The organism is Aminobacter sp. J44 (assembly GCF_007829415.1).
Lineage (GTDB): Bacteria > Pseudomonadota > Alphaproteobacteria > Rhizobiales > Rhizobiaceae > Aerobium.
Genome location: NZ_VLJG01000008.1, coordinates 1 through 84096 on the forward strand (window position 1 = coordinate 1; position 84096 = coordinate 84096).

Below are 84096 nucleotides of genomic sequence, written 5' to 3' on the forward strand. Positions count from 1 at the left end.
CGCCGACAGCGGGCAGAAGCGCGGCCGGCGCGCCATTGCTGGCGGAAGGCCGCGGGTGCGCAAGGCACTCTACATGGCAGCGCTTGGAGCCATCCGGGCAAACCAGCGCTTCAAGGACTTCTACAGTGCCATTGCCCGGCGCTCCGGCTCGAAGAAGGTCGCMATCATCGCCGTCGCCCGAAAGCTCGTCACCGTGCTCAACGCCATGCTCCGGGACGACAAAGCTTTCGCCTGACAAACACAGTTGCCATTCCTGAACGGCGACGCCCCACGTCAGCGCCGAAAGAGCGCACAACCCCATCGCAGGATTAATAGAAATGTTCAGGCATGGCCCCCCTGCTCGCGCCCGCTTCGCGGGCTTGGCGGGGATGACGAAGTGGGAAACGATGGCGCTCCAATGAGACCGCAGCTCACGCCACGGTCCGCGCCAGCCACAAGCCGAGAAACACGCCGGCGAGAGACAGCACCACGCTGCCGGCAAGATAGGCAAACGCCTCCAGCATTGCGCCGCGCTGGTAGAGGGTCGCGAAGTCGAGCGAGAAGGCGGAAAAGGTTGTGAAGCCGCCGAGGAGGCCGGTGGCGAGCAGCAGCCGCAGCTCGGGCGCACCGCCAAAACGCCGCGCAAGCACCTCGACGATCACCCCCATCAGGAAGCAGCCGACGAGATTGACGGTGAGCGTGCCCCAGGGAAAGCCTGGGCCGAACAGCCGAACCGTCCAGACATTGGTGAGGTGCCGCAGCACCGAACCCACCGCGCCGCCGACTGCCACCAGCAGGATCTGGTTCATCCCCGCCTCGCCTTACCGTTGGTGCCGCTCGCGGCGCAGCTTTGCCCACCAGTCGAGCCGCTTGCGGATCTCGCGCTCGAAGCCGCGATCCGGCGGATCGTAGAATTTCTGGCGGCCCAGCGCCTCGGGGAAATAATCCTGGCCGGAGAAGGCATCGGGCTCATCGTGATCGTAACGATAGCCGGAACCGTAGCCCTCTTCCTTCATCAGCTTGGTCGGCGCGTTGAGGATGTGCGCCGGCGGGCGCAGCGACCCGTGTTCCTTGGCCTTGCGCATCGCCGCCTTGAAGGCGACGTAGACGCCGTTCGACTTGGGAGCGGTGGCGAGATAGACGCAGGCATGCGCCAGCGCGAGCTCGCCTTCCGGCGAGCCGAGAAAGTCGTATGCATCCTTGGCGGCATTGGCGATCACGACCGCCTGCGGGTCGGCGAGGCCGATGTCCTCGACCGCCATCCGTACCAGCCGCCGGCCGATGAAGAGCGGGTCCTCGCCGGCGTCGAACATGCGCGCGAGGTAGTAGAGCGCTGCATCCGGATCAGAGCCGCGCACCGATTTGTGCAGCGCCGAGATCAGGTTGTAGTGGCCATCCTGGCCCTTGTCGTAGATCGGCGCGCGGCGCTGGACGACGCGCTGCAGCCCCTCCGCATCGAAGATTTCGCCGGGCCGCGCCGCTCGCCACACTTCTTCAGCCAAGGTCAGGGACGCGCGGCCATCGCCGTCGGCCATGCGCACGAGCACCGCACGCGCCTCATCGTTGAGCGGCAGATCCTTGCCTTCCAGCTTTTCCGCACGCTCCAGCAGCCGCTCGATGCTCTCAGGCTCCAGCGATCGGAAGGTCAGCACCCGCGCACGCGACAAGAGTGCCGCGTTCAGCTCGAACGACGGGTTTTCGGTCGTGGCACCGACGAGAATGACCGTACCGTCCTCCATGACCGGCAGGAAGGAATCCTGCTGCGCCCGATTGAAGCGATGGATCTCGTCGACGAACAGGAGCGTCTGGCGCCCGTTGGAGCGGCGCATGCGGGCCGTGTCAAAAACCTTCTTGAGGTCGGCAACGCCAGAAAAGATCGCGGAGATCTGCTCGAAGGCAAGCCCTGTCTCGCCGGCCAGGAGCCGGGCTACCGTCGTCTTGCCGGTCCCCGGAGGACCCCAAAAAATCATCGAACCGAGGGAGCCCGACCGGATCATGCGCGTGAGCGCGCCGTCCTCGCCGATCAGGTGCTCCTGGCCGACGACCTCGGCGAGGGCCGAAGGGCGAAGCCGGTCAGCCAGCGGCCTGCCCGGCTGGGCAGCCGGCTGCGGATCGGACGAGAAAAGGTCTGCCATGGTCAATAGCGCAGGATCTGGTTCAACAAGCGCCCGTCGCGCTCGATGGTGAATCGCCACCAGCGCGAGTTGGACATAGCGATCTCGCGCAGCTTCTCGGGCGTTGCAACCTTCTCGCCGTTGACCTCGCGGACAATATCTCGCGGTTGCAGGCCGAAACTGGCGGCAGGAGAGTTGCGCGTCACCTCGACGACGGCAACGCCATCGCCGCTCACCTGCCCGCGAATGCCGAGCCGCTGCGCCAGGCGTGGCGACAGCGCCGCCACCTTGGTGCCGGCAAACGGGCTGCGGCCCTCGATGATGATTTCCGCGCTCGATGCGCCTTCCGGCGCCCGCGCCAGCTCGATCTCGACCTTCCTTTCGCTGCCCTGGCTAAGCACCGTCAGTTCCGAGACACTGCCTATCGGCTGAGTGGCAAGGCGATAGCCCAGCGCATCCGGATGCTCGATCGCTGCACCGTTCATGGCAAGCACCACGTCGCCAGGACGCAAGCCTGCTTTCGCCGCTGGGCCGTCGGGTGCCACCAGTTGTACCAGCGCGCCGGTCGGCCGCGCCATGCCGAGCGCATCGGCGATCTGCGCCGTCACGTTCTCGAAGGTAGCGCCGACGAACGGTCGCTCGAAGAAGTCATTGCCCGCACGCGCTGCTTCAACAACCGCGCGTACGATGTTGGAAGGAATCGCGAATCCGATGCCGATAGACCCGCCGGTCTGGCTGTAGATCGCGGTATTGATCCCGATTACCTCTCCGCGCATCGAGACCAGCGCGCCGCCCGAATTTCCCGGATTGATTGCCGCATCGGTCTGGATAAAGAAGCCAAAATCGTTCACGCCGACATGGGTACGCGCGAGCGCCGAGACGATGCCACTGGTGGTGGTCTGGCCGACGCCGAACGGATTACCGATAGCGAGCACAAGGTCGCCGACCTCCAGCGCGTCGGAATCGCCAAGCGGCGCTACCGGAAAGGGCTCGGAGCCTTCGATCTTGAGCACGGCAAGATCGAGGGATTCGTCGCGCAGCAGGATCTCGCTGTTAAACTCGCGCCCGTCCGGCATCGCCACCTTCACCTCGTCCGCGTCTCGGATGACGTGATAGTTGGTGACGATGAAGCCGCTAGGATCAACGATGACGCCCGAGCCGAGTGACGACTTAACCCGCGGCGGCATCTGCCGGCGGCCAAAGAACTGCTCAAAGAATGGATCGTCCAGGAACGGCGAGCGCACCGCGACCTGCTGCGAGGCATAGACGTTCACCACCGCCGGCGACACCGCCCGCACCAGCGGCGCATAGGACAGCTGCACCTCCTCCTGGCCGAACGGCACCTTGCGGAGCGGCTTGTCGCCGGCTTCGCCGCTGCGAAGCAACTCGCTCAGTGCGTCGGCGAGGCCGCGGCTCTCCTGGGCGGCGAGGCTCGACGCCGTCCCGAGGGCAAGGGCCAGAGACAAAAAGGCAGGGACCAGAATGTTGCGGCGCATGGAGAATCCTCAGTTCGCTGAAGCGATCGCATTTTCGCAATCAATGTGTAAAATGAAAGGCCGCCGCGAGGCGCGCCGCATCCCTTCTGACAATTGGTCCCATAGGAACTCCTGTGCATTGCGCCAGCTGAGATGCAAAGCCGATTTACTCTACGGCAGTTTCGCGCTTTGATCCCCCAGAACATTGAAAATGCTAGGTGAGGGTTCAATGACGCTTGTGAAATCAGTCCTGGCCGCAACTGCACTCGCGCTGGTAACGACGACTTCCGTCTTTGCGCAACGAACGGACCTCGTGCTGGGCGTCGTCCTCGAGCCCCCTCACCTCGACCCGACCGCGGGCGCGGCCGCCGCGATCGACGAAATCGTCTATGCCAACGTCTTCGAGGGCCTGACCCGTATCGGCCCCTCGGGCGAGGTCCTGCCAGCCCTCGCGGAACGCTGGGACATTTCAGAGGACGGCAAGGTCTACACCTTCCACCTGCGACAGAACGTGAAATTCCATGACGGTACAACCTTCGACGCCGAGGACGCCAAGTTCTCGCTCGACCGCGCCCGCGCCGCCGACTCCACGAACGCCCAGAAGGGCCTGTTTGCGGCGATCGACACCGTCGAGGTTGTCGAGCCGCTGGTGCTGAAGGTCACGCTCAAGAACCCGCAGGGCTCGTTCCTCTACAACATGGGCTGGGGCGACGCCGTGATGGTTGCGCCCGAAAGCGCCGCGACGAACGCCGAAAAGCCGGTCGGCACCGGCCCGTTCAAATTCGAGAACTGGGCGCGCGGCGCTTCTATCACCATCGTCAAGAACCCGGATTACTGGGGTGAGCCGGTCGCGCTCGAAAAGGCCGAATTCCGCGTCATTCCTGACGCTGCAGCCGCTGTTCCGGCGCTGCTCTCCGGCGACGTGCAGGCGTTCCCGATGGCTCCCGTCGGCGAGGTGCTCGACCAGTTCAAGTCCGATCCGCGCTTCGAAGTCGTCGTCGGTGTCACTGAGGGCGAGACGATCCTGACCATGAACAACGGCAAGGAGCCGTTCAACAACCTCAAGGTCCGCCAGGCGATCTCGCACGCGATCAACCGTGACGAGGTCATCGTCGGCAACGGCATGGGTGGTCTCGGCACGCCGATCGGCTCGCACTTCTCGCCGGCCAACGCGGCTTATGTCGATCACACCGGCACCTATCCCTACGATCCGGAGAAGGCGAAGGCACTGCTGGCCGAGGCCGGCTACCCGGACGGCTTCACCGCGACGCTCAAGCTGCCGCCGCCGCCCTATGCGCGCGAGGGCGGCCAAGTTGTTGCCTCGCAACTGCGCCAGGTCGGCATCGACCTCGAGATCGTCCCGGTCGAGTGGGCGGACTGGCTGAGCACGGTGTTCAAGGAAAAGGACTACGACCTCACCATCATCTCGCACACCGAGCCGAACGACATCGATATCTATTCGCGCCCGGACTACTACATCGGTTACCAGAACCCCGAGTTCAACAAGGTGATCGAGGAGCTCGGGCTCACCGCCGACGAGGCCAAGCGTAACGAGCTCTACGCCAAGGCGCAGGAAATCCTCGCCAAGGATGCACCGGTCGGCTTCCTGTTCGAGCTGCCGAAGATCGGCGTCTGGGATGCGAACCTCGAAGGCATGTGGCACAACATGCCGGTGCAGGCGAACGACCTGACCAAGGTGAAGTGGAAACAGTAACGGTTCGCATTTGGGACGCTGCCGCTTCTTCCTGGCTCGCAACCTGACCTCTGCCCGCTCTCCGGGCAGATCGGGGCTTGCGGCACTCCGGAAAAAGCGGCACCCGGTACTGATGCGCGGACTCAGCAGCGAACACCGGTTCTTCCACGTAATGGGGCGGCCTGAAGCACGGAGGGGGATGCTTTCAGGCATGCCCGCTGGGCGTTCGTGAGCGCGTTTCTCGCCAGGCGCCTGCTGATCGGCCTCGTCACCGTCATCGTGGCGTCCATTGTCGTCTTCGCCGTGCTGGAAATCGTGCCGGGCGACCCCGCCCTGCTGATGCTCGGCATGAACGCGACGCCGGAGGCGCTTGCCACCCTGCGCAGCCAGATGGGCCTCGACCAGCCGATCCCGGTTCGCTACCTCAGCTGGATCGGCGGCATGCTGATGGGCGACTTCGGCCGCTCCTGGACCTATTCCTCACCGGTAATCGACCTCATCGTCGAGCGCGGCATCGTCTCTCTGCCGCTTGCGGTCATCTCGCTCATCCTCTCGACAGCCATTGCCATTCCGGTCGGCATCTTCGCCGCCTCGCGCCGCGGCCGCGCTGCTGACGCGATCTCGATGGGCGCGACGCAGGTCGGCGTCGCCATCCCGAACTTCTGGTTCGCGCTGCTTCTGGTGTACGTCTTCGCGGTCTGGCTGCGCCTCCTGCCCGCCGGCGGCTTTCCCGGCTGGGGCGCCGGCATCTGGCCGGCGTTCAAGGCGCTGATCATGCCGGCGATCGCGCTCGCCCTGCCGCAGGCGGCGATCCTCGCCCGTGTCACGCGCTCGGCCATGCTCGAGGTGCTGGGCGAAGACTACATCCGCACGGCACGCGCCAAGGGCATTCCGCGCCGAAAGGTGCTGTGGCGCCATGCCCTGCGCAACGCGATGATCCCGGTGCTCACGATACTAGGCCTGCAGTTTGCCTTCCTGCTGGCGGGCACAATCATCATCGAGAACGTGTTCTACCTGCCGGGCCTTGGCCGGCTCGTCTTCCAGGCAATCACCCAGCGCGACCTGATCGTCGTCGAGGGCGTGGTGATGCTGCTGGTCGCCAGCGTCGTGATCGTCAACCTTGTGGTCGACATCCTCTACGCGGTGGTGGACCCGAGACTGCGGGTGAAGGCATGAGCATCGGCGAGCCCGTCTTCCCGCGCACCCAGAGCGTCGTGCTGCAGGCCCTGAGCAACCGCTCCTTCGTGGTGGGATGCGTCATTACCGCCATCATCGCCCTGATGGCGCTCGTCTCGTTCTACTGGACGCCCTACGACATCACCAATCTCGTCGTTGCTGACAAGATGAAGCCGCCGTCATGGCAGCACTGGTTCGGCACCGACCATTTCGGCCGCGACATCCTGACGATGATCATGATCGGCTCGCGCAACTCGATCGCCGTTGCCCTGGTCGCCGTCGGCATCGGCATGTGCCTCGGCGTGCCGCTCGGCTGCTGGGCGGCGGCGCGCGGCGGCTGGATCGACGAGGCGGTGATGCGCTTCAACGACATCGTCTTCGCCTTCCCGGCCCTACTTTCCGCCGTGATGATCACCGCCATCTTCGGCCCCGGCGCCATCAACGCCATCATCGCCATCGGCATCTTCAACGTGCCGGTCTTCGCGCGTGTCGCCCGCGCCGGCGCGATGTCGATCTGGCCGCGCGAGTATGTGCTCGCGGCGCGTGCCTCCGGCAAGGGCAAGGCACAAATCACCATCGAGCACATCCTGCCGAACATCGCCGCCATCCTCCTGGTGCAGGGAACGATCCAGTTCGCGCTCGGCATTCTGGCCGAATCCGGCCTCTCCTATGTCGGCCTGGGCGCACAGCCGCCGATGCCTTCATGGGGCCGCATGCTGTTCGACTCGCAGACCCGCATGATGGTCGCGCCTTACCAGGCGTTGTTCCCAGGCCTTGCCATCGTCATCACGGTTCTTGGCCTCAACCTCCTCGGTGACGGCCTTCGCGACCTTCTCGATCCGCGACTGAGGCGCGAGCGATGAGCCTGCTCGAGATCGAGAACCTGCGCCTCGACATCGGCTCCTTGCCTATCCTCAAGGGAGTCAGCCTTTCGCTCGAACAGGGCGAGGTCATGGGCCTCGTTGGCGAGAGCGGTTCGGGCAAGTCGATGACGGCGCTGGCGGTGATGCAGCTCCTGCCGATCGCGATGCGAGCTTCCGGCCGCATCACCTTCGACGGCATCGATATTTTGGGAGCGCCGGAAGCAGCGATGAACCGCCTGCGCGGCAACGAGATCGGCATGGTTTTCCAGGAGCCGATGACCGCGCTCAACCCGGTCAAGACGATCGGCGAGCAGGTGGCCGAGGGCATTCGCTGGCACACCCGCGCCTCGCGCGCTGAGGCGGAAGAGCGCGCACGAAAAATGCTCGACCGTGTCGGGCTGCCGGAGTCGAAGTTCCCGTTGACCCGTTATCCGCACGAACTGTCGGGCGGCCAGCGTCAGCGCGTGGTCATCGCCATTGCCTGTGCGCTGGCGCCAAAGCTGCTGATCGCCGACGAACCCACGACTGCGCTCGACGTCGTGCTGCAGAAGCAGATCCTCGAACTGCTGCGCGACCTCGTCGACGAGCGGAAGATGGGCCTGCTGCTCATCTCGCACGACCTTGCCGTCGTCGCCGACATGTCCGACCGTGTCACCATCATGCGGCATGGCGAGGTGATGGAAGCCGGCGAAACCGCCCGCACCCTCACGCAGCAGGCACATCCCTATACGCGGCAGCTCGCGCTTGCCTCGATGCATGTGCCGGACCGGGGAAGAAAGGATGCGGCCATTGGCGGAGCAGCAACCACTGGCGCCGGATTGGTACCCCCACCCCTAACCCCTCCCCACAAGGGGGAGGGGAACGTTGGGGAAACGGCGAGCACGCACTCTTCAACGAAGTCTCCGTTGCGCGACGAAGAGCCGGCAAGCGCAGCAGAGGACGCACATGCGCGCCTTGAAGAGAAAGGAGACATCTCTTCAACGAATTCATCTGAACACACTGCTTCCTCCGCGACAGGCACGATAAGGGAAGGAGTTTCTTCCAAGTCCCCCTCCCCCTTGTGGGGAGGGGTTAGGGGTGGGGGTAACAACACTTCCTCCAGCGAAGGCGTTTCCGGCCAGGCCGTTTCTGCCGGCCAAGGCGTCTCCACCGCATCCCGCCCCCTCCTTTCAGTCCGCAATGTCGTCCGCGACTATCCGAACCGCCGCACATCGCTGTTCAGGGTTCCCGACGTCTTCCGCGCGGTCGATGACGTGTCGTTCCAGATCGCTGGGGGGCAGTCGGTGGCGCTGGTAGGCAGGTCGGGCTGCGGGAAGTCGACGCTGGCGCGCATGATCCTCGCCCTCGACCGCCCGACGTCCGGCTCGATCAACGTCGACGGGCACGAGGTCAGCGCCTTGCCCGAGGCCCAGCTAAAGCCCGCGCGGCGCAGCATGCAGGTCGTCTTCCAGGACCCGTACGGCTCGTTCAACCCGCGCCACAAGGTCGAGCGGCTGGTGGCTGAGCCGTTGCATCTGCTCGATGAGGCGCCCTCGCCCGCCGAACGCCGCGAGCTGGTCGCTGATGCGCTCGACAAGGTCGGCCTGAAGCCGTCCGACATGGGAAAATACCCGCACGAGTTTTCCGGCGGCCAGCGCCAGCGCATCTCGATCGCCCGCGCCATCATCACCCGTCCGAAGCTGATCGTTGCAGACGAGCCGGTCTCGGCACTGGACGTGTCGATCCGCGCGCAGGTACTGGACCTTTTCGCCGACCTCAACGCGCGGCTCGGCGTCGCCTACCTCTTCATCACCCACGACCTCACGGTCGCCCGCGCAATCACCGACGAGGTGATGGTGATGCAGGAAGGCCGCATCGTCGAGACCGGCAGGACCGACGAAGTCCTTGACCACCCTCAGTCGGATGCCGCAAAGGCTCTGGTGGAAGCAGCGCCCGATCTCCAGCGAGCGCTTGAACGGCGTCTCGCCAGACTGGGCTGAACCTGAATGCTCGTTGACCTTGCACCTCACATCGTCGCGCTCCTCATCGGCGTGGCGTTCCTTGCCGGTTTCATCGACTCGATCGCCGGTGGCGGCGGGCTGATTACGGTGCCGGCCATGTTGCTCGCCGGTTTCCCGCCGGTTGATGCGCTCGGAACCAACAAGCTGCAGGGCCTGTTCGGCTCCGGCTCGGCAACCATCGCCTACGCCTCCAAGGGACACGTCGACCTGCGCAAGCAGCTACCGGCTGCGCTGATCTCGTTCGTCGGCGCGGTGCTGGGCGCGGGCCTTGCGACCATCCTGCCGGGCGAGTGGCTGCGGATGATCCTGCCGCCGCTGCTCATCGCGATCGCGCTCTACTTCGCCTTCAAGCCGAACATGGACGATGTGGATCGCGCCCAGCGCATCACGCCAGCCATGTTCGCGCTGGTTGTCGTGCCCCTTATCGGCTTCTACGACGGCGTGTTCGGCCCCGGCACTGGTTCGTTCTTCATGCTCGCCTTCGTGGCACTGGCCGGTTACGGCGTACTGAAGGCCACCGCCCACACCAAGCTCCTGAACTTCTCCTCGAACCTCGGCGGCTTTGCATTGTTCGCCGCGGTGGGCGTCGTTCACTGGCAGATCGGGCTGGTGATGGGCATCTCGCAATTCATCGGCGCCCGCGTCGGCGCGGGACTCGCGATGAAGAGTGGCGCGAAGCTCATCAAGCCGCTGCTGGTCATCACCTGCGTTGCGTTGGCGATCCGGCTGCTGATTGCTTGAGGCTTCGCGCGCGCGACGCTTTCGACTATTCTCGGTCAGGACTTGCCTCTCTCGGGCAGCAACAACTGGGAGACTGTCATGACCTATTCGCCGCATGAGGCGCCTCGGATCTACCCGACCTTCCGCTTCCGCAACGCGACCGCGATGTTGGAATGGCTGACGCAGACGATTGGTTTCCAGGTCCTCACCCGCTACGACAATGACGACGGTACAGTTGCCCACGCGGAACTTGCACTGGGCTCATCGATCATCATGTGCGGCGAGGTCCGTGACGATGCCTTCGGTGCCCTCGTTGGCGCCCCCGGCGAACAGGGCGGCAAGGCGCTCTACATTGCCGTCGAGGACGTCGACACGCTGTTTGCCCGAGTCAGCGCTTCCGGCGTGAAGATCGAGGAACGACTCACCGACCGCAGCTATGGCAGCCGCGAGTTCATCTGCCGCGATCCGGAAGGCAACGTCTGGTGCTTTGGCACCTACTGGCCGAAGGCAGCTGATGCGCAAATTTGAACGCGCCCAGCATCTCGCCATCGCATCTGCGCACAACCCCTTTGCGGGCCGGCCGTGTTGCGCCCGACCGTCAATGGAATAGATTGGCAGCAAGGTCACAAGCATTCAGTCCATAGGGAGGACGCCATGGACGCGGCCAATCCTGCTACCACCCAATTCGAGCTCAACGAAGACCAGCGCGCGATCCAGGAGATGACGCGCGACTTTGCAGCCGATCGGGTGGCTCCGTTCGCGCTCGAATGGGACCACAACCGCTACTTCCCGTCCGACGTCATTCGGGAGACCGGAGCGCTCGGCTTCGGCGGCATCTACATTCGCGAGGATGTCGGCGGCTCTGGCCTCGGCCGGCTGGACGCGGTGCTAATCTTCGAGGCGCTCGCCGCCGCCTGTCCCGGCTTCTCGTCGATGATCTCGATCCACAACATGGCTGCCTGGATGATCGACACCTTCGGCTCGGAGGAGCAGCGCCAGCGCTTCCTGCCGAAGATGACGTCGTTCGAATGGATGGCGAGTTACTGCCTGACCGAACCCGGGGCGGGCTCGGATGCCGCCGCGCTGCGCACCCGGGCGGTCCGTGACGGCGACCACTACGTGCTCAATGGGACGAAGCAGTTCATCTCCGGCGCCGGCGAGTCCGACGTCTACGTCGTCATGGCGCGCACGGGCGAGGATGGCCCCAAGGGTGTTTCCACCTTCATCATCCCGAAGGACGCACCGGGCCTGTCGTTCGGCCCGTCCGAGAAGAAGATGGGCTGGCACATGCAGCCAACCCGGCAAGTAATCTTCCAGGACTGCCGGGTGCCGGCAGAGAACCTGCTCATGGGGGAAGGCGCGGGCTTCCGCATTGCCATGGCCGGCCTTGACGGAGGCCGCCTCAATATTGCCGCCTGTTCGCTCGGCGGTGCGCAGGCCGCATTCGAGAATGCGCTTGCCTATTCCGGCGAACGCAACGCCTTCGGCAAGCCGATCAACCAGTTCCAGGCGCTGCAGTTCAAGCTGGCCGACATGGAGACGGACCTGCAGGCCTCGCGCATGATGCTCTACACGGCGGCATCAAAGCTCGACCGCAAGACGCCGGACGCCGGCAAGTGGTCGGCAATGGCCAAGCGCTTTGTCACCGACACCTGCTTCAACGTCGCCAACGAGGCGCTGCAATTGCACGGCGGCTACGGTTATCTGCACGAATACGGCATCGAGAAGCTGGTGCGCGACCTGCGCGTCCACCAGATCCTCGAAGGCACCAACGAGATCATGCGCGTCATCATCGCGAGGTACTTAGTGGGTAGGTGATTAGGGGCTTAGGGACTTAGGGACTTAGGGGTCCAAGGCGAGCACACTCCCCTCCCCCCCTTATTCACCTACTCCCCTACCATTCAGGGAGGAAACACATGAGCACCATTGCATTCATCGGCCTCGGCAACATGGGCAATCCGATGGCCGCGAACCTGGTCAAGGCAGGCTACACGGTTCGCGGATTCGACCTGGTGGACGCCAACCTGAAAACAGCGGAGGGTAACGGCCTGAAGATCGCGCCTAGCGCGGCCGATGCGGTTGCTGGCGCCGACACCGTCATCACCATGCTGCCGGCCGGCAAGCATGTCCTTTCCGTCTATGGCGACATTGTCCCCGCGGCCGCAAAGGGCACACTGTTCATCGATTCCTCCACCATCGATGTCGACTCCGCGCGCAAGGCGCACGCGATCGCGCGGGAGGCCGGCATGCTGTCGATCGACGCACCAGTGTCCGGCGGTGTCGGCGGCGCGGCAGCAGGCACCCTCACCTTCATGGCCGGCGGATCGCAGGAAGCCTTTGCGAAGGCCGAACCAGTCTTGAAGCCGATGGCCGGCAAGATCGTCCACTGCGGTGATGCCGGCGCCGGCCAGGCGGCAAAGATCTGCAACAACATGCTGCTCGGCATCTCGATGATCGGCGTCGGGGAAGCCTTTGTACTCGCCGAAAAACTCGGCCTTTCGCACCAGGCACTTTTTGACGTCGCATCCACTTCGTCCGGCCAGTGCTGGTCGCTGACGACCTATTGCCCGGTCCCTGGCCCGGTTCCTTCCTCTCCCGCCAACCGCGACTACAAGCCGGGCTTCGCCACCGACCTGATGCTAAAGGACCTGCGCCTGTCGCAGGAAGCAGCACAGAGCTCTGGCGCTGCAACCCCTCTCGGCGCCGCGGCGGCGCAGCTTTATGCGCTCTACGAGGCGGCTGGCGGCGGCGGCGAAGACTTTTCAGCCATCATCCGCTTCCTCAGGGGCGAGCATCCCGCCAGCTAATCACAACCTGTGCGTTTATTCAGCATTCACTGAACAATTTCAGGCTGTGACGGACGTTATACCCTGCCCTCAGAGGGTGATTTTTCGCACTTCGAGGCGGAAAAATCGCGAATTTAGATTTGCTTAAGTTCTTGATAACCCGACGGTAACGATGTCCCACTAAAACGGTGGGTGAGCGGCAAACGCAGCCGCCGAACTCCGGATCAGGTATTGCGTACCGGGGTGTACAGTTTCGCTAGAGTTTTGCGTAAGCGAAGCGCCATGCGTATCTTTGGCAAGACCGCGTCCCTCCCCCGCCGGGAGGACGCGGTTCTGCTGCTTTCTGAGATATGCGGGCGCTCGCTTGCAGCGTCTTCCTGAACGAATCTGAAGCTCCCGCCTCCTGCCGCACGCATGAAAAAGGGCGAAGCTTCGCTCCGCCCCTCCAAATTCGCCTCAATTACTTGCGCAGGTCGCGTTCCGCGAGATCCAGCGCCTTGAGGATCTGCTCCACCGCAAGGTCGATCGTCTCCTTCGTCCAGATCAGCGGCGGCGACATGATCATGGTATCGCCTGTTGCACGCAGCATCATGCCGTTGGCAATCGCGTGGTCACGGACGACAACAGCCGCGCTGCCCTCATCCGGGAAGCGCTCGCGCGTCTCCTTGTCCTTCACGATTTCAATGGCACCCATCAGGCCGAACGAGCGCACCTCGCCGACGATGCCATGGCCGGCGATGCGCTCCTTGAGCGCCTGGTTGAAGTACGGGCCGGTTTCGTTGCGGACGCGCTCGATCAGCCCTTCCTTCTCGATGATATCGAGGTTGGCGAGCGCCACGGCGCAGGCAACCGGATGCCCCGAATAGGTGTAGCCGTGGTAGAATTCGCCGCCCTTCTCGACCAGCGTCGAAGAAATACGGTCGCCGACCAGCAGCGCCGACAGCGGCTGGTAGCCGGAGGTCAGCGCCTTAGCGGTGGTGATGGTGTCGGGCTCTACGCCCATCGCCTGCGCCGCGAACCACTCGCCGGTTCGGCCATAGCCGGTGATCACCTCGTCCAGCATCAGCAGCACATCGTACTTGCGGCAGATGCGCTGGACTTCCGGCCAGTAGCTCGCTGGCGGGATTTTCACGCCGCCCGCACCCATGATCGGCTCGCCGATGAACGCGGCCACGTTTTCCGGGCCATGTTCGAGGATCGCATCCTCGATCGCCTTTGCCGCGCGGACGCCGAAGTCATGCTCGCTCTCGCCAGGCTGCGCCAACTCGAACGAATACGGCATCATCACATGGACGATATTCGGCACCGCGCCGCCGAGCTGTGAATGCATCGCCGACATCCCACCCAGCGACGTGCCGGCAACGGTGGAGCCGTGGTAGGCGTTGTGGCGCGAGATCACGATGTTCTTCTGCGGCTTGCCCTCAAGCGCCCAATAGTGGCGCACGAGACGCAGCGCGGTGTCGTTCGCTTCCGAACCCGACGAGCCGTAGAAGACCTGGTTGATGTGCGGCGGCGCGATCTCGGCGAGCTTCTTCGACAAAAGCACTGGCGTCGGCGTCGTGCAGCGGAAGAAGGAGTTGTAATAAGGCAGCTCTTTCATCTGCTTGTAGGCGGCGTCGGCGAGCTCGTGGCGGCCATAGCCGATGTTCACGCACCAAAGGCCGGCCATGCCGTCGAGGATCTCGTTGCCTTCCGAATCGTAGATGTACGGTCCTTCAGCGCGCGTGATCATGCGGCTGCCGGCACCACGCAGGTCCTTGTGGTCGGTAAACGGATGGAGGTGGTGCGCAGCATCGATCTCCTGAAGCTGCTTCAGGGAAAAATTCTGGTAAGACATGTAGTTAGCTTCTCCGATTGAATCATCTCGGCAAGTTCTGCCGGGTGAGGGTCAGTCGGAAAGCGGCGGCGAATAGCCGATCCGAGCGCAGAGGATCAGCAACTCGGAATGCCGGGTGCGCGTGGAAGGTGTTACGGCGATACGGTCCGCCATGATATGCTGCAGTCTGATCGTCATGTCTCGCAGCATAGACCGCGCTCAAGCCTTTCAACAAGTGTCCGTGAACGGCGGAACATGAAGAATAAGCGGGCGTTCCTCTGCCGGCCGACCAACATCCTCGGCCCTGCTCACGGGAGGAGCACCACCATGAAGATCGCTGTGACTGCACTTGCGACCCTGTTTCTGGGCGTCGCTGCTGCCTATGCCGAAGAACCCGCGAAGGTTCAGACGATCGGCGACAAGAAGGTCTACACCGACCAGAACGGCATGACGCTTTACACCTTCGACAAGGACGAAGCCGGCAAGTCGAACTGTGATGCCGGATGCCTGGCTAAATGGCCGGCATTCAAGGCAGAGGAAGGCGCGACGGCAGAGGGCGACTGGTCGGTGGTCGACGCAACCGACGGCACCAAGATGTGGGCCTACAAGGGCAAGCCGCTCTACACGTGGGTCGATGACAAACAGCCCGGCGACATGTCCGGCGACGGTGTCGGCGGCGTCTGGCACATCGCAGTCGCGGAATAGCCTTTTTGAACCACCGACTAGAAGATGCGGCGCTTCTGCGCCGCATCCTGATTCACGGCTGGTTATATCACCGGCTCGAATCCCCGCGGCCGGATGAAGGACAGCTGACGGCCCTTGTTGATCGCGATCATCGTGACGATCTGGGCCAGCTCTTCATCGGTATGTTCACAGTCAGGCATGTGCTCTCGGATGTCCGAAACCACGTTCGGGACTGAAATCAGGGCCGCCTTGCTGTCCGCGATGATCTGCTCCGCAAACGCTGCGACTGAAACCCGCTTCACTTCAATCCTCCTGCATATTTCGCGCCGCCAAACTCGCCAGCGGAACGTTGGTTCCGCTCTAAGTGCAAGATTTTGAAGTTTTTTCTCCGCAGAAGAGGTTGTGGCACCTTCGCGAATGTCAAGTGATTTCGTCCCGCATTTTTTGCGCTATCGGCGGCGCCCCTGCACGAGGAAAATGCAAGTGGCCACGCACTTCCGAATTGACGACATAAAGATTTCTTTATATCGTTATCCTAATATCGAAATGCACGGAGGCGGCCATGCCTAACCCCATCCATGAACTCCTCGCCCAAAAGGGCGTACTCCTCGCCGACGGCGCCACGGGGACGAACCTGTTCGCGATGGGTCTCAATTCGGGCGAAGCGCCGGAACTGTGGAATGAGACCGCGCCGGAGAAGATCGTGGCCCTGCATCAGGGCTTCATCGATGCGGGCGCGGACATCATCCTCACCAACTCGTTCGGCGGCACCCGCCACCGCCTCAAGCTGCACAACGCGCAGGATCGCGTCTTCGAACTCAACAGGAAGGCTGCTGAAATCGCCCGTTCGGTTGCCGATCGTGCCGGCCGAAAGGTTATCGTCGCGGGCTCCGTTGGTCCGACCGGCGAACTGCTGGAACCGCTCGGCGCCCTCACCCATGACGCCGCAGTCGATGCCTTTGCCGAGCAGATGGAAGGCCTGAAGGCTGGCGGTGCGGAGGTAGCGTGGATTGAGACCATGTCCGCGCCCGGCGAAATTCGCGCCGCGGCGGAAGCTGCCGCCCGCGTTGGCTTGCCCTATGTCTACACCGGCTCATTTGACACTGCTGGCCGCACCATGATGGGCCTTGCCCCGCGCGACATCCATTCGGTGGTGGACGGCCTGCCCGAGCAGCCGGTGGCAGTCGGTGCGAATTGCGGCGTAGGTGCTTCCGACATTCTTGCCTCGCTGATGGACATGAGCGCGGCCAAGCCCGACGCGATCATCGTCGTCAAGGGCAATTGCGGCATCCCCGAGTTCCAGGGCACAGAAATAGTCTATTCGGGCACGCCCGAACTGATGGCGAAGTATGCCTGCATGGCGTTCGACGCCGGTGCGTCGATCATCGGCGGCTGCTGCGGCACATCGTGCGAGCACCTGCGTGCAATGCGCGAGGCGCTGGACCACTATGTCCGCGGCGCCGAACGCCCGGACGTCAGCGAGATCGTCACTTATATTGGGCCGCTGCGGAACAAGCAGGCGTTCGAGAGCGGCGCCGGTGAAGGCGAAGGCCGGCGCGAACGGCGCAGGGCACGTCCTGCGTGAAACGGTGAAGGAAGCGAACTGACGCGAACCCCACGGCTGCGCCCTTAGCCCCCCGACCCAGCAGCCGGTTTGCCCCCCCTCGCTCCTTCACTTTGGCAGGCGGTGCCGAGGCTTCTGGCCTCGCACCGCCTGTTTCATTTGCACACCTTCAGGATGCTGGCACATCGCCCCAAGCCTTGGAGCTGGCGGCGATTGAAAAACCTTGCCGCGCTTAACGATTACTCAACCAAGATCACTAACCTGACAGCAGTTTCCGTATGGAACACTGCCGATGGCCGCGTCAGCTTCACCCTGCGCGCATATGCAGAGCTTCAAAGGGGGCGCTTTGGACACAACGACGCTTTTCCTCGCCAACATCGTCATCCTGCTTGTCATGGCGATCGCCAAAGGCGTGGCGGCACATGGCCGCCGCGACGAGGAGTGGTGGCGTTCCTGGGCAATCGCGAATGTCGTGATCGCGTTGTCGCTGGCGCTCTACACGGTCGACCAGATGCTGCCGCCCCTCGCGATGACCCTGATGCCCGACATCTTCCTCATTATCGGCTTCGGCCTGCGGTGGAAGGCGGCGCGGCAATTCTCCGGTCGCACGACCCCCTGGTTCGTCACCTGGGGTGGCGTCATTTTTTATCTCCTTGCTGCGGGTCCATTTGTCCTGTCGGCAAATGGCGTCGTCCTTGGCGTCGCGAACATCGCGCTGACCGCGCAGACCGCGCTGATCGCCTACGAATTTTGGCGCGATCGCCACGACGGTTTTCCGTCCCGCTACTGGCTGATCCTCGCCTATGTCGCGATGGGATTGTCGTTTGGCTATCGCATCTTCGTCGGCCTGCTCGACGACGGTACCATGCCAGCCTACATCCCGCAGGACACCGCCCTCGCCGTCCACCTTGCCATTGCGTTGTTTCACACGGTTGCCGGCGGCGCCTTCGCTCTCTCGCTCGCCTATGAACGAGGCAGTGCGGCCCTGCGGTTCGCGGCGATGCACGATTCGCTGACCCAGCTCCTCAACCGCAACGCCTTCGAAATGCGCCTGCGCTCTTATCTTGCCGAACAGAAGCCGTTCGCGCTGGCGCTGATCGACATCGACCGGTTCAAGACCATTAACGACCGTTTCGGTCACGGAGCCGGAGACGCAGCGATCCGTACCTGTGCGCAGATCTGCCGTGAGATGGTCGGCGACCGCGGCACGGTCGCGCGCATCGGTGGCGAGGAATTCACGATCATCTTCGACGCCATCGATCCGGAGGAAGCCGCGGCCTTCATCGAAACGATTCGCGAGCGCGTCGCTCAGTCGCCGGTGGTGTCGGGTAGCGCCACCTTTGGCATGACGATCAGCGGCGGTGTTTGCCACATAGATCAGGCGCCGTCCGACTTCGAAGAGCTGATGCGGCTGGTCGATAAGGGCCTCTACGAGTCCAAGAAGAACGGCCGCAACCGCATCACCATCAAGCAGGCAGCTTAAAGCCCGGCAAACGCCTTGTGGTGGAATGCCTGGACTTCATCCGGATAGCGCCATTCCGTGCCAACCGGGCACGCATTGCGCGCGATGCAGCGCGTGCGGCATTCGCCAGCGTTCGGCCCGCGCACATGCCCGAGGCACGCGGCGTAGTTGTAGGCGCCGCCGTCGAAGGCGTGAGCCGGACAGGCGTTTATACAGAATTTTCCGACACATGCGCCGCAGGCATGAATCGGTTCCTCAACTTCCTGAATCGGAATCTCAACATCGAACAGGATCGCGCCTCGATAGGCGTGCCAGAGGCCGAGACGCGGGTCGATCAGCGGCCCGACCGGTGACGGGTGCAGCTTCTGCGCGCGTTTCGCCCATTGCTGAAATGGTGGGTATGGACGGTCGTTTGGCATGACGACACGGCCGCCAAATCGCTCCGCCACTGCGCAAATGACCTGACGCGACCACGTATCAAGCGGATTAGAGATGCCGGCAGGCTGGGCCTGCCGCCATTGTTCGAAATGGGTCCAGTAGCGGGCCCCCTCATTACCGACGAGCACCACGGCCCGGGCGGTTCCCCACTCGCCAACGGCGAGCGGGGCGATGCCGCGGACGCTGAGCCCGGAAGGCGCCAGCGCCCGCGTGATTTCCAAAGGCTGGGAAGGCACTCAGCGCCTCCCCTTGTTCGTCGGATCCTGAAAAGCGCTGCGCCAGACTTCCTTGTGGATTATGTTGGCCACTTTAGCCCGGCCTGAATCGGGCTCCTTTCAGGTGAAGGCGTCGGGCATCGACTCCTTGCGCCGGGCGACGTAGTCGCGCAGGCCTTCGGCGATACCCGGATCGAGATACGGCGCCTCGTAGTTCTCGAGCCAGCGGCGTGCGAGCTCGTTGGCGCGCTGCGCTGCGGTCTTCTCGCCTTCGGCCAGCCACTGCTCGTACGAATTGTTGTCCGCGATCGTCGAGCGGTAGAAGGCGGTCTGGAAGTTCGCTTGCGTGTGCGAGCAACCAAGATAGTGGCTGCCAGGGCCCACTTCGCGGATCGCGTCGAGCGCCTGGCCGTTCTCGGACAGGTCCACGCCCTGCGCCAGCTTCTGCATCATGCCGAGCTGGTCGACGTCCATCATGAACTTCTCGTAGCAGGAGGCGAGACCGCCCTCGAGCCAGCCAGCCGCGTGCAGCACGAAGTTGGTGCCGGCGAGCAGGGTCGAGTTCAGCGTGTTGGCGCTCTCGTAAGCTGCCTGCGCGTCCGGGATCTTGGATGCGCAGAGCGAACCGCCGGTGCGGAACGGCAGGCCGAGGCGGCGCGCCAGCTGGGCAGCGCCGTAGGAGACCAGCGTCGGCTCCGGCGTACCGAAGGTCGGCGCGCCCGACTGCATCGAAATCGACGATGCAAAGGTGCCGAACACCACCGGCGCGCCCGGACGGATCAGCTGCGTGAAGGCGGCGCCAGCCAGCACTTCGGCCAGAACCTGCGTCAGCGTGCCGGCAACCGTCACCGGGCTCATGGCGCCCGAGAGGATGAACGGCGTGACGATGCAGGCCTGATTGTGGCGGGCATAGACCTTCAGCGCGCCCAGCATGGTCTCGTCGAAGACCATCGGCGAGTTGGCGTTGATGAGGTTGATGACCACGGTGTTCTGCTCGACGAACTCGTCGCCGAACAGGATCTTCGCCATCGCGATCGTGTCCTCGGCACGCTCAGGCGCGGTGACCGAGCCCATGAACGGCTTGTCCGACAGCGTCATGTGCGCCAGCACCATGTCGAGATGGCGCTTGTTGACCGGAACATCGACCGGCTCGCAGACGGTGCCGCCCGAATGATGGATCGACGGCGCCATGTAGGAGAGCTTCACGAAGTTGCGGAAGTCCTCGATCGTCGCGTAGCGGCGGTTGCCGTCGAGGTCGCGTACAAACGGAGGACCGTAGACCGGCGCGAAGACGGTCGCATTGCCGCCGATCTGCACCGAGCGCTGCGGATTGCGCGCATGCTGGGTGAACACCGACGGCGCGGTCTTCAGCAGCGACCGCGGCAGACCCTTGGGGAAATGCACCCGCTCGCCGCGAACGTCAGCGCCTGCCTGCTTCCACAGCTCCAGGGCTTCCGGATCGTCGCGGAACTCGATGCCAACTTCTTCCAGCACCGTGTCGGCATTCGCCTCTATCAGTGCCAGCCCCTCCTCGTTGAGGACTTCGTAGAGCGGAATCTCGCGCTTGATGTACGTCAGCTGCGTACCCGCGCTGCCGCTGGTACGCGCCGCGCGCCGCGCAGCCGCACCGCCGCGAGCCCTGCGCCCGCCGGTGTCCTGCTCTACAGTCGTATTGTCTTCCATGCCCGATTCCCTGATTCAACACGGCTTCGGTCGAATCGTAGCCAAGCGGCACGGGATAAGCGGCCAGCCAGCGCCAGAGCCTGTCGCAATTTCGACAACCGCGAAAACTATCGTATCACTGAAATCGCAATCGGTCGCTTTCCACTTGCGCGACGTCGCAAATCAGATAAGCAAACGGCGTCGGGGAACATAAGAATTGGCCGCAATAGCCGCCGCGCCGCGATGCGGGCCATGTCTTCAGGAGCTTGGGAATGTCCGACGACGAAATCATCCTGTCCGAACTCTCCGACGATGAACTCGTGCAGCAGATGCACGACGACCTCTATGATGGTCTGAAGGAAGAGATCGAGGAAGGAACGCGCATCCTTCTGGAGCGCGGCTGGGCACCTTACGACGTACTGACACAGGCGCTCGTCGAGGGCATGCGCATCGTGGGCGAGGACTTCCGCGACGGCATCCTGTTTGTGCCGGAAGTGTTGCTCTCGGCGAACGCGATGAAGGCCGGCATGGCCATCCTGCGCCCGCTGCTCGCCGCCACCGATGCCCCGAAGCAGGGCAAGCTCGTCATCGGCACGGTGAAGGGCGACATCCACGACATCGGCAAGAACCTCGTCGGCATGATGATGGAAGGCGCCGGTTTCGACGTGATTGACCTCGGCATCAACAACCCGGTCGAGAACTACCTGGCGGCGATCGAAGAGCACAAGCCGGACATCGTCGGCATGTCGGCGCTGCTCACCACCACCATGCCCTACATGAAGGTGGTCATCGACACGCTGAAGGAAAAGGGTATTCGCGACGACTACGTCGTCCTGGTCGGCGGTGCGCCGCTGAACGAGGAATTCGCGAAGGCCGTTGGCGCTGACGCATACTGCCGCGACGCTGCTGTCGCAGTCGAGACGGCCAAGGATTTCATGAAGCGCCGTCACAACGTTCGCGCGGCCTGAGAGCCGCGCAGAACGCTGTTGCATTAAAGTCAGTAGCTGGCCGAACGCTCGACGGAACGGCCAGCCTGCTGCGTAGCATCGACAGCATTGGCCGTGTCCGCCCCCATGCCGCGGATCGTGTTTGCGCAGCCGGCAGCGAAACCAGCGACGAGGACAAGTGCTGCGACCTTGGAAATGACCTTCGGGTTCATCATCTTTCTCCGTATCGGGATAGAGCGCGGGGTGCGCGGGATCAGTGACGCCAATGCAACGCACGGCCCCAGAAAAGGTTCTCATCATCGCGTGCGGGATGCTCGCGCGTGAGATCCTTGCGGTGAAAGCGGCGAATGGCCTCGACCATCTTGAGCTGACTTGCCTGCCCGCCGAGTATCACTTCCGTCCTAATCAAATCGCGCCCGGTATCGACGCGGCGATCAGCAAGGCCAAGGCCGAAGGCTGGAAGAACATCCTGGTTGGCTATGCCGATTGCGGCACCGGCGGCATGCTGGACGCAGTTTGCGAGAAGCACGGCGTGCAGCGCCTCGCCGGCCCGCATTGCTTCGCCTTCTACCAGGGTATTGAGGCCTTCGCGCAGGTTGCGGACAGCGACATCACCGCCTTCTACTTTACCGACTTCCTCTGCCGGCAGTTCGAATCGTTCTTCATCAAGCCGCTGGGTCTCGACCAGCATCCCGAACTCGCCCGCGACTTCTTCGGCAACTACGAAAAGCTGGTCTACCTGGCGCAGACGGACGATCCGGCGCTGGAAAAGGTGGCGCAGGACGCCGCAGCAATGCTCGGCCTTGCCTATGAAAAGCGCTTCACCGGCTATGGCGACCTCCCCCGCGCGCTGGTATCGGCAGCCACGCCTGCGACACGTCCGTGAGTGTTTGTTAGCGCGTCGTTTTTCAACCTGCCCGCGTCGTCGCGCAACAAGCGTCCGCAACGCGGCGCGGCAATTCTCTCTCCACTCAGGAACGGAACCATCATGGCTGACCTTGTCATCGTCTACTGGCGCGATATCCCGGCGCAGGTGATCGTCCGGAAGGGCCGGCAGAACGCCAAGCGCGAACTGCCGCTGCGCTTCACCGAAGCGATCGACATGTGCGCGATGCGCACCGGCGCGAGCGAAACCGACGACTACCTTGCCGAATGGCGCAAATCCGACCCCGTGCCGGTGAGCGACGATCTTGAGGCTGAAGCCGATAAGGCCGCGGCCGATCTCGACGCCGCCTATGACCGCGAGCGGCTGGTTGCGCTGGTAAAGGCTGGCGGCCGGGAAACGGCTTAAAACGTCACCGCCTTGTTGACCAATGCCAATAACGATATAAACAAACCTTTATATCATTCAGGAGAGAGACCTCTATGACCCGCACCATCGTCGCCTCCGCGACCCGGGAAGTCGTCATCGGCTTTGACCAGCCGTTCTGCGTCATCGGTGAGCGCATCAATCCGACCGGCCGCAAGAAGCTCGCCGCCGAGATGGTAGCGGGCAACTTCGATACCGTGCGCAAGGACGCGATCGAGCAGGTCGCTGCTGGCGCCACCATGCTCGACGTCAATGCGGGCGTTACCGCCGTCGACCCTAATGCGACCGAGCCAGCCCTGCTCGTTCAGACGCTGCAGATCGTTCAGGACCTCGTGGACGTTCCGCTGTCGATCGACTCCTCGGTCACGGCCGCCATCGAGGCCGCTCTCAAGGTCGCCAAGGGCCGTCCGCTGATCAACTCGGTCACCGGCGAGGAAGAGAAGCTCGAGGCGATCCTGCCGCTCTGCAAGAAGTATGACGTTCCGGTCGTCGCGATCTCGAACGACGAGACCGGCATCTCGCCTGATCCGGACGTTCGCTTCGCCGTCGCAAAGAAGATCGTCGAGCGCGCCGCCGACTACGGCATCAAGTCCCATGACATCGTCGTTGACCCGCTCGTCATGCCGATCGGTGCGATGGGCACCGCCGGCCTCCAGGTGTTCGCGCTACTGCGCCGCCTGCGCGAGGAGCTCAAGGTCAACACGACCTGTGGCCTTTCCAACATCTCGTTCGGCCTGCCCCACCGCCACGGCATCAACGCCGCCTTCATCCCGATGGTGATCGGCGCGGGCATGACCTCCGCGATCATGAACCCCTGCCGTCCGCAGGAGATGGAAATGGTCCGCGGCGCGAACGTGCTCAACGGCACCGATCGCGACTGCATGACCTGGATCAAGACCTACAAGGACTACAAGCCGGGCGAGCACGCTGCCCCTGCCCCGGTACAGGTGAATGCCCCGGGCGAAGCCGGTGGTGGCCGTCGCCGTGGCGGCCGCGAAGCACGCAGGGCCGCCCTCTCCAACTAAGTCAGAAGTGAAATGAAGCCGCCTGTATCTGCCGCCGACCCTCTCGTTCTTTTCATGCCATCCGGCAAGCGGGGGCGTTTCCCCAAGGGTACGCCCGTGCTCGACGCCGCCCGCCAGCTCGGCGTTTATGTCGAGAGTGTCTGCGGCGGCCGCGCCACGTGCGGCCGCTGCCAGGTGGTGGTTCAGGAAGGCAATTTCGCCAAGCACGGCATCGTCTCCTCCAACGACCACATCTCGCCGAAGGGGCCGAAGGAAGAGCGTTATGAGCGCGTGCGAGGTCTGGCTGACGGCCGTCGATTGTCCTGCTCGTCGACGATCGAGGGCGACCTCGTCATCGACGTGCCGCAGGACACGGTCATCAACGCGCAGGTCGTCCGCAAGGCGGCGACCGACCGCGTCTTCGAGCGCAATCCCGCTGTTCGCCTTTGCTACGTCGAAGTGGACGAGCCCGACATGCACAAGCCGCTCGGCGATCTCGACCGGCTGAAGGCGCTGCTGGAGCGCGACTGGGGCGTGAAGGACCCGCGGGTAGACGCTTACCTGCTGCCGCAGGCGCAGAAGATCCTGCGCAAGGAGAACTGGGGCGTTACGGCCGCTGTCCACCGCGACGCGGAGAGCGACCGTCCCTCGATCATCGCCCTTTGGCCCGGCCTCCACAACGAGGCCTATGGCATTGCCTGCGACATCGGCTCGACGACAATCGCAATGCACCTCGTCTCGCTGCTGTCGGGCCGCATCGTCGCCTCTGCCGGTGCGTCGAACCCCCAGATCCGCTTCGGCGAAGACCTGATGAGCCGCGTGTCCTACGTGATGATGAATCCAGACGGTCGCGAGGCGATGACGAATGCCGTGCGCGAGGCGATAAGCGACCTGATCGTCAAGGTCTGCGCCGAAGGCGGCGTTTCCAGCGACGACATCCTCGACGCGGTCTTCGTCGCCAACCCGATCATGCACCACCTGTTCCTCGGTATCGATCCGACCGAGCTCGGCCAGGCGCCATTCGCGCTGGCGGTATCGGGCGCGGTGCACCTGCAGGCCGAGGATCTTGGCCTCAAGGTCAATCGGGGCGCGCGTGTGTACCTGCTGCCGTGCATTGCCGGCCATGTCGGTGCGGATGCCGCCGCCGCAACGCTGTCGGAAGGCCCTCACCGCCAGGACCGCATGATGCTGCTGGTCGATGTCGGCACCAACGCTGAGATCATTCTCGGCAACAGCCAGCGTGTCGTCGCGGCATCCTCCCCGACCGGCCCAGCCTTCGAAGGTGCGGAAATTTCTTCCGGCCAGCGGGCCGCGCCTGGCGCCATCGAGCGCGTGCGCATCGATCCGGAAACGCTGGAGCCGCGCTTCCGCATCATCGGCTCGGAAAAATGGTCGGATGAGGAAGGCTTTGCGGAAGCCGCGGAGCGCCTCGGAATCACCGGCATCTGCGGCTCGGCGATCATCGAGGTCGTGGCCGAGATGTTCCTGTCCGGCATCATTTCCGAGGATGGCGTCATCGACGGCCAGCTCGCCGCGAAGTCGCCGCGCATCCTGCAGAACGGCCGCACCTACTCCTACCTGCTCCACGATGGCAGCCCGCGCATCACCGTCACCCAAAACGACGTCCGCGCCATCCAGCTTGCCAAGGCGGCACTCTATGCCGGCATCCGGCTGCTGATGGAGAAGCAGGGTATCACCGAGGTCGACACGATCCGCTTCGCCGGCGCGTTCGGCTCGTACATCGATCCGAAATACGCGATGGTGCTTGGCCTCATTCCAGACTGCTCGCTGGACGAGGTGAAGGCGGTCGGCAACGCCGCCGGCAACGGCGCGCTGATGGCACTGCTCAACCGCACGCATCGTCGCGAGATCGAGCAGACGGTGCAGAAGATCGAGAAGATCGAGACCGCGCTGGAACCGCATTTCCAGCAGCTGTTCGTCAACGCCATGGCGCTGCCGAACAAAGTCGATCCGTTCGTGAAGCTGTCCGAGCAGGTCAAGCTGCCGCCGAAGAAGTCGCCTTCGGATGACGCTTCCGGCTCGGGCGAAGCCGTGCCGCGCCGCCGGTCCCGCGAGGAGCGGGCAGCCCGGCGCGCGCGCGAGTAGGTCAGAACTTTCCGGTTTCGCGGAAGGATTCGAAGGTCGCGCGGATATGGTCCGCCGCCGCCAGCACATGCGGCGGCGCCTCCGTCGCGACCCGCATCGCCAGATTGTAGTTCGACAGCGCCGGCAGGCCCTCATCCGGCCCAAGTGCCACGATGTCTTCGCCAATGAAGGAGCGCGGCAACGGCGCGACAGCAAGGTCAGCCAATATTGCCGCCCGCTGACCGGCGGTGTGCGCGCTCATAAAGGCAACGCGGTAGTCGCGCCCCGCCCGCCCAAGCGCATCGAGCGCGTCGGCGCGCCAGACGCAGCCTTCTTCCCAGAGCGAAACCGGCAATGGGTCACGCAGATGCGCGGTGCCGCCGCATGCGCCGCCCCACACGACCGGCTCCGTCAGCAGCACCTCGGCATCGCCCGGAACCTCCCTGCAGACCGTGAACAGCGTGATGTCGAGCTGGCGCTCGGCCATCCGGCGCAAAAGATTCACGCTCATGTCGATGGTGACGTCCACCGCTACCGACGGATGGGTCTGAGCAAAGCGGCGCAAGACATTCGGCAACACGCGCTCGCCGTAGTCGTCAGGCGAGCCGAGACGCACGACGCCTGAAATATCGGGGACGATGAACTTCGCCACTGCCTCGCGGTTGAGCGCGAGCAGCCGGCGGGCATAACCCATCAGCATCTCGCCTTCGTTGGTCAGCGTCACCGCGCGCGCGTCGCGCGAAAATACGGTCACGCCCAGCATCTCCTCCAGCTTCTTGATCTGCATCGACACGGCAGAGGGCGTGCGGAACACCGCAGCCGCCGCCTGGGTGAAGCTGCCCGTCTCGCCGATCGCGACGAAGGTGCGCAGGACGTCGAGGTCCAGCAACGGCATCGGGTGATTGAGCGGTGCGTTCATACGATGCCTTCCGCATCAAACTTTCTGAACTTAGCGATCAGTTCATTTCGTTTGATTGAAAATCAGACCTTCCCCATAGTCAACAGCCTCGGGATCACATCATGCGACACCGACTTTTGAAGAGGAGAAGGACCATGTCTCTGCTAAGTGCAATCAGCCGGTTTGGCGAACAGGTACGTCGTCGTCATCGCCAGGCGCAGACCATGATGTATGTGGCGAGCCTGCCGGAGGAAATCCAGAAGGATATCGGCTGGCCGGACATGTACGAGCGCTCGACGCGTTCCAACGACGAACCCCGCCGATGAGGACGGCCTATCTCCCGGCACGGAGCAACTTCCCTTCCGTGCCGGGCAGCCCTCCTACCCTCGCCTTACGCGTTTGCGCCTGTCCCAATCTTGTTCAAAAAGCGACCTCGCCACGCCATTGACAACCAAGCCTTTTGCTGCTGTGGCTTTGTTGATCGCGACATAACCTGTTGGCGGTTTGTAGTCCTGTGAGGCAGCGTCGTCCGTGAAAGCAGCAGTCAAAAGATCGATTGTCTTCTTCCTTGTTCCCGACTTTACGATGATCGCTTTCGCGACCGCGCTGGAGCCGCTGCGCTCGGCCAACCGGATGCTTGGCTACGAGGCGTACAAGTGGCGGCTTGCGAGTGCCGACGGCAAGCCGGTGCGCGCCTCCAATGGCGTTGAATGCGGTGTCGATACCTCCCTCGAGGAAGAGCGGCGCCACATGTCCGGCGAGGGCCGCCCGTCGATGGTGATCGTCTGCTCGGGCCTCAACGTCGAGAAATACCACCAGAAGAGTGTGTTTGCCTGGCTGCGTGAGGAGTACAACCGCGGCGTGGCGATCGGCGGCCTGTGCACCGGCGCGCATATCCTTGCTCAAGCTGGCCTGCTGTCCGGCAAGCGCTGCGCCATCCACTGGGAGAACCTACCGGGCTTCGCCGAGGCATTCCCGAAGGCCAACGTCTACGCGGACCTGTTCGAGGTCGACGGCAACATCTACACCTGCGCCGGCGGCACCGCCGCGCTTGACATGATGCTCAAGCTCATTGGCGACGACTTTGACGACAACCTCGTCAACCGCGTCTGCGAGCAGGTGCTGACCGACCGCGTCCGCAGCCCGAGCGACCGCCAGCGCCTGCCGCTGCGCGCCCGCCTCGGCGTCCAGAACTCCAAGGTGCTGACCATCATCGAGCTGATGGAGGCGAACCTCTCCGAACCGCTGTCGCTGGTCGAGATCGCCGATCATGTCGGCCTGTCGCGCCGCCAGATCGAACGCCTGTTCCGCCAGGAGATGGGCCGCTCGCCGGCGCGCTACTACCTCGAGATCAGGCTCGACCGCGCGCGGCACTTGCTGATCCAGTCGACCATGCCGGTAGTCGAGGTCGCCGTGGCTTGCGGCTTCGTCTCGGCCTCGCATTTTTCGAAGTGCTATCGCGAGCTTTACGCCCGCTCGCCGCAGCAGGAGCGTCTCGACCGCAAGCTGGCGGCCTGATGCGTCAGCGACTGTCCCAGATGTAGTTCCGCTGGCGCCACATCTTTTCCCCGACCTCGCAGTCGACTTCTGGTGTGGCCTTGGCGGCCGCGATGGGCAGAGCCTCGCCGGGCGCGGGTCCCGCTAGTTCCAGCACCAGCTTGCGCCGCACCGCCTCGGGAAACTGCGACCAGTCGTTGACAGGGATCATGAACGATCCCGGCCCGCCGACGACACAGTTCTGGTAGTAGAGGTCGAGATCGGCGACGTCATACGCGCTGACGAAGCCGGTGCCGCGGGTCATCAGCGGCAGGCCGTTGATGACGATCCCCTGCTCCACCAATGCGTCGCGTGCGGCCGTCACCAGGCTTCCCTGGTTATTCGGCCCGTCCCCTGAAATGTCGACCACGCGTTTGGTGCCCGAATAACTGCTCTCGGCGAAAAGATCAGAAGCGAAATGGAGCGCTGCGGACAGCGAGGTGCGCCGCGCGCTTGCTGGCGGATGCACCGTCAGCTTTTGGGCGAACGCTTCTGCCTCCTCCCGGTTGGAGATGACCGTCCAGGGAACGACGACGTTCTGCATCGGCACCCCGGCCCATTCCATGTAGGTGAGAGCGATCTTGCCGTGCACGCCGTCCTGGATCGCCCGGATCACCTGTTCATGCGTCAGCGCAGCGACATATCCGTCGCGCTGGATCGCCAGTTCGTCCGGGGACATGGAAAGCGAGACGTCGACAGCGAGAATCAGTTCGACATCCACCGGTTCGGCACAAACACCCTCAGCCACGGCCGCGACCGATGGGATCAGGCTCGCCAGCAAGGCAAACCGCGTTTGCCGGAACCACGTCATTCCGAAAGGATACGGAATGACGGCTTCAAGAACAGGCCCTGGAAGGAAGAAGAAGGCGGAGCGTCGATCACGATGACGTTACGTAAACAGCCCGGAGAGCGTCATGCTCTCCGGGCTGTTCGTATCTCAGTAGCGCGAATCCTAGCTGCGCGGCTTGAGATTCTCCGGGTCATACAGCGGCTGGTAGCCGACCGCCGCGACCTCGACCGGGTAGGTCTCGTTGAAGTAGACGACCTCGAGCTTGCGGCCTTCCTGGCAGTACGCCCACGGCAGGTAAGCGAGCGCGATGTTCTTGCCGATGGTCGGGCCGTAAGCGACCGAGGTCGTGTAGGAGCGGCGACCGAGTTCGTCGACCAGCACTTCCTTCGTCTCCGGATCAAGCACCGGCATGTTGCCGACGGGGTAACGCTTGACGCCATTCGAGTCGGTGTTTTCCGTCATCACCAGCGTGCAGAGCATTGCCGGCTGGTGTGCCCGCGCCTTGTATTCGAGGTGCTTGGCCTTGCCGCGGAAGTCCGCTTCCTTGACCTTCGGGCGCGCAAGGTCTGCCTCAATGAGGTTGTACTGGGTGATGAGGTCCGCGTTCTGCAGGCGCAGGCTCTTCTCCATGCGGCGCGAGTTCGCATAGGTCTCGACGCCGAACGCCATCACGCCGGTTGAGCGCAGCGCGTCCCAGACGGCCAGGCCGTCCTCATAACGCATGTGCAGCTCCCAGCCCTGCTCGCCGACATAGGAGATGCGGAAGGCGGTGACGTCCTTGCCGGCAATGCGGATCGGCTTGATCGCCGCGAACGGGAAGTTTTCCGGCGAGAGCCCTGCCGGGTCCTCGACCACCTTCTGCAGCGTGACGCGTGCGTTCGGGCCCCAGATGCCGATGGTGACGTACTTCTCGGTGACGTCGGTGATGGTGACGTCGAAGCCTTTGTCCTCGGCGACGCGGCGCATGTAGTGGAAGTCACGGGGGCCGGCATCGGCACCGTCGATGACGCGGCAGCGGTCCGCCATGCGGATGACCGTCAGGTCAGCCCGCACCATGCCTTCGTCATCGAGGAAATGGGTATAGATGCCCTTTCCGATATTTCCGTCGCCGCCAATCTTCGCCGCGCAGAGCCACTCCATCAGTTCGACGTGGTCGGGACCTTCGACATCGTAGATCGCAAAGTGCGACAAGTTTACGATGCCGCAATCCTCGCTCATGGCGAGATGCTCGGCGTTCGACACGCGCCAGAAGTGGCGGTTGTCCCACTCGTTCTCGCGGACCGGCACGCGGTCACCGTACTTTTCGAGCAGGTGCTCGTTGGCAGCGTAGCCGTGCGCGCGTTCCCAGCCGCCCAGTTCCATGAAGTAGCCGCCGAGTTCGACCTCACGCTCGTAGAACGGCGAACGGCGGATGTTGCGGCCGGTCGCATAAGGCTCGCGCGGGTGCACGGCCGGGAAGTAGATCTTTTGCGCGGCTTCGTAGCAGCGGCCTTCGATGAACTTCTCGTCCAGCTGGTGCGGGTAGAAGCGGGCGTAGTCGATCGACGAATGGTCGATCGAGGTGCGGCCGTCGGTCATCCAGTCAGCAATCAGCTTGCCGTAGCCCGGGCCATCCTTGACCCAGATGCCGACGCAGTACCAGAGGCCCCTCACCTTCTGGCTCTCGCCGCAGGACGCACCGCCTGCGGCCGAGACCTGCAGCAGGCCGTTGAAGGAGTGGCTTTCATTGTAGCCGAGCTCGCCAAGGATCGGCGTCAGCTCGATCGCGCGCTCCAGCGGCTCGAGAATCTGTTCCATCTCAAGGTCGCGTTGCGACGGCGACAGGCGCGCCTCGTGCTTTTCCAGGAGTTCGCGCGGGTGGCAGAGGCGCGGATTGTCCGTCTCGTAGTAGCCCCACTCGATCTGGCCGCCCTCGGTGGTCTTCGGGTCCCCGGTGTCGCGCATGTAGGCCGAGTTGCCCTGGTCGCGCAGCAGCGGGTAGCCGATCTCCTTGCCGGTTCCGGCGAACTCACCGAACGGGCCGAAGAAGGTGAGCGGGTGGTCGACCGGCATCACCGGCAGGTCCTCCCCGACCATTTCCGCGATCAGGCGGCCCCAGAGGCCTGCCGCAACGATCACATGGTCCGCTTCGATCGTGCCGCGGTGGGTGACGACGCCCTTGATGCGGCTGTTCTCGACGATCAGCGACTGTGCCGGAGTGTTGGCGAAGGCGCGCAGCTTGCCAGCCTTCTCGGCTGCATCAACCAGCTTGCCCGCCACTGTCTGCGAGCGCGGGATGACGAGGCCGGCGTCCGGATCGAACATGCCGCCCATCACCTTGTCCTGCTCGATCAGCGGGAACAGTTTCTTGATTTCTTCCGGCGAGACGTAGTGCGCGCGGGTGCCGAATGCCTTCGCAGAGGTCAGCTTGCGCTTGATCTCCTCGATCCAGGTTTCGTCGCCGGCGCGCGCGATCTCGAGGCCGCCGATGCGGGCGTAGTGCCCCATCTTCTCGTAGAAATCGATCGAGTACTGCGTCGTCCAGACCGACAGGTAGTCGTGGCTGGTCGTGTAGCAGAAGTCGGAGGCGTGTGCGGTCGAGCCGATGTCCGTCGGAATGCCCGACTTGTCGATGCCGACAATGTCATCCCAGCCGCGCTCGACCAGATGATGCGCGATCGATGCGCCGACGATGCCACCGAGGCCGATGATGACGACCTTCGCCTTGCTCGGAAATTCTGCCATGCCCACTATGCTCCGACACGATATTGCCGGGGGACTATAGGGCGATGACGCAGGCGGCACGAAGCCTGTTTGCGACATTGGACAAACGCCGCGCGACGAGCGCGGCGCTTCCTGTTGATCGCCTACTGGACTTTGATGCGTCCGTCCTGGATCTGGAGCTGTTCGGGGCCGGTCAGCACCTCACGGTCGCCGTTCGGCATGGTCAGGAAGCAGCCCTGCGAACAAATCTCGATCGACTCACCCGCCGCGACCGTGACCTGCGACTGAGTCGTGCCTTCAGTGACCGCAAGCGTGTAGTCGACATCGTCGAGGTTGGTCACCGTCGCAGCCCGCGCCATGGCAGGCGAGGCAATCGCCAGCGACAGCGTCGCAACCTGGATGATTCTGTTCATCTGCTTTCGATGCCTCCCACCCTTGGGCGCGGGGATCATTCCCTTCGCGAATTTCTATAGTGGAACCAAGCTGAACGCCAACTGAACGAAGATCAGGCTGGCGCGCCGACGTTGATCCCTTCAGCCTTGAAGCGCTCGACGATCTGGAAACGCAGTTCGTTCTTGTACGAGGTGGTGCTGGTGATGTCGGCGACGAAGGCCTTGATGGTGAAGTTGAGCGCGGCATCGGTGAAGCCGTCGAAGGTGACAGACGGCGCCGGGTTCTTCAACGTCTGCGGATGTCCGGTGACGACCGCCGTCAGCACCGCATGCACGACGCGCGGGTCGTTGGAGAAGTGCACGACGATTGGAATGTCAACGCGGCCGAGACGGTTGCGATGGGTCCAGTTGCCTAGCGCCGCATTGATGAAGGTCGAGTTCGGCATGATCACGGTCTGGCGCTGGAACGTCTCTATCTCCGTCGCGCGGACGCTGATCTTGCGGACATTGCCCTCGAAGCCGCCCGCGACGATCCAGTCGCCTACCTTGAACGGCCGTTCGGCGAGCAGGATTAGGCCGGACACGAAGTTATTGACGATGTTCTGCAGGCCAAAACCGATACCGACGGAGAGCGCACCGGCGACCAGCGCAAAGCTGGAGAGATCGATACCCGCGGCCGACAGGCCGATCAGGCCGGCGATCAGGACACCGGCGTAGCCGACCGCTGTGCTGACGGAATTGCGTACGCCCGCGTCGACACGTCCGCGCGCCATCACCTTGCCGTCCAGCCAGCGCTGGAAGGCGCGGGTGGCGAAGTAGCCGACCATGAATACGACGATGCCGGTGACGATGCCGATCAGCGAGAAGGAGATCGAGCCAATCCGGATCTCGTTGGCGAAGTTATAGGTCCACGAACTGATGTCGCCCCAGCGGAAGCCCCACTGCAGGAAGATCAGCGGCAGGCCGATCGCCAGCACCATGATGTTGATCATCATCGACAGGGCGAGACCGATCTGATCCTCGGTTGCCTCGTCGAGGCTGAAACGATCACTCAGCTTGCGCCCCAGACGGCTGCGCTTGAACGCACCAATTTCGGAAATCGCGCTGGCCGACAGGTAGCCGATGTACATTGTCGTCAGGATCCCGCCGGTGACGACGATCTGCTGCGAGATGAACCGCGCAAGCCCGATGTAGCCGAGGAAAGCCGCGATGATGGTGCCGCCGCCGACCAGGTAAACAAAGGCGCGGAATAGCGGGTGCCAGCGCTTTGGTCGGCCCTCTTCGTCCTCGAACGGACGTACCCAACCAAACGAGATTACCAGCAGGCCGACGATCACCGTTGCGAAGAAACTCTTGGCGACGGTCAGCGAAAGCGGCGAGCGCATGATCTCGTTGACGCGGCCGCCGAAGAAGTCGCCTGCCGTGACCAGCGCTGTGAAGAAGACGAGCCAGAACAGGGTGTGCGCTGCGGGCGTGCGCACCGGCAGGAGCCGCCAGGCCGGCMGGCGCGGCGGGGAGAGRCCCCCCCCCCAGCCGGTAGACGAAGAAAACGACGGCAATGACGTTGAACAGCGCGATCATCAGCTGGTCGATGTCGCGCCTGAGGATCCCAAAGTAGTCGTAGAGGAACCAGGTTGCCGCGAAGAAGACCGCCAGTGCCGCCGTCGGGATCAGCGTCGACCAGAAGGTAACGGACAGGCGACTGAGGTAGGTCGGATCAAGCGTCTCCGGGTCGGCAACGAACGTACGCCCGAACAGCCGCCTGCCGCCGAATGAGAGCGCGAAGGCGGCGAGCAGCGCCAAGGCCGTCGCCAGGAGAACGCTCGGCAGCTTGTAGTTGAGGACGAAGCGCAGCCACGACGCGACCGCGCTCGTGAGCTTACCGCTTTCGGTGGCGAGGTCGCGCAAGACATCCTGGTTGATCGCCGCGCCGATGTCGTAGCGCCGCGAGAGGGTGTTAGCGAACAGCTCGCGCCGCGTGCGGGCGATCTCCTCCACCATGCCGCTGATACGCACCGACAGCGCCTCGGCCTCGCCCAGCAGCGTATTGATGCTCGTCTTCTCGGTGGTCAGGTTCTGGCGCTCGGCTGCAAGCGTCGCCGGCTCACCGTCGGCCGCCGCACCAATTTCGTCGAGGCGGGCGTTGATCGCTTCCAGCCTCGGCCGGAACGCCGCTCCGCTTCCCAGCAGCTCGCGGTTCATTTCCTCGAGCTGGGCGCGGATTTCTGCAAGCACGCCATCGTCGGTGGCGTTCAGCTCCATCTGCGCCTTGAGCTGGTCGGTGCGTTTTGCAATCGCTGCGATCTTCTCGCTCTGATCGGCAGCGGCGTTGTCGCTCTCGACGGCGAGGGTCGCCGGTGCCTCCGTCCCATCGCCAGCGTCCTGGGCCAGTGCCTGGCCGCCGAGCAGCAGCATCAGGACAATCAGGAGTCGGGGGATGGGGCGGATAGGCAGCGTCATGCGTGCGGGCTGTCCCGTGGTGAGTGAGCCCTCGCATAGTTAGGCGAGGCTGCGAGATGCGCAAGCGGACGGAGGAAAAGCCCCCGTCCCCTAGCGGACGAAGGTCACGAATTCTTCCAGCGGCGCGCGCTCGGTGCGCAGGCTGTTCTCGGGCTTGGTCGGATCCTCGTAGCCCAGGGCCATGCCGCAGACGACGATCTCCTCGTCGGGGATATTGAGTAGCGGCCTGATCTGGCGGTGGTAGGGCGCGAAGGCCGCTTGCGGGCAGGTGTCCAGTCCCCTGCCCCGCGCCGCGATCATGATGGATTGCAAGAACATGCCGTGGTCGATCCACGAGCCCTTATTGAGCCTGCGGTCGATGGTGAAGATCATGCCGACCGGCGCATCAAAGAAGGTGAAGTTACGATCGTGCTGCGCGCGCATTCTCTCCACCTCGCGCCTGCCGATGCCGAGCGCGCTGTAGAGAGCGAAGCCGACGGTGCGGCGTCGCGTCAGGTAGGGCTCGAAGAAGTGGTCGGGATAGTAGACATACTCGTCCCACACTGCCTTCTCAGGGCGGATCCCGCTGTTGAGGATCGCGTCCGTGACCTGCTGCTTTTTCTCGCCGGTGAGGACATAGACCTTCCACGGCTGCATGTTGGTCCCGGATGGCGCGCGCGAGGCGACGCGCAAGATATCCTTGATCGTCTCTTCGTCGACAGGATCAGGCAGGAACGCGCGTACGGACTTCCGCGAGTTCAGCGCTTCATCGACGATCGCTGTTCTTTCGGACATTCCGATCTTCGTGTCTGGTGCGAGCATGTCACGCCTTTTCGGTGCCTGAGGGGCAAATCGTTCCGTTTCGCGAGCGAGGCATAGGCGAAACCGTCACGCCAGGCAAATCCTTTGGCCCAGCAGGCGTGTGTGGGGAGGCTGGGATAAGCGGGTTTCATCGGCAAGAACGCGCTCTTGTCAGAAAAGCAGAAGGGTTCATCAAGAAAATTCGTGGTTCTCACCATCGACAATTCGGGTCCCTCCGAGGCACCCTACGTGTCGACGCTCTGGCACGAAGATCGCATCGCCGGGGAGACGCTTTCGGGCGGCTGGGGCCATCGGGTTGATCAATCCATCGCGCAGCTGTCTTGCAGTCCCCGGCGAAAAGGTGGAGTCGAGATCTTCGGCGCGCGCTACACAGCGACGATCCACCCGGACCGCCCCTTTGGAATTCGGAGAATGTGCGGCTCACGGCCTGAGCCGCCGCAGACAGAGAGACGAAAATGCCACGACTTTCATCGCGTGTTGCCGGAATCACCCCTTCCGGCAAGGACGGCTGGGAGGTTCACTTCGAAGCAATGACGCGCCGCCATGCGGGCGAGCCGATCATCATGCTGTCGGTCGGCGACCATGATTTCCACACGCCCGAGGCGACGGTGGAGGCTTGCGTGCGCGAGCTTCGCGCCGGGCACCACCACTACACGCAGCTTGCCGGCATTCCGCGCCTGCGCGAGGCCATGGCGAAAGCGTCGGCCGCCTGCACAGGCGTCGAGACGACCTGGCAGGAAGTGATCGGGACGCCCGGCGGCCAGGCGGCGCTGTTTGCGGCAAGCCTGGCGGCGACCGATCCTGGCGACCACGCCATCATCGTCTCACCCTACTACGCCACCTATCCGCCGACCTTCCGTTCGGCGCTGGTGGATATTTCGGTGGTCGATGCTCCTGCGGAGAACGGCTTCCAGCCGCGCGCCGCGGACATCGAAGCGGCCGTTCGCCCCAACACGCGCGTGATCCTCATCAACACGCCGAACAACCCGACTGGTGCGGTCTACACCCGCGAGACGCTGGAAGGCATCGCAGACATCTGCCGCCGGCATGACCTGTGGTTGATCTCCGACGAGGTCTACTGGACGATCGGCGGCAACCACCAGCACCTGTCGCCGCGCTCGCTACCCGGCATGGCCGAGCGCACGCTGGTCGTGAACTCGATGTCGAAGAGCCACGGCATGACCGGCTGGCGCATCGGCTGGCTCACGGGGCCGCAGGCGATCATCGAACGGATGGTCAGCCTCAACCTCGTTTCGACCTACGGTCTGCCGGACTTCCTGTCGCGTGCAGCCATCGATGCGCTGGAGAACAACCACGGCGTCGCGGAGATCGCGGCGCGTTACGCGGAGCGCCGCGCCGTGTTCCTCGACGCCGTGCGCAGCATGAACGGGATCGGCGTGCGCGGGTCAGAAGGCGGCATGTATGTCATGCTGGACGTCTCAGCCGTGGAGCCGGACGACGAAGCCTTCGCGTGGGGCCTGCTCAACAATGAGCAGGTCGCCGTCATGCCGGGCCGCAGCTTTGGCAAGTCGGCGAGCGGTCACATCCGCATCAGCCTTTGCCAGCCGGACGAGTTGCTGCGCGAGGCGGCAAGCCGCATCGCGCGCTTCGCCGGCAGCTATCTGGACAGGAAGATCGAGCGGCGCGCCTAAGGCAGTCGAGCGCCTTACCAGCGCTCGAACATGTCCTCGAACGGATCGCGCTCGCACGCATAGACCTCGCAGCGGTCGGTGTCGCGGGTGCTGATACGCCGCGGGCGCGGCACATAGGGCGTTTCGCAAAAGCCGCGCGCAGACACGAAGCGCTCATACGTGTACTGGCCGGTCGTGATGACTGCCGCGCCGCGCTGCCAGATCAGGTCCTGAACCTGCTGGCACGTCAATTTCCGAGCGTCCGGCCGCCTTTCCTCAGCCATCAAGGGCGTCGTCAGGGCGGCCAGCAAAAGCACTGTGGTTGCGATACGTCCACGCATGTGATGATCCTTTCAAGAACCGTTTGTGCATGATCTAGCTCGACTTCGCCGTTCGGATAGTGACCTGGATCATTGAACCGACACTTCAATCGATTTAAGAGATAATCACAGTTTGAGGAGGATGCCGTGAGCGAGACATTCGTGATTGCGCAGGGCGGCGGCCCAACCGCGGTGATCAACCAGACACTGGCTGGCATCGTGCTGGAAGCGCGGCGTCAGCATCCAGGCTGCCGAATTCTCGGATCGCGCTATGGCGTTCGCGGTATCCGCGATGGCGACCTCGTGGATCTGTCCAGCATACCGGAAGAGCAGCTCCGGCAGATCGCGGCGACGCCAAGTGCGGCGCTCGGTTCGACCCGCGACAAGCCGGATGCCGCCTACTGCGAAAAGATCCTCAAGGGCCTGCGTTCGATCGGCGCCACCGCCTTCATCTACATCGGCGGTAACGACACCTCGGGCACGCAGGCGATCCTGCGCGACGCGGCCGGTGGGGACATTGCCTTCGTCCACGCGCCGAAGACCATCGACAACGATCTCGAGGAAAATGACCACACGCCGGGCTTCATCTCGGCTGCCGAATTCGTCGCTGCCTCTTTCCTGTCGGTTGATCTCGACTTCCGCGCACTGCCCGGCCTCTACTGCGGCATCGTCATGGGCCGCCATGCCGGCTTCCTGACTGCTGCTTCGACCGCCTGGCGCCTCGATGACGACAGCGGTCCGCATCTCGTCTACGTGCCGGAGCGCGCCTTCGAGCGCCACCGGTTCGTCGATGACGTCAAGCGCGTGATGGCAAAGCACGGCCGCTGCATCGTCGCCATTTCCGAGGGCATCTCGTCGCCGTCCGGCAAGTCGATGGTGGAGGAACTGGTGCCGCCGGAAATGCTGGAGCGCGACGCGCACGGCAACATCCGCCTGTCCGGCACAGACCTCGGCCAGGCGATCGAGCGCGTCATCGCCGAGGACCTCAAGGGCATTCGCGCCCGCGTCGACACCTTTGGCTACCTGCCTCGCGGCAATATCGGCATGATCAGCCCGGTCGATGCGCAGGAAGCGTTCGACGCCGGTGCCTACGCGGTGACGGTTGCCGGCGAAGGCGGCGGCTCGGTCGCGTTGCAGTATGACGGCAGTCGCATCGTCACCCGCAAGGTCCCGCTCGAAAATGTCGCGGGCAAGACGCGCCACATGCCGATGGATTTCCTGGAAGCCGACGAAAACGGCCTATCCGCCGCTGGTCGCGCCTATTTCGAGCGCCTGCTGCCGCGCCGCTACAATCCGGCGAAACCGCTCGTCTGATCTAGCCGAAGCGGCACTCGACGGTGCCGTAGGCGCCAAAATCCGCGACGATATTTGAGCCGGAGGGGGCCTCCACCGGTCGCACGAACGAGCCGGACAGGACCACCTCGCCCGCGCGGATGCTGTCGCCATAGATCGCCAGCCGGTTGGCGAGCCAGGCGATCCCGGCCGCCGGATCATTCAGCACCCCCGCGCCAAGGCCGGTTTCCTCGACCTCCCCGTCGCGGAAGACGATCGCCCCCATCCAACGCATGTCGATCTGGCGCGGGTCGAGCCTCTGCTCGCCGAGCACCAGCCCGGCATCCGCGGCATTGTCCGCGATCGTGTCGCAGATGTTGCGGCTCTTCTTCGTCTCGGGATCGACACGCAGAATGCGGGTGTCAAGGATCTCGAGCGACGGCACCACGTAGTCAGTGGCGGCGAGCACATCGGCGACCGTCACGTCGGGCCCGGCGAGGTCCGACTTCATCACGAAGGCGATCTCGGCCTCTATGCGCGGCTGGATGAAGCGGCCCGCAGGTATGATCGCGCCGTTGTCGAACAGCATGTCGTCAAACAGCACACCGGAATCCGGAATGTCGATATTGAGCGCCTGCTGCATTGCCTTTGACGTGAGGCCGATCTTGCGGCCGATGATGCGCCTACCCTCGCGCAGCTTCCTTGCGGTCCATGCCGCCTGGACGGAATAGGCGTCGTCCATCGTCATGCCCGGAAAGCGCAGCGACAGAAGCCCGATCTGCTTGCGCGTCCGCTCCGCCTCGTCGAGCGCCGCTGCGGCCTGCTCGATCTCCTGCGGCGTCATTCGATGACCTCATCGGTGACGCCATTGCGCAGGATGCCGATGCCTTCGGCCTCCACCTGGACCACGTCCCCGGGCTTCAGCCACACCGGGGGATCGAGCCGCGCTCCTGCGCCGGTCGGCGTGCCGGTGACGATGACATCGCCCGGCACCAGCGTCGTGAAGGTCGAGATGTAGTTGATGAGCCGGCGGAACGAGAAGATCATCCGCGAGGTGCGGTCGTCCTGACGGACTTCGCCGTTGACCCGCGTTGTCAGGCGGATGTCGGCGATCTGCGCTTCGTCGGTAAAAGGAACAAGCCACGGGCCCATCGCGGCAGAGGACTCAAAGTTCTTGCCTTGGGTGACGTTGAACTTTGCATGCCGTACCCAGTCGCGAATTGTGCCTTCATTGCAGAGAGTTATCGCCGCAACGTGATTCAATGCATCCGCTTCCGGGATATGCCGGCCGCCCTTGCCGATGACGAGGACGACCTCACCCTCATAGTCGAGCTGCTCCGAGGCCTTCGGGCGGACCAGAGGGTGACCGTGGCCGACGAAGGAGCGGGGAAAGCGCGGGAACAGCGACGGATAGCGCGGCGCCTCCTGCCCGTCCTTGTACTCCTCGTTGCGGTCCGGATAGTTCACCCCGACGCAGATGATTTTTTCTGGCGAGGCGAGCGGCCTGAGGAACGTGATCTCGTTCTCGAAATAGGTGACCGGATATTTCTCGCCGAGTTCAGCAAGCTCGTGCAGGTCGCCCTTCTCGACCACGGCCTGCAAGCTCGGCCAGCGGTTATGGTACCGCGCGTAGAGGTCGATCATGCCGCTAGCTGTCATCATGCCATAGCGGTCGGCACCCTCGGCATGAAAGCTTGCAAGACGTGGTCGGGTCATGGGGGAATTCCTATGGCGCGATGATTGGCTGGGCCTTGAGCGACGGCTCCTGCACCTCGGTGCCGGGGAAGACAGAACCTTCCTCGAACCAGCTGCGCGGTGCCGGCGCGCCCCAGAGCGTCTGACGCTGCGGGTCCTTGAGATCCCAGCGGATCGGCTCAAGGTCCGGGTCGCAGGTCTGGTAGTCGGAGCAGTAGATCTCGATGCGGTGGCCGTCCGGATCCCGCACATAGAGGAAGAAGGCATTCGAAATGCCGTGACGGCCCGGGCCGCGCTCGATGTTGGCGAGATAGCCGGTGGTCGACATCAGATCGAGCAGGTCGATGATGTTGAGCGGCGTCGGCACCCAGAACGCGGTGTGGTGCAGGCGCGGGCCGCGACCGTTGGTAAAGGCCACGTCATGCACGCCGCCCTTGCGGTGCATCCACGCCGCCCAGAGCCCCCCGGTTTCGGAGTCTTCCGTATACTCCGTGACGCGAAAACCCATCTCGTTCCAGAATGCGACGGAGTCGTCGACATTTGTGGTGAAGAAGTTGAAGTGGTCGATGCGCAGCGGCTTCACGCCGCGATACAGCGCGTACTTCTGGTGGATAGGCGGCAGCCGCTCCMTCTTGTTGTAGAACTCGATCGGCACGCCGAAGAGGTCGGTCGTGCGCAGTGTGCGCCCCTGGTGCGGGCGCTCGACCCAGGCGATTGGCAGCCCCTTCTCCGCAAAGAACGCTTCCGCCTTGTCCAGGTCCTCCTCGGAAAAGACCTTGAAGCCCATCACATTCGCGACCGGCTCGGTGCCCTTCTTCAGGACGATGCTGTGGTGGCCGCGTTCCTCCATCGCCCGCAGGCAGAGCGTCTCGCTGTCCTCGTAGGTGACTTGCATGCCCAGCGTGTCGACATAGAACGCCTTGCTGACGGCAATGTCGCGCACGACGAGCTCGACGTGGCTCAGCCGCACGATGTTGAACGCTGGCGACAGATTTGGTGCTGGTACTGGCATGTGCTCCTCCGCTTTTCCTCATGCCAACTATGGCGAAGAAAAGCCTCTTACTTCTTGATTCTAATCAACCGCCGAGCTTCGGTACTGCGTGGGCGACCGTAGCGAACGAGATGTTCTTCGTCTCCATGTAGAAGTCGAACGACCAGTCGCCGCCATCACGCCCGATGCCGGAGCTCTTCATGCCGCCGAACGGCGTCGGCAGGTGGCGGACGTTCTCCGAATTCACCCAGATCATGCCGGAATCCATCGCATCGGAGAACCGGAAGGCGCGGGTAACGTCCGAGGTCCAGAGGTAGCCGGCAAGGCCGTAATTGACCTCGTTTGCCAGCGTGATTGCCTCTTCCTCGTCCTTGAACGGGATCGCGGTCAGCACCGGCCCAAAAATTTCCTCCTGGGCGATGCGCATGGTGTTGTTCGCGTTGGTGAACAGCGTCGGCTCGACATAACAGCCCTCGCCCTCGACCTTGCGCCCGCCCGCGGCGATGGTCGCGCCTTCCTGCTTGGCGAGGTCGAAATACGAAAGCACCTTCTTCTCGTGATCCGGATGGATCAGCGGACCGATCACCGTCTTCGGGTCGAGCGGATGGCCGATCTTGATGCGCTTGGCCTTCTCGGCAACCTTCGCCAGGAACTCGTCATGGATCGACGCCTCGACCAGCAGGCGCGACGACGACGTGCAGCGCTCGCCATTGAGCGAGTAGATCATGAAGACGGCAGCATCCGCGGCGCGCTCAAGGTCGGCGTCAGCGAACACGACCACCGGGTTCTTGCCGCCGAGCTCGAAGTGAACGCGCTTCAGCGTATCGGCGCCCTGCTTCATGATCAGCGAGCCAGTGCGGCTCTCGCCGACGAAGCCGATCGCCTTGATGTCGGGATGCTCGGTCAGCGCCTTGCCGGCCTCCTCGCCAAAGCCGTTGACGAGGTTCCAGACGCCCTTCGGCAGGCCAGCTTCCTCGGCGATCTCGACCAGCAGCCGCGCGGTAAGCGGCGAAAGTTCCGCCGGTTTGTGCACCACCGTACAGCCGGCAGCCAGCGCCGGTGCAATCTTCCAGGTCGACAGCATGAACGGCGTGTTCCACGGCGTGATGATGCCGACAGGGCCGATCGGCACGCGTGTCGTCATGTTGACCTGGCCGGGACCCCGCAGTGCCTTGCCGTCGCGTGCTTCCGGCGCGCGGTCGGCAAAGAAGCGGAAGTTTTCGGCACCGCGCAGGGCCGCCTTCGACATGAATTTCAGCGCTTGGCCGGTGTCCATGCACTCGACGAAAGCGATTTCCTCAGCGCGGGCAACGATCGCGTCCGCCACCTTGTGCAGAAGCTTCTTGCGCTTGTCGCCATCCATCCGCGACCATTCAGGGAACGCCGCCTTCGCGGCCTTGGCCGCCCGGTCGATATCTTCCGCCTTGCCGCGAGCAACCTTGGCCAAAGGCTTGAGATCGATTGGCGAAATCGTGTCGAAGGTCGCGCCGTCAGCGGCGTCGACTGCCTCTCCGGCGATCTGGTTCTTCACGCCCTCGGCGCGGAACCGCTCGAGCCAGGCATTGGCCTTCTTCAGGTTTTCTTCGAGTTGGGACATGGATCCTCCGTCAGGCGCCGCGCAGCCGCGCGTGCATAGAGTTCTTCTTCCAGTTGAGTGTGGGATCGAGCTCGTCCATCACGAACGACAGCGCAAAGTGCGGCGTCTCGAACAGCTCGGCGAGATAATCGACAGCAGCGGCATAGATGATTTCGCCGGCTGCCTTGCGATCCTCCAGCGAGCGCCCCGCCCCGACGCGGAGGCTGAGGTGGACATAGGCGTTGCGCGGATCGTCGTCGGCGACGACATAGTGATCCACACGCAGCGCCCGGACCCGGATGCCGCCGACCTCGAACATGCCGGTCCTGACCATCGCCGCATGCAGGGTCTTGCAGAGCCCGTGCATGTCGATGCGCTCCTCCAGATTGGCCGAATAGTCCACGGTCATGTGCGGCATAGCTTCCTCCTCTCGCCACGCGCTTTAATTAACGTGTGAATTAAAATAAGTTTCTTGTCAACCGGCGCCGGCAACGAAACAGAAACCATCTGTCAATGAACAAGTGCGACGATTTGTGATTGTGCCCGGTTGGACAAGGGCATGTCGCTGCGATAGCTTTTCTGCGTGCCGACTGCGCTTGTTCGCTGTATTTGCTCATCATTCGAAGCTTTCTGGTATTTGCTTCAAAATGAGCAGGTCGCGGGAGCCGGAGGCCTCGGCCGCAGCCGCCCGAAAAAGCGGACGGCGGTTTGCAATTAGGGCCTTCGGCAGTGAGTGTGTCGACAGTGCGAGGAGTATCTTGACCGACCAAAGCCCGCCACCGAGGCGCTGGAGCCGGTTATGCGTTGCCGCTTTGTGTGCAACCTTCCTCGCTGCGCCCCTTCCAGCCCATTCCTTTGAACTCTTCGGCATCCATCTCTTCGGCAAAAAGAAGACTGAGACCGAGGAGGATATGACCATTGGCGAGCCGCAGCCATACGAGGTCGATTTCTCCGTCGCCAATGGCACCGACGATCTCGAGGACATCCTGAAGGGCGCTTCGACCCTCTGGTCGGAGCGTGAGGAGCCTGCATCGGGCGCTGCTGGCCTGATCGCGAGGGCGCGCTCGGACTATCGGCGCCTGCTTGCCGCGCTTTATGGCGAAGGCCGCTACGGCGGCACGATCTCGATCCGCATCGACGGCCGGGAAGCTGCCGACCTACCGCCTGACGCGACCGTGGCTTCGACCGCGCAGGTCGCCATCCGCGTCGACCCGGGCCCGGAGTTCCAGTTCCGTGATGCCGAGATCATCAACCAGGCACCGTTCACGACTGACAAGCACGACATCGTGCCGGACCCGGCTGAGGAGGGCTTTCGCGCTGGCGAACTCGCCCGCTCCGGCACCATCCTTCAGGCCGAGCGAATTGCCGTGGAAGCGTGGCGCCAGCAGGGACATGCCAAGGCGACCATCGCCGACCGCCGTATCGTCGCAGCGCATGAGGCCGATGTCGTTGACGCCCGCCTGACGGTCGATCCGGGTCCCAAGGCCTATTACGGCCCGGTCATGGTCCAGGGTACCGAACGGATTGATCCGGAATGGCTCGCCTGGATGACCGGCATTCACGAGGGACAGGAATACGATCCTGACGATTTTAAGCGCGCCAGCACCCGCATCGCCCGTCTCGACGTGTTCAGCGCCGCGCGTTTCCACGAAGCCGACGAACTTGGTCCCGGCGGCCTGCTGCCGATCACTTACATCGTCCAGGAACGCAAGGCGCGCCGTTTCGGCGTCGGCGGCACTTGGTCGAGCATCGACGGCCTCGGCCTCGAAGCCTTCTGGCTGCACCGCAACCTGTTCGGCCGTGCCGAGCGGCTGCGTATCGAGGGCAAGGTCGCGGGCATCGGCGAGACGTTCAAGCCGGATGAGTTCACCTACCGGGTGGGCGCGACCTTCGTGAAGCCGGGCGTCTGGACGCCCGACACCGACTTCTCCGCTTCGATCTTCGGCGACCGCGAGGTGCTGGAAGCGTATACGCGCACGGCAATCACCGGCACCGCGGGCTTCTCACACATCTTCAACGACCAGCTCTCGGGAAAGCTCTTCGCCACCGCCACCCAGGCGCGCTACGAAGACGATGAGTTCGGTCGCCGCGACTTCACGACCTTTGGCCTGCAAGGCACCCTCACCTACGATTCGCGCGACAACGCCGCGGACGCGACCGAGGGCGTGTTCCTTGAGGCGAATGTCCTGCCCTTCTACGAATTCCAATATGGCAATCCGGCCATCAAGGCCGTTGCGGAAGCCCGCGCCTATTACGGCTTCGGCAAGGACGACCGCTTCGTTCTCGCCGGCCGCGTGAAGGTCGGCTCCCTCGTCGGCCCGTCGGTCGACCAGTTGCCGCCCGACCTGCTGTTCTTCGCTGGCGGCGGCGGTTCGGTGCGCGGCTATGCCTACCGCAACATCGGTGTGACTACGCCATCCGGCAACGTCATTGGCGGGCGCTCGCTCGCCGAAGCCTCGATCGAGGCGCGCATGCGCGTCACCGACACCATAGGCGTCGTCGGCTTTGCCGACATCGGCTATGTCGGCGCTGACACCATTCCCGATTTCAACGAGGATGTGCGCATCGGCGTCGGCGCCGGTCTGCGCTATCTTACGGGTCTCGGCCCGATCCGCCTCGACGTGGCCGTACCCCTGGATCGCCGGTCCGGCGATCCGAGCGTCGGCGTCTATGTCGGCATAGGACAGGCTTTCTGATGCGTATCCTGCTTGCTCTATTCGTCTTCCTCTTCGCGGCTCCCGCCTTCGCGCAGGATGCCTCGCCCGAGGAAGAGCGCGGCTGGCTGCTGTCCTTCATCGAGGACAAGATATCGGCGCCGAACCGCCAAGTGCGCCTGCAGAACATCCAGGGTGTGCTTTCCTCCGACGCCGTTATCGGCCTGATCACAGTGGCCGACGCCGACGGCGTCTGGCTGCGTATCGAGAACGCCCGCATCGTCTGGAGCCGTTCTGCTCTCGTCTTCAGCCAGCGCCTGCAGATCGACACCCTTGCCGCTGACCGGATCGAGGTCTTGCGCCGCCCGCTGCCGGACGAAAGCGCTCCCGCGCCCGAGGCGACCTCGTTCCAGATCCCAGAGCTGCCGGTGGCGGTCAATCTCGACTCGCTCGAGGTACCACACGTCGTATTCGGCGAAGGCGTCTTTGGTCTTGCGTCGGAACTGTCGGTCAACGGCCGTATCCGGCTTGAGGACGGGAATCTCGACACCGCGCTCGAGATCGACCGCCTCGATGGCCCCGGCGGCCAGTTCGACCTGACCGCCACCTACACCCGCGAAAGCGAGCAGCTGGACCTTTCGCTCAACCTCACCGAGCCCGAAAACGGCGTCGTCGCCAACCTTCTCGGCATTGAAGGCCGCCCGCCGGTGGCGCTTGCTGTGACCGGCAGCGGTCCGCTTTCGCAAATCGACATCGACCTCGCGCTCGACGCTGACGGCGAGCGCGTCCTCAGCGGCGAAGCGGCACTGCGCCGCCAGGCGGAGGGCCTTGACTGGTCCGCGGACCTCGGCGGCCCGATTGCCCGCCTCATCCCGGCACAGTTCCGCGACTTCTTCGGCGCAGATACGCGCCTCACCGCCAACGGCATCCAGCTCGACGCCGGCGGTATGCGCCTTGATGCCTTGCGGATCGACAGCGCCGCACTCGACCTCGACGCCTCCGCCGAAACCACCGTCGACGGCTTCCTGCGCCGCCTCGACCTCAAGGGCGCACTGGACGACGGCACGGATACCCCCATCGTGCTGCCGGTTCCGGGCGGACAAACCACCGTCAACCGCGCCGACTTCAATCTCTCCTTCGGCGAAGGCGACGAATGGTCCGGTCTTATCACCGTGCAGGATCTTGCGACCGCCGAGTTCGCGGCGGGCAACACCCAGATCAACCTCACCGGCACCAAGCAGAACATCGACGACCCGTTCACCCGCCGCCTGACTTTCGCGATCGACGGCAATGTCTCAGAGATCACCGCGAAGCGCGCTGACGTTGCCCAGGCGCTCGGCGACCGCATCACGCTCGATGTCGATGGCTCCTGGAATGCGGAGGAGCCGATCCGGCTTACTCAGGCGCTCCTCTCCGGCGAGGCTCTGACCGCCTCGCTGATCGGCGAGATCGCGGAAATGGCCTACAATGGCGCCATCGAGGTCAAGGCCGACAGCATCGCCCCCTTCTCCGGCATCGCTGGACGTGATCTCGCGGGATCAATCGACCTTCGCGCCAACGGCAAGGTCGAGCCGCTGACCGGCGCGTTCGATCTCGTCATCGAGAGCGCCAGCGACAATCTTCAGGTCGGCGTAGATGCGGCCAACAATCTGCTCGCCGGCCGCACCACCATCAAGGGCCGTGTCGCTCGCGGCGAGGATGGCCTCAACGTCAAAAATCTGCGCGTCGGCAACGACCGCGTTGAAATAACTGCTGACGGTTCGATCGCGACCGGCACTGCCGACTTCGACTACGCGCTCAACCTCTCCGACCTCGCACTGCTGACGCCGCAGGCGCAGGGGCGGCTGGAAGCGACGGGCAAGATCGCCGGCACGGACGGCAATCTTGCGCTCAACACCATCGCCCGTGTGCCATCCGGCTCGCTGGCCGGAAAGCGCCTCACCGACGCCAGCGTCACTTTCGATGGCGTGCTGGCCAATGGCGCGCTCGACGGCACGCTTGGTGGCGACGCCTTCATCGACGGCGTGCGCACGCAGCTTTCCGCAGGTGTTTCGGTCGCGGAAGGCCAGCGTCGCCTGACCGACCTCGACTTCACGACTGGCGGCGCCCGCGCCACCGGCTCGGTGACGCAGAATGCGAACGGTCTCATCGACGGCGAAATTAAAGTCGAGGCGGCCGACATTTCCACTGCCGCCGCCCTCTTCCTGGCCCAGGCCAGCGGTGCGCTGAACGCGGACATCCAGCTTTCGCACGCCGACGGGATCCAGAATGCCAACGTCACCGCCACCGCGCGGGACCTGCGCATCAACGAGAACCGCGTCGGCCGCGCCGACATTCAGGCTGCGGCCCGCGACCTGTTCAACGTCCCGGCCATCGACGGCACGGTGAAGGCCGAGCGGGTCGTTGCCGGAGGCGTCGACTTCTCGACCATCAACGCCACTGCAAGCACTGCCAACACCGTCACCCGGTTCCAGGCAGATACGGCTCTTGCCAACGGCGCACATGGCGCGGCGCGCGGCTCGCTCGCTCCGCAGGACAATGGCTGGCGCCTGGCGCTGGACGAAGCTTCATTCGGCCAGGGTGCGATTGCAGCACGCCTTGCGCAGCCCGCCGCCATCCGCGTTGCCGGCGAACGCATCGCCATCGACACGTTCGAGATAGACGTTGGAGGTGGCCGCATCACAGTGCGTGGAGATGCTTCGGAAGCCCTCGACCTCAACGTCGCCATCTCGCGCCTGCCGCTGTCGATTGCCAACCTCGTTCGTGCGGACCTTGGTCTCGGTGGCACTCTGGAAGGAGAGGCGCGCATCCGCGGCACGCGCTCGGCACCGCAGGCCACCTTCAGCGTTCGTGGCTCGGGGCTGCAGGCTTCGGCGCTGCAAGCGGCTGGCATCACCACAATGGATGCTTCCGTCTCCGGCAGCTTCGCCAACAACGTCGTCAAACTGACCTCGGCATCGGCGAACAGCCCGCAAGGCCTCACCCTGACCGCATCCGGCGATATTCCGCTCTCGGGCAACGGCCTCTCGGTAAACCTCAACGGCTCGGCACCTCTGACCCTCGCCAACCGATTCCTCGCCGATCGCGGCACGCAGCTGACGGGCATTGTGGAGGTCAACGGCTCCGTCTCCGGCAGCCTCCAGCAGCCGTCCATCCGCGGCATGTTCTCGACCAGCGGTGCGCAGCTCGTCGATCCCGATTCGAACCTGCGCCTGTCGTCGATCAACGTCATGGGCGCGATGGAAGGCGAAACCGTCACGATCCGCTCGGCCAACGCGGCGCTTGCGTCCGGTGGCTCGGTCAGCGCAACGGGCACCGTTTCGATCAACTCGGCGGCGGGCTTCCCGGCCGACATCCGCATCCAGCTTAACCGGGCGCGCTATGCCGACGGCGACATGGTTGTCGCCACCGTCAGCGGCAACCTTGCCGTTGGCGGGGCGCTGGCCCGCGATCCGCAGCTGACGGGCGAACTGAACGTCGAGCGGGCAGAGATCACCGTCCCCGACAACTTTGGCGGCAGTGCCGCCGCGCTCGATGTGATTCACAAGAACGCTCCGGCGGGCGTCCGCGAGACGTTGGTACGTGCCCGCGCCAATGACGGCACGCCTGTCCCCACCGCTCGCCCAAGCGTCCTGCGCCTCAATGTTGGCGTCAACGCCCCTGCCCGCATCTTCGTGCGCGGCCGTGGCCTCGATGCCGAACTTGGCGGCCGTGTCCAGTTGACCGGCCCGGTGACCGACATCCAACCGGTCGGCGGCTTCAAGTTGATCCGTGGCCGTCTCGGCATTCTCGGCCAGCGCATCACCTTCGACGAAGGAACGGTGACTCTTGTCGGCGACCTCGATCCCTATCTCGATTTCGTTGCCCGGTCGGAGGCTGCAGACACCATCGTTTACATCAACGTCCGCGGTCGCGTGTCGGACCTCGACATCTCGTTCTCCTCACAGCCGGAGCTCCCCGAGGACGAAGTGCTGGCGCACCTGATCTTCCACCGCAGCCTGTCCGAGCTGTCGCCGATGCAGATCGCGCAGCTGGCTCGAACACGAGCCTGCTCGGCAGCCTGCGCGATGCGGTAGGTCTCGACGACCTCGACGTGGTTACCGACAAGGAAGGCAACGCTGCCGTTCGGGCGGGCCGGTATATTCAGGAAAACATCTATCTCGGTGTGGAAGCCGGCGCCGGCGGCACGACCCGCGGCTCGATCAACCTCGACATCACGGAGGAGTTGAAGGCACGCGGCGCGGTCGGCACCGATGGCGACACCTCGCTCGGCGTCTTCTACGAGCGCGACTACTAGGCGGCTGCGAGACCTCCAAAACGCACACGGCCCGGATCATCTCCGGGCCGTTCTCAATTCTGGCGTCAGTGCTGGTTCTTCGGCGGGCCTCCGGGCGTTACCGTATTCGTGGCCGAAACCGGGTCGCTGGCAGGAAAGGTGTCTTCCAACCCCTCCTCCAGCTCATCGCCAGCTGCGGCGTTGCGTTCCCGTTCCGCCTCGAACGAGCGGGTGGCGGCCGTTTCCCGCACAGGCGCGGCAGCACGGCGGCTCGACCGCGAAAATGCCCAGATGGCAAGGACGATCAGGACGAGGGCAATGACCCAAGTTGTTGTCGACATGTCGCGTTCTCCCTTCAGTCAGGGCATGAACGCGTCAGCGTGCCTTTTGCTCCACGAGGCCTTCAAGCGGCCGCGAAGGCATCCCAAAGCAGCTTACAGCCGATGATGCCGAGAAGAATCAGCACCAGCCGGTCGAATGCTTCGCGCGACAGCCGGCGCGCGAGTGCGGCGCCGAGAGGCATGAACAGGCTGATGAGGAAGAAGGCGCCGAAGCTGATCGCAAGGTTGGTCCAGGTCAGCAGCCCAAAGTACCAAAGCGCAACGATTTGCGGCAGCGTCGAGAAGGAGAAGTAGACCGAGATGGACGCAATGAAACCGGCGCGGTCGAGCTTCAGAGCGTTGATGAAGGTCATCGACACCGGCGCCGACAGGCCGCTTGCGCCCTGCAGAAAGCCGGCAGCCATGCCTGCAGGAACGCTGAGCAGCTTGGCGAGCGCGAGTTCCAACTTCCAGTCAGGCTTTGTCAGGCGCAGCGCGATGTAGGCGAATACCGCGATGGCGACCATCAGGGTCAGCGTCGACTGAGAGAACGACACAAGCACTGCGGTGCCGATGACGACGCCGATGCAGCCGGCGATCGCAAAGCTCCACACGAACAGCTTCGACGGCTGCGCCGCGCGATAGGTCCACGACTGCCAGATGTTGGTGAGGAGATTCGGCATCAGCATGACGACGACGGCGAACTTGACGCCGAAGAACATCGTCAGCACCGGCACCGCCAGCACCGGAGCGCCAGCGCCGGTTGCGCCCTTGAGGACGCCCCCAAGCGCGAGCGCGATAACGACAAGTGCGATGCTGGTATAGTCGACGGCCATTCTGATGCGCTCCCCCGCAAGTCCGGCAAAAAGCCGGAGCCGCTTGTCTGCCTCGCATGCTCACATGTCAAGGCGGTTAAAAAGTGCTTCAGGGGTGTTCCAACTCGCGCGCGTTCGTGCGAAAGAGCCACGACTTCCCGCATACATCGAGGAACCGTTGACGACGCTCACGATCCGCCACCCGGACGCTTGGCATCTGCACCTGCGCGAGCGCGCAGTTCTGAAAGCAGTTTCGCCATTCGAAGGGGTCGCTTTTTCGCGCGCATCGGCCGGATGGCTGCGGGACCGCCATTTCCGTTCCACCGAATTCTCGTCGCCGGCGCTTTATGGCGTCCGACCGAGCTGCTAGCAGAAAATACACTCAACGAAGGGGTGAAGCCATGTTCTCCAACACATTTCCCGACCGGGCCGTCGCAGCTGAAATCGTCGCGAAGATGTTGCTGGAGATCGGGGCGGTCCACATCCGCGCCGACGAGCCCTACACCTTCACCTCCGGCCTCGCGAGCCCGGTCTACACCGACTGCCGCAAGCTGATCTCCTTCCCACGCATCCGCTCGGCGATCATGGACCTCGGCACCTCGATCGTGCTGCGCGACGCAGGCTTCGAGCAGTTCGACGTGGTGGCGGGCGGCGAAACGGCAGGCATCCCCTTCGCGGCATGGATGTCGGACAAGCTCGGCCTGCCGATGGTCTATGTCCGCAAGAAGCCGAAGGGCTTTGGCCGCAACGCTCAGATCGAGGGCTCGCTCACCGAGGGCCAGCGCGTGCTGCTGGTCGAGGATCTGACCACCGATGGCGGCAGCAAGCTGAAGTTCGCCGAGGCGCTTCGCACCGCCGGCGCCGTCGTCGAGCACTCCTTCTCGCCCTTCTACTACGGCATTTTCCCGGATACCCCGCAGCGCCTCGCCGACGCCGGCCTCAAGCTGCACTACGTCGCCACCTGGTGGGATGTGCTGAAGGTTTGCCGCGAGGAGAAGCGCTTCTCCGAAGAGGCGCTCGCGTCCGTGGAGCAGTTCCTCAATCAGCCGCTGAAGTGGTCGGCCGACCACGGCGGCATTGCCGAACTGAAGCGCTAAGCGCCATCACCCGCAGCGGGCTTCGGCCCGCTGCCTATTGTGCCTCTTCGATCACGCGCCGGATCGCATCGAAGGAGAAGGCAGGCGGGCTGCCCGTCTGCTCCGGCTCTGCCTTTTGTTCGGGCTCCTCGCGCGGCGCAGGCTGCGGCACCACGTTCACATGATCGTCCAGTGAATTTGCCGGCAGGAACGGCGCTGGCTCTTCCAGGCTGTCCTGCTCATCGGGCGCCGCGGCATCGGCGGGCTCATCGGCTGCCGGTTCATCCGCAGGCTGCTCGGGTTCAGGCGCGCTTGCCGGCTGCTCCGGCTCCACGGCGGTTCGTTCTTCCTCCGCACGCCGGGCCGCGTCCTCCTCTAGCTGCTTTTGCAGCCGCTCGAGACGTTCGGCCTCATTCCGTGCGCGCTCGGCTTCCTGCTCTGCCTTGATCCGCGCCTGCTCGATCGCCGTAAAGTAGCGAACCTCGCGACGAAGGCGCTGTCGCTCAAGCAACGCCGACTGCATCGCCGCGATGCGCTCCTGCTCTCGTTCCAGCGCGCGCTGGGTAAAATACTGGCCAAGCGGATCGGTATCGACCGTCACCTCGATCGCATCGAACGGGCCCGATGCAGTGAAGCGCACCGCAGGTTCCGATCCCACCAGCGCGTGCTTGCCGGGGTCGTAGGTCAGCGTCGAGTTCGCTGTGAACGTGCCCTGCTGCAGGTTCGCCTGCATCTCAAGTCCAAGGGTCGCGCCGGGCGCGCCGAGGCGCACCGGCGGGGCGCGCAGCACACCGTTGGTGATGGTGAAGGCAACGTCGGCGCTCTCGACCGGGAAGCTGCCCTGCCGCACGGGCGGCGCGGCAAACCTCCGGGTTGCCTCCGCATCGATCTCGGTCCCGAGCTCGTCCGCGGACTTCAGCAGATCTGCGAAGGCGTCAGGCGAGACGCCCGCAATTGCAGCGCCGTTGAGGTGGGCCGAGCCCGAACCGGCCAGCGAGGAGACCAGCCCGTCGATCGACTTGCCGTTGGCGGTAAAGGTCGTCGACAGTTCGATCTCGCCGGTCAGCCCGTTGTCGCCGAACAGTATGCGGGCATCCGCACCGGCGAGTTTCAGCTGACCCGAGAGCATCCCGGAGCCCGAATTATTGCGGAACTCGGCATTGCCGGTGAGTTGGCCGCCATAGGCGTTGCCGATGAAGCGCGATATCGCGGCGCCGTCCTGGCCGAGGTTCAGCGTGAAGCGCGCGTCGTCGGAGTGCCAGCCACCGCCTGCGGTGAGCAGCGTCACGCCAAAATCGAGTTCGGCAGTGAACGGGGCGGAGACGGTCGTGGCGAACGGCGTCGTCGGCCATCCATCCTCTGCTGCCTGCAGCGCCTGCGCGCTCACCAGCATTTCCGACACCAGCCTGAGGTCGAGATTGGAGAGCTGTAGCGCGCCAGTTAGGTGAGGCGCGCCCTCGCGCAGCTGCGCGTTGATGTCCCCGTCGATCGTCGTCTCCGCGACCCGGCCCGTCAGGCCGGACAGGACCAGCAGGCCCTCCTGTTCGTCCAGTTCCGCCTTGATCGACACCGGCAGGCCGTAGCCGAAGCCGGGAAGAGATATGCCCGCGGTTGCCAGCCACGGCTCGAGGTCGTCCGCCACCAGCGCGGCGCTGCCATTCAGCGTGATGTGTTCGTCGGCGAGTGCTGCTTCGCCCTGGAAGCTCGCCGACAGGCCATCGCCGATGAACAGGAACTTCGTCTTGCCGCCCCCGGCAAGCTGGCCCTCGAAGCTGAACTCGGCACTGCCCTGCCCGATCATGCCGAGCGGCAGGCTGGGCATGCCCGCGAGCGCATAGAGCGCTGAGGCATCGTCGTTACGCGCCGACAGCTCCAGCTTCATCGCGCTGTTTTCGAGACCTCCGAGAATGTCGCTGGCAGAGCCCGCAAGCGAGAAGGTCGTACCGCCAGCTTCGCCCGAGGCGCTGACGGCAAGGCCAAGCACCTCACCCGCCTTGGCCGAGGTGCCGACGACGCGGATCGAGGCGTCCTCGAACAGGCCCGGATAGCCGACGCTGTGGTCCGCCAAGGACGCAATGATCTTGTTGTTGGGGAAGCGCTCGCCGAGCGCCTCGACGAGCGGCGCAAGGTCGGCGGCGATGATGGTTGCATCAATGGTGCCCGCCGGCTCCGTACCGACGTTCTTGACCGAACCGGTTGCGCTGACATTGGCTCCCGCGAGCCCCCCAATCGACAGCTTGTCGATTTCGAGCGTGCCGTCCTTGAGGCGCAGCGCCGTMYCCAGCGACTCGGCAGTCAGGCCAGCCGCCGTCACCGGCCCGGCGGCGATCTGGAACTCGATGTCGCGGTCAGCGTGGCGCGTCCTGCCCTCGTCGCTGATGAACAGCGACGCCAACGCGCTCATGCCCTCCACGTCGAGTTCATTGCCATCGAGCTTGAGCGACATCGACGGCTTCTGATTGGCAGGCGTCCGGCTGACGATCTCGCCGGTGAACTTGGCCTTGCCGAGGATCAGTTCGAGATCCTCGAACAGCTGCTGTTCCGCGGAAAGATCGACCTTGGCGCTGAAACCTGCTGCCGGCAGTCGCCGGATCACGTCATCTACGTCGCGTGCTAGCCAGGCGGCGAAGCCCGACGGCTGGCCGACTGCGAGGAGCAGCGAGCCCTTGAAGCCGAGATCGTCGCTGACGGTAAGGTCGCCGCTGGCTTCAAGCGTCGCCCGGCCCGGAAGCGTCGCACCAAGCGAAGCAATCGCCCAGCCGCCTTCGGCCGGCGCTGCGTGCAGGTGGACGTCGCGGATCGTCGTGTCGCCAGCCACGACCGCCGGCAGCGCGACCTCGATGCGGCCCGGAATGGCCGGGCGCGGCATGTCGAGGAGGAAGTCGCGGACGGCGGCGATGCGCGTCTCCAGGCTGACAGCACCGCTCTCGGCCGAAATCGCCTCGTCGAACCGCACCTGGGCGCCATCGGCGCTGATGAAGAAGCTCGGCTGCGGGCCAAGGTCGAACTCCGCACTCCCCTCGGCGATGTAGGGATCGTCGAGAGGCCCAGTCTCGAAGCGGAACTTTTCGACCTTCAGCGCCGCGTGATCGAACAGGAAGTTGCCGCCAACGCGGTAGGCGGGCGGCCCCTCCTTCTCGGCAGGCTGTTCCCCAAGCGCGGACGCGTTGAGGCGGAAGTTGCCGGCATATTCCGCGCGACCATCCTCAACCCGCGCGGTGCCGTCCGTCTCCAGAGTGAAAGGATAGGCCTCAGGCTGCGCGCGGACGCGAATGCGCATGCCGTTTTCGTCGACCGCGCCGGTGCTGATCGAAAGCGCCGTGCGCATGCCGTCGAGACGCAGCGAACCTTCCATCCGCCACGGGCCCGCCAGCGAGCGCGCCGACAGCTCGGCATTGACCTCGGTCAGCGTATGCGTGCGCCCACTCGCGGCGTGACGGAGGACGGCCTTGCCTTCGGTTATCGTCAGCTTCTCGAGCGAGACGTGCGTGGCGCCGAGCGGCACCGAGGGACGTACCGCCCAGTCGAGCGCGCCGTCCTCGGCAACGTCAATCACGACCGACGGGCGAACTAGCCGCATGTCGAAGATGTGGATGTTGCCCTGCATGAACGGGGCAAGCTCGGCATCCATCGAGAAGGTCTCGACGGTCATCGCCGGCTCACCGGGCTTGATGCCGGCGACAACAACGTCCGTGAAGGTGATGGAGGGAAATGGCAGCAGGCGCGCCGACGCGTCACCCCTGACCGTGACCTCACGGCCGAGGATGCGTCCCGCCTCGCGCTCAAAGTCGGCGCGATAGGAGGTCCAGTCGACGAAGTAGGGCCCCACCAGCGCTGCGGTCAGCGCCAGCACGAGCAAACCGCCTATGGCGACGAATAATCGGGCCAGCCTGCTTCTCCCGCCAAATTTGCCAAAGCCGGCAGTACTTTACCCTCAATCGCGTGTCGATAAAGTGGCAAAAGCCTCTCAGGCTGCAGGAGGCAGAGTCTTCCCCGGATTCATGATGTTGAGCGGGTCGAGCGCCTGCTTGATCATGCGCATGAAGTCGACGCCATCGCCCACCTCGTGGCGCAGGAATGCCGTCTTGCCCTGCCCCACGCCATGCTCACCGGTGCAGGTGCCGTCCATGGCGATCGCGCGCAAGTTGAGCCGTGCGACAAAGGCCTCCATCGCCGCAATCTCTTCCGGGCTCGACGGGTCGGTCATCACCTGGACGTGGAAATTGCCGTCGCCGACATGGCCGACGATCGGTGCGATCAGGCCGGAGCGGGCAATGTCCTCTTCCGTCTCGCGGATGCACTCGGCAAGGCGCGAGATCGGCACGCAGACGTCGGTCGCAAGCGCCTTGGCGCCCGGGCGCAGCGACAGCATCGCCCAGTAGGCGTCGTGCCGCGCCTTCCAGAGCTTTGTCCGCTCTTCAGCGGCCGAGGTCCACAGGAACGGCCCTCCACCATATTCGGCAACGATCTCGCCGAACATCTCGGCCTGCTCCTTCACCCCAGCCTCCGAGCCGTGGAACTCGACGAACAGGCAGGGCGAATCCGGGTAGCCCAGCTGGGCATAGCCGTTCAGCGCCTTCATGCCGAGCGTGTTGACGAGTTCGATGCGCGCGACGGGTATGCCCATCTGGATCGTCGCGATCACTGCCTGGCACGCAGCCTCCACGCTGGGGAACGGGCAGACGCCGCCGGAGATTGCCTGCGGGATGCCGTAGAGTTTCAGCGTCAGCCCGGTGATGACGCCGAGGGTTCCTTCGGACCCGACGAGCAGACGGGTGAGGTCGTAACCGGCAGACGACTTCTTGGCACGCTGCCCTGTCCTGATGACGCGGCCGTCGGCCATCACAGCCGTCAGCGACAACACGTTCTCCCGCATAGTGCCATAGCGCACCGCATTGGTGCCGGATGCCCGCGTCGAGGCCATGCCCCCAAGGCTCGCATTCGCGCCCGGATCGATCGGGAAGAACAGGCCGGTGTCCCGCAGATACGCGTTCAGCTCCTCGCGGGTGATGCCCGGCTCGATGGTGCAGTCGAGATCCTCGGCGTTGACGGAAATGATCCGGTTCATTCCGGAAAGATCGATACAGATGCCACCGCCCGGCGCGTTGACGTGGCCCTCAAGCGAGGTGCCGGTGCCGAACGGGATCACCGGCACGCGGTGCTCGGCGCATGCCCTCACCACCGTCTGCACATCTTCGGTCGACTTTGCGAAGACAACGCCGTCAGGCAGCTGCGAGGGAATGTAGGTCGTCGTGTGGGCGTGTTGCCCGCGGATCGCCTCGCCCGTCTGGAAACGGTCGCCAAATCGCTGCCGCAAGATCTCGACGACAGCGGCGATGCCGGTTTCATTTCTCTCGACTGCCTGAAGATCGGCCAGAGCCATCAGCGCTTCTCCCCTGCGGCGGCTAAGCTTGTGTAACCACCATGTTTCCTTTATCCGCTATGAGCAAAGCCCGATCTTCTTGTCCAGCGCCAGAACTGCAAAGGAGCCGAGCCAAAATGCCTGTCGCAGCTCCGTTCATCTCCCGCGTCCTGGAGATCCAGCCGGAATGGATCGACTACAACGGCCACCTCAACATGGCCTATTACAACGTCCTTTTCGACCAGGGCGCAGATGAAGCCTTCGCGCATTTGGGTATGGGCCCTGACTATGCGCGCGAGCGGCGCCTGACGACCTACACGGCGGAGATCCACGTCTGTTACGTGCGCGAGCTGCATCTGAGCGACAAGGTTACCTGCTCGCTGCACCTTCTCGATTACGACGAAAAGCGCTTCCATTTTTACCAGGAGCTGCGCCATGTCGACGGCTGGCTGTCGGCGACTTGCGAGAACCTGACGCTCCACGTCGACATGAACGGCCCGAAGGTGTGCCCGATGCCGCCGGACATCCTCGCCAACATCGAGGCGATGCGGGCCGAGCATTCCATTCTGCCGCGACCGGAGCGCGCCGGTCGCTCCATCGGCATCAAGCGCAAGGCCTGACCACCGCTGCGGAGGGTTTGGAGCGCGTTTGCACCCGAAACGGCGTAAAATGGCAGGAGCCACCGCGCGCAGTGGCGTGTGGTGAAGGCGCAGTGCCGTACAGGCGCTCACCCGCTCCGGTTTGCCGCGAGGCTTGTCTCGACTGGAACTGGCATGTAGGGACGGCCGACCAACAGGACGAAACATGACGGATTTCATTGCAAAGGCGGTTCTGAAGCGCGACGTTTTCTCGGAAACGCAGAAGGGGTATCTGGCCGGCGAACCTGACAAGGTGGTGATCCGCCGTGTCGTGACCGCCTCGCCGATCTGGACGCGTCCGCTCGCCTGGATTCTTGCGCGCCGCGAGATTGCCGCGTTACGTGCGGTAAAGGGAATTGAAGGCACGCCGCAGCTGATCAATACGGATAAGGATGGGCTCGAGCGCACCTGGACCGAAGGCGCGCCGCTGCACCTCGCCCGCCCCTCCTCACGCGAGTTCTACAAGGATGCATTCCGGCTGCTGCGGCAACTGCGCCGCGCCGGCATCACCCACAACGACCTTGCAAAGCCGCAGAACTGGCTGATGACGCCGGAAGGCCGCGCATCGGTCATCGACTTCCAGCTCGCCTCGCGCCACCGGCGCCGCGGCGCCCTCTACCGCTTCATGGCCTATGAGGACTTCCGCCACCTGCTGAAGCAGATGCGCTCCTTCGCGCCGGATCTGATGACGCCCACCGGCAAGCGCATCCTCGCCCGCCGCTCGCTGCCGAGCCGCATCTGGATGGCGACCGGCAAGAAGGTCTACAACCTGATCACCCGCGGCATCTTCAACTGGTCAGACGGCGAAGGTACCGGCGACCGCCTTCAGCACGAGGGCGAGATCATCACCGCCGCTCTGCAGAAGGTGCCGGGTGTGCGCGACGTTGCGCTCACCCTCTACCCGCTGCCGCGCAAGGGCGTCGGCCTCTACGCCTTTGTGGAGGCTGATGGCGACATCAGCGCCCAGCTGCGCGCCTCGCAGGACAATCTGGAAAACGGCGCGCGCGCCGACCTCGTTCAGCAGGTCGCTGCCCTGCCCCGCACCGCCGAGGGCGAGGTCCGCCATGACCTTCTCAGCCTCGTTGCGATGAACCAGATCCCGGACCTCACCGCGATCATCGAACGGGATCCGGCGCTCGCCGCCATCGTGTCGCCGATAATTGCCGGCAGGCTCAACTTCACCGACCGGCGCATCAGCCGGCTCGAAACGGCAACCAACGCGTAGGCTTTCCGCGTTCGCACAGAACAAGATGCGAACAAAGTCTGGCCTTTCCGTTTAGAATCACTACATTCCAGCGACATGCCAGGCTTCGCCGACGACATACCCTTCTTTGATGAGGACGATCTGCCGCCCCGCCCCGCTGCGGCGTCTGCGCCTGCGGGTGGACCTGCGGGCGGCATTGCCGCGCGTGCCATGGCCGCACGCCAGGGCGGCAACCGCGCACCCGATTATCTCTCCGGCCTGAACCCGGAACAGCGACTCGCGGTCGAGACGACCGAAGGTCCGGTGCTGGTGCTCGCCGGCGCGGGCACCGGCAAGACGCGCGTACTGACGACCCGCATCGCCCATATTCTTGCCACCGGCAAGGCGTGGCCGTCGCAGATCCTTGCGGTGACCTTCACCAACAAGGCGGCGCGCGAAATGAAGCAGCGCATCGGCGTGCTCGTCGGCGAGGCGGTCGAGGGGATGCCGTGGCTCGGCACCTTCCACTCGATCGGCGTCAAGATTCTCCGCCGTCATGCGGAACTGGCGGGGCTGCGCTCCGACTTCACCATCCTCGACACCGACGACGTCATTCGGCTGATCAAGCAGCTCATCCAGGCCGAGGGCCTCGACGATAAGCGCTGGCCCGCGCGCCAGTTCGCCCAGATGATCGACGCTTGGAAGAACAAGGGCCTGTCGCCCGACGAAATTCCGGAAGGCGATGCGCGCGCATTCGGCAATGGGCGCGGCCGCGAGCTCTACCGCGCCTATCAGGAGCGGCTGACTACGCTGAACGCCTGTGACTTCGGCGACCTGCTTTGCCACCCGATCCGTATCCTGCGCAGCAACCCGGACATCCTGCGCGAGTACCACCAGAAGTTCCGCTACATCCTGGTCGATGAGTACCAGGACACCAACACGGCGCAGTACATGTGGCTGCGACTGCTGGCTCAGCGGCCGAGCAAGATGCGTCCGACAGACGCTCCGGCTACCGGCCGCGAGGCCGAACGGCTTATCGCCGGAGAAGAGCGCACGACCGTCAACATCTGCTGCGTTGGCGACGACGACCAGTCGATCTACGGCTGGCGCGGCGCGGAGGTCGACAACATCCTGCGCTTCGAGCGCGATTTCCCGGGGGCGACCGTCATCCGTCTTGAGCGCAATTACCGCTCTACCGCACACATTCTGGGCGCCGCATCGCACCTCATCGCCCACAATGAAGGCCGCCTCGGCAAGACGCTCTTCACCGAGAAGCCCAACCCGGACGATCCTAAGGTGATGGTTCATGCGGCCTGGGACTCGGAAGAGGAAGCCCGCGCCGTCGGCGAGGAGATCGAGGCGCTGCAGCGCAAGCAGCACAACCTCAACGATATGGCGATCCTCGTGCGCGCCTCGTTCCAGATGCGCGAGTTCGAAGACCGCTTCGTCACGCTCGGGGTCAACTACCGCGTCATCGGCGGCCCTCGCTTCTACGAGCGCCAGGAAATTCGCGATGCGATGGCCTATTTCCGCGTAATCGCCAATCCCGGAGACGACCTCGCCTTCGAGCGCATCGTCAACGTGCCGAAGCGCGGTCTTGGCGAGGCTGCAATCCGGCAGGTCCACGATGCTGCCCGCGCCCTTGGCGTGCCGATGCTGGAGGCCGCGGGCCGGCTTGCCGAAAGCGACGAGCTGAAGCCGAAGCCGCGCGCGGCACTGCGCGAGGTGGTGGCGAACTTTGCCCGCTGGCGCGACCTCCTCAACAATACGCCGCATACCGAGCTTGCCGAGACGGTGCTGGAGGAATCCGGCTACACCGACATGTGGAAGAACGACAAGTCGCCGGATGCGCCGACGCGGCTCGAGAACCTCAAAGAGCTCATTCGCTCGATGGAAGAGTACGAGTCGCTGCGGAGCTTCCTCGAGCACGTCGCGCTCGTCATGGACGCCGAGCAGAATGAGGAGCTCGACGCCGTCAACATCATGACGCTCCACTCGGCCAAGGGCCTCGAGTTCGACACGGTGTTTCTACCGGGCTGGGAGGAAGGCCTCTTCCCGCACCAGCGCGCGCTCGACGAGGGCGGACGCTCCGGCCTCGAGGAAGAACGCCGCCTCGCCTATGTCGGCCTGACGCGCGCCAAGCGGAACCTGCACATCTGGTTCACCTCGAACCGCCGCATCCATGGCCTGTGGCAGTCGACGATCCCGTCACGGTTCCTGGAAGAGCTGCCCGAGCAGCACATCGAGATTGCGGAAACGAGCTCGAGCTACGGCGGCTACGGCACGGGCTATGGTAGCCAGATCGGCGGCCGCAATCCGTATGGCGCCTCGCGCTTCGACAACGCCGGCCAGGGCTCGTTCAACAACAGCTACTCGACGCCCGGCTGGCAGCGCGCCCAGCAGAACCGCAACGAGGCGACCAACCGCAACTGGGGCTCGCGCTCGGGCCATGCGGTCGAGCGCATCGGCTATGGCGAAGTCGATTCCGGCTATGGCGCCGGCCGCACCTCGGTAAAGGGTCGCACAATCGAGGGTGAGCTGGTCGCCAAGTCGGTGACGACGACGGAGTCGCCGTTCAAGGTTGGCGACAGGGTGTTCCACCAAAAGTTCGGCAATGGCAACGTCGCCGCGATCGAGGGCAACAAGCTTACGATCGACTTCGACAAGGCCGGCCAGAAGCGCGTACTCGACGGATTCGTGACGGCGGTGTGAGCGCCGCGAGCCTGGCACGCACAAGTTGAAGCGAGGGCGCGCCTCTATGCCCCTTCACTCATCGTGTTGATGCTTGGCGCGGACGCTTGCGCCGCACTGCAGCGTGATCGTTCAGGCCTGGATCCCCTGCTCGGGCCCGCTTCGCGGGCTTGGCGGGGATTTCGAAGATGGGCACGTAAGCGCCCCACAGGGCAGAGCGCTTCCGCAGCACAGCCAGAAGCACCTAGGCGCCCATGGCTTCCACTCCCGCTCAATATCCGGAAAACCCTACCTTTTCTCATCGTCATGCTCGGGCTTGACCCGAGCATCCATGCCTGAACGGTCAGAACTGGACGCAGCCGCCGACACCGCGCTTCGACGAGAACCAGCCTTCCGTTACTACAACCTTCCACACGCTAAGAATGTGAGACAGAATAATTCGACTTTTACGTGTATTTTAGTAGTCTCACAACTGCAGGCAATGGTGCCTGTATCTTCCGCTCCATGCGGTTTACCTCCGGGCCCCTTCCGTCACACTACCCCCGCGGCGGAAGGGGCGCCGAAGCCGAAATTCTCCGCAACGTCCAGGCAACAAAAAACCGGCCCGAGGCCGGTTGTTCCGTTCATAGGGTGGTCGAAGGGAGACGGGAAGGCCCGCCATTCCCTTCGACCTGAGCGCCTCCCGTTAGCGGGGGGCGGGGATCGGGAGGCGCTCGCCGATGGGCGCAAGACCTCAGCGGGAGGAGGTTGGAGGGTGGCCTCAGGACCCTGCGCCCGACCGGTTAGTGCCGGCGGCGACCAGAGGACTGGGACTGGACCTTGCTCCAGGAATTGCCGAACGAACCACCGCCGATGATGCCGTTGCCCACCGCGTTCTGGCTGCCGGTGACGTTGCCATGGCCTACATTGTTGTTGTTGCCCTTTACGATGCCGGAAACAACATTGCCGCTGAGGATGTTGGCGTTGTTGAGCAGCCCGATCCCGCTCAGAAGGGCAATGTTGCCCGTCTGCACCGACGGCGAAATGTTGACGAAGCCGCCATAGGACGACTGGGTAGTTCCGCTCTTGCCCCAGCCTCCGGCCATGGCCGGAACGGCGGCGAAGGTCAGCGTCGAGGATAGCGCAGCGAATGCAATCAGCTTCAGCATTAGACTTCTCCCTTGGTAATCGAAGTCTTCTGCCCAGCGGTTAATCTCCGAGCCAGAGAAAATCACTAACGGAAAATTAATACAATCGAAAATTGCAGAGTAACTCAAGTACACGCACGAAACATTCGATTAATACTAATGCGCGTAATTTAGTTTAAATTTTATACAAGCAAGGAAGCAGCCTCAGATGTTCCATTTCTCGATGAATTCCATAGGCGACAGCACCTGCATGTCGGGAATGGCTTCGGCCAGCTTTTCCTCCGGCCAGTCCCACCAGGCGAGCGCCTTGAGCGCCGTGGCCACGTCATCATCGAAGCGCATGCGGATGCGCCGTGCAGGGACGCCCGCAACGATCTCGTAGTCGCCCACCGGCTTCGTTACCACGGCGTTCGCGCCGATCACCGCTCCGTCGCCGACCGTCACGCCTGGCATGATGACGGCGCCGTGCCCGATCCACACGTCGTTGCCAATCGTGACCTGCTTCGCACGGCGGCGCTCGCGAAACTCCTGGTCGACGCCCTGGAATTTGAAGAACTCATTCGGGCGGTAGGTGATCTTGTGCGTCGACACCCGCTCCATCGGGTGCTCCAGCGCGTTGATCCGCACATTCGCGGCAATCGAGCAGAATTTTCCGATGGTGGTGTAGATCGCCTCGCCGTGGCGCTCGAAATAGCTGAAGTCGCCGACCTTCACCTCGCGCAGCACGACGCGCTCGCCGATGACGACGTGGCGGCCGAGCTTGCAGGATTTCAATTCCGCGGTGGGATGAATGCGCGGGTCGCCATGCGGCGCCCCCGCCTTTTCCTTGGACATGATCAGTCTCGGGTCATCAGCATCCGCATCAGGACGTCCGAGCGGAAGACGAAGTGCTGCACCAGCGCGCCGGCAATGTGGAGAACAACCACAGCGAGCAGCAACAGCTTGAGGATGTTGTGGGCGCCGGCGGCGCGCCAAGTGTAAGCCGCAGCCCGATCCGCCACAGCGCCAGCATCAGGATCAGCAGGCCCATCGTCACATGGATGTTGGCAGCATCCACCGCGTCGGCCGTCGGTTCCTCGCCACTCATGACCGCGCGAAATGCGTCGCCGATGCCTTGATTGAGGAAAAACTGGAATGCGACCAGAAGGGCCACCGTCCAGTGCAGCATGATCTGCGTCGCCGAATATCCCTGCGTGCTGTCGCGTACGCTCATCGCCCTCTCCTGCCGTTGCGATCACAGTTACGTTGATCCAGCCGCGGGCGGCAAGATGGCATCTTTCAACCCGCTGCGCGAGACGGTATCAAGGTTCCATGACCGGTTTTACAGCCAGCCTCGCCCGCCCTGCCGCGCTTGCGGTCCTGGCGGTTGCGCTTTCCGCCTTTGCGGGCGTTGCCTTCGCAGGGTGGATGGAGCACGCGCCCGCGATCTTCATGGCGCTGGTCGATTCCGGCCTGTCCTGGTGCTTCTGACGCACCGGCACCATTCCTGATAAAGGGGCTTCTCCATGATGCGATCGATCCTTGTCGGCATACTCGTCGTCGTGGCGCTTGCCGTCGGCTGGATGACGTTCGACTGGTATCGCGTACAGCATACTGCCAAGGCCTTTGGCGCGCCGTTTGAACTGGTTCAGGGCAATGGCGAGCCGATCACCCAAGAGGCCCTCAAGGGGCATCCGAGCGCCGTCTTCTTCGGCTTCACCCATTGTCCGGAAGTCTGCCCCACGACCCTGTTCGAGCTCGACGGCTGGCTGAAGACACTGGGCGACGAGGGCAAGGACATCCGGGCCTATTTCGTCAGCATCGACCCGGAGCGCGACACGCCCGAGATCGTCCACAGCTACGTCACCAACGTTTCTGACCGTATCGTAGGCATCTCCGGGGAGCCCGAGAAGGTGATGGCGATGGCGAAGTCGTTTGGCATCTACTCGAAGCGCGTCGATCTCGAGAACGGCGACTACACGATGGACCACACCGCCTCGATCCTTCTCCTCAACTCCGATGGCGACTTTGCCGGCACCATTGCGTATGGAGAGAATCCTGACAACGCCATAGCCAAGCTGAAGCGGCTGGCCAAAGGTTGAACTGCATGACCCAGACCCGTCTCTATTTCGTCGCCAAGCGCCCTCTCTCCACCGACCTGTTCGCTGCGATGGAGACGCATTTCGAGGATGACGGCTATCCCCTCGCCTCGGTCGAGCTCGACGAGGACAACGGCATCGACGAGATCTCCGTCTACGCCGACAACGATGAGATCGACGACATCGAGGCGCGCATCCGCAGCCTGACCGGCGAGGCGCTGGAGATCCAGCGCGAGGAACTGCCTGATGTCGACTGGGTGGCGAAGTCGCTGGAAGGGCTGAAGCCGGTCCGCGCGGGACGCTTCCTCGTCCACGGCCGCCACGATCGCGACGAGGTGCGTGAGGGTGACATTGCGATCGAGATCGAGGCCGGCCAGGCATTCGGGACCGGCCACCACGGCACGACGGCGGGCTGCCTTGAGATGATCGCTTCGGTCGTTGCCGACGAGCAGCCGAAGAACGTTCTCGACCTCGGCACCGGCAGCGCCGTGCTTGCCATTGCCGTTGCCAAGCTCGCCCTGGTCCCGGTGCTGGCCACCGACATCGATCCGGTGGCAACGGAGGTCGCAACCGAGAACGTCGCACTCAACGGCGTGTCGCAGTGGGTGACCACGGCGACTGCGCCGGGCTTCGACGATCCGATCTTCGCCGAGCGCGGCCCATTCGACCTGATCATCGCCAACATTCTCGCCAATCCGCTGATCCAGCTTGCCCCGGAGATGGCGCGTAACGTGGTCGACGGCGGTTCCCTAATTCTGTCGGGAATTCTCGACTCGCAGGGGGACGCGGTGATCGCCGCCTATGTGGCCGAAGGCTTTCGCCACATCCGCACCACGCACCTCGAGGGCTGGGTCACCATTCACCTCAAGCGCTAGAGCGCTTCCTGCAAGGGTGGAAAAGAAAAGACCGTTTCCGGGGTATCAGTCGGAAACGGTGTGAAAGAGGTCAGTCTCTAACCTATGCAAACTAAAAAGGCGGCCCGAAGGACCGCCTTTTAGTTGTTCCGATGGCGTCGCCCCACGCTATCAGAACATGTACGGTGCACCGCGGCTGCTGCGCTCGAGATCTGCGCGGTTGTGACCAGCAGCCTTCAGGGTCTCATCGTCCAGCATCAGGAGAGCGCTGGCGACATAGCGACGGGCCTGCTTCTCGCGCGCCGTCACCATTGCGTTGACTGCATTCCGGAAGAAACCACCCTTAGCCATGCCTATCTCCTGTGCGCTCGGGACAACATCTTGTTGACGCATAGGTAAGGTCTGCTGACCCAAAGGACCAGTGCAGATAGCGCATGGCGACCATGCAGTTTTTGCATGTGCGAAGTGATTGTGCGCCGCAACAAGGAGCGACCGTTGCAAGGCTTCATCATGAGGTCTAGACCTGCTGGCAGTACAACCAGCAACAGAGCGGCATGATGTTCCAGTCATTCGACGTGCGCACCAATCCCTCGCAGGGCATCGAGAGGGTGGCGCTGCTACGCGCCAAACTCGCCGAACACAAGCTCGACGGGTTCCTTGTTCCGCGCGCCGACGAACATCAGGGCGAATATGTCGCCGCCTGCTCAGAGCGGCTGCAGTGGCTCACCGGCTTCACCGGTTCCGCCGGCGCGGCGCTGGTCCTGAAGGACAAGGCAATCCTGTTCGTCGACGGTCGTTACACACTTCAGGCGAAGGCTCAGGTCGATCCGGGAACGTTCCGCATTGAAAGCCTCGTTGAAAACCCGCCGGTAAAATGGCTGGAGGCCAATGGTGAGGGGCTGACGATCGGTTTCGATCCCTGGCTGCACACGATCGCCGAGGTCGAGGCCTTCGAGAAGGCCGGCATCGAGCTCACCCCGGTTGAGAACCTTGTCGACGCCGTTTGGGCGGACCGCCCTGCTCCGCCGGCCGGCAAGATCGAGATCCACCCACACGGCTTTGCCGGGGTGCTCGCTAAGGACAAGATCGCCGATCTTTCGGAATCGCTTGCAAAGAAGGGCGCAACGCACGCGGTGCTGACCGATCCGTCGTCGCTCGCCTGGGTGTTCAACATCCGCGGCAGCGATGTCGCCCATACGCCGCTCGCGCACGGTTTCGCGATCCTCAGCACCGACGAGCTGCCAAAGCTGTTCATCAGCCGCGACAAGCTAACGATCGAGACGGACGCCTATCTCACCCAGCTTGCCGACGTGCTTGAGCCCTCGCAGCTCGAAGAGGAGCTTGCCCGCATCGCCGCCCTCGGTGGCACGGTCGCGCTCGATCCGGTGCTGGCGGCCGAGAAGCTGCGGATGATCGTCGAGGAAAACGGCGGCACGACACTTGCCCTGCCCGACCCCGCCCGCCTGCCGCGTGCGACCAAGAACAAGGCGGAGCTTGCCGGCAGCCGAGCTGCGCATCGCCGCGACGGCGCTGCGGTGACCAAGTACCTTTGCTGGCTCGACCGGCAGGAGCCCGGCACGATCGACGAGATCCAGGCCGTGCAGGCGCTTGAGCAGTTCCGCGTCGCGGTCGGCGAGGAAACGCAGATGCCGCTGCGCGACATCTCGTTCGACACGATCTCGGGTGCCGGCCCCAACGGCGCCATCATCCACTATCGCGTGACCACCGGCACCAATCGCAAACTGCAGGCCGGCGAACTCTATCTCGTTGACTCCGGCGGCCAGTACCAGGACGGTACCACCGATATCACCCGCACGGTCGCTGTCGGTACGCCGACGCGCAAAATGTGCGAGCGCTACACGCTGGTGCTCAAGGGCCTGATCCAGATCTCGCTGCTGCGCTTCCCGGCGGGCACCCGTGGCATGGACATCGACGCAATCGCCCGCCGCGCGCTCTGGGCCCACGGCCTCGATTATGCCCACGGCACCGGCCATGGCGTCGGCTCGTTCCTGTCGGTGCACGAGGGGCCGCAGCGTATAGCCAAGACCGGCGCGGAAAGGCTGCTGCCGGGGATGATCATTTCCAACGAACCCGGCTACTACAAGGAAGGCGCTTACGGCATTCGCCTCGAAAACCTGATCGTCGTCGAGGAAGCCGCGCCGATCCCGGGCGGTGACATTCCGATGCACAGCTTCGAGACGCTGACGCTTGCGCCGTTCGACCGCAGGCTCATCGTTGCCGACATGCTTGATCCAGCCGAGCGCGCGTGGCTCGACGCCTATCATGCACGCGTGCTGCAGGAGATCGGGCCGATGCTTGACGGAGAGACGCTGGCCTGGCTCGAAAAGGCCGCAGCGCCGCTTTGATAGCTCTAGAGCGTATTGCGCAGCAGGATCAGCACTGCTGCGCCGCTTGCCACCATCACGATGAGATTGCCCCGCAGGGCAACAAACCCGGCGACCGCTAGCGCTGCCCATTCTGCCACGCCGCCCGTGGTCGCCGCGGGCGCGACCAATGTCGTCAAAACCGCCGCCGGCACGGCGTTCAGCCCCGCCTCCACACGCGGATGAATCCTCTCGAAGCGCGACAGCACCAGGTGGCCGCCGACGCGCGTGAGGTAGGTAACGACCGCACCGGCAATGATGATCCAGAAGGTCGCGGTCATTGGCTGACGCCTTTCCTCACCGGTACGATCGCCGCCGCGAGCAACACGCCCGCTATCGCACCGATGGAGACGTGCCAGGGCGAGCCGACGGTATTGTAGGCGATAACCGACGCGACGCTGCTCATGGCGACAATCGGAAGCCACAGCGGCCGGTCGCGAAAGTCCATCACCAAGCCGAGGAAGTAGATCGGCAACAGGAAATCGAGGCCGATCTTGTGCGGATCGGGAATCAGGTTGCCGAACGCCGCGCCAACCGCGCCCTCTGCGGTCCAGAAGACGTAGATCGGCAGCGCCATGCCGAGATACCAGGAGAAGGTCAGACCCTTGCCCTCGCCGTTCGACCGTCGCTCGGCCTCGCCAAATTGCGGGTCTGTCAGGAAGAAGAAACCCATCGTCCGCTTGACCGGCGTCCAGTGCATCACGTGCCGCGACAGCGCGGCAGAATAGAGCACGTGCCGGAAATTGACGGCGAAGATCGACAGCACGACGATCCACGCCGGGATCGACTGGCCGAAGAGTTCCAGCCCGACCAGCTGACTTGCGCCAGCAAATACCGTCGCGCTCATCAGAGCCGCCTCGCCGATGCTAAGGCCGTTCTGCACGGCCACGACGCCGAACAGAATACCGAACGGCGCCGAAGCAATAACGACCGGGGCGGAGCTCTTTACGCCCTCGAAGAATTCTTGCACGCTTCTGGAAGTCATCCGGTTTTGTTCTGCCGTTGTACTTGCCCTTACGTCGGGCTCGAAGCGTGGATGTAGGTCAGCCGGATTGCCAAGTCACATAAATTCGGTTGAGCCAATCATCAGGATTATTGGCCAACCAGCTCGAACCACTGGTCCTCGTCAATCACCTCGATGCCGAGCTCAGTCGCCTGCTTCAGCTTGGAGCCCGCGCCGGGGCCGGCGACGACCAGGTCGGTCTTCTTCGACACCGAGCCAGAAACCTTGGCGCCGAGCCGTTCGGCCATCGCCTTGGCCTCGTCGCGCGACATGCGTTCGAGAGTGCCGGTAAAGACGACCGTTTTGCCGGCGACTGGCGAGGAGATCTCGCCGACAGGCTCTTCATCGAGAGGGGTCACCTGCGCCAGCAGGGCGTCGAGCGCCTGGACGTTGTGCTCCTCCGCGAAGAAGTCGACGAGCGCCTGCGCAACAACCGTGCCGATGCCGTCGATGTCGTTGACCAGCGACTGCCACTGCGCGTTGCCAGGCAGGCCCTTGGCCGCCGGCGGCTCGGCGCTGGTCACGGTCTCGCGCAACGCGTTGAATGACAGGAAGTGGCGCGCGAGACGCTTCGCGTTGGTCTCGCCGACGTGGCGGATGCCAAGTGCGAACAGGAAGCGCGACAGCGACACCTGGCGGCGGTCATCAATCGCCGCATAGAGTTTGCGCACCGAGACGGTTCCGAAGCCGTCGAAGTTTTCGAGCTTCGTCAGGGCGCCTTCCTGCCGCTGCTTGAGCGTGAAGATGTCGGCGGGCGTGCGGATGCACAGCGACGGGTCTTCCTGCGAGAAGAAGAACTCGATCTGTTTTTCGCCCAGCCCCTCGATGTCGAAGGCGTTGCGCGAGACGAAGTGGCGGATGCGCTCCATCGCCTGCGCCGAGCAGATCAGGCCGCCGGTGCAGCGCCAGACCGCCTCGCCCTCCTCGCGCACAGCATGACTGCCGCAGACCGGACAGGCGTGCGGGAACTGGTACGGAGCGGAATCAGCGGGCCGCTTCTCAGGCACGATGTCGAGGATCTGCGGGATCACGTCGCCGGCGCGCTGGACGATCACCGTGTCGCCGACGCGAATGTCCCTGCCCTCGCGGATCGGATTGCCGTCATTGCCGATGCCGCGGATGTAGTCTTCGTTGTGCAACGTCGCGTTGGTGACGACGACGCCGCCAACCGTCACCGGCTCCAGCCGCGCCACTGGCGTCATCGCGCCGGTGCGGCCGACCTGGATGTCGATTCCTTTGAGAACGGTCGTCGCCTTCTCCGCCGGGAACTTGTGGGCGGTCGCCCAGCGCGGGCTGCGCGAGCGGAAGCCGAGCCGTTCCTGCAGGTCGAGGCGGTTCACCTTGTAGACAACGCCGTCGATGTCATAGGGCAGCTCGGCGCGCTGCGCCTCGATCGCCCGGTAGTGCTCCAGCATCTCGTCAGCCGAGCGGCAGATCTTGGTCAGCTCGTTGATCTTGAAGCCCCACGAGCCGATCCGCTGGACTGCTTCGTACTGGGTGGCCGCCAGCGGCTCGCTCGTCTCGCCCCAGGCATAGGCGAAGAATTTCAACGGCCGCCTGCGGGTGACCTCCGGGTCCTTCTGGCGCAGACTGCCAGCCGCGAAGTTGCGCGGATTGGCGAAGGTACGGCCCTGCTCTGCCGCCGCCTTCTCGTTAAGCGCAAGAAAATCGTCGCGGCGCATATAGACCTCGCCGCGCACCTCGACGATTTCCGGCGCATCAGCCGGCAGCTTCTGCGGGATCTCGTCGATCGTGCGAACATTCGCGGTCACGTTCTCGCCGGTCTCGCCGTCGCCGCGCGTTGCGGCCGTCACCAGCTCGCCGCGCTCGTAGCGCAACGACATCGACAGGCCGTCGATCTTCGGCTCGGCGGTGAAGACCAGCTCCTCGCCGCTCGAGAGCGACAGGAAGCGGCGCACAGAAGCAACAAAGTCGCGTGCGTCAGCATCACTGAAGACGTTGTCGAGCGACAACATCGGCCGGGAGTGGCGCACCTGACCAAAGGTACCGGTCGGCGCCGTTCCCACAGCCCGCGAGGGCGAATCCGAGCGGATCAGCTCGGGGAATGCCGCCTCGATCGCTGCATTGCGCAGGCGCAGCTCGTCATAGTCCGCGTCGGAGATGGTCGGCGCGTCTTCCGCGTAATAGCGACGGTCGTGCTCGGCAATCTCGGCCGCGAGCGCGGCGAGTTCCTCAGCGGCCTCCTGCGGCGTGAGTTCTTCGACGGGCTTGCGGGTAATGGACATGGGCGCGAATCCGGCTGCAACTAGGTGCGCTAAAGTAGCGTTGCGGCCGCAGGGCTCAAGCCCTCGGATCAGTTGACCGCCGCGTTCTCCCGTAAGAGTCTGTCAGCAGCCGCACGCGCTTCGTCTGTAATGGTCGCGCCGGCCAGCATGCGGGCGATCTCTTCCTGCCGCGCCTCGCGGGCGAGCGTCTCCACGCCGGTCGCGACCTTGTCGCTGCCGCCCGACTTGGCGATCAGGTAGTGCGAATGCGCGCGTGCCGCGACCTGCGGCGCATGGGTCACCGACAACACCTGAATGCGCTCGGCAAGCCTTGCCAGCCGCTGGCCGATCGCATCCGCCACCGCGCCGCCTACGCCCGTGTCGATTTCGTCGAAGACGAGCGTCGGTGCCGAGCCCCGATCGGCAAGCGCCACCTTGAGTGCCAGCAGGAAGCGCGAAAGCTCGCCGCCCGACGCCACCTTCATGATCGGCCCCGGACGCGTTCCCGGATTGGTCCGGACCCAGAACTCGACCTGGTCGATGCCGCTCTCCGAGCGGTCTTCCGGGTTGGAGGAAATTTCGACGATGAACTCGGCGCGCTCAAGCTTGAGCGCCGGCAGTTCCTTCATCACCGCCTTCGCCAGCTGCGAGGCCGTGCCCTTGCGCAGTTCCGAAAGATGGAGTGCTGCCTCGTCATAGGCCGCGCGTGCCGCAACCGCTTCCTGTTCGAGATGGGCAAGGCGCTCCTCGCCCGCGTCGAGATCGGTGAGGTCGGCCACCATCTTGTCGCGCAGAGCGGCGAGGTCATCGACCTGCACCGAGTGCTTGCGGGCCGCGGCGCGAAGCGCGAACAGGCGTTCTTCCGCATCTTCCAGCGCCTTCGGATCAAACTCGCTGGCGCGCAGCGCGGCGTCGACCGCCTCCTGCGTCGCATCGAGCGAAATCAGCGCCTCGTCGAGAGACTTGATGATGTCATCGAGCAGGCCCGGCGCCTCAGCCGCCTTTCGCTGAAGTCTCCGCAGCAGGCTGGCAAGCTGCGGCACGGCTGAGCTCGGACCGGACAGCACGTCCTGCGCGTCGGTGATATCGGTCGCAATCTTTTCCGCGCGCATCATATGCGCGCGCTTTTCGGCGAGCTCCGACTCCTCGCCCGGTTGCGGCGCAAGTTTTGACAGCTCGTCAACGCAAGAGCGCAGATAGTCCGCTTCGCGCGCCGCTGCCTCGACCCTGGCGCGGTGGCGCGACAGCGCATGTTCTGCGTCACGCCATGCCTGCCACATGCGTGCCAGCGACTGCGCCTGACCGACATGGCCACCGAACGCATCGAGCAATTCACGGTGTGCGGAGGCGTCCACCAGCGCACGGTCGTCGTGCTGGCCGTGGATCTCGACTAGCATGCGGCCAATGCTGCGCAAGAGCGTCACGCTGGCAGGCTGGTCGTTGATGAAGACACGGCTGCGCCCGTCCGCCGACTGAATGCGGCGAAGGATGAGGTCGCCGCCATCGTCGTCAAGGCCGTTTTCCCGTACGGCTTCGCGTGCCGGATGGTTGATCGGTACATTGAATATTGCAGTCACGCTGCCTTGCGTCGCGCCATGACGCACCAGCGAGGCGTCGCCGCGCGCACCAAGTGCGAGGGAGAGCGAATCGAGGAGGATCGACTTGCCGGCGCCCGTTTCACCGGTCAGCACTGACAGGCCCGACGCAAAATCGAGGTCGAGCCGTTCAATCAGAACAATGTCGCGGATCGACAGATGGGCGAGCATCAGGAGCTGAGACCGAAAATGGAGTACCGATTCCCGGAGAAGACCACGACGCGAACAAAAGGTGAAGACCCTCCCGCAGGCAAGTTACCCCGCCCGCGGAAAGATCAGCTTTCCTTGGCGCCGAGCAGCTTGCCAACGCCGCTCAGCCAGGAGCCCTTGTTCTCGCGCGGCTCGAGGCCGCCGGACTGCAGCAGCTTGTAGGTGTCCTTGTACCACTGGCTGTCCGGATAGTTGTGGCCGAGCACCGCTGCCGCAGCCTGTGCTTCCGAAGCAAGGCCCATTGCGAGATAGGTTTCGGCTAGGCGAGCCAGCGCCTCCTCGACATGGCGCGTGTCGGAATACATCTCGACCACGTTGCGGAAGCGCTTGATGGCGCCGACATATTCGCGGCGCTCGAGATAGTAGCGGCCGACCTGCATTTCCTTGCCGGCGAGCTGGTCGCGGGCATAACGGATCTTGGCGTGCGCGTCGTCAACATATTCAGACTCAGGCCAGCGTTCGATCAGCTCGCGCATGGCCTCGGCCGTGCGGCGGGCTTCCTTCTGGTCCTGCGTGACGTCGCGGATCTGGCGGAAATATGAAAGGCCGATCAGGTACTGCGCGTACGCAGCGTCCTCGCTGGTCGGATAAAGCGACACGTAGCGCTGGCCAGCGGTGATAGCTTCTTCGTACTTGGCGGAGCGGTAATTGGTGAACGCGCTCATCAGCAGCGCCTTGCGGGCCGGCTCCGAATAAGGATGCTGGCGGTCGACCGCCTCGAACTTCTTCGCTGCCTCGCCCATCCGGCCGGCATCGAGATTCGCTAGGCCCTGATTGTACAGCTCGTTGGCCGGCTCGACGGTCTCCGCGTAGGAGGCAAGGTCAATATTCTTGTCCGACGCGCAGGCCGAAACCATCAAAGGCAGAACAGCCGCCGCTACTGCCAATGCCAGTCGACGGCGCGGCGAGGCGGTTACAGCTGTATTGAATTCACTCATGACGGGTCTCGCCCCTCTGGCGTGGCTAATCGTACGTCGCGGCAGTCTTAGTCGAACCGCCGTCACTCGGCAACGTTGTCACGACCCAATGGCGCTTTTTTGTGGCGCTGGGGTGGAAAGGACTGGGGAAGAACACGCGTTTCAGATCATCCAGGGCGCGAATGCAGGCCCGTTAACCGCGATCATCTCTGCCTGGCGTCCGATGGCAGGCCGGCGAGCTTCAACGATCTCGTAGGCAGAGCGGTCGCTGAGCAGCGCCTTCAGCGCGTTGGCGTTGAGCTTGTGGCCGCCGCGATAGGAACGGAAGCAGCCAATGAAGCACGCGCCCGCGAGCGACAGGTCGCCCATGGCGTCCAGCATCTTGTGGCGGACGAACTCATTCGGATAGCGCAGGCCTTCCATGTTCACGACGCGGTGGTCCTCGCCGATCACGACGGAGTTCTCAAGCGACGAGCCGAGAGCGTAGCCAGCGGCCCAAAGACGCTCGACGTCCTTCATGAAGCCGAAAGTGCGCGCCCGCGACACTTCGGTGCGAAACGAATCCGGCGTGACATCCAGCGCGAAGAACTGGCGACCGATGGCCGGCGTCTCGAAGTCGATCTCGATCTCGAAGCGAGTGCGGTCGTGCGGGCGGAATTCTGCCCAAGAGGCACCGTTTTCGATCCGCACGGGCTTCAGGATACGGATGTAGCGGCGACGCACCTGCTGCGTCTGCAGCCCGGCCTGCTCGATCGCCTCGACGAAAGGTGCCGCGCTGCCATCCAGAATCGGCACCTCGTTACCGTCGATCTCGATCAGCACGTTGTCGAGGCCGGCGAAGGTAACGCCCGCCATCAGGTGCTCGACGGTCGCAACGTACGGGCCCTGAATATCACCAAGCACCGTGCACAGGTCGGTATTGCCCACTTCGCTGAAGAGGGCGCGAATCTCGGTCGACTTGCCCGTCTCATCGACGCGGGAAAACACCACGCCGGTATCCGGATCGGCCGGAATGAAATGAACCGTAACTGGCTTGCCGCTGTGAACACCAACGCCGGATAGTGATACGCGCGACTTGAGCGTCGTCTGGTAGTCGTACAACTCGATCCCCATTTTTCGCCCCGAAATGCCGCTGCGCCAGCCTGGCGCTGCTAAACGACGATTGAGCCCTCATCCCCATGCGCTCACCGTCAGCGGATGCTGCGGAAAATAGCTATCGCACCTCCGCGAACCAAATCACTGTTTCTTTCCCGCTGTTACGCTCGATAACAAAACGTTAACGGCGGTAATCGCGTGGAAATACGGGCGCTTGCCGGCAATTGCCGCTGCCGCGTATAAACAAAAGGCGGGTGCCTGAGCACCCGCCTTTCTTCCTTCAATCCGTAGATCGTGATCAGTTTGCCTGGCGGCGGAGGAATGCTGGGATGTCCAGCTGATCCTCTTCCTGGTGCACGCGCGGCTGAACCGACATGCGGCCCTGGTCATCGAGCTGGCCACGACGCGGCGCATAGAGCTGGGCGTCGGCGCGGCGGTTAGCTTCCGGAGCCGGCTGGCGCAGGCGCGGCTCGCGCGGCTGTGCCGGCTGCAAGCGGGCAGGCTCTTCCTCGCGGCGCGACGACAGGCCGGCGGTCAGGCGCTTCAGCAGACCCATCGGACCGCGGTCCTCGTGGTCAGCCTGCGGCTGCGGAGCGCGGGCAGCCTCGATCTCGGCACGTGCGACCGGCGGGAAGTCCTCGACGCGCGGCATGCGCGGCTGGGCGACTTCCACCTGCGGAGCCGGAGCCTCGACGCGGGCCGGAGACGGCTGCGGAGCGGCGACCGGTGCTGCGGGAGCAACCGGGGCGACTGCGACCGGCTGCTCGACCGGCGGCTGCTTGAACAGGTTGCTCGACGGACGGAACTCCTGGGTCGGTTGCTGGACCGGAGCCGGAGCAGCAACCGGGGCTGCCGGAGCGGCGGCAGCGGCGAGCTCGGCATTGGCCTCGGCGACGCGGATTGCCTCGGTGACCGGATCTGCGGCGCGCGGAGCAGCCTCGGCGACCGGAGCCGGTGCCGGAGCGACAGGAGAGGTGCGAACCTCGACCGGACGCTGCTGCTGGACCTGAGCGACCGGGCGCTGCACCGGCTGCTGGCGAACCATGATCGGCGGCGTGTTGATCTCGGCTGCCGACTTGTCGATGCCGGTGGCGACGACCGACACGCGGATGACGCCCTCGAGCTCCTCGTCGAAGGTCGCGCCGAGGATGATGTTGGCATCCGGGTCGACTTCCTCGCGGATGCGGGTCGCAGCCTCGTCGACTTCGAACAGGGTCAGGTCGCGGCCGCCGGTGATCGAGATCAGCAGGCCCTTCGCGCCCTTCATCGAGGTCTCGTCGAGCAGCGGGTTGGCGATCGCAGCCTCGGCAGCGGCCATCGCGCGGCCCTCACCCGAAGCTTCGCCGGTGCCCATCATCGCCTTGCCCATCTCGCGCATGACCGAGCGGACGTCAGCGAAGTCGAGGTTGATGAGGCCTTCCTTGACCATCAGGTCGGTGATGCAGGCAACGCCCGAATAGAGCACCTGGTCGGCCATCGCGAATGCGTCGGCGAAGGTGGTCTTGTCGTTGGCGATGCGGAAAAGGTTCTGGTTCGGAATGACGATCAGCGTGTCGACGTTCTTCTGCAGTTCCTCGATGCCCATGTCCGCGGTCTTCATGCGGCGGGCGCCTTCGAAGTGGAACGGCTTGGTGACGACGCCGACGGTCAGGATGCCCTTCTCGCGAGCAGCGCGGGCAACGACCGGAGCCGCACCGGTGCCGGTGCCGCCGCCCATGCCGGCGGTGACGAAGCACATGTGGGTGTTCGACAGGTGGTCGATGATCTCGTCGAGGCATTCCTCAGCCGCCGCACGGCCGACTTCAGGCTGCGAGCCGGCACCGAGACCCTCGGTGACATGCGCGCCGAGCTGGATGAGGCGCTCGGCCTTCGACATGGTGAGGGCCTGAGCGTCGGTGTTGGCGACAACAAACTCGACGCCGCGCAGGCCGGCGGTGATCATGTTGTTGACGGCGTTGCCGCCACCGCCGCCAACACCGAAGACGGTGATGCGCGGCTTGAGCTCGGTGATGTCCGGCTTCTGCAGATTGATGGTCATTGTCCTCGTCCTTTTACCTTTTCCCGCTGCTCGCCGCCGCGGAGCACGGGGTCGCCCCCGTTGTTCCTAAAAACTCTCTCGCAACCACTGACTGACACGCTGAAGCCGGCCACCGGTGCCAGTGGCACGGAAAGGTAGTCCACCCCCCTTCCCGTTTCGGCTCTCGAAACCCGCCATCTGCGGGTAGATCAGGAGGCCAACCGTCGTCGCAAACGCCGGTCCCTTCGCGGCCTCCGGAAGACCCGTTACACCGAGCGGCCGCCCCAGCCGCACGTTACGGGCCAGTATCCGCCGCGCCGCCTCGGGCAGACCCGCAAGCTGGCTTGCACCGCCGGTCAGCACGACACGCTTGCCGACGACCCCGCCGAAACCAGACTTGTTCAGCCGGTCGCGTACGAGTTCCAGCGTCTCCTCGACGCGGGCGCGGATGATCTTGTTCATGATGGCGCGCGGCGCCTGCTGCGGCGCCTCGCCATCCTCCGGATTCATCGGGTAGACCGTGACCATGTCGCGGTCGTCGCCTGTCGCCGGGAGCGCCGAGCCATGCATGACCTTGAGGCGTTCGGCATATTCGCGGCGCGTCGACAGGCCCTTAGCGAGGTCCATTGTGACATGGCTGCCGCCGATCGGAATGACTTCCGCGTGCACGAACTTTCCTTCGGCGAAGATCGAGATCGTCGTCGTGCCGCCGCCCATGTCAACGCAGGCCGCGCCCATCTCCGCCTCGTCATCGACGAGCGCGGCAAGGCCGCTGGCATAGGGGGTCGCCACCATGCGCTCGACCGACAGGTGCGCGCGGTTAACGCAAAGCTCAAGGTTGCGCAGCGGTGCCGCATCCGCGGTCAGCACATGCATGTCGACGCCGAGCACGTCGCCGATCATGCCGGACGGGTCGCGCACGCCACGCTCGGCATCGAGCGAGAAGCCGATTGGCAGCGAATGGATCACCTCACGCTCGGCGCGCATTGCCTGCTTTGCGCCAGCCGCGAGAACCCGCTTGATATCGGAAGGTCCGGCCTCGTGACCGCCGAGATTGACTGTCGAGGAGAACACGGTGCTGGACAGACGGCCCGCGGAGACGTTGACGAACAGCGACTCGACGGTGAGGCCAGCCATGCGCTCGGCGGCATCGACAGCAAGGCGGATCGCCTGTTCGGCCTGATCGAGATCGACGATTACGCCGGATTTCACGCCCATCGACTTCTGGTGACCGATGCCGATGACCTTGACCTTGTGGGTGCGCCCCGGAAGCCGCTCGCTTTCCTCGCAGGGCTTCAGGCGACCGACGACACAGCACACCTTGGTCGAGCCAATGTCGAGCACGGTGACGATACCGGAGCGGCCCGCCGAAACATCAGATTTACCGCGCAGCCAGCTCATACACGACGCTCCGCAGGACGATAATGCTTGCCAAGGCGCTCCTTCATCACCGCCTCGCGCGCCGTCGCCGCATCCGGCGACAACTTCACGACCAGGCGGTCAGGGAAGCGCATGTCGACGATCTGGACGTCGCGAGCCAGCAGACCGTGCTGCTGGTCGAGTTCGATGAGATCGCGAAGGGCTACGTCAACGCCATTCTCGGGCAGCTTGACGGTAAGACCATTGTCGAAGCGCAGGTCCCAGCGGCGCTCGGACACGCGCACATAGCCGCGCACGCGCTGCGCCAGACCAGGAACCTGGGCAACCTGGGAGATGAAAGCCTTGGCCTCCTCGGCTGCACCGCTACCGACCACGAGCGGCAGCGTCAGGTGGCGTGTGCCCGCGAGCGGAGCGATGACCTTGCCATCTTCCTCGATCAGGGACAGCAGGCTGCCGCGCTGCCAGATCGCGAACGGCTTGCGCTCGGTGACAGCAACCTCGAGGGTGGCGGGATAAACCTTGCGCACCTCGGCACTTTGGATCCACGGCAACGTCTCGATGCGCTTGCGCGCCCCTTCCGCATCGAAGCCGATCAGAGAGGTATAGCCGTCGAGGCCGACGCGGTCGAAAATATCGACGTCGGACGTCTCGACATTGCCGACAACGCGAATCTCCTCGATCGCAAAACCGGTGCGCGCGGTGACAGCCTGCACAACAGTGGAGGTATGACCACCCGCGACCATGCCATAGGCAGAAAAACCACCAACCAGCGCCGCAGACAGCGCCAGCATCAAGAACGGCGGAGCTTCAACTTCGCCCGCGACGAAGCGCGAGACGAAACGCGCCGGCCTGCGCATCATGCGCGGCAGCACGAACCCGCCATCACGTCGCCCGGCCCTCAACGCAAACAAGACGCGTCCTCCACCATCCAACTCAACAATTCACCAAATGTATATCCCGCTTCCGCGGCTAGCTCTGGCACCAGGGACGTCGGCGTCATGCCGGGTTGCGTGTTCACTTCCAGCCAGATCAGCTCGCCATTTTCGGAATAGCGGTCGTCGAAGCGGAAGTCGGAACGCGATACGCCGCGACATCCAATTGCCTGATGTGCCTTCAGAGCCAGTGTCTGTATTTTTTGGTAAATAAACGGTGAAACTTTCGCGGGGCATTCGTGTTTTGACCCACCGGCAGCGTATTTTGCGTCGTAGTCGTAGAACGCCCCACCCAGGGGAATGATCTCGGTGACGCCCAGCGGGCGATCGCCCATCACCGCACAGGTCAGCTCGCGACCATAGACGTAGCGCTCGACCATGACGGTATCGCCGTATTTCCAGTCCTCGGAGCGCAGCACCTGGGGCGGATGCGCCTGGTCTTCCTTGACGATGACGACGCCGAAGCTCGACCCCTCGTTAACCGGCTTCACCACATAGGGAGCCGGCATCGGGTGCTCGTTTCCGATGTCGAATCGATTCACGACCATCGATTCGGCAACCGGCACACCGGCAGCCTTGACCACCTTCTTGGCCTGGTCCTTGTTCATCGCCAGCGCCGAGGCGAGTACGCCTGAATGCGTGTAGGGAATCTCGAGGTATTCGAGGATGCCCTGGATCGTGCCGTCCTCACCGAACGGACCATGCAGCGCGTTGAAGGCTACGTCTGGCTTCAGCTCCGCAAGCACCGACGCGACATCCCGGCCAACATCGACCCTACTGACCCGGTAGCCCTCGGCCTCGAGAGCATCTGCGCAGGCATTTCCGGAAGAAAGCGAAACCGGCCGCTCTGAGGAAAAACCGCCCATGAGAACGGCTACGTGCTTTCTCGTCATGCCCGGTAATCCCCTCTTCCGCCGGCCGCATTCCAGCGTTTCGCAGAGTTGAGTCGGAGTCATCCAGCGGCTGCAGCCGCCAGCATCTCGAACACGCTCGACTCAAATCAGGAAACGATTCGTCCTTAAGGAATCAGAGGTTGGATTCCGTGGCAAGACCTTGAGATTCAGGAAGGATTCACAAATCGATACATTTTTAGGTATCGGCTGGAACGTAAGGTAAACACGCAAAGGGCGAGCCGTTTGGCCCGCCCTTATCAGGTGTCTGAAAAGACTTGAAAATGCCTCAGGCGGTCTCGCCCAGGAACTCCTTCACCTCGCGGCCGGGCAAAAATTCACCGACGCGCTTGATCTCCCATTCGAGGCGGATGCCGGAATTGGCGAGCACCTTCGCGCGCACCGTCTCGCCGAGAAGTTCGAGGTCGTAGCCGGTCGCGGTGCCGGTATTGATCATGAAGTTGCAGTGCATCTCCGACATCTGCGCGCCACCAATGGTGAGGCCGCGCGCGCCGGCCTTGTCGACCTCCTTCCAAGCGGAAGTGCCTTCCGGGTTCTTGAAGGTCGAACCACCGGTCTTCTCGCGGATAGGCTGCACCGTCTCGCGATGGTTCTGCACCGCATCCATCTCGGCGCGGATCTTTTCAGGGTCTTCAGGATAGCCCTCAAACTCAGCGCTGACGAAGATCAGGTCCTTTGAAACCGAAGAGTGCCGGTAGGCGTAGCCCATCTCCGCCTTGGTGAAGAGATGGATCTTGCCCTTCCGGTCGACCGCGCGCACGGACACGACGCGCTCACGCGTCTCGACGCCATTGGCACCCGCGTTCATGCGCAGCGCACCGCCGATCGATCCCGGAATTCCGTGGTAGAAGTGGAAGCCACCGAGGCCAGCCTCAAGCGCGGCAGCGGCAAGGCGCTTGTCGGGGACGGCAGCTCCGGCCCGCAGCCGGTTACCGCCCAGATACTCGACGCTGCCAAAACCCTTCGCGGAGAGGCGGATGACAACGCCGCGAATGCCGCCTTCACGCACCAGCAAGTTCGAGCCGACACCGACTACCAGCACCGGAACATCCTCCGGCAGCACCTTCAGGAAGGCCGCGAGATCGTCCTCGTCGGCTGGCTGGAACATCAGGTCGGCCGGGCCGCCGGCACGGAACCAGGTGATGGCGTCCATCGGCGCGTCGGGCGTCAGCCGGCCGCGAATGCCGGCGACAGCATCGCCCAGCCGCGCGAGAAGCTCGGTACCCATGCTCATTGCGCGGCGAGCTCGCCCGGAAGGGCATAGGCCCACTGGGTGATGTTGCCAGCACCCAACATGACGACGAAGTCGCCCGGCTCCGCCATTTCCTTGACCAGCGGCGCGATCGCGGCGGCACCTTCGATGTAGCGCGCGTCACGGTGGCCGCCGGCACGGATGCGGGCGACCAGCGCCTCGGAGGTGATGCCCTCGATCGGATCCTCGCCTGCCGCATAGACGGGCGCGACCAAGATGGTGTCGGCGTCGTTGAAGCAGGAGGCGAAATCGTCGAACAGGTCCCGCAGGCGCGTAAAGCGGTGCGGCTGAGCGATGGCAATTACTTTGCCCTTGCAGGCAGAGCGCGCCGCCTTCAGCACGGCTTTGATCTCGACCGGATGGTGTCCGTAGTCATCGAACACCTCAACGCCGTTCCACGAGCCCGTACGGGTGAAGCGGCGCTTCACGCCACCGAACGAGGCGAGACCTGCGCGGATGGCATCCGGCCCGATCCCGAGCTGGTGAGCGACGGTGATGGCGGCCGTGGCGTTGGAGATGTTGTGCTTGCCCGGCATCGGGAGACGCAGGCCTTCGATCGTCGTCTCGGTGCCCTGCTTGCGGTCGCGGATCACCACGTCGAACTCCGAGACCACGCCGTCCATGCGGACGTTGCTGAAGCGCACGTCCGCCTGCTTGTTCTCGCCATAGGTGATGACACGGCGGTCCTCGATCTTGGACACCAGCGCCTGCACCTCGGGATGGTCGATGCACATGACGCCGAAGCCGTAGAACGGCACGTTCTCGACGAACTGGCGGAAGGCGTCACGCACCTTGTCGAACGAGCCGTAATGGTCGAGGTGCTCAGGATCAATGTTGGTGACGATGGCGATGTCGGCCGGCAGCTTCAGGAAAGTGCCGTCGCTCTCGTCAGCCTCGGCGACCATCCAGTCGCCCTGGCCCATGCGGGCGTTGGTGCCATAGGCGTTGATGATGCCGCCATTGACGACGGTGGGGTCGAGCCCGCCGGCGTCGAGCAGTGCCGCGACCATCGAAGTGGTGGTCGTCTTGCCGTGCGTGCCGCCGATCGCGATCGCATTGCGGAATCGCATGATCTCGGCCAGCATTTCGGCACGGCGCACAACCGGCAGCAGCTTCTCGCGGGCGGCGATCAGCTCCGGGTTGTTCTTCTTGACGGCAGAGGACACGACGATAACCTCGGCTGAGCCAAGGTTTTCAGCCTTGTGGCCGACCATGCACTCGATGCCCTTCTCGCGCAGGCGCTGGACGTTCTGGCTGTCGGCCTGGTCGGAGCCCTGCACCTTGTAGCCAAGCGTGTGCAGCACCTCTGCGATGCCGCTCATGCCGATGCCGCCGATGCCAATGAAATGCACGACGCCGATTGTCTGCGGCATCTTCATGCGCGCATCCTTCCCTTAAATGCTTCCACGGATTCGCCCGATGCAATAGCCTCCACGAGGTCGGCAAGCAACTGCGTCGCATCGGGCTTGCCAACACTGCGCGCTGCCGCAGCAATTTTCGAGCAGTCTGCGGGACTGGTCATGTAGTGCGAAAGTTTTTCCGCAAGCACATCTGCCGAAAGCGACGCCTGCGGACAGACTTCGGCGCCGCCGACTGCCGCAAGGGAAGCTGCATTGGCCGCCTGATCGTGATCGAGCGCGTGCGGATACGGGACGAGTATTGCCGGACGGCCTACGGCAGCCACTTCCGACACCGTCGACGCACCCGACCGCGAAATCACCAGATGCGCATTGGCGATGCGTGCAGCCATGTCGGTGAAGAACGGCGCCACCTCAGCGGGGACGCCAAGCTCGGCATAAGCCTTGCGAACGGCCGCCTCGTCTTCCGGCCGCGCCTGCTGGGTGACCTTCAGCCGTGCGCGAAGTTCTGGCGGCAGCTTGCGGATTGCGCCCGGAATAGCGTCGGAGAAGAACTGCGCACCCTGACTACCGCCAAACACCAGCAGGCGGAATTCACCGCTTTCCGCAGACGGCTCGTAAGGGATTTTCGCCGCTTCGATGACGGCCGGGCGGACAGGGTTGCCGGTGGTCACGGTCTTGGCGGC

73 protein-coding genes and 1 pseudogene are annotated in these 84096 nt (G+C 64.0%); 31 read left to right on the forward strand and 43 right to left on the reverse strand.

Annotated elements, in window-relative coordinates; translation table 11 throughout:
- Positions 1-235 (forward strand): transposase (locus L610_RS04260; protein ID WP_144702742.1); only part of this gene is annotated, 235 nt, incomplete at its 5' end.
- Between the two features lie 175 nt (positions 236-410).
- Here the strand turns inward: L610_RS04260 and crcB are convergent.
- From crcB to L610_RS04275, 3 genes are read right to left on the reverse strand one after another with little or no spacing between them, the layout of a single operon-like run.
- Positions 411-788, reverse strand: coding sequence for a fluoride efflux transporter CrcB (gene crcB, locus L610_RS04265; protein ID WP_024846527.1), 378 nt, complete (start codon positions 786-788; stop codon positions 411-413).
- 12 nt (positions 789-800) lie between these two features.
- Complete coding sequence (locus L610_RS04270; RefSeq protein ID WP_144702745.1) at positions 801-2114, reverse strand: replication-associated recombination protein A; 1314 nt, start codon at positions 2112-2114, stop codon at positions 801-803.
- Between the two features lie 2 nt (positions 2115-2116).
- Positions 2117-3589, reverse strand: coding sequence for a DegQ family serine endoprotease (locus L610_RS04275; protein ID WP_024846529.1), 1473 nt, complete (start codon positions 3587-3589; stop codon positions 2117-2119).
- Positions 3590-3797: 208 nt separating this feature from the next.
- On the opposite strand from L610_RS04275, the gene L610_RS04280 reads away from it, so the two are divergent.
- The 8 genes from L610_RS04280 to mmsB all read left to right on the forward strand — a co-directional run bounded on the left by L610_RS04280 (position 3798) and on the right by mmsB (position 12827).
- Positions 3798-5282: an ABC transporter substrate-binding protein gene (locus L610_RS04280; protein ID WP_024846530.1), complete on the forward strand. Its 1485-nt coding sequence runs from the start codon at positions 3798-3800 to the stop codon at positions 5280-5282.
- Between the two features lie 207 nt (positions 5283-5489).
- Positions 5490-6437, forward strand: a complete 948-nt coding sequence (locus tag L610_RS04285; protein WP_024846531.1) for an ABC transporter permease — start codon at positions 5490-5492, stop codon at positions 6435-6437.
- Complete coding sequence (locus tag L610_RS04290; protein WP_024846532.1) at positions 6434-7300, forward strand: ABC transporter permease; 867 nt, start codon at positions 6434-6436, stop codon at positions 7298-7300. The genes L610_RS04285 and L610_RS04290 overlap by 4 nt, the downstream gene beginning before the upstream one ends.
- Positions 7297-9279 (forward strand): ABC transporter ATP-binding protein, encoded by a 1983-nt coding sequence (locus tag L610_RS20430; protein ID WP_024846533.1) that lies wholly within the window; start codon positions 7297-7299, stop codon positions 9277-9279. The genes L610_RS04290 and L610_RS20430 overlap by 4 nt, the downstream gene beginning before the upstream one ends.
- A 6-nt stretch (positions 9280-9285) precedes the next feature.
- Positions 9286-10041, forward strand: coding sequence for a TSUP family transporter (locus L610_RS04300; protein WP_144702748.1), 756 nt, complete (start codon positions 9286-9288; stop codon positions 10039-10041).
- 78 nt (positions 10042-10119) lie between these two features.
- Positions 10120-10548, forward strand: a complete 429-nt coding sequence (locus tag L610_RS04305; protein WP_144702751.1) for a VOC family protein — start codon at positions 10120-10122, stop codon at positions 10546-10548.
- Between the two features lie 126 nt (positions 10549-10674).
- Positions 10675-11838, forward strand: a complete 1164-nt coding sequence (locus L610_RS04310) for an isobutyryl-CoA dehydrogenase (RefSeq protein WP_144702755.1) — start codon at positions 10675-10677, stop codon at positions 11836-11838.
- A 98-nt stretch (positions 11839-11936) separates the two neighbouring features.
- Positions 11937-12827 carry a 3-hydroxyisobutyrate dehydrogenase gene (gene mmsB / locus L610_RS04315; RefSeq protein ID WP_144702758.1) on the forward strand — a complete coding sequence of 297 codons (891 nt, stop codon included), beginning with the start codon at positions 11937-11939 and terminating at the stop codon, positions 12825-12827.
- 439 nt (positions 12828-13266) lie between these two features.
- On the opposite strand, the gene L610_RS04320 is transcribed toward mmsB, so the two are convergent.
- Positions 13267-14643: an aspartate aminotransferase family protein gene (locus L610_RS04320; RefSeq protein WP_144702761.1), complete on the reverse strand. Its 1377-nt coding sequence runs from the start codon at positions 14641-14643 to the stop codon at positions 13267-13269.
- A 51-nt stretch (positions 14644-14694) separates the two neighbouring features.
- Positions 14695-14820, reverse strand: coding sequence for a hypothetical protein (locus tag L610_RS20705; protein ID WP_256366534.1), 126 nt, complete (start codon positions 14818-14820; stop codon positions 14695-14697).
- A 129-nt stretch (positions 14821-14949) separates the two neighbouring features.
- Here L610_RS20705 and L610_RS04325 point away from each other — a divergent pair, with 129 nt between their 5' ends.
- Positions 14950-15327, forward strand: a complete 378-nt coding sequence (locus L610_RS04325) for a hypothetical protein (protein ID WP_024846539.1) — start codon at positions 14950-14952, stop codon at positions 15325-15327.
- A 62-nt stretch (positions 15328-15389) separates the two neighbouring features.
- Here L610_RS04325 and L610_RS04330 read toward each other — a convergent pair whose 3' ends face one another.
- Positions 15390-15608: a hypothetical protein gene (locus L610_RS04330; protein ID WP_144702764.1), complete on the reverse strand. Its 219-nt coding sequence runs from the start codon at positions 15606-15608 to the stop codon at positions 15390-15392.
- Positions 15609-15868: 260 nt separating this feature from the next.
- On the opposite strand from L610_RS04330, the gene bmt reads away from it, so the two are divergent.
- Positions 15869-16891: a betaine--homocysteine S-methyltransferase gene (bmt, locus tag L610_RS04335; protein WP_144702768.1), complete on the forward strand. Its 1023-nt coding sequence runs from the start codon at positions 15869-15871 to the stop codon at positions 16889-16891.
- A 325-nt stretch (positions 16892-17216) separates the two neighbouring features.
- Positions 17217-18353, forward strand: coding sequence for a diguanylate cyclase domain-containing protein (locus L610_RS04340; RefSeq protein WP_186441321.1), 1137 nt, complete (start codon positions 17217-17219; stop codon positions 18351-18353).
- Here the strand turns inward: L610_RS04340 and L610_RS04345 are convergent.
- Both L610_RS04345 and L610_RS04350 read right to left on the reverse strand, forming a co-directional pair.
- On the reverse strand, positions 18350-19006 hold the full coding sequence (locus L610_RS04345) for a hypothetical protein (protein ID WP_144702774.1): 657 nt from the start codon (positions 19004-19006) through the stop codon (positions 18350-18352). The genes L610_RS04340 and L610_RS04345 overlap by 4 nt on opposite strands.
- Before the next feature lie 99 nt (positions 19007-19105).
- Positions 19106-20668, reverse strand: coding sequence for a trimethylamine methyltransferase family protein (locus L610_RS04350; RefSeq protein WP_144702777.1), 1563 nt, complete (start codon positions 20666-20668; stop codon positions 19106-19108).
- A 251-nt stretch (positions 20669-20919) separates the two neighbouring features.
- On the opposite strand from L610_RS04350, the gene L610_RS04355 reads away from it, so the two are divergent.
- Positions 20920-21615 (forward strand): B12-binding domain-containing protein, encoded by a 696-nt coding sequence (locus L610_RS04355; protein ID WP_024846545.1) that lies wholly within the window; start codon positions 20920-20922, stop codon positions 21613-21615.
- Between the two features lie 29 nt (positions 21616-21644).
- Here L610_RS04355 and L610_RS04360 read toward each other — a convergent pair whose 3' ends face one another.
- The gene (locus L610_RS04360; protein ID WP_024846546.1) at positions 21645-21806 is read right to left on the reverse strand and encodes a hypothetical protein; all 162 of its coding nucleotides are present in this window, start codon (positions 21804-21806) and stop codon (positions 21645-21647) included.
- Between the two features lie 53 nt (positions 21807-21859).
- Between L610_RS04360 and L610_RS04365 the strand changes: the two genes are divergently transcribed.
- The 4 genes from L610_RS04365 to L610_RS04380 all read left to right on the forward strand — a co-directional run bounded on the left by L610_RS04365 (position 21860) and on the right by L610_RS04380 (position 26013).
- Entirely contained in the window at positions 21860-22480 is a 621-nt protein-coding gene (locus tag L610_RS04365) for a DUF1638 domain-containing protein (protein WP_144702780.1), read from the forward strand.
- 102 nt (positions 22481-22582) lie between these two features.
- Positions 22583-22885 (forward strand): virulence factor, encoded by a 303-nt coding sequence (locus L610_RS04370; RefSeq protein WP_144702783.1) that lies wholly within the window; start codon positions 22583-22585, stop codon positions 22883-22885.
- Positions 22886-22959: 74 nt separating this feature from the next.
- Complete coding sequence (locus tag L610_RS04375) at positions 22960-23928, forward strand: methyltetrahydrofolate cobalamin methyltransferase (protein ID WP_144702786.1); 969 nt, start codon at positions 22960-22962, stop codon at positions 23926-23928.
- A 12-nt stretch (positions 23929-23940) separates the two neighbouring features.
- On the forward strand, positions 23941-26013 hold the full coding sequence (locus L610_RS04380) for an ASKHA domain-containing protein (RefSeq protein WP_144702789.1): 2073 nt from the start codon (positions 23941-23943) through the stop codon (positions 26011-26013).
- A 1-nt stretch (position 26014) separates the two neighbouring features.
- Here the strand turns inward: L610_RS04380 and L610_RS04385 are convergent, their stop codons facing one another.
- Positions 26015-26911: a LysR substrate-binding domain-containing protein gene (locus L610_RS04385; protein ID WP_144702792.1), complete on the reverse strand. Its 897-nt coding sequence runs from the start codon at positions 26909-26911 to the stop codon at positions 26015-26017.
- 134 nt (positions 26912-27045) lie between these two features.
- On the opposite strand from L610_RS04385, the gene L610_RS20135 reads away from it, so the two are divergent.
- A complete protein-coding gene (locus L610_RS20135; RefSeq protein ID WP_186441323.1) occupies positions 27046-27216 on the forward strand; it encodes a hypothetical protein in 171 nt (56 codons plus the stop codon).
- 259 nt (positions 27217-27475) lie between these two features.
- Positions 27476-28408 (forward strand): GlxA family transcriptional regulator, encoded by a 933-nt coding sequence (locus L610_RS04390; RefSeq protein ID WP_144702795.1) that lies wholly within the window; start codon positions 27476-27478, stop codon positions 28406-28408.
- A gap of 4 nt (positions 28409-28412) precedes the next feature.
- Here L610_RS04390 and L610_RS04395 read toward each other — a convergent pair whose 3' ends face one another.
- The 6 genes from L610_RS04395 to L610_RS04415 all read right to left on the reverse strand — a co-directional run bounded on the left by L610_RS04395 (position 28413) and on the right by L610_RS04415 (position 35572).
- Positions 28413-29237: a DUF1194 domain-containing protein gene (locus tag L610_RS04395; RefSeq protein ID WP_024846553.1), complete on the reverse strand. Its 825-nt coding sequence runs from the start codon at positions 29235-29237 to the stop codon at positions 28413-28415.
- Positions 29238-29378: 141 nt separating this feature from the next.
- Entirely contained in the window at positions 29379-31940 is a 2562-nt protein-coding gene (locus tag L610_RS04400; RefSeq protein WP_144702807.1) for an FAD-dependent oxidoreductase, read from the reverse strand.
- Positions 31941-32062: 122 nt separating this feature from the next.
- Positions 32063-32332: a hypothetical protein gene (locus tag L610_RS04405; protein ID WP_144702810.1), complete on the reverse strand. Its 270-nt coding sequence runs from the start codon at positions 32330-32332 to the stop codon at positions 32063-32065.
- Positions 32333-32424: 92 nt separating this feature from the next.
- On the reverse strand, positions 32425-33441 hold the full coding sequence (locus L610_RS04410; protein ID WP_186441325.1) for a mechanosensitive ion channel family protein: 1017 nt from the start codon (positions 33439-33441) through the stop codon (positions 32425-32427).
- Complete coding sequence (locus L610_RS20140) at positions 33359-34771, reverse strand: hypothetical protein (protein ID WP_186441327.1); 1413 nt, start codon at positions 34769-34771, stop codon at positions 33359-33361. Before L610_RS20140 ends, L610_RS04410 begins: the two co-directional genes overlap by 83 nt.
- A 90-nt stretch (positions 34772-34861) precedes the next feature.
- Positions 34862-35572, reverse strand: coding sequence for a nitroreductase (locus L610_RS04415; RefSeq protein WP_024846557.1), 711 nt, complete (start codon positions 35570-35572; stop codon positions 34862-34864).
- Between the two features lie 455 nt (positions 35573-36027).
- Here L610_RS04415 and L610_RS04425 point away from each other — a divergent pair, with 455 nt between their 5' ends.
- Positions 36028-37224: a pyridoxal phosphate-dependent aminotransferase gene (locus tag L610_RS04425; protein ID WP_144702816.1), complete on the forward strand. Its 1197-nt coding sequence runs from the start codon at positions 36028-36030 to the stop codon at positions 37222-37224.
- A 14-nt stretch (positions 37225-37238) separates the two neighbouring features.
- Here L610_RS04425 and L610_RS04430 read toward each other — a convergent pair whose 3' ends face one another.
- Positions 37239-37544, reverse strand: a complete 306-nt coding sequence (locus L610_RS04430) for a hypothetical protein (protein WP_024846559.1) — start codon at positions 37542-37544, stop codon at positions 37239-37241.
- 126 nt (positions 37545-37670) lie between these two features.
- Between L610_RS04430 and L610_RS04435 the strand changes: the two genes are divergently transcribed.
- Positions 37671-38837 carry a diphosphate--fructose-6-phosphate 1-phosphotransferase gene (locus L610_RS04435; RefSeq protein ID WP_144702819.1) on the forward strand — a complete coding sequence of 389 codons (1167 nt, stop codon included), beginning with the start codon at positions 37671-37673 and terminating at the stop codon, positions 38835-38837.
- Between the two features lies 1 nt (position 38838).
- On the opposite strand, the gene hpaH is transcribed toward L610_RS04435, so the two are convergent.
- The 5 genes from hpaH to L610_RS04460 all read right to left on the reverse strand — a co-directional run bounded on the left by hpaH (position 38839) and on the right by L610_RS04460 (position 43475).
- The gene (gene hpaH / locus L610_RS04440) at positions 38839-39639 is read right to left on the reverse strand and encodes a 2-oxo-hept-4-ene-1,7-dioate hydratase (RefSeq protein WP_144702822.1); all 801 of its coding nucleotides are present in this window, start codon (positions 39637-39639) and stop codon (positions 38839-38841) included.
- Positions 39636-40511 (reverse strand): fumarylacetoacetate hydrolase family protein, encoded by an 876-nt coding sequence (locus L610_RS04445; RefSeq protein ID WP_144702826.1) that lies wholly within the window; start codon positions 40509-40511, stop codon positions 39636-39638. The genes hpaH and L610_RS04445 overlap by 4 nt, the downstream gene beginning before the upstream one ends.
- Before the next feature lie 10 nt (positions 40512-40521).
- Positions 40522-41502: a 3,4-dihydroxyphenylacetate 2,3-dioxygenase gene (gene hpaD, locus L610_RS04450; RefSeq protein WP_144702829.1), complete on the reverse strand. Its 981-nt coding sequence runs from the start codon at positions 41500-41502 to the stop codon at positions 40522-40524.
- 64 nt (positions 41503-41566) lie between these two features.
- Positions 41567-43078 carry a 5-carboxymethyl-2-hydroxymuconate semialdehyde dehydrogenase gene (gene hpaE / locus L610_RS04455; RefSeq protein WP_144702833.1) on the reverse strand — a complete coding sequence of 504 codons (1512 nt, stop codon included), beginning with the start codon at positions 43076-43078 and terminating at the stop codon, positions 41567-41569.
- 10 nt (positions 43079-43088) lie between these two features.
- Positions 43089-43475: a 5-carboxymethyl-2-hydroxymuconate Delta-isomerase gene (locus L610_RS04460; protein WP_024846565.1), complete on the reverse strand. Its 387-nt coding sequence runs from the start codon at positions 43473-43475 to the stop codon at positions 43089-43091.
- Positions 43476-43815: 340 nt separating this feature from the next.
- On the opposite strand from L610_RS04460, the gene L610_RS04465 reads away from it, so the two are divergent.
- Positions 43816-45753, forward strand: a complete 1938-nt coding sequence (locus L610_RS04465; RefSeq protein ID WP_371712949.1) for an autotransporter assembly complex family protein — start codon at positions 43816-43818, stop codon at positions 45751-45753.
- Positions 45754-48950: 3197 nt separating this feature from the next.
- Positions 48951-50008 (forward strand): annotated as a pseudogene (locus L610_RS20825) (translocation/assembly module TamB domain-containing protein).
- 65 nt (positions 50009-50073) lie between these two features.
- Here L610_RS20825 and L610_RS04475 read toward each other — a convergent pair.
- Positions 50074-50328, reverse strand: coding sequence for a hypothetical protein (locus L610_RS04475; protein WP_186441339.1), 255 nt, complete (start codon positions 50326-50328; stop codon positions 50074-50076).
- 62 nt (positions 50329-50390) lie between these two features.
- On the reverse strand, positions 50391-51143 hold the full coding sequence (locus L610_RS04480; RefSeq protein ID WP_034329130.1) for a sulfite exporter TauE/SafE family protein: 753 nt from the start codon (positions 51141-51143) through the stop codon (positions 50391-50393).
- Positions 51144-51523: 380 nt separating this feature from the next.
- Between L610_RS04480 and L610_RS04490 the strand changes: the two genes are divergently transcribed.
- Positions 51524-52219 carry an orotate phosphoribosyltransferase gene (locus tag L610_RS04490; protein WP_024846571.1) on the forward strand — a complete coding sequence of 232 codons (696 nt, stop codon included), beginning with the start codon at positions 51524-51526 and terminating at the stop codon, positions 52217-52219.
- A 34-nt stretch (positions 52220-52253) separates the two neighbouring features.
- Here L610_RS04490 and L610_RS04495 read toward each other — a convergent pair whose 3' ends face one another.
- Positions 52254-56051 (reverse strand): AsmA-like C-terminal region-containing protein, encoded by a 3798-nt coding sequence (locus tag L610_RS04495; RefSeq protein WP_144702841.1) that lies wholly within the window; start codon positions 56049-56051, stop codon positions 52254-52256.
- A gap of 114 nt (positions 56052-56165) precedes the next feature.
- Positions 56166-57581: an FAD-binding oxidoreductase gene (locus L610_RS04500; RefSeq protein WP_024846573.1), complete on the reverse strand. Its 1416-nt coding sequence runs from the start codon at positions 57579-57581 to the stop codon at positions 56166-56168.
- Between the two features lie 116 nt (positions 57582-57697).
- Here L610_RS04500 and L610_RS04505 point away from each other — a divergent pair, with 116 nt between their 5' ends.
- The 3 genes from L610_RS04505 to L610_RS04515 all read left to right on the forward strand — a co-directional run bounded on the left by L610_RS04505 (position 57698) and on the right by L610_RS04515 (position 62093).
- Entirely contained in the window at positions 57698-58180 is a 483-nt protein-coding gene (locus tag L610_RS04505; RefSeq protein ID WP_024846574.1) for a thioesterase family protein, read from the forward strand.
- A 184-nt stretch (positions 58181-58364) separates the two neighbouring features.
- Positions 58365-59423 (forward strand): serine/threonine protein kinase, encoded by a 1059-nt coding sequence (locus tag L610_RS04510; RefSeq protein WP_144702844.1) that lies wholly within the window; start codon positions 58365-58367, stop codon positions 59421-59423.
- 75 nt (positions 59424-59498) lie between these two features.
- On the forward strand, positions 59499-62093 hold the full coding sequence (locus tag L610_RS04515) for an ATP-dependent helicase (protein ID WP_144702847.1): 2595 nt from the start codon (positions 59499-59501) through the stop codon (positions 62091-62093).
- A gap of 761 nt (positions 62094-62854) precedes the next feature.
- On the opposite strand, the gene L610_RS04520 is transcribed toward L610_RS04515, so the two are convergent.
- The 3 genes from L610_RS04520 to L610_RS04530 form a co-directional block, all read right to left on the reverse strand.
- Positions 62855-63220, reverse strand: coding sequence for a hypothetical protein (locus L610_RS04520; protein ID WP_024846577.1), 366 nt, complete (start codon positions 63218-63220; stop codon positions 62855-62857).
- Positions 63221-63403: 183 nt separating this feature from the next.
- Positions 63404-64033 carry a DapH/DapD/GlmU-related protein gene (locus tag L610_RS04525; protein WP_144702857.1) on the reverse strand — a complete coding sequence of 210 codons (630 nt, stop codon included), beginning with the start codon at positions 64031-64033 and terminating at the stop codon, positions 63404-63406.
- A 28-nt stretch (positions 64034-64061) separates the two neighbouring features.
- Entirely contained in the window at positions 64062-64412 is a 351-nt protein-coding gene (locus L610_RS04530) for a cytochrome b/b6 domain-containing protein (RefSeq protein WP_144702859.1), read from the reverse strand.
- A 98-nt stretch (positions 64413-64510) separates the two neighbouring features.
- Between L610_RS04530 and L610_RS20145 the strand changes: the two genes are divergently transcribed.
- The 3 genes from L610_RS20145 to L610_RS04540 are packed head-to-tail and all read left to right on the forward strand — an operon-like array spanning position 64511 to position 66152.
- On the forward strand, positions 64511-64669 hold the full coding sequence (locus L610_RS20145) for a hypothetical protein (RefSeq protein ID WP_186441329.1): 159 nt from the start codon (positions 64511-64513) through the stop codon (positions 64667-64669).
- 35 nt (positions 64670-64704) lie between these two features.
- A complete protein-coding gene (locus L610_RS04535) occupies positions 64705-65280 on the forward strand; it encodes an SCO family protein (RefSeq protein ID WP_024846580.1) in 576 nt (191 codons plus the stop codon).
- A gap of 5 nt (positions 65281-65285) precedes the next feature.
- Complete coding sequence (locus tag L610_RS04540) at positions 65286-66152, forward strand: 50S ribosomal protein L11 methyltransferase (RefSeq protein WP_024846581.1); 867 nt, start codon at positions 65286-65288, stop codon at positions 66150-66152.
- A 150-nt stretch (positions 66153-66302) separates the two neighbouring features.
- On the opposite strand, the gene L610_RS04545 is transcribed toward L610_RS04540, so the two are convergent.
- The gene (locus L610_RS04545; RefSeq protein ID WP_024846582.1) at positions 66303-66482 is read right to left on the reverse strand and encodes a hypothetical protein; all 180 of its coding nucleotides are present in this window, start codon (positions 66480-66482) and stop codon (positions 66303-66305) included.
- 203 nt (positions 66483-66685) lie between these two features.
- Here L610_RS04545 and L610_RS04550 point away from each other — a divergent pair, with 203 nt between their 5' ends.
- A complete protein-coding gene (locus L610_RS04550) occupies positions 66686-68497 on the forward strand; it encodes an aminopeptidase P family protein (RefSeq protein WP_186441331.1) in 1812 nt (603 codons plus the stop codon).
- Positions 68498-68502: 5 nt separating this feature from the next.
- On the opposite strand, the gene L610_RS04555 is transcribed toward L610_RS04550, so the two are convergent.
- The 13 genes from L610_RS04555 to L610_RS04615 form a co-directional block, all read right to left on the reverse strand.
- Positions 68503-68796 (reverse strand): AzlD family protein, encoded by a 294-nt coding sequence (locus L610_RS04555; protein WP_024846584.1) that lies wholly within the window; start codon positions 68794-68796, stop codon positions 68503-68505.
- Positions 68793-69500 carry an AzlC family ABC transporter permease gene (locus tag L610_RS04560; protein WP_144702865.1) on the reverse strand — a complete coding sequence of 236 codons (708 nt, stop codon included), beginning with the start codon at positions 69498-69500 and terminating at the stop codon, positions 68793-68795. Before L610_RS04560 ends, L610_RS04555 begins: the two co-directional genes overlap by 4 nt.
- 107 nt (positions 69501-69607) lie before the next feature.
- The gene (gene ligA / locus L610_RS04565) at positions 69608-71764 is read right to left on the reverse strand and encodes an NAD-dependent DNA ligase LigA (RefSeq protein WP_371712951.1); all 2157 of its coding nucleotides are present in this window, start codon (positions 71762-71764) and stop codon (positions 69608-69610) included.
- A 68-nt stretch (positions 71765-71832) separates the two neighbouring features.
- Positions 71833-73509 carry a DNA repair protein RecN gene (gene recN, locus L610_RS04570; protein WP_144702868.1) on the reverse strand — a complete coding sequence of 559 codons (1677 nt, stop codon included), beginning with the start codon at positions 73507-73509 and terminating at the stop codon, positions 71833-71835.
- A 104-nt stretch (positions 73510-73613) separates the two neighbouring features.
- Entirely contained in the window at positions 73614-74486 is an 873-nt protein-coding gene (locus tag L610_RS04575) for an outer membrane protein assembly factor BamD (RefSeq protein ID WP_034329132.1), read from the reverse strand.
- 141 nt (positions 74487-74627) lie between these two features.
- Entirely contained in the window at positions 74628-75578 is a 951-nt protein-coding gene (lpxC, locus tag L610_RS04580; RefSeq protein ID WP_144702871.1) for a UDP-3-O-acyl-N-acetylglucosamine deacetylase, read from the reverse strand.
- Positions 75579-75858: 280 nt separating this feature from the next.
- Positions 75859-77598 carry a cell division protein FtsZ gene (ftsZ, locus tag L610_RS04585; RefSeq protein ID WP_024846590.1) on the reverse strand — a complete coding sequence of 580 codons (1740 nt, stop codon included), beginning with the start codon at positions 77596-77598 and terminating at the stop codon, positions 75859-75861.
- 66 nt (positions 77599-77664) lie between these two features.
- Entirely contained in the window at positions 77665-78978 is a 1314-nt protein-coding gene (gene ftsA / locus L610_RS04590) for a cell division protein FtsA (RefSeq protein ID WP_024846591.1), read from the reverse strand.
- The gene (locus L610_RS04595) at positions 78975-79868 is read right to left on the reverse strand and encodes a cell division protein FtsQ/DivIB (protein WP_245263634.1); all 894 of its coding nucleotides are present in this window, start codon (positions 79866-79868) and stop codon (positions 78975-78977) included. Before L610_RS04595 ends, ftsA begins: the two co-directional genes overlap by 4 nt.
- Positions 79856-80782, reverse strand: coding sequence for a D-alanine--D-alanine ligase (locus L610_RS04600; protein ID WP_024846593.1), 927 nt, complete (start codon positions 80780-80782; stop codon positions 79856-79858). The genes L610_RS04595 and L610_RS04600 overlap by 13 nt, the downstream gene beginning before the upstream one ends.
- A gap of 286 nt (positions 80783-81068) precedes the next feature.
- Positions 81069-82034: a UDP-N-acetylmuramate dehydrogenase gene (gene murB, locus L610_RS04605; RefSeq protein ID WP_024846594.1), complete on the reverse strand. Its 966-nt coding sequence runs from the start codon at positions 82032-82034 to the stop codon at positions 81069-81071.
- Positions 82031-83431 (reverse strand): UDP-N-acetylmuramate--L-alanine ligase, encoded by a 1401-nt coding sequence (gene murC / locus L610_RS04610; protein WP_144702874.1) that lies wholly within the window; start codon positions 83429-83431, stop codon positions 82031-82033. Before murC ends, murB begins: the two co-directional genes overlap by 4 nt.
- Positions 83428-84096: glycosyltransferase (locus L610_RS04615; protein WP_305765055.1), on the reverse strand; the 669-nt coding region annotated here is incomplete at its 5' end. The genes L610_RS04615 and murC, both read right to left, overlap by 4 nt.

Bases quoted from the DNA above. Each gene is read 5' to 3' on its own strand.
- L610_RS04275 (WP_024846529.1), bottom strand. From the start codon at position 3,589: ATGCGCCGCAACATTCTGGTCCCTGCCTTTTTGTCTCTGGCCCTTGCC.
- L610_RS04360 (WP_024846546.1), bottom strand. From the start codon at position 21,806: ATGAACCCGAAGGTCATTTCCAAGGTCGCAGCACTTGTCCTCGTCGCT.
- L610_RS04500 (WP_024846573.1), bottom strand. From the start codon at position 57,581: ATGGCTCTGGCCGATCTTCAGGCAGTCGAGAGAAATGAAACCGGCATC.
- L610_RS04560 (WP_144702865.1), bottom strand. From the start codon at position 69,500: ATGACTTCCAGAAGCGTGCAAGAATTCTTCGAGGGCGTAAAGAGCTCC.
- crcB (WP_024846527.1), bottom strand. From the start codon at position 788: ATGAACCAGATCCTGCTGGTGGCAGTCGGCGGCGCGGTGGGTTCGGTG.
- L610_RS04290 (WP_024846532.1), top strand. From the start codon at position 6,434: ATGAGCATCGGCGAGCCCGTCTTCCCGCGCACCCAGAGCGTCGTGCTG.
- ligA (WP_371712951.1), bottom strand. From the start codon at position 71,764: ATGTCCATTACCCGCAAGCCCGTCGAAGAACTCACGCCGCAGGAGGCC.
- L610_RS04575 (WP_034329132.1), bottom strand. From the start codon at position 74,486: ATGAGTGAATTCAATACAGCTGTAACCGCCTCGCCGCGCCGTCGACTG.
- L610_RS04510 (WP_144702844.1), top strand. From the start codon at position 58,365: ATGACGGATTTCATTGCAAAGGCGGTTCTGAAGCGCGACGTTTTCTCG.
- L610_RS04395 (WP_024846553.1), bottom strand. From the start codon at position 29,237: ATGACGTGGTTCCGGCAAACGCGGTTTGCCTTGCTGGCGAGCCTGATC.
- L610_RS04480 (WP_034329130.1), bottom strand. From the start codon at position 51,143: ATGGCCGTCGACTATACCAGCATCGCACTTGTCGTTATCGCGCTCGCG.
- L610_RS04325 (WP_024846539.1), top strand. From the start codon at position 14,950: ATGAAGATCGCTGTGACTGCACTTGCGACCCTGTTTCTGGGCGTCGCT.
- murC (WP_144702874.1), bottom strand. From the start codon at position 83,431: ATGAAGATGCCGCAGACAATCGGCGTCGTGCATTTCATTGGCATCGGC.
- L610_RS04535 (WP_024846580.1), top strand. From the start codon at position 64,705: ATGATGCGATCGATCCTTGTCGGCATACTCGTCGTCGTGGCGCTTGCC.
- L610_RS04385 (WP_144702792.1), bottom strand. From the start codon at position 26,911: ATGAACGCACCGCTCAATCACCCGATGCCGTTGCTGGACCTCGACGTC.
- murB (WP_024846594.1), bottom strand. From the start codon at position 82,034: ATGAGCATGGGTACCGAGCTTCTCGCGCGGCTGGGCGATGCTGTCGCC.
- L610_RS04515 (WP_144702847.1), top strand. From the start codon at position 59,499: ATGCCAGGCTTCGCCGACGACATACCCTTCTTTGATGAGGACGATCTG.
- L610_RS20145 (WP_186441329.1), top strand. From the start codon at position 64,511: ATGACCGGTTTTACAGCCAGCCTCGCCCGCCCTGCCGCGCTTGCGGTC.
- L610_RS04305 (WP_144702751.1), top strand. From the start codon at position 10,120: ATGACCTATTCGCCGCATGAGGCGCCTCGGATCTACCCGACCTTCCGC.
- L610_RS04530 (WP_144702859.1), bottom strand. From the start codon at position 64,412: ATGAGCGTACGCGACAGCACGCAGGGATATTCGGCGACGCAGATCATG.
- L610_RS04545 (WP_024846582.1), bottom strand. From the start codon at position 66,482: ATGGCTAAGGGTGGTTTCTTCCGGAATGCAGTCAACGCAATGGTGACG.
- L610_RS04350 (WP_144702777.1), bottom strand. From the start codon at position 20,668: ATGGAAGACAATACGACTGTAGAGCAGGACACCGGCGGGCGCAGGGCT.
- hpaH (WP_144702822.1), bottom strand. From the start codon at position 39,639: ATGACGCCGCAGGAGATCGAGCAGGCCGCAGCGGCGCTCGACGAGGCG.
- hpaE (WP_144702833.1), bottom strand. From the start codon at position 43,078: ATGTCCCAACTCGAAGAAAACCTGAAGAAGGCCAATGCCTGGCTCGAG.
- L610_RS20430 (WP_024846533.1), top strand. From the start codon at position 7,297: ATGAGCCTGCTCGAGATCGAGAACCTGCGCCTCGACATCGGCTCCTTG.
- recN (WP_144702868.1), bottom strand. From the start codon at position 73,509: ATGCTCGCCCATCTGTCGATCCGCGACATTGTTCTGATTGAACGGCTC.
- L610_RS04355 (WP_024846545.1), top strand. From the start codon at position 20,920: ATGTCCGACGACGAAATCATCCTGTCCGAACTCTCCGACGATGAACTC.
- L610_RS04600 (WP_024846593.1), bottom strand. From the start codon at position 80,782: ATGACGAGAAAGCACGTAGCCGTTCTCATGGGCGGTTTTTCCTCAGAG.
- ftsA (WP_024846591.1), bottom strand. From the start codon at position 78,978: ATGAGCTGGCTGCGCGGTAAATCTGATGTTTCGGCGGGCCGCTCCGGT.
- lpxC (WP_144702871.1), bottom strand. From the start codon at position 75,578: ATGGGGATCGAGTTGTACGACTACCAGACGACGCTCAAGTCGCGCGTA.
- L610_RS04390 (WP_144702795.1), top strand. From the start codon at position 27,476: ATGATCGCTTTCGCGACCGCGCTGGAGCCGCTGCGCTCGGCCAACCGG.
- L610_RS04505 (WP_024846574.1), top strand. From the start codon at position 57,698: ATGCCTGTCGCAGCTCCGTTCATCTCCCGCGTCCTGGAGATCCAGCCG.
- L610_RS04370 (WP_144702783.1), top strand. From the start codon at position 22,583: ATGGCTGACCTTGTCATCGTCTACTGGCGCGATATCCCGGCGCAGGTG.
- L610_RS04520 (WP_024846577.1), bottom strand. From the start codon at position 63,220: ATGCTGAAGCTGATTGCATTCGCTGCGCTATCCTCGACGCTGACCTTC.
- L610_RS04425 (WP_144702816.1), top strand. From the start codon at position 36,028: ATGCCACGACTTTCATCGCGTGTTGCCGGAATCACCCCTTCCGGCAAG.
- L610_RS04320 (WP_144702761.1), bottom strand. From the start codon at position 14,643: ATGTCTTACCAGAATTTTTCCCTGAAGCAGCTTCAGGAGATCGATGCT.
- L610_RS04445 (WP_144702826.1), bottom strand. From the start codon at position 40,511: ATGACCCGACCACGTCTTGCAAGCTTTCATGCCGAGGGTGCCGACCGC.
- L610_RS04415 (WP_024846557.1), bottom strand. From the start codon at position 35,572: ATGCTCGCACCAGACACGAAGATCGGAATGTCCGAAAGAACAGCGATC.
- L610_RS04555 (WP_024846584.1), bottom strand. From the start codon at position 68,796: ATGACCGCGACCTTCTGGATCATCATTGCCGGTGCGGTCGTTACCTAC.
- L610_RS04300 (WP_144702748.1), top strand. From the start codon at position 9,286: ATGCTCGTTGACCTTGCACCTCACATCGTCGCGCTCCTCATCGGCGTG.
- L610_RS04525 (WP_144702857.1), bottom strand. From the start codon at position 64,033: ATGTCCAAGGAAAAGGCGGGGGCGCCGCATGGCGACCCGCGCATTCAT.
- bmt (WP_144702768.1), top strand. From the start codon at position 15,869: ATGCCTAACCCCATCCATGAACTCCTCGCCCAAAAGGGCGTACTCCTC.
- ftsZ (WP_024846590.1), bottom strand. From the start codon at position 77,598: ATGACCATCAATCTGCAGAAGCCGGACATCACCGAGCTCAAGCCGCGC.
- mmsB (WP_144702758.1), top strand. From the start codon at position 11,937: ATGAGCACCATTGCATTCATCGGCCTCGGCAACATGGGCAATCCGATG.
- L610_RS04540 (WP_024846581.1), top strand. From the start codon at position 65,286: ATGACCCAGACCCGTCTCTATTTCGTCGCCAAGCGCCCTCTCTCCACC.
- L610_RS04400 (WP_144702807.1), bottom strand. From the start codon at position 31,940: ATGGCAGAATTTCCGAGCAAGGCGAAGGTCGTCATCATCGGCCTCGGT.
- L610_RS04365 (WP_144702780.1), top strand. From the start codon at position 21,860: ATGCAACGCACGGCCCCAGAAAAGGTTCTCATCATCGCGTGCGGGATG.
- L610_RS04490 (WP_024846571.1), top strand. From the start codon at position 51,524: ATGTTCTCCAACACATTTCCCGACCGGGCCGTCGCAGCTGAAATCGTC.
- L610_RS04310 (WP_144702755.1), top strand. From the start codon at position 10,675: ATGGACGCGGCCAATCCTGCTACCACCCAATTCGAGCTCAACGAAGAC.
- L610_RS04430 (WP_024846559.1), bottom strand. From the start codon at position 37,544: ATGCGTGGACGTATCGCAACCACAGTGCTTTTGCTGGCCGCCCTGACG.
- L610_RS20135 (WP_186441323.1), top strand. From the start codon at position 27,046: ATGTCTCTGCTAAGTGCAATCAGCCGGTTTGGCGAACAGGTACGTCGT.
- L610_RS04475 (WP_186441339.1), bottom strand. From the start codon at position 50,328: ATGTCGACAACAACTTGGGTCATTGCCCTCGTCCTGATCGTCCTTGCC.
- L610_RS04550 (WP_186441331.1), top strand. From the start codon at position 66,686: ATGATGTTCCAGTCATTCGACGTGCGCACCAATCCCTCGCAGGGCATC.
- L610_RS20705 (WP_256366534.1), bottom strand. From the start codon at position 14,820: ATGACGATCAGACTGCAGCATATCATGGCGGACCGTATCGCCGTAACA.
- L610_RS04375 (WP_144702786.1), top strand. From the start codon at position 22,960: ATGACCCGCACCATCGTCGCCTCCGCGACCCGGGAAGTCGTCATCGGC.
- L610_RS04410 (WP_186441325.1), bottom strand. From the start codon at position 33,441: ATGTACATCGGCTACCTGTCGGCCAGCGCGATTTCCGAAATTGGTGCG.
- L610_RS04460 (WP_024846565.1), bottom strand. From the start codon at position 43,475: ATGCCGCACATGACCGTGGACTATTCGGCCAATCTGGAGGAGCGCATC.
- L610_RS04405 (WP_144702810.1), bottom strand. From the start codon at position 32,332: ATGAACAGAATCATCCAGGTTGCGACGCTGTCGCTGGCGATTGCCTCG.
- L610_RS04380 (WP_144702789.1), top strand. From the start codon at position 23,941: ATGAAGCCGCCTGTATCTGCCGCCGACCCTCTCGTTCTTTTCATGCCA.
- L610_RS04280 (WP_024846530.1), top strand. From the start codon at position 3,798: ATGACGCTTGTGAAATCAGTCCTGGCCGCAACTGCACTCGCGCTGGTA.
- L610_RS04270 (WP_144702745.1), bottom strand. From the start codon at position 2,114: ATGGCAGACCTTTTCTCGTCCGATCCGCAGCCGGCTGCCCAGCCGGGC.